The 115,343-nt window shown below is 47.8% G+C and carries 107 protein-coding genes, 1 riboswitch and 2 other annotated features (1 of these 110 running past the window's edge); of the genes, 30 read left to right on the top strand and 77 right to left on the bottom strand.

Annotated features, from left to right (window positions below; genetic code table 11):
* The 8 genes from pyk to dnaE all read right to left on the bottom strand — a co-directional run.
* A protein-coding gene (pyk, locus tag M3202_RS13225; RefSeq protein WP_251223810.1) for a pyruvate kinase crosses the window boundary here: on the bottom strand, nucleotides 1–1,506 show its 5' portion. It extends 249 nt beyond the left edge of the window; only the first 1,506 of its 1,755 coding nucleotides appear in the window; the start codon lies at nucleotides 1,504–1,506; the stop codon falls past the left edge of the window.
* A 25-nt stretch (nucleotides 1,507–1,531) separates the two neighbouring features.
* Nucleotides 1,532–2,491 carry a 6-phosphofructokinase gene (pfkA, locus tag M3202_RS13220; protein WP_251192380.1) on the bottom strand — a complete coding sequence of 320 codons (960 nt, stop codon included), beginning with the start codon at nucleotides 2,489–2,491 and terminating at the stop codon, nucleotides 1,532–1,534.
* Between the two features lie 51 nt (nucleotides 2,492–2,542).
* Complete coding sequence (locus tag M3202_RS13215; protein ID WP_251223809.1) at nucleotides 2,543–2,785, bottom strand: hypothetical protein; 243 nt, start codon at nucleotides 2,783–2,785, stop codon at nucleotides 2,543–2,545.
* Nucleotides 2,778–3,755 carry an acetyl-CoA carboxylase carboxyl transferase subunit alpha gene (accA, locus tag M3202_RS13210; protein ID WP_251223808.1) on the bottom strand — a complete coding sequence of 326 codons (978 nt, stop codon included), beginning with the start codon at nucleotides 3,753–3,755 and terminating at the stop codon, nucleotides 2,778–2,780. The genes M3202_RS13215 and accA overlap by 8 nt, the downstream gene beginning before the upstream one ends.
* Nucleotides 3,756–3,773: 18 nt before the next feature.
* Entirely contained in the window at nucleotides 3,774–4,619 is an 846-nt protein-coding gene (gene accD / locus M3202_RS13205; protein ID WP_251223807.1) for an acetyl-CoA carboxylase, carboxyltransferase subunit beta, read from the bottom strand.
* Between the two features lie 58 nt (nucleotides 4,620–4,677).
* Nucleotides 4,678–5,343 carry a FadR/GntR family transcriptional regulator gene (locus M3202_RS13200; protein WP_251223806.1) on the bottom strand — a complete coding sequence of 222 codons (666 nt, stop codon included), beginning with the start codon at nucleotides 5,341–5,343 and terminating at the stop codon, nucleotides 4,678–4,680.
* 18 nt (nucleotides 5,344–5,361) lie between these two features.
* Complete coding sequence (ystJ, locus tag M3202_RS13195; protein ID WP_251223805.1) at nucleotides 5,362–6,600, bottom strand: NADP-dependent malic enzyme; 1,239 nt, start codon at nucleotides 6,598–6,600, stop codon at nucleotides 5,362–5,364.
* Nucleotides 6,601–6,740: 140 nt separating this feature from the next.
* Entirely contained in the window at nucleotides 6,741–10,070 is a 3,330-nt protein-coding gene (gene dnaE / locus M3202_RS13190; RefSeq protein ID WP_251223804.1) for a DNA polymerase III subunit alpha, read from the bottom strand.
* 202 nt (nucleotides 10,071–10,272) lie between these two features.
* Here dnaE and ytrH point away from each other — a divergent pair, with 202 nt between their 5' ends.
* Both ytrH and ytrI read left to right on the top strand, forming a co-directional pair.
* Entirely contained in the window at nucleotides 10,273–10,605 is a 333-nt protein-coding gene (gene ytrH / locus M3202_RS13185; RefSeq protein ID WP_285890475.1) for a sporulation membrane protein YtrH, read from the top strand.
* Nucleotides 10,602–11,108: a sporulation membrane protein YtrI gene (gene ytrI, locus M3202_RS13180; protein WP_251223802.1), complete on the top strand. Its 507-nt coding sequence runs from the start codon at nucleotides 10,602–10,604 to the stop codon at nucleotides 11,106–11,108. The genes ytrH and ytrI overlap by 4 nt, the downstream gene beginning before the upstream one ends.
* 116 nt (nucleotides 11,109–11,224) lie before the next feature.
* On the opposite strand, the gene M3202_RS13175 is transcribed toward ytrI, so the two are convergent.
* Nucleotides 11,225–12,184: a DHH family phosphoesterase gene (locus M3202_RS13175; protein WP_251223801.1), complete on the bottom strand. Its 960-nt coding sequence runs from the start codon at nucleotides 12,182–12,184 to the stop codon at nucleotides 11,225–11,227.
* Between the two features lie 99 nt (nucleotides 12,185–12,283).
* Here M3202_RS13175 and M3202_RS13170 point away from each other — a divergent pair, with 99 nt between their 5' ends.
* On the top strand, nucleotides 12,284–12,568 hold the full coding sequence (locus M3202_RS13170; RefSeq protein ID WP_251223800.1) for a YtpI family protein: 285 nt from the start codon (nucleotides 12,284–12,286) through the stop codon (nucleotides 12,566–12,568).
* Nucleotides 12,569–12,863: 295 nt separating this feature from the next.
* On the opposite strand, the gene M3202_RS13165 is transcribed toward M3202_RS13170, so the two are convergent.
* The 7 genes from M3202_RS13165 to M3202_RS13135 all read right to left on the bottom strand — a co-directional run bounded on the left by M3202_RS13165 (nucleotide 12,864) and on the right by M3202_RS13135 (nucleotide 20,569).
* Nucleotides 12,864–14,180, bottom strand: coding sequence for a CBS domain-containing protein (locus M3202_RS13165; protein ID WP_251223799.1), 1,317 nt, complete (start codon nucleotides 14,178–14,180; stop codon nucleotides 12,864–12,866).
* A gap of 512 nt (nucleotides 14,181–14,692) precedes the next feature.
* Complete coding sequence (locus tag M3202_RS13160; protein WP_251223798.1) at nucleotides 14,693–15,376, bottom strand: metal-dependent hydrolase; 684 nt, start codon at nucleotides 15,374–15,376, stop codon at nucleotides 14,693–14,695.
* A 137-nt stretch (nucleotides 15,377–15,513) separates the two neighbouring features.
* On the bottom strand, nucleotides 15,514–16,371 hold the full coding sequence (locus tag M3202_RS13155; protein WP_251223797.1) for a YitT family protein: 858 nt from the start codon (nucleotides 16,369–16,371) through the stop codon (nucleotides 15,514–15,516).
* 214 nt (nucleotides 16,372–16,585) lie between these two features.
* Nucleotides 16,586–16,963 (bottom strand): hypothetical protein, encoded by a 378-nt coding sequence (locus tag M3202_RS13150; protein ID WP_251223796.1) that lies wholly within the window; start codon nucleotides 16,961–16,963, stop codon nucleotides 16,586–16,588.
* A gap of 50 nt (nucleotides 16,964–17,013) precedes the next feature.
* A complete protein-coding gene (locus M3202_RS13145) occupies nucleotides 17,014–17,817 on the bottom strand; it encodes an SDR family oxidoreductase (RefSeq protein WP_349775619.1) in 804 nt (267 codons plus the stop codon).
* 170 nt (nucleotides 17,818–17,987) lie between these two features.
* Nucleotides 17,988–19,364: an argininosuccinate lyase gene (argH, locus tag M3202_RS13140; RefSeq protein WP_251223794.1), complete on the bottom strand. Its 1,377-nt coding sequence runs from the start codon at nucleotides 19,362–19,364 to the stop codon at nucleotides 17,988–17,990.
* Entirely contained in the window at nucleotides 19,361–20,569 is a 1,209-nt protein-coding gene (locus tag M3202_RS13135) for an argininosuccinate synthase (RefSeq protein ID WP_251223793.1), read from the bottom strand. Before M3202_RS13135 ends, argH begins: the two co-directional genes overlap by 4 nt.
* A gap of 256 nt (nucleotides 20,570–20,825) precedes the next feature.
* On the opposite strand from M3202_RS13135, the gene M3202_RS13130 reads away from it, so the two are divergent.
* A complete protein-coding gene (locus tag M3202_RS13130) occupies nucleotides 20,826–21,128 on the top strand; it encodes a hypothetical protein (protein WP_251223792.1) in 303 nt (100 codons plus the stop codon).
* A gap of 57 nt (nucleotides 21,129–21,185) precedes the next feature.
* On the opposite strand, the gene M3202_RS13125 is transcribed toward M3202_RS13130, so the two are convergent.
* The 14 genes from M3202_RS13125 to ezrA form a co-directional block, all read right to left on the bottom strand.
* Nucleotides 21,186–22,007: an EcsC family protein gene (locus M3202_RS13125; protein ID WP_251223791.1), complete on the bottom strand. Its 822-nt coding sequence runs from the start codon at nucleotides 22,005–22,007 to the stop codon at nucleotides 21,186–21,188.
* Between the two features lie 3 nt (nucleotides 22,008–22,010).
* Nucleotides 22,011–22,964, bottom strand: a complete 954-nt coding sequence (locus tag M3202_RS13120; protein ID WP_251223790.1) for a 3'-5' exoribonuclease YhaM family protein — start codon at nucleotides 22,962–22,964, stop codon at nucleotides 22,011–22,013.
* A gap of 207 nt (nucleotides 22,965–23,171) precedes the next feature.
* Nucleotides 23,172–24,374, bottom strand: a complete 1,203-nt coding sequence (locus tag M3202_RS13115) for an acetate kinase (protein WP_251223789.1) — start codon at nucleotides 24,372–24,374, stop codon at nucleotides 23,172–23,174.
* Nucleotides 24,375–24,577: 203 nt separating this feature from the next.
* Nucleotides 24,578–25,570, bottom strand: coding sequence for a class I SAM-dependent methyltransferase (locus tag M3202_RS13110; protein ID WP_251223788.1), 993 nt, complete (start codon nucleotides 25,568–25,570; stop codon nucleotides 24,578–24,580).
* A 117-nt stretch (nucleotides 25,571–25,687) separates the two neighbouring features.
* On the bottom strand, nucleotides 25,688–26,188 hold the full coding sequence (tpx, locus tag M3202_RS13105; protein ID WP_251223787.1) for a thiol peroxidase: 501 nt from the start codon (nucleotides 26,186–26,188) through the stop codon (nucleotides 25,688–25,690).
* Nucleotides 26,189–26,409: 221 nt separating this feature from the next.
* A complete protein-coding gene (gene ytfJ, locus M3202_RS13100; RefSeq protein ID WP_251223786.1) occupies nucleotides 26,410–26,880 on the bottom strand; it encodes a GerW family sporulation protein in 471 nt (156 codons plus the stop codon).
* A gap of 18 nt (nucleotides 26,881–26,898) precedes the next feature.
* Nucleotides 26,899–27,561 carry a DUF2953 domain-containing protein gene (locus M3202_RS13095; RefSeq protein WP_251223785.1) on the bottom strand — a complete coding sequence of 221 codons (663 nt, stop codon included), beginning with the start codon at nucleotides 27,559–27,561 and terminating at the stop codon, nucleotides 26,899–26,901.
* Between the two features lie 226 nt (nucleotides 27,562–27,787).
* Nucleotides 27,788–28,360, bottom strand: coding sequence for an RDD family protein (locus M3202_RS13090; protein WP_251223784.1), 573 nt, complete (start codon nucleotides 28,358–28,360; stop codon nucleotides 27,788–27,790).
* 18 nt (nucleotides 28,361–28,378) lie between these two features.
* Nucleotides 28,379–29,374: a signal peptide peptidase SppA gene (sppA, locus tag M3202_RS13085; RefSeq protein ID WP_251223783.1), complete on the bottom strand. Its 996-nt coding sequence runs from the start codon at nucleotides 29,372–29,374 to the stop codon at nucleotides 28,379–28,381.
* A gap of 71 nt (nucleotides 29,375–29,445) precedes the next feature.
* The gene (locus tag M3202_RS13080; RefSeq protein ID WP_251223782.1) at nucleotides 29,446–31,065 is read right to left on the bottom strand and encodes an amidohydrolase; all 1,620 of its coding nucleotides are present in this window, start codon (nucleotides 31,063–31,065) and stop codon (nucleotides 29,446–29,448) included.
* 111 nt (nucleotides 31,066–31,176) lie between these two features.
* Entirely contained in the window at nucleotides 31,177–31,389 is a 213-nt protein-coding gene (locus M3202_RS13075) for an alpha/beta-type small acid-soluble spore protein (RefSeq protein WP_251192352.1), read from the bottom strand.
* A 190-nt stretch (nucleotides 31,390–31,579) separates the two neighbouring features.
* Nucleotides 31,580–32,788: a tRNA uracil 4-sulfurtransferase ThiI gene (gene thiI / locus M3202_RS13070; RefSeq protein ID WP_251223781.1), complete on the bottom strand. Its 1,209-nt coding sequence runs from the start codon at nucleotides 32,786–32,788 to the stop codon at nucleotides 31,580–31,582.
* A complete protein-coding gene (locus M3202_RS13065) occupies nucleotides 32,778–33,932 on the bottom strand; it encodes a cysteine desulfurase family protein (RefSeq protein WP_251223780.1) in 1,155 nt (384 codons plus the stop codon). The genes thiI and M3202_RS13065 overlap by 11 nt, the downstream gene beginning before the upstream one ends.
* 177 nt (nucleotides 33,933–34,109) lie before the next feature.
* Nucleotides 34,110–35,828, bottom strand: a complete 1,719-nt coding sequence (gene ezrA, locus M3202_RS13060) for a septation ring formation regulator EzrA (protein WP_251223779.1) — start codon at nucleotides 35,826–35,828, stop codon at nucleotides 34,110–34,112.
* A gap of 242 nt (nucleotides 35,829–36,070) precedes the next feature.
* On the opposite strand from ezrA, the gene hisJ reads away from it, so the two are divergent.
* Complete coding sequence (hisJ, locus tag M3202_RS13055) at nucleotides 36,071–36,886, top strand: histidinol-phosphatase HisJ (protein ID WP_251223778.1); 816 nt, start codon at nucleotides 36,071–36,073, stop codon at nucleotides 36,884–36,886.
* Nucleotides 36,887–36,911: 25 nt separating this feature from the next.
* On the opposite strand, the gene refZ is transcribed toward hisJ, so the two are convergent.
* Together refZ and M3202_RS13045 are read right to left on the bottom strand one after the other, a co-directional pair.
* On the bottom strand, nucleotides 36,912–37,535 hold the full coding sequence (refZ, locus tag M3202_RS13050) for a forespore capture DNA-binding protein RefZ (RefSeq protein WP_251223777.1): 624 nt from the start codon (nucleotides 37,533–37,535) through the stop codon (nucleotides 36,912–36,914).
* Nucleotides 37,536–37,763: 228 nt separating this feature from the next.
* The gene (locus tag M3202_RS13045; RefSeq protein ID WP_251223776.1) at nucleotides 37,764–40,004 is read right to left on the bottom strand and encodes a sensor domain-containing diguanylate cyclase; all 2,241 of its coding nucleotides are present in this window, start codon (nucleotides 40,002–40,004) and stop codon (nucleotides 37,764–37,766) included.
* A 497-nt stretch (nucleotides 40,005–40,501) separates the two neighbouring features.
* On the opposite strand from M3202_RS13045, the gene rpsD reads away from it, so the two are divergent.
* Nucleotides 40,502–41,104 carry a 30S ribosomal protein S4 gene (gene rpsD, locus M3202_RS13040; protein ID WP_251223775.1) on the top strand — a complete coding sequence of 201 codons (603 nt, stop codon included), beginning with the start codon at nucleotides 40,502–40,504 and terminating at the stop codon, nucleotides 41,102–41,104.
* Between the two features lie 114 nt (nucleotides 41,105–41,218).
* Here rpsD and M3202_RS13035 read toward each other — a convergent pair whose 3' ends face one another.
* The 3 genes from M3202_RS13035 to tyrS all read right to left on the bottom strand — a co-directional run bounded on the left by M3202_RS13035 (nucleotide 41,219) and on the right by tyrS (nucleotide 44,300).
* Nucleotides 41,219–42,328 (bottom strand): MFS transporter, encoded by a 1,110-nt coding sequence (locus M3202_RS13035; protein WP_251223774.1) that lies wholly within the window; start codon nucleotides 42,326–42,328, stop codon nucleotides 41,219–41,221.
* 64 nt (nucleotides 42,329–42,392) lie between these two features.
* Nucleotides 42,393–42,941 carry a TetR/AcrR family transcriptional regulator gene (locus tag M3202_RS13030; protein WP_251223773.1) on the bottom strand — a complete coding sequence of 183 codons (549 nt, stop codon included), beginning with the start codon at nucleotides 42,939–42,941 and terminating at the stop codon, nucleotides 42,393–42,395.
* Nucleotides 42,942–43,058: 117 nt separating this feature from the next.
* On the bottom strand, nucleotides 43,059–44,300 hold the full coding sequence (gene tyrS / locus M3202_RS13025) for a tyrosine--tRNA ligase (RefSeq protein WP_251223772.1): 1,242 nt from the start codon (nucleotides 44,298–44,300) through the stop codon (nucleotides 43,059–43,061).
* Between the two features lie 60 nt (nucleotides 44,301–44,360).
* Nucleotides 44,361–44,567, bottom strand: a binding site (T-box leader).
* Nucleotides 44,568–44,708: 141 nt separating this feature from the next.
* On the opposite strand from tyrS, the gene M3202_RS13020 reads away from it, so the two are divergent.
* Nucleotides 44,709–47,654 carry a transglycosylase domain-containing protein gene (locus M3202_RS13020; RefSeq protein ID WP_251223771.1) on the top strand — a complete coding sequence of 982 codons (2,946 nt, stop codon included), beginning with the start codon at nucleotides 44,709–44,711 and terminating at the stop codon, nucleotides 47,652–47,654.
* 576 nt (nucleotides 47,655–48,230) lie between these two features.
* On the opposite strand, the gene acsA is transcribed toward M3202_RS13020, so the two are convergent.
* Nucleotides 48,231–49,946: an acetate--CoA ligase gene (gene acsA, locus M3202_RS13015; RefSeq protein ID WP_251223770.1), complete on the bottom strand. Its 1,716-nt coding sequence runs from the start codon at nucleotides 49,944–49,946 to the stop codon at nucleotides 48,231–48,233.
* Nucleotides 49,947–50,104: 158 nt separating this feature from the next.
* Between acsA and M3202_RS13010 the strand changes: the two genes are divergently transcribed.
* Genes M3202_RS13010 through M3202_RS13000 form a run of 3 tightly spaced genes read left to right on the top strand, consistent with a single transcriptional unit; the run spans nucleotide 50,105 to nucleotide 52,575 of the window.
* A complete protein-coding gene (locus M3202_RS13010; RefSeq protein WP_251223769.1) occupies nucleotides 50,105–50,737 on the top strand; it encodes a GNAT family N-acetyltransferase in 633 nt (210 codons plus the stop codon).
* Nucleotides 50,738–50,761: 24 nt separating this feature from the next.
* On the top strand, nucleotides 50,762–51,400 hold the full coding sequence (locus tag M3202_RS13005) for an acetoin utilization AcuB family protein (protein ID WP_251223768.1): 639 nt from the start codon (nucleotides 50,762–50,764) through the stop codon (nucleotides 51,398–51,400).
* Between the two features lie 2 nt (nucleotides 51,401–51,402).
* Nucleotides 51,403–52,575 (top strand): acetoin utilization protein AcuC, encoded by a 1,173-nt coding sequence (locus M3202_RS13000; RefSeq protein WP_251223823.1) that lies wholly within the window; start codon nucleotides 51,403–51,405, stop codon nucleotides 52,573–52,575.
* Nucleotides 52,576–52,685: 110 nt separating this feature from the next.
* On the opposite strand, the gene motS is transcribed toward M3202_RS13000, so the two are convergent.
* The 4 genes from motS to M3202_RS12980 all read right to left on the bottom strand — a co-directional run bounded on the left by motS (nucleotide 52,686) and on the right by M3202_RS12980 (nucleotide 56,683).
* Nucleotides 52,686–53,447: a flagellar motor protein MotS gene (motS, locus tag M3202_RS12995; RefSeq protein ID WP_251223822.1), complete on the bottom strand. Its 762-nt coding sequence runs from the start codon at nucleotides 53,445–53,447 to the stop codon at nucleotides 52,686–52,688.
* On the bottom strand, nucleotides 53,434–54,237 hold the full coding sequence (gene motP / locus M3202_RS12990) for a flagellar motor protein MotP (RefSeq protein WP_251223767.1): 804 nt from the start codon (nucleotides 54,235–54,237) through the stop codon (nucleotides 53,434–53,436). Before motP ends, motS begins: the two co-directional genes overlap by 14 nt.
* A gap of 29 nt (nucleotides 54,238–54,266) precedes the next feature.
* On the bottom strand, nucleotides 54,267–55,268 hold the full coding sequence (gene ccpA / locus M3202_RS12985) for a catabolite control protein A (RefSeq protein WP_251223766.1): 1,002 nt from the start codon (nucleotides 55,266–55,268) through the stop codon (nucleotides 54,267–54,269).
* A gap of 338 nt (nucleotides 55,269–55,606) precedes the next feature.
* Nucleotides 55,607–56,683: a bifunctional 3-deoxy-7-phosphoheptulonate synthase/chorismate mutase gene (locus tag M3202_RS12980; RefSeq protein WP_251223765.1), complete on the bottom strand. Its 1,077-nt coding sequence runs from the start codon at nucleotides 56,681–56,683 to the stop codon at nucleotides 55,607–55,609.
* A 215-nt stretch (nucleotides 56,684–56,898) separates the two neighbouring features.
* Between M3202_RS12980 and M3202_RS12975 the strand changes: the two genes are divergently transcribed.
* Nucleotides 56,899–59,073, top strand: coding sequence for a cell division protein FtsA (locus tag M3202_RS12975; protein ID WP_251223764.1), 2,175 nt, complete (start codon nucleotides 56,899–56,901; stop codon nucleotides 59,071–59,073).
* 160 nt (nucleotides 59,074–59,233) lie between these two features.
* Here M3202_RS12975 and M3202_RS12970 read toward each other — a convergent pair whose 3' ends face one another.
* Entirely contained in the window at nucleotides 59,234–59,671 is a 438-nt protein-coding gene (locus M3202_RS12970) for a YtxH domain-containing protein (protein WP_251223763.1), read from the bottom strand.
* Complete coding sequence (locus M3202_RS12965; RefSeq protein WP_251223762.1) at nucleotides 59,668–60,111, bottom strand: DUF948 domain-containing protein; 444 nt, start codon at nucleotides 60,109–60,111, stop codon at nucleotides 59,668–59,670. The genes M3202_RS12970 and M3202_RS12965 overlap by 4 nt, the downstream gene beginning before the upstream one ends.
* 183 nt (nucleotides 60,112–60,294) lie before the next feature.
* Between M3202_RS12965 and M3202_RS12960 the strand changes: the two genes are divergently transcribed.
* Nucleotides 60,295–61,410 (top strand): aminopeptidase, encoded by a 1,116-nt coding sequence (locus M3202_RS12960; protein WP_251223761.1) that lies wholly within the window; start codon nucleotides 60,295–60,297, stop codon nucleotides 61,408–61,410.
* A 131-nt stretch (nucleotides 61,411–61,541) separates the two neighbouring features.
* On the opposite strand, the gene murC is transcribed toward M3202_RS12960, so the two are convergent.
* The 8 genes from murC to M3202_RS12920 form a co-directional block, all read right to left on the bottom strand.
* The gene (gene murC / locus M3202_RS12955; RefSeq protein WP_251223760.1) at nucleotides 61,542–62,846 is read right to left on the bottom strand and encodes a UDP-N-acetylmuramate--L-alanine ligase; all 1,305 of its coding nucleotides are present in this window, start codon (nucleotides 62,844–62,846) and stop codon (nucleotides 61,542–61,544) included.
* Between the two features lie 154 nt (nucleotides 62,847–63,000).
* Nucleotides 63,001–64,101, bottom strand: coding sequence for a nicotinate phosphoribosyltransferase (locus M3202_RS12950; protein ID WP_251223759.1), 1,101 nt, complete (start codon nucleotides 64,099–64,101; stop codon nucleotides 63,001–63,003).
* A gap of 142 nt (nucleotides 64,102–64,243) precedes the next feature.
* On the bottom strand, nucleotides 64,244–66,865 hold the full coding sequence (locus M3202_RS12945; protein WP_251223758.1) for a DNA translocase FtsK: 2,622 nt from the start codon (nucleotides 66,863–66,865) through the stop codon (nucleotides 64,244–64,246).
* Between the two features lie 220 nt (nucleotides 66,866–67,085).
* On the bottom strand, nucleotides 67,086–67,697 hold the full coding sequence (ytpR, locus tag M3202_RS12940) for a YtpR family tRNA-binding protein (protein ID WP_251223757.1): 612 nt from the start codon (nucleotides 67,695–67,697) through the stop codon (nucleotides 67,086–67,088).
* Nucleotides 67,698–67,819: 122 nt separating this feature from the next.
* The gene (locus tag M3202_RS12935) at nucleotides 67,820–68,620 is read right to left on the bottom strand and encodes a DUF1444 domain-containing protein (RefSeq protein ID WP_251223756.1); all 801 of its coding nucleotides are present in this window, start codon (nucleotides 68,618–68,620) and stop codon (nucleotides 67,820–67,822) included.
* Nucleotides 68,621–68,915: 295 nt separating this feature from the next.
* Nucleotides 68,916–69,239: a thioredoxin family protein gene (locus M3202_RS12930; protein WP_251223755.1), complete on the bottom strand. Its 324-nt coding sequence runs from the start codon at nucleotides 69,237–69,239 to the stop codon at nucleotides 68,916–68,918.
* 21 nt (nucleotides 69,240–69,260) lie between these two features.
* Nucleotides 69,261–70,292 (bottom strand): PTS sugar transporter subunit IIC, encoded by a 1,032-nt coding sequence (locus M3202_RS12925; RefSeq protein ID WP_251223754.1) that lies wholly within the window; start codon nucleotides 70,290–70,292, stop codon nucleotides 69,261–69,263.
* A gap of 17 nt (nucleotides 70,293–70,309) precedes the next feature.
* Nucleotides 70,310–70,825, bottom strand: coding sequence for a hypothetical protein (locus M3202_RS12920; protein WP_251223753.1), 516 nt, complete (start codon nucleotides 70,823–70,825; stop codon nucleotides 70,310–70,312).
* A gap of 146 nt (nucleotides 70,826–70,971) precedes the next feature.
* On the opposite strand from M3202_RS12920, the gene M3202_RS12915 reads away from it, so the two are divergent.
* Nucleotides 70,972–71,412: a YtoQ family protein gene (locus tag M3202_RS12915; RefSeq protein ID WP_251223752.1), complete on the top strand. Its 441-nt coding sequence runs from the start codon at nucleotides 70,972–70,974 to the stop codon at nucleotides 71,410–71,412.
* Nucleotides 71,413–71,520: 108 nt separating this feature from the next.
* Here the strand turns inward: M3202_RS12915 and M3202_RS12910 are convergent, their stop codons facing one another.
* Together M3202_RS12910 and M3202_RS12905 are read right to left on the bottom strand one after the other, a co-directional pair.
* Nucleotides 71,521–72,042, bottom strand: coding sequence for a DUF84 family protein (locus M3202_RS12910; protein WP_251223751.1), 522 nt, complete (start codon nucleotides 72,040–72,042; stop codon nucleotides 71,521–71,523).
* Between the two features lie 38 nt (nucleotides 72,043–72,080).
* Nucleotides 72,081–73,151, bottom strand: a complete 1,071-nt coding sequence (locus M3202_RS12905) for a M42 family metallopeptidase (RefSeq protein ID WP_251223750.1) — start codon at nucleotides 73,149–73,151, stop codon at nucleotides 72,081–72,083.
* Nucleotides 73,152–73,402: 251 nt separating this feature from the next.
* Here M3202_RS12905 and M3202_RS12900 point away from each other — a divergent pair, with 251 nt between their 5' ends.
* The gene (locus M3202_RS12900; protein ID WP_251223749.1) at nucleotides 73,403–73,711 is read left to right on the top strand and encodes a PepSY domain-containing protein; all 309 of its coding nucleotides are present in this window, start codon (nucleotides 73,403–73,405) and stop codon (nucleotides 73,709–73,711) included.
* 48 nt (nucleotides 73,712–73,759) lie between these two features.
* On the opposite strand, the gene M3202_RS12895 is transcribed toward M3202_RS12900, so the two are convergent.
* Together M3202_RS12895 and trmB are read right to left on the bottom strand one after the other, a co-directional pair.
* Nucleotides 73,760–74,605: a YtnP family quorum-quenching lactonase gene (locus tag M3202_RS12895; protein WP_251223748.1), complete on the bottom strand. Its 846-nt coding sequence runs from the start codon at nucleotides 74,603–74,605 to the stop codon at nucleotides 73,760–73,762.
* A gap of 84 nt (nucleotides 74,606–74,689) precedes the next feature.
* Nucleotides 74,690–75,331: a tRNA (guanosine(46)-N7)-methyltransferase TrmB gene (gene trmB, locus M3202_RS12890; protein WP_251223747.1), complete on the bottom strand. Its 642-nt coding sequence runs from the start codon at nucleotides 75,329–75,331 to the stop codon at nucleotides 74,690–74,692.
* A gap of 84 nt (nucleotides 75,332–75,415) precedes the next feature.
* Here trmB and M3202_RS12885 point away from each other — a divergent pair, with 84 nt between their 5' ends.
* Nucleotides 75,416–75,667, top strand: a complete 252-nt coding sequence (locus M3202_RS12885; protein WP_251223746.1) for a YtzH-like family protein — start codon at nucleotides 75,416–75,418, stop codon at nucleotides 75,665–75,667.
* A 132-nt stretch (nucleotides 75,668–75,799) separates the two neighbouring features.
* On the opposite strand, the gene M3202_RS12880 is transcribed toward M3202_RS12885, so the two are convergent.
* Nucleotides 75,800–76,585, bottom strand: coding sequence for a phosphotransferase (locus M3202_RS12880; protein ID WP_251223745.1), 786 nt, complete (start codon nucleotides 76,583–76,585; stop codon nucleotides 75,800–75,802).
* A gap of 103 nt (nucleotides 76,586–76,688) precedes the next feature.
* Complete coding sequence (gene pulA, locus M3202_RS12875; protein ID WP_251223744.1) at nucleotides 76,689–78,842, bottom strand: type I pullulanase; 2,154 nt, start codon at nucleotides 78,840–78,842, stop codon at nucleotides 76,689–76,691.
* A 124-nt stretch (nucleotides 78,843–78,966) separates the two neighbouring features.
* Between pulA and purU the strand changes: the two genes are divergently transcribed.
* Nucleotides 78,967–79,836: a formyltetrahydrofolate deformylase gene (purU, locus tag M3202_RS12870; protein ID WP_251223743.1), complete on the top strand. Its 870-nt coding sequence runs from the start codon at nucleotides 78,967–78,969 to the stop codon at nucleotides 79,834–79,836.
* 181 nt (nucleotides 79,837–80,017) lie between these two features.
* Here the strand turns inward: purU and M3202_RS12865 are convergent, their stop codons facing one another.
* The 5 genes from M3202_RS12865 to thpR all read right to left on the bottom strand — a co-directional run bounded on the left by M3202_RS12865 (nucleotide 80,018) and on the right by thpR (nucleotide 83,272).
* Complete coding sequence (locus M3202_RS12865; protein ID WP_251223742.1) at nucleotides 80,018–80,335, bottom strand: type II toxin-antitoxin system HicB family antitoxin; 318 nt, start codon at nucleotides 80,333–80,335, stop codon at nucleotides 80,018–80,020.
* 288 nt (nucleotides 80,336–80,623) lie between these two features.
* Nucleotides 80,624–81,577, bottom strand: a complete 954-nt coding sequence (locus tag M3202_RS12860) for a nuclease-related domain-containing protein (protein WP_251223741.1) — start codon at nucleotides 81,575–81,577, stop codon at nucleotides 80,624–80,626.
* 81 nt (nucleotides 81,578–81,658) lie between these two features.
* On the bottom strand, nucleotides 81,659–82,345 hold the full coding sequence (locus tag M3202_RS12855) for an LrgB family protein (protein ID WP_251223740.1): 687 nt from the start codon (nucleotides 82,343–82,345) through the stop codon (nucleotides 81,659–81,661).
* Between the two features lie 2 nt (nucleotides 82,346–82,347).
* Nucleotides 82,348–82,710 carry a CidA/LrgA family protein gene (locus tag M3202_RS12850; protein ID WP_251223739.1) on the bottom strand — a complete coding sequence of 121 codons (363 nt, stop codon included), beginning with the start codon at nucleotides 82,708–82,710 and terminating at the stop codon, nucleotides 82,348–82,350.
* Nucleotides 82,697–83,272, bottom strand: coding sequence for an RNA 2',3'-cyclic phosphodiesterase (gene thpR, locus M3202_RS12845; protein WP_251223738.1), 576 nt, complete (start codon nucleotides 83,270–83,272; stop codon nucleotides 82,697–82,699). The genes M3202_RS12850 and thpR overlap by 14 nt, the downstream gene beginning before the upstream one ends.
* A 162-nt stretch (nucleotides 83,273–83,434) precedes the next feature.
* Between thpR and cysK the strand changes: the two genes are divergently transcribed.
* Nucleotides 83,435–84,367, top strand: a complete 933-nt coding sequence (cysK, locus tag M3202_RS12840; RefSeq protein WP_251223737.1) for a cysteine synthase A — start codon at nucleotides 83,435–83,437, stop codon at nucleotides 84,365–84,367.
* A 205-nt stretch (nucleotides 84,368–84,572) separates the two neighbouring features.
* Here cysK and pepV read toward each other — a convergent pair whose 3' ends face one another.
* Nucleotides 84,573–86,000 (bottom strand): dipeptidase PepV, encoded by a 1,428-nt coding sequence (pepV, locus tag M3202_RS12835; RefSeq protein WP_251223736.1) that lies wholly within the window; start codon nucleotides 85,998–86,000, stop codon nucleotides 84,573–84,575.
* Between the two features lie 285 nt (nucleotides 86,001–86,285).
* Here pepV and M3202_RS12830 point away from each other — a divergent pair, with 285 nt between their 5' ends.
* On the top strand, nucleotides 86,286–86,507 hold the full coding sequence (locus M3202_RS12830) for a DeoR family transcriptional regulator (RefSeq protein WP_251223735.1): 222 nt from the start codon (nucleotides 86,286–86,288) through the stop codon (nucleotides 86,505–86,507).
* Nucleotides 86,508–86,571: 64 nt separating this feature from the next.
* On the opposite strand, the gene M3202_RS12825 is transcribed toward M3202_RS12830, so the two are convergent.
* The 6 genes from M3202_RS12825 to M3202_RS12800 all read right to left on the bottom strand — a co-directional run bounded on the left by M3202_RS12825 (nucleotide 86,572) and on the right by M3202_RS12800 (nucleotide 93,113).
* On the bottom strand, nucleotides 86,572–87,285 hold the full coding sequence (locus tag M3202_RS12825) for a pseudouridine synthase (protein WP_251223734.1): 714 nt from the start codon (nucleotides 87,283–87,285) through the stop codon (nucleotides 86,572–86,574).
* Between the two features lie 30 nt (nucleotides 87,286–87,315).
* Nucleotides 87,316–88,497 carry a rod shape-determining protein RodA gene (gene rodA, locus M3202_RS12820; protein WP_251223733.1) on the bottom strand — a complete coding sequence of 394 codons (1,182 nt, stop codon included), beginning with the start codon at nucleotides 88,495–88,497 and terminating at the stop codon, nucleotides 87,316–87,318.
* Between the two features lie 54 nt (nucleotides 88,498–88,551).
* A complete protein-coding gene (gene ftsW, locus M3202_RS12815) occupies nucleotides 88,552–89,700 on the bottom strand; it encodes a putative lipid II flippase FtsW (RefSeq protein ID WP_251223732.1) in 1,149 nt (382 codons plus the stop codon).
* 147 nt (nucleotides 89,701–89,847) lie between these two features.
* Nucleotides 89,848–91,482, bottom strand: coding sequence for a putative polysaccharide biosynthesis protein (locus tag M3202_RS12810; RefSeq protein WP_251223731.1), 1,635 nt, complete (start codon nucleotides 91,480–91,482; stop codon nucleotides 89,848–89,850).
* A 280-nt stretch (nucleotides 91,483–91,762) separates the two neighbouring features.
* Complete coding sequence (locus tag M3202_RS12805; protein WP_251223730.1) at nucleotides 91,763–92,785, bottom strand: DUF3231 family protein; 1,023 nt, start codon at nucleotides 92,783–92,785, stop codon at nucleotides 91,763–91,765.
* A gap of 151 nt (nucleotides 92,786–92,936) precedes the next feature.
* Nucleotides 92,937–93,113 carry a hypothetical protein gene (locus M3202_RS12800; RefSeq protein WP_251223729.1) on the bottom strand — a complete coding sequence of 59 codons (177 nt, stop codon included), beginning with the start codon at nucleotides 93,111–93,113 and terminating at the stop codon, nucleotides 92,937–92,939.
* Between the two features lie 237 nt (nucleotides 93,114–93,350).
* Between M3202_RS12800 and M3202_RS12795 the strand changes: the two genes are divergently transcribed.
* The 4 genes from M3202_RS12795 (at nucleotide 93,351) to M3202_RS12780 (ending at nucleotide 96,869) form a co-directional block, all read left to right on the top strand.
* Nucleotides 93,351–94,616 (top strand): BaiN/RdsA family NAD(P)/FAD-dependent oxidoreductase, encoded by a 1,266-nt coding sequence (locus M3202_RS12795; protein WP_251223728.1) that lies wholly within the window; start codon nucleotides 93,351–93,353, stop codon nucleotides 94,614–94,616.
* A 249-nt stretch (nucleotides 94,617–94,865) separates the two neighbouring features.
* The gene (locus M3202_RS12790; protein WP_251223727.1) at nucleotides 94,866–95,225 is read left to right on the top strand and encodes a MerR family transcriptional regulator; all 360 of its coding nucleotides are present in this window, start codon (nucleotides 94,866–94,868) and stop codon (nucleotides 95,223–95,225) included.
* Complete coding sequence (locus M3202_RS12785; RefSeq protein WP_251223726.1) at nucleotides 95,225–96,184, top strand: SDR family NAD(P)-dependent oxidoreductase; 960 nt, start codon at nucleotides 95,225–95,227, stop codon at nucleotides 96,182–96,184. The genes M3202_RS12790 and M3202_RS12785 overlap by 1 nt, the downstream gene beginning before the upstream one ends.
* A gap of 166 nt (nucleotides 96,185–96,350) precedes the next feature.
* A complete protein-coding gene (locus M3202_RS12780) occupies nucleotides 96,351–96,869 on the top strand; it encodes a YfiT family bacillithiol transferase (protein ID WP_251223725.1) in 519 nt (172 codons plus the stop codon).
* A gap of 176 nt (nucleotides 96,870–97,045) precedes the next feature.
* Here M3202_RS12780 and leuS read toward each other — a convergent pair whose 3' ends face one another.
* Nucleotides 97,046–99,469 carry a leucine--tRNA ligase gene (leuS, locus tag M3202_RS12775; RefSeq protein ID WP_251223724.1) on the bottom strand — a complete coding sequence of 808 codons (2,424 nt, stop codon included), beginning with the start codon at nucleotides 99,467–99,469 and terminating at the stop codon, nucleotides 97,046–97,048.
* A gap of 162 nt (nucleotides 99,470–99,631) precedes the next feature.
* Nucleotides 99,632–99,852 (bottom strand) — a binding site (T-box leader).
* A gap of 150 nt (nucleotides 99,853–100,002) precedes the next feature.
* Between leuS and mnmL the strand changes: the two genes are divergently transcribed.
* The 3 genes from mnmL to M3202_RS12760 are packed head-to-tail and all read left to right on the top strand — an operon-like array spanning nucleotide 100,003 to nucleotide 102,137.
* Nucleotides 100,003–100,944 carry a tRNA modification radical SAM protein MnmL/YtqA gene (mnmL, locus tag M3202_RS12770; RefSeq protein WP_251223723.1) on the top strand — a complete coding sequence of 314 codons (942 nt, stop codon included), beginning with the start codon at nucleotides 100,003–100,005 and terminating at the stop codon, nucleotides 100,942–100,944.
* Nucleotides 100,944–101,516: a tRNA 5-(aminomethyl)-2-thiouridylate-methyltransferase MnmM gene (gene mnmM / locus M3202_RS12765; protein ID WP_251223722.1), complete on the top strand. Its 573-nt coding sequence runs from the start codon at nucleotides 100,944–100,946 to the stop codon at nucleotides 101,514–101,516. The genes mnmL and mnmM overlap by 1 nt, the downstream gene beginning before the upstream one ends.
* A gap of 60 nt (nucleotides 101,517–101,576) precedes the next feature.
* Entirely contained in the window at nucleotides 101,577–102,137 is a 561-nt protein-coding gene (locus M3202_RS12760) for a beta-class carbonic anhydrase (RefSeq protein ID WP_251223721.1), read from the top strand.
* A gap of 255 nt (nucleotides 102,138–102,392) precedes the next feature.
* Here M3202_RS12760 and M3202_RS12755 read toward each other — a convergent pair whose 3' ends face one another.
* Both M3202_RS12755 and M3202_RS12750 read right to left on the bottom strand, forming a co-directional pair.
* Nucleotides 102,393–103,454, bottom strand: coding sequence for a tetraprenyl-beta-curcumene synthase family protein (locus tag M3202_RS12755; RefSeq protein ID WP_251223720.1), 1,062 nt, complete (start codon nucleotides 103,452–103,454; stop codon nucleotides 102,393–102,395).
* A 79-nt stretch (nucleotides 103,455–103,533) separates the two neighbouring features.
* Nucleotides 103,534–104,316 (bottom strand): alpha/beta hydrolase, encoded by a 783-nt coding sequence (locus tag M3202_RS12750; RefSeq protein WP_251223719.1) that lies wholly within the window; start codon nucleotides 104,314–104,316, stop codon nucleotides 103,534–103,536.
* A gap of 108 nt (nucleotides 104,317–104,424) precedes the next feature.
* On the opposite strand from M3202_RS12750, the gene M3202_RS12745 reads away from it, so the two are divergent.
* A complete protein-coding gene (locus tag M3202_RS12745; protein WP_251223718.1) occupies nucleotides 104,425–104,949 on the top strand; it encodes a gamma carbonic anhydrase in 525 nt (174 codons plus the stop codon).
* A gap of 143 nt (nucleotides 104,950–105,092) precedes the next feature.
* Here M3202_RS12745 and M3202_RS12740 read toward each other — a convergent pair whose 3' ends face one another.
* Both M3202_RS12740 and metK read right to left on the bottom strand, forming a co-directional pair.
* Nucleotides 105,093–105,248 (bottom strand): DUF1540 domain-containing protein, encoded by a 156-nt coding sequence (locus tag M3202_RS12740; RefSeq protein WP_251223717.1) that lies wholly within the window; start codon nucleotides 105,246–105,248, stop codon nucleotides 105,093–105,095.
* Nucleotides 105,249–105,469: 221 nt separating this feature from the next.
* Nucleotides 105,470–106,675 carry a methionine adenosyltransferase gene (gene metK / locus M3202_RS12735; RefSeq protein ID WP_251223716.1) on the bottom strand — a complete coding sequence of 402 codons (1,206 nt, stop codon included), beginning with the start codon at nucleotides 106,673–106,675 and terminating at the stop codon, nucleotides 105,470–105,472.
* 162 nt (nucleotides 106,676–106,837) lie between these two features.
* A riboswitch (SAM riboswitch) is annotated at nucleotides 106,838–106,951 on the bottom strand.
* A gap of 341 nt (nucleotides 106,952–107,292) precedes the next feature.
* Here metK and pckA point away from each other — a divergent pair.
* Nucleotides 107,293–108,873, top strand: a complete 1,581-nt coding sequence (gene pckA / locus M3202_RS12730) for a phosphoenolpyruvate carboxykinase (ATP) (RefSeq protein WP_251223715.1) — start codon at nucleotides 107,293–107,295, stop codon at nucleotides 108,871–108,873.
* Nucleotides 108,874–108,957: 84 nt separating this feature from the next.
* Here the strand turns inward: pckA and M3202_RS12725 are convergent, their stop codons facing one another.
* Nucleotides 108,958–109,767 (bottom strand): alpha/beta hydrolase family protein, encoded by an 810-nt coding sequence (locus M3202_RS12725; RefSeq protein ID WP_251223714.1) that lies wholly within the window; start codon nucleotides 109,765–109,767, stop codon nucleotides 108,958–108,960.
* A 91-nt stretch (nucleotides 109,768–109,858) separates the two neighbouring features.
* Between M3202_RS12725 and M3202_RS12720 the strand changes: the two genes are divergently transcribed.
* Genes M3202_RS12720 through M3202_RS12710 form a run of 3 tightly spaced genes read left to right on the top strand, consistent with a single transcriptional unit; the run spans nucleotide 109,859 to nucleotide 112,436 of the window.
* Nucleotides 109,859–110,860 carry an ABC transporter substrate-binding protein gene (locus M3202_RS12720; RefSeq protein ID WP_251223713.1) on the top strand — a complete coding sequence of 334 codons (1,002 nt, stop codon included), beginning with the start codon at nucleotides 109,859–109,861 and terminating at the stop codon, nucleotides 110,858–110,860.
* A gap of 12 nt (nucleotides 110,861–110,872) precedes the next feature.
* The gene (locus M3202_RS12715; RefSeq protein WP_251223712.1) at nucleotides 110,873–111,652 is read left to right on the top strand and encodes an ABC transporter ATP-binding protein; all 780 of its coding nucleotides are present in this window, start codon (nucleotides 110,873–110,875) and stop codon (nucleotides 111,650–111,652) included.
* Entirely contained in the window at nucleotides 111,636–112,436 is an 801-nt protein-coding gene (locus M3202_RS12710) for an ABC transporter permease (RefSeq protein ID WP_251223711.1), read from the top strand. The genes M3202_RS12715 and M3202_RS12710 overlap by 17 nt, the downstream gene beginning before the upstream one ends.
* A gap of 58 nt (nucleotides 112,437–112,494) precedes the next feature.
* Here M3202_RS12710 and ytkD read toward each other — a convergent pair whose 3' ends face one another.
* From ytkD to M3202_RS12695, 3 genes are all read right to left on the bottom strand, one after another.
* Nucleotides 112,495–112,977, bottom strand: coding sequence for an RNA deprotection pyrophosphohydrolase (gene ytkD / locus M3202_RS12705; RefSeq protein WP_251223710.1), 483 nt, complete (start codon nucleotides 112,975–112,977; stop codon nucleotides 112,495–112,497).
* A 70-nt stretch (nucleotides 112,978–113,047) separates the two neighbouring features.
* Nucleotides 113,048–114,256, bottom strand: a complete 1,209-nt coding sequence (gene bcbE / locus M3202_RS12700; protein ID WP_251223709.1) for a bacillibactin exporter BcbE — start codon at nucleotides 114,254–114,256, stop codon at nucleotides 113,048–113,050.
* 362 nt (nucleotides 114,257–114,618) lie between these two features.
* Nucleotides 114,619–115,107, bottom strand: coding sequence for a YwpF-like family protein (locus M3202_RS12695; protein ID WP_251223708.1), 489 nt, complete (start codon nucleotides 115,105–115,107; stop codon nucleotides 114,619–114,621).
* Nucleotides 115,108–115,343: the final 236 nt, after the last annotated feature.

The following is a 115,343-nucleotide window of genomic DNA, read 5'->3' as shown; positions in this document are numbered from 1 at the left end:
TTTCTCATTGGCCTCAAAAGCGTTTCTCGCCACCACTACTTTCCCTGATGCCGTCCGCCGGCCGATCCCCTGGCCTTTGGCAACGACCTCGCCAATAACATGGACCTTCATAATATTTGTTGTTCCCGTTTCCCCGACCGGTACCCCCGCCGTGATGACGACCAAATCACCTTGTGCCACCATCCCTGACGATACTGCGGATTCCACAGTCGATTCCAGCATTTCATCGGTGGAAGCTGCTTCTTTGCCAAGAACAGGATAGACACCCCACACGAGGTTCAGCCTGCGGATGACGCGCTCGTTGCTCGTGACGGCAACAATTGGCGATTTCGGGCGGTATTTTGAAACCATTCTTGCTGTATAACCGCTCTCAGTCGCCGATAAAATAGCAGCCGCTGACAGATTAGAGGCAGTATGGGCGACCGATTGGCCAATCGCGCTCGTAATCGTGATATTCGCTTCCTTCGTTTTCTTACGCAGCATCGCTTCATAATTCAATGCTTCCTCGGTCCGTCGCGCAATGTTGTTCATCGTCTGCACGGATTCAACCGGATAATCACCGGCCGCCGTTTCACCCGATAGCATGATCGCGTCTGTTCCATCAAAGATCGCGTTGGCAACATCACTGGCTTCCGCTCTTGTCGGGCGCGGGTTACGCTGCATCGAGTCAAGCATTTGTGTTGCCGTGATAACCGGCTTTGCGGCGTAGTTACATTTTTTGATCAACTGCTTCTGTACAAGAGGCACTTCCTCGGCAGGGATTTCAACACCGAGATCCCCACGGGCGACCATCAACCCGTCTGACACTTCTAAAATTTCGTTGATATTGTCGACACCTTCCTGATTTTCAATCTTCGGGATAATATGAATATCCGTCCCATTATGTCGTTCAAGAAGCTCACGGATTTCCAGCACGTCGGTTGCACGGCGGACAAACGAAGCCGCGATAAAGTCAACCCCCTGCTCAATTCCGAACTTAATATCAGCCGCATCCTTTTCGGTAATCCCCGGCAAGTTCACGCTGACATTCGGCACGTTGACGCCCTTTTTGTTTTTCAATGTCCCGCTGTTTAAGATCTTCGTAACAATTTCCTCGTCACGGATTTCCACGACCTCCAAGCCGATCAGTCCGTCATCGAGAAGAATTTTCGAACCTGGGTGAACATCGTCGATTAACCCCGGATACGTGATCGAAATCTTCTCCGCATTTCCAACTACCTCTGTCATGGAAATGATTAATGTTTCACCCGCCTTCAGTTCGGCTACTCCCCCCTCCAATGTTTGCGTCCGGATTTCCGGTCCCTTCGTATCAAGCAGGATCGCTACTTTTTGCCCGGTGCGCTTCTCTGCTTCACGAATATTTTCAATCCGCGCCCCGTGCTCCGCAAAATCACCGTGTGAAAAATTCAGCCTGGCGACATTCATACCAGCTTCAATAAGGGCAACAAGCTTATCGATCGATTCACTCGCCGGTCCAATCGTACATACAATCTTCGTTTTTCGCATATTAGCCTCCTAAAATAGTCATTGTTTAAATCGATAACTCCTGTGAGAGCTTGTACATCTCCTGGTCAATTGTATGCGGACGGGATAAAGCTTCGTTTATATCATGGTAGACTAGTTCATTACGCTGAATTCCGACAGTTACACCAGCTTTCCCATCAAGCAGCAGGTCAACCGCTTTAGCCCCGAGCCGGCTTGCCAGTACACGGTCAAAGCCGGTTGGTGAGCCGCCGCGCTGGATATGGCCGAGCACAGTAACACGCGTCTCCATCTTCGTTGCTTCCTGTATGCTGCGGCCGAACTCAAATCCGCTTCCGACTCCTTCCGCTACAACAATAATACTATGCTTCTTCCCCCGGTCTTGTCCACGTTTTAATCGGGAGATAATCGCGTCAAAGTCATAGTCTGCTTCCGGAATCACGATTGTTTCCGCCCCATCAGCAAGCCCCGACCAAAGCGCCAAATCACCGGCATGCCGTCCCATGACTTCGATCACATATGTACGTTCATGCGAAGTTGCCGTATCGCGGATTTTATCTATCGCATCAATGACGGTGTTTAACGCCGTGTCAAACCCGATTGTGAAATCCGTCCCCGGAATATCGTTGTCAATCGTTCCTGGGACACCGATCGTTGGAAATCCGTGCTCGGTTAATTTTTGCGCCCCGCGGTATGAACCGTCTCCGCCGATCACGACAAGCCCTTCAATCCCAAACTTCTCCAGCTGGGCGATCGCCTTTTTTTGTCCTTCTTCTGTTTTAAACTCTTCACAGCGTGCTGTATATAAAATCGTGCCGCCGCGATGGATGATATCGCCTACAGAGCCGAGCTCCATCTTCTTAATATCACCCTCGATTAAACCGGCATATCCGTAAGAGACGCCATATACTTCCACCTCATGATAAATCGCTTTCCGCACGACAGCCCGAATGGCAGCGTTCATTCCTGGAGAATCGCCCCCGCTTGTCAGAACTCCGATACGTTTCATTCTATGTACCCCCTCGACTTGTTTTGGCAAAGTGTTTGTTCTTCTTTCCCCTTACCCTACTTTTTGGACTTGTAATAGTATCTTGCTCTCAATTAAAAAAAATACCATTTTCACCGCCGGAACACAATACAGATGATTGAGCGAGCCATCAAAAGAGGAGACGGCGCCAATCGGCTTCTCTACTGCCTGAAAGCTACGCCCCGCACAGCTTTCAAAGCTTTTCAGCGGCCCTGGATAGCACATAGAGGGTGTCCCAAAAGCCAGCACTTTTAGAACACCCTCTCCTTTATTCAACAGGCATGACATCGTTTACAAGCCCGTATTCTCCAATTTTTTTGTACTTTTCATAGCGATTTTCTATTAGTTCTTCTTCAGACAGCTTCGATAATGCTGTCAGAGAAGCCGTCAATACGTCGTCTATCGCTTCTGCCTGTCGCTTGACGTCTTTATGGGCACCGCCCTTAACTTCATGGATAATTTCATCAATAATCCCTAATTCTTTTAAATCCGGCGCTGTAATTCTCATTGATTCTGCCGCCTTTTGCGCCAGCGAAGCATCCTTCCAAAGGAGAGCCGCTGCCCCTTCCGGCGAAATAACGGAATAGGTCGAATTCTCGAGCATATGAACATGATTGCCGACACCTAACGCCAGCGCTCCGCCACTGCCGCCTTCCCCAATCACGACGCAAATAACAGGCACCTTCAATCCGGCCATTTCAAGCAGGTTTCTGGCAATCGCTTCACTTTGACCACGCTCTTCAGCAGCCTTTCCAGGGTAGGCTCCTTTTGTATCGATAAAGCAAAAAATCGGCCGATTAAACTTCTCAGCCTGTTTCATTAAGCGCAGCGCTTTCCGGTACCCTTCAGGATGAGGCATTCCGAAGTTGCGGCGAATGTTTTCTTTTGTATCTTTTCCACGCTGATGACCAATCACCGTGACCGGTCTCCCGTGAAATTTCGCGATGCCACCGACAATCGCCTCATCATCGCCAAATAAGCGGTCGCCATGGAGTTCAAGAAAGTCGGTAAACAAATGCTCGATATAATCCAACGTCGTCGGCCGCTCGCTATGGCGGGCCAGCTGAACCCGCTCCCAAGGCTGCAAATTGCCGTAAATCTCTTCCTCCAGCTTCTGCAATCGTCTTTCCAGTTTTACAATTTCATCGGTTAAATCGATATCTTTTTCTTCGGTGAAATGCCGAAGCTCACTGATTTTATTCTTCAATTCGGTAATCGGCTTCTCAAAACCTAGTTCACTCGCCATGCTTGAGCACCTCCTTTGTTATGAAGCGTGAATATCCAATATATTTCGAAGTGTTTCTTTCATCTCCAGACGCGGAACAACACGATCAAGCTGGCCATGCTTAAGCAGGAACTCCGCGGTCTGGAAATCATCAGGCAGCTCCTGGCGAATCGTCTGTTCAATAATGCGTCGTCCGGCAAAGCCGATCAGCGCTTTCGGTTCGGCGAAATTATAATCACCCAATGAAGCGAAGCTCGCTGACACCCCGCCTGTTGTCGGATGCGTCATGATGGAAATAAAAAGCCCACCCTCACGATGTAATTTCTGCAGGGCGGCACTTGTTTTCGCCATTTGCATCAAGCTAAGAACCCCCTCCTGCATTCTTGCTCCACCGGAAGCGGAAAACAGGATAAACGGCAGTTTCTTGTCAATTGCCCGCTCTACAGCCAACGTGATTTTTTCACCGACAACCGACCCCATGCTTCCCATCCGGAAGCGGGCATCCATAACAGCTGCCACGGCGCCAAAACCGCCAATTTGCCCTTCGCCTGTCACGACCGCTTCATTGATGCCGGTTTTCTTGCGGTCCGCTTCAAGCTTTTCTTCATAGGCATCAAAGCCTAAAGGGTTAAGGCTCGTCATATTCTGATTAAATTCAACGAACGTACCACTGTCAAATATACTATTCATCCGGTCATAGGCTGCCATACGGTGATGATGACCGCATGTGTCGCACACATATAAATTCTTTTTCAATTCTTTCGTATACATAATCGTTCTGCAAGCGGGACACTTCGTCATTAAGCCTTCCGGCACTTCCTGCTTGGCACGCTCAGAAGGGATTGTCGCATACCGCTTTTTTTTCTTTAAAAAATCCTTAAGCATTTTTCCACCTCGCTCGCTTAAGCTTTCGTAATCTATGATCTAAAACGAAACAGCTCAATCAAAAACGGCTATTTTGCAAATGACGTTTCATCGCCGCAATTGCTGCTTCGCTGTCTCTTCCTTTAAGCGCCTGATAAATCTCTTCATGTTCGGCAATAGAAGCGCTCATTCTTCCTGCCCGTTTCAACGATTGTTCAATCGCCACCTTGTTGTACTCGACCAATGCCATCCATAGATTAAGCAGAAGCTGATTTTGGCAGGAAGCGACGATCGTTTTATGAAATAAATAATCCTCTTCCACCGGCAGATCACCATGAGCCCACTCTTCTTTCGCTTCATTGATCAGACTGTTCAGGCGTTCAATTGCTTCTTCATCCATTCGTTCACAGGCCAAGCGCAGTGCTTCCACTTCGACAATTCTTCTCGTTTCGCTCAGATCCTGCTTAGCACTTTCACTTTTCAATAAAAAAGATAAAATAATGTCAATTAATTGAAAGCTGCCAGCCGGTTTAATAAAGGTACCTTCCCCGCGCCTTGTCTCAATTAAATCAAGCAGTTCAAGCGCTCGCAGCGCCTCTCTGACAGAGGAGCGACCAACATCAAGTCGGTCGCTCAGTTCTCTTTCAGAAGGAAGCTTATCTCCACTCGTTAACTGATCATGCTGGATAATTTGATTAATTTTTTTGATGATTTCTACGTATACCTTCGGCTGTCCTGATGACATAATGTCATCCCTCACCTTTTATTCGTTTCCGATAATAGCCATTTTTCTCGTTCTCTCAGCTATTTCTTCAGGGTCTACTTTCTTTCTGGCAACGCCGGTCTCCATCGCTGTCTTCGCTACAGCTGCTGCAACAGCCGGAGCAACCCGCGCATCAAATGGTGCCGGAATCACATAATCAGAAGAAAGCTCTGACTCAGCGACAAGATCAGCAATCGCATAAACGGCGGCAACCTTCATTTCCTCGTTAATATGAGTCGCACGTACATCAAGCGCTCCGCGGAAAATTCCCGGGAAAGCAAGAACATTGTTCACTTGGTTAGGGAAATCAGAACGTCCTGTTCCAATGACTTTCGCCCCGGCAGCTTTGGCTTCTTCCGGCATAATTTCAGGCACAGGGTTCGCCATCGCAAAAATAATCGGATCTGCATTCATGCTCTCGACCATCTCTTTTGATAATGCGCCGGCAACGGAAACCCCGATAAAGACATCCGCGCCCTTAATGACGTCAGCGAGACTTCCCTCTAAACGGTCCGGATTCGTAAATTTCGCCACTTCGTCCTTCATCTGGTTCATCCCGTAAGAACGCCCGTCGAAAATAGCGCCTCTTGAATCACACATAATGACATCGCGGATTCCCATGCGCTGCATCAATTTAATGATCGCGATTCCGGCTGAACCGGCTCCGTTCGCCACTACTTTAATTTCTGACATTTTCTTCCCAGTCAGCTTTAACGCATTAATAAGTCCGGCTAGTGTGACGATCGCCGTTCCGTGCTGGTCGTCATGGAAGATCGGAATATTTGTTTCTTTCTTCAGACGCTCTTCAATTTCAAAGCAATCCGGTGCAGCAATATCCTCAAGATTGACCCCGCCGAAAGTCGGCTCCATTAATTTCACCGTTTCAACGATTTTATCGATATCTGTTGTGCGCAGGCAAATAGGAAAGGAATCAACGCCGGCAAATGACTTAAATAAGACAGCTTTTCCTTCCATAACCGGTAAAGAAGCTTCAGGACCAATATTCCCCAATCCAAGCACAGCAGTACCATTGCTGACTACGGCTACCATGTTTCCCTTCATTGTATACTCATATACGCTTTCAACGTCCTCAAAGATTTCCTTACAAGGTTCAGCCACTCCCGGTGAATACGCTAAGCTTAAATCCTGAGCATTTCGCACAGGGACCTTCGACGTTGTCTCCAGCTTCCCTTGATTTTCGCGGTGAATATGTAAGGCTTCTTCTCTTGTTGTTGCCACAACAGACACACTCCTTCTTTTATAAATAAATTTGATTTCCTTAGATTGAATCCTGTTTTTCACTAATGGTCTGACCACTTAAAACAACCTTTATTATATAGAAAGTTCAGTCATAAGCCAAGAGATATTCCTGATTTCCCTTATTTATTATACGACTGCAGCACGACATTTTCCTTCCCCAACAGCCCGATTAATTGGTCGAGACATTCAGCAGCCGCATTGACATACCAGTCTTGAGGGAGAATCTTTTTTTCTTTTGTTTCAGCATGATAAAGCACGACCGGAACCGTTCCCGGATAAGCTTGAAGCTGCGCTTTCACCTGCTCAATCTTCGAAGCCGTTTCCGGTAAAATCCGCAGAAACAGGAGTTTACGAGGCTCGACCGTAAGCTGCTGCAGCCGGATCGCCTTTTCAATGATAAGCTGCTGCCGTTTAGCGTCCGCCCTGCCTTCAACAAACAGAAGCTCGCCTTCTTTGAAAAGCTCTTTCGCTGCCTTCCAGGCTGATGGAAAAGCGACAACTTCTGCCTCGCCCGCCTCATCACTCAGCTTGGCGAAAGCCATCTGCTCATTTTTTTTCGTTTTGATTTCTCTGACCTGGACCACCAGTCCCGCCGCCCGGATCACCCCTTTCGCTGTCAGCGCCTCGCTCAATGTTCGACGCCCCCTCCCTTCCAGCTTCTCTTTATACATTTCCACCGGATGAGAGGAAAGGTAAAACCCAAGTGCTTCCCGTTCCATATCGAGCTTTTCCTGAACGGTGAGCGGTTCGGCAGCCTCATATTGCGGCGGCGGCACTTCGACGGTGAACAATCCAGCGGTTTCTTCCTGAAAGCTTTTGACTGTGTCCGCAAACTCAAACGCCGCTTGCAGGGAATGGAGCAAGGTCGCCCGATCCTCCGCAAACTCATCCAGCGCACCTGCTTTGATCAGCTGTTCGATTGCTTTTTTGTTAACGAGCTTCGTGTCAACGCGGACGACAAAGTCAAACAGATCAGAAAACGGCTTTCGCTCGCGCTCCGTCAAAATCGCCTGCACGGCCTTTACCCCTACGTGGGCAATCGGCAAAAGGCCAAAGCGGATCGCTGATTGCTCCTCGGTAAAGAGCTGGTCGCTTTTTGACAGAGAAGGGGGCAGGATCCGATAGCCGGCATTCCGGCATTCCTGGAGATGATGAGCCAGTTTTTCATGATGGTGCCAGACGCTGGAGAGCAGCGCTGTATAAAACGCCAGCGGATAATGGGCTTTCAGATAAGCGAGCTGATAGCTGAGCATGCTGTACGCGACGGCATGGCTTCGGTTAAAGCCATAGTCAGCAAACCGTTCAATTAAGGCAAAAACCTGCTCCGCAAGCTCCGACCCGTACCCTTGGCGTAACGCCCCTTGCTGAAAAGCCTCCTTTTGCCGCGCCAATTCCACTTTGTTCTTTTTGCTGATTGCTCTTCTTAATAAATCGGCTTCCGCCAAGGAAAAACCGGCGAGCACCGAAGCGATTTGCATAATTTGCTCCTGATAAATGATGACGCCATATGTTTTGGCCAAAACCGGCTCCAAATCCGGATGAAGATAGTGGACCTGCTCCGGTTGGCGCTTGCCTCGAATATAATCGTCGATAAATTTCATCGGGCCGGGCCGGTAAAGAGCGTTGACGGCCACGATATCTTCAAAGTCAGTCGGCTTGAGGTCGATCAGCGTCCGCCGCATTCCCTGTGACTCCAATTGAAAAATTCCCGTCGTATCGCCGGCACCGAGCAGCTGATAGGTCGGCGCGTCATCAAGCGGAATCGCGGCCAGATTAAACGGGCGATGCTGCTCGTGAACAAGCTGGACGATCCGTTCCAGCAACGTCAAGTTCCGCAATCCGAGAAAGTCAAACTTCAGCAATCCGAGCTCCTCGACGACCTCCATCGTCGCCTGGGTCAGCGACATCCCGCCCTGACCCGCTTGCAGCGCGACGATTTCCGGCAATGGTTCGGCACTGATCACGACTCCCGCGGCATGTGTCGAGGAATGCTTCGGCAGCCCTTCCAGCTGTGTCGCGAGCGTCCACAGCTCCTCCGCTTCAGTTGATTGCTTAATCAGCTGTTGCAGCCGCGTGCTGCCTCTCAGCGCTTTCTCCAGCGTAATCCCCGGCGAGGCGGGCACTTCTTTGGCGATTTGCTCGGTTACCGTCCCCAGGCCCAGCGCCTTGCCAACGTCACGGATGACAGCCTTTGCCGCCAGCGTTCCGAATGTCAGAATTTGCGCCACATGCCGCTCTCCGTACTTTTCCTTGACATAGGCGATGATCTCGTCGCGGCGATGGTCGGGAAAGTCGAGATCAATATCCGGCAAGGAAACGCGCTCTGGATTCAAAAAACGCTCAAACAGCAGTTCATATTTCAACGGATCGACATGGGTAATATAAAGCGCATAAGCGACAAGTGAACCGGCAGCCGAGCCTCGGCCCGGTCCTGTATGAATCTGCCGTTGTCTCGCATAGCGTAAAATATCCCAAACGATTAAAAAATAATCACTGAAGCCCATCCTGATAATCGTGCCCAGTTCATGCTCCAGTCTGGCAAGCATCGGCTCCGTCACCTGTTGATAACGCTCCTTTAATCCCTGCTCGCACAAGTGGCGCAGCTGCTTTTCCGCCGGCACCGCCGCTTCCGCTTTAAATTTCGGCATGCGCCGTTCGCCAAGTGTCAGCTGCACCGTGCAGGCAGATGCAAGCAATTCAGAGTTGCGGAGCGCCTCTGGTACGTTTTGAAAGCGGTCGCTCATTTCAGCAGGGCTGTGTAAATAGGCGATCCGTTCCCTGTCGGTAAAGACGCTGTCTGCCAGCCTGCTCCCCTGCTGAATCGAGCGCGCCACCTGATACGCGCTGACGTCCTCCTTTTCTGTAAAAAAGACAGGAGGAGCGGCGAGCAGCCGCAAACCGGAAACTTGCGCGAACGCCTTACGTGCTTCATAGTCATCACCATAATCCTCTTCAATCGCGAGGAACCAATCGGAGGATTCGGTCCCGCCTTTCCAGCGATTGATCCAGTCAAGTGCTTTTGGATACTGGCCTTCCTGCAGCCAAAGATCAAGGGGGCCGGTCCGGCTCGGCAGTACGACAAGCACTTCCCGCAAATGAGGAAGCATTTCCTCACGCGTCAGAAACGGCTCTTTTTCCTCTTTATGGCCAAGGATCGTCGCTAGCTGCAATAAGTTGGCATAGCCCTGATTATTTTTGGCATAAAGGCGAAGAGTGGCCGAAGCCTGCTGCTCCGCCTCATATTGGATGGTCAGCTCAAGCCCGAAGATCGGCTTGATCTGATTGGCAACGCAAGCCTGATAAAAGGGAACCGCCCCGTACATCACATGACGATCGCTTAATGCCAGCGCCTGATAGCCAAGCTCTTTCGCTTTTTTCACGAAAGCAGGCAACCGATTTGTAGCAGATAGTAGGCTGTATTCACTATAAACATAGCTTTGAACAACCATCCAATCGCCCCCTTCCTAAAAATAAGTCCATGTATCCTAGTATAGTATAAATGATCGGCTGCTGTCTCATTAGCTGGTTGTCCGGCGCTTTTTGCAGCGACCGGGACAACGGCAGTCATAATTCTGTTCTCATTCCGTATACATAGTAATATGGATAAGCCCTTGTACGGAAGCACGAGAGTGAAAGGAGGAACAGAGTATGTTGGACCGGGAGCTGCTGGCTACGTTAATCATAGACTTCTTCGTCGCCTTCGGTGTTTTAATCGGCGGCGCGATTATAGGCGGGATCGGTGCCTTTCTCATCGGAAAGCCTCCCCTTTCTGTTATGAATGATTTAGCCAGCAGCTTAAAAATCTGGGCGATCGTAGCAGCGATCGGTGGAACGTTTGACGCGATTACAACCATTGAACGGGGGCTTTTTAACGGCGCTCATGATGATATTTTCAAGACGGGGCTAATGATCTTTGCCGCCCTCTGCGGCGCGCATTCAGGGACGCTGCTGCTGCAGTGGATCGTAGGGGAGACACTGTCATGAGAATCCCCCCGTTCTTCGAGCGGCCAAGCTGGCAGCGTTTTTTTGCCGGGGTCATCATTGGCGTTCTCATCGGCTGGTTCTTTTTTGTTTATCAGTATGGACAAGTGTATGAAGGCTTGATGCTGCGTATTTCTAAACAGGAGGCGCTGATCCATAAGCAGCAGGAACGAATTGACGGGCTCGTCAGCGAGCAGACGAAGCTGAATGAAGAGAATCAAAAAAAGCTGACGATCCAGCAGGTTGAAATTGTTTACGTAAATGACCGGCGCCTGCGCCTCAACCAGTTAACATTATTCGAATTGAGAGAACAGGCGCTTAACGAGCTGCAGTTTATTGAACGGAAAGATATTGAAACGGTGGCGACAATGAAAGATTCGATTATAAAAACGTTGGAGAATAAAGTGTTTCATGTCGGAGAAGGCCGCTACCAGCTTGATGTGAAGGAAGTCTATTTGTTTACGACGTTACGGCTTTATGTAGAAATTACGCTGCCGAGCGCTTGAGACAAAACGAGCTCCTATTGGCAATCGCAGTCGCCGAGGTTTTCGCACATTGCTTAAGGGCTGGGCAAAAGCAGCCTTTTGTCCCAGCCCCGGCAGCGTAGCCAAAACAGGATTGACTATGCCCGTTCTTTGTCAGTCCCCTCTTCGCTTGAAGCCCGCACAAGCTTCGCGACAATCTCCTCTGTTTCCTCCCAGGAATACGCCGTCGCTCCGGCAGCCATCGGATGGCCTCCTCCGCCGTGCTCGGCGGCAATCTCGTTAATCACCGGTCCTTTGGAACGCAATCTGACTCTGATCTTATCCTCCTCCTCAACGAAGAAAACCCATGTCCGTAAGCCCTCCACATCGGAAAAGCAATTGACGAGCTGCGATGATTCATTGGCTGTCACCTGAAACTGCTCCAGCAGCTCCTTTGTCAGCCGCATGACGCCGACGCGCTCAGCGACAATCGAAAAATGCTGCAGAACATAGCCTTGCAAGCGAATTATTTTCAAATCTTTTTTATGAAAGTTGGAATAAAACGCATTCTGGTCAAATGCTTCGGCGACAAGCAAACTCGTCCGTCTTAACGTATCAGCGCTCGTGTTTGAAAAACGGAACCTGCCCGTGTCCCCTACGATGCCCGCATAAAGCAGTTCAGCAGAGTCAGCGTCCAGTTCAAAACCGCGTTCCTTGCCCTGGATCGCCAATTCAACGATCATTTCACTGACGGAGCTAAAGCTCGTGTCAACCCAGATAAGATCGCCATACGGCTCCTCATTCGGGTGGTGATCGATTTTAATCAGGTAAGCGCCCCTGTCATAGCGCGCATCACTGATCCGCGCCGTATTAGCCGTATCGCACACGATCACGAGTGCTCCCTCATATTGTTCATCCTTTACCGTATCCATCTCCCCTAAAAAAGCTAAGGAGGGTTCTTCCTCACCGACGGCAAAAATGTTCTTTTCCGGATAACGCTTCTTAAGAAGCGAAGCAAGCCCGAGCTGGGATCCTAAAGCGTCGGGGTCCGGCCGTTCATGACGATGAATAATAACCGTCTCGAAAGCGGCAACTTGATCAAGAATAGTAGCAATCAATTTATTCAGCTCTCTTTCTGTTCAACTTTCCTTCACTGGTATTCTTTCTCTTATAACGATACAATATCAGCATGACCTATGAAACAAGGAGGCCTCATTGTGGATAAAATATTTACGATTATCATTATCTTTTCTGCCGTCTTTTTTATTTATAACAAAATAAAAACATGGCGTACCCCGCCATCGTTATTAAATCGTCTCTATCAAACGAAGGCGACGCTCTCGCTCGGCTTTTTCCTCACCGCCTTTGGCGCCAACCTGCTGTTCACGCCACGCGGTACAATCGACATTGTCGTCGGAGCGGTTTTTGCCCTTTTAGGAATCGCCAATATCGTTTTTGGCTACCGCGCTTACCGCCATTACATCCCTCAGCTCGACGAGTAGTCTTTCCTCACTTTCGTGAGACCAATGAAAGAGAGAAACTAAAACGCTCCGATCATCCGAGGTTGGGACAAAAGGTTGTTTTTCACCTTTTTTCCAGTCTCTACGCAATGAGCGGAACCGCCACGATTTTTTTTGGAAAGCCTGTTGTGAGTGGATTTCTCACAACAGGCTTGTGGCGTGTGAAGCCATTGCCAATAGGTCCAAAAGCTAGTTTTGTCTCAAGCTCGATCTTCTTCTCGTGCCGCGAACGTTGCTAGTCTGGCATCTCCTGATTCCCTGCTATTTGACTTTAGGATTAAGGTTCAATCAACTGGGCCATCATCAATGCCTTGCCGACGATCTCCCCATTAAAGTACAGCTCGACGTCAATTTTTCCGTGCTTCCGTCCAATTTCCAATATTTTTGGTCTGATCATGATCATACTCTCGATCTGGACAGGCTTAATAAAGTAAATCGTAATATTCTCGACAACTAGATCACCTTTTTTGTATTTCCGCAACACTCTGCTTCCACTTTCGGTGACAAGCGTCGTCATGACGCCGTAGGAAATCGTCCCGAGCTGATTCGTCATTTGCGGTGAAACCTCGCATTCGAACATATAGCCTTCCTCGACGGCCTTTTCCTCGATCCGGCTCGTGACGATATCTTCAATCGTTTCACCGACATGAGGCTGCCGTTGCACCATTTGCAACGCTTTCAGCACATCCTGCCTGCTAATGATGCCAAGCAGCCGGCGCTGCTCGTCAATAACGGGCAACAGCTCGATTCCTTCCCACACCATAACGTGCGCCACAGCAGCGACGGTCGTATGCTCATTGACCGTAATCGGATTGCGGGTCATCACCTTTTCAATCGGAGTTTGCTTCGTCGCCCCGAGCACATCCTTTGCGGCGACCATGCCCTGAATTTTCATTTGGGCATCAATGACCGGATAACGGCTGTGCCCGGTTTTTTCATTCAGTTCATGCCACTTCTCGACATTGTTCTGCGTCGTCATGTAAAACGTGTCCTGCAACGGAATCAAAATATCATCGACCAGCACGATCTCCTTTTTAATTAGCTGGTCATAGATCGCCCGGTTAATCATCGTCGCCACAGTGAACGTATCATAGCTCGTCGAGATAATCGGCAAATCCAGCTCATCCGCCAGCTGAATCACCTCTTCGCTCGTGTCGAAGCCCCCGGTGATCAAAACAGCCGCCCCCGCCTCCAAAGCGAGCCTGTGGCCCTGATAGCGGTTTCCTACAATGAGAAGATTTCCCGCTTCGACATAGCGCATCATCGCGTCAAGCTTCATCGCCCCGATGACAAAGCGGTTGAGTGTCTTATACAACCCCTGCCGTCCCCCGAGAACTTGTCCATCGACGATGTTTACGATTTCAGCAAAGGTCAGCTTTTCAATATTTTCCTTCTTTTTCTTCTCGATCCGAATCGTCCCAACGCGCTCGATGGTGCTGACAAGCCCCTGGTTTTCGGCCTCTTTAATCGCACGGTAAGCCGTGCCTTCACTTACGAGCAACGCTTTGGCAATAGAACGAACAGAAATTTTTTCTCCTACCTCAAGGTCAGTAATATACTCAATAATCTGCTCATGCTTTGTTTTTGTCGGCATACCGCCACCACACTTTCCTACTCTCACTGTATCTGTTATTTTTTTCTCTCTGTATTACTGCCATTATACGTTGGAAAGAGTAGGGGAGCAAGGCTATCTTTCGCTATTCTCTTTGTCTCAGTCTTTTTTTCGCGGTAGAAGGAAATGATACAGATGCCACTTTTGTTTCCTTTCTATATAACAGCTGTAGACTATTTCCAATTAAGACAATTATCGCAAATGCAACCCATGAATAAGCAAAGGCCTGTGCCAGCGGCTCACCTTGAAAAGGGAGTAACGAAAAGCTGTAAAATAACATCAAAGCCGACAGCAAACAGCAAAGAAACGCCCGTTGGCGCATAATTGATCATCCTTTCTTTTTTGACTCTTTTTCCATACCTTATGCGGCCAATATGAAAAAAAGACCCCTGTCCAGGTCTTCATTCCAATGCCATGTAAAAAAAGAGGGGCTGCGAAAAAGGCTGGTTTCCCTTTTTGCATCCCCCCGTTTTTTTCTCCTATGTCGATCCGCTTTAAAGCTCGATTGATTCTCCCACTCCGAGAGCGAGACCTTTTTTGCCTGGCAGCTGTTCAGCAAACTGCTTGCCGTCCTGTTTGATTAACGGGAACGTATTGTAATGAATCGGTACGACCCGCTTCGCCTGCAGCCATTCCGCTGCGACCGCGGCGTCGTCAGGACCCATTGTAAAATTATCGCCAATTGGCAGGAAGGCGAGGTCGATCGTATTTCGTTCACCAATGACCTTCATGTCGCCAAATAAAGCGGTGTCTCCAGCATGAAAAATCGTTTTACCTTCCGTCGTCAATAAAATCCCGGCCGGCATCCCTGTATAAATAATTTTTTGCTCCTCTTCAATCGTAAACGACGAGCCATGGAAAGCCTGCGTTAATTTAACGGTGCCAAAATCAAATTCATGCGCACCGCCAATATGAAGCGGATGAGTGTTGACACCTTGCCAGCCTAGATACGCTGCGAGCTCGAACGGGGCGATTACAAGCGCATCATTTCGTTTCGCAAGCGCTACCGTATCACCAACGTGATCATTATGACCGTGCGTCAATAAAATCACATCAACCTCCACTTCATCGGCCTTTAAATCGGTTGTCCCATTTCCGGTAATAAAGGGATCGAAAATGATTTTCTTCCCCTTTGCTTCGACAAAAACAACTGAATGACCATGATAACTAACCTTCATTTGCATTCGCTCCTTTTTTGAAAAATAAATCAATTATGTAAGTAGATAGATGCAACAACAAATAACAAGCCATTCACCTATTTCTTTATACCGCATTGTATATTACTTAACCACACACCGGCTTGAATCCTGCCTGTTTACGAATCTTTTTTTTCGCCCGCCGAACTAAATAACGTTGCTTTTTTAACCCCGGATGTCTCTGACACATAATACGCTTCCAGCACGGCGCTCGGATCGACCGCCATGACAACCTCCTTCAGCTTCGGATAAACAAAGCGGTTCGTAATGCAATAAATGATTAATCGTTCATCACCTGTATAGCCGCCCTGTCCATACAGATAGGTGATCGACACATCAAGCTCCTTCAACAATTTTTGCCCGACTTTATGCGGCGTATCGGAAATAATCATCACCGATTTCCCCTGGTTTAACCCATCAAGCACAAAATCAATCATTTTCGAAACAATATAAAAAACAGCGACACTGAACATTGCCTGCTCAAGCGTAAAAACAAATGCCGCCCCGGTCAAAATAAACGCGTTGATCGCCAGCAAAAACGTACTGACCGGAATATGAAAGCGGCGCTGGGCCCAAATCGCAATCATTTCTGTCCCGTCCACGGCTCCCCCCGCTTTGACAACGAGGCCGACGCCGAGCCCCAAAAGCAGCCCACCGTAAAGGACAATCAGTACTTCAGAAGACGTAATCGCCAGCATCGGTCCAAGCCACGCAAGGGAAGCAGCCGTTATCACATTTGCATATAAAGTCCGAATGACAAAGGTTTTCCCCATAAAGCGGCCCGAAAACAATAAGGAAGGGATGTTCAGGGCTAAAAAACCGACCCAGATCGGCCAGGCAAACAGTTCATTTGCCATAATCGCGATCGCTGTCACTCCGCCGTCGACAAGTCCATTCGGAGCCAGAATCAGCTCAAGCCCTGCCGCTACAAATACCGAACCAATCGTTAAAAGTAAATAATGAAAAAAAGTTCTCATTCCGCTGCTCCTCTACCCTTAGTTAGCTTAATTTTACCATATTCTTTCGGATGAAGAATAATCGGAACAAAGCGAACTTTCTCATTTGAACCGGCCGAAGCGCATTTCTGAAACAGAAAAAACCCCAAAGGCTAAAAAAACCTTTGGAGACATCCTTGAGAATGGATAATAGAGCCTGCCTTTTGTGACAGGCTTTTCCTGTTGCGAACGTCCGCTATTCCGGTTTATGCCACACCCATGTAAAAAGCTTTCCTTCCCCGTTCATATAACGAATGTCGACGCTCTCCGCTTTTGGGTAGAGCGATTGCTGAATTCGCGATACAAGCTCTTCAATCGTCGCTCTTTCATCGAGGTTGATTTTCTCCAGTACACGCTCGACTTCTTCCTTCGCTTTTTCTCCTTTGATTACCCGTTCCCCCGATTCAAACTCATAATGATTCGGACTATCATATTCCCATTGATGTTCGATGCCATTTTCGATAATCGTCAGCCGGAATGAAAAGCTTTCCATCAGCTCTGTGCCGGCAGCATAGACAGGAGAGCTTGCAAGCAAAAAGGCCATTCCAAGAAAGAGCATCCACATTTTTTTCAATTGTTATCACCTCGATAGTAAGGTGCGTTAAAAATGGAATATTATACATCCTAACGATAACGGTGTATGACATCCACCCCTCCGGTTACTTCCAGCACCGTTCCCGTCACCATATCGGCATCCTCTTCGCAAAGAAAGAGAATCGAGCGGGCGATGTCCTCCCCCGTGCCTGAGCGCCCAATTGGCGTCTCTCTGTCAGGGTGCTGACGTGCCTCGGCAATCGTCGCTTCCTTCATTTCTCCTAAAATATTTCCCGGACATACCATGTTGGCGGTAATCCCATATTCCGCTTCCTCAATCGAAACAGTTTTCATCAACGAAACAAGGCCGACTTTAGCGGCCGCATAGGCGGAGCGGTACAGCCATCCCGGGGCGCTGTTCGCTCCCTGGAAGCCATATGCAATAATTCTGCCGAATCGCTGCTTTCTCATAATGGGTACGATTTTTTTTAAAAGATAAAAAAACGCACTCAAATTGCCGTCGATCATTTGATACCATTCTTCTTCCTCGTATTCAACGAGCTTTTTCCGTTCAAATACATACGGCCCCGCATTGTTGATCAACAGATCGATCCGCTGAAAACGGTTCATCGCTGCCTCAACAGCCCGATAAATATCAGCTTTCTTCGTTACGTCCGCCTGGATAAACTGGAGCCGGCCCTCATAGGCCAGCCAGCGTTCTTTCAGAACCCGAACAGCCTCTTGATCACTGCGAAACGTCACCGTCACAGAATAACCCTTTGCCAACAAGCTTTCCGTCACCTGCACTCCTAAGCCTTTTGTTCCTGCCGTAATAAAGGCATGACGCATGCAATTCCCTCCTATGTCCTTCAGTCTCCTCACCTTCTCGATCATACTATGTTTTTCCTCATTCGTTAAGAAAAGCGACTGCACGATTTTTTCTTAGGCTACCCAAAAAAGAGGCTGGAGTAAAAGGTGAAAACAACCTTTTACTCCAGCCTCTAAGCAATATGCGGGGCCGCCACGATCTTTTGAATGGGGCTCTCACAGCTTTTATTCTGCATTTAGTCGGCAAGGCATTGCTTGGCCTTTTCGAGCGCTGCTTTTACTTGTTCGAAACCAGTGCCGCCTGCGCTGTTCCGCCGGGCGACAACCGTCTTCGGCTGCAGCACCTCGTAAATATCTTTATCAAATAATGAGCTCGCCTCTTCGTAATCAGAAAATGGTAAATCAAGCAGAAAGACACCCTTCTGAATCGCGACAAGAACAAGCTTCCCGACAACTTCATGCGCTTCGCGGAACGGCATTCCTTTCGTCGCCAAATAATCGGCGAGTTCTGTCGCATTTGAGAAATCCTGGTGCACCGCTTTTTCCATTGTATCTGCATGAACCGTCAACGTCTCAATCATCCCGGCGAAGATATGTAAGGAGCCTTTTACGGTTTCCACCGTATCAAACATTCCTTCTTTATCCTCCTGCATGTCTTTATTGTAGGCAAGCGGAAGTCCTTTCAACGTCGTCAGCAAGGAAAAGAGGTTGCCATACACCCGCCCCGTTTTCCCGCGGATCAGTTCAGCCATATCCGGGTTTTTCTTCTGCGGCATAATGCTTGAGCCCGTCGCGAAGGCATCATCGATTTCAACGAACTGGAACTCCTGTGACGACCAGAGAATCAGTTCCTCACACAAGCGCGACAAATGCATCATCAGCATCGAGGCGTTGCTGAGAAATTCCACGATAAAATCACGGTCACTGACTGCATCGAGACTGTTTTCATAAATGCCGTCAAAGCCGAGCAATTCAGCCGTATACATCCGGTCAATCGGGAAGGTCGTTCCCGCGAGTGCCCCAGCGCCGAGCGGAGAGAGATTGACCCGCTTCATGCTGTCTTCAAACCGGCCCAAATCACGCTCAAGCATCCAAAAATAAGCGAGCAAATGATGAGCGAAGGAGACCGGCTGCGCCCGCTGCAAATGAGTATAGCCAGGAATCAGCGTCTCGACATGGACAGCCGCCTGATCGTATAACGCCTTTTGCAGTTTTTTCAGCGCGGTAGTAATTTCTTTTAGCTGGTTGCGTAAATAGAGGTGCATATCGGTCGCGACTTGGTCATTCCGGCTTCTTCCGGTGTGAAGCTTGCCGCCAACCGGCCCGATTTCATCAATCAGCATTTTCTCAAGATTCAAATGAATATCTTCCTGCTGCACGGAAAACTCGAGCTCGCCTTTTTCCGCTTTCTCACGCAATGTGCTCAAGCCCGCTTTAATTTGCTCGACTTCCTCCTGCGAAAGAATGCCACACTTTCCAAGCATTGTAACATGGGCTAGACTTCCTTCGATGTCTTCGTTGACCAGCGCCTGGTCAAAGCCGATTGATGCCCCGAAGGCATCAACCCACTCTTCTGCTGTTTTCGTAAATCGTCCACCCCAAAGCTTCGTCACTGTGTGACCTCCTTTTTCTCTTTGTTCACCATGCTGTGTACTTTTGTTGTCAGCCCCCATAAAGAGATAAAGCCGACCGCCGCACTATGATCAAATTCGTCGTCCGTGGAGTAAGTTGCGAGCTTCTCGTCGTAAAGGGAATAAGGTGATTTACGTCCTTCGACGATTGCGTGGCCTTTAAACAGCTTCACCCGAACCGTTCCTGTTACCGATTTTTGTGTTTCCTTTAAAAAGGCCTGTAATGCAGACTGGATTGGAGAGAACCAAAGCCCGTCATAAATCACTTCTGAAAGCTTCTTGCTAATGACCGGCTTGAAGTGCGCGACTTCCTTCGTCAACGTAATATCTTCAAGCTCTTTATGCGCTTTAATCAGCGTCATGGCTCCCGGGCATTCATACACTTCACGCGATTTAATGCCGACCAGTCGATTTTCAACATGGTCGATCCGGCCGACTCCGTGCTTACCCGCGACATGATTCAGCTCAAGGATTAACTGGTCAAGCTGATAGGAAACGCCGTTAAGCGTTACCGGTACCCCTTGTTCAAAGCCGATTTCGATGATTTCAGCCTGATCGGGTGTATCCTCAATCGCGGCTGTTAATTCATAGGCACCTTCAGGCGGTGTCGCCCACGGATCCTCCAAAATTCCGCACTCATTGGCACGCCCCCACAAGTTCTGGTCAACGGAATAAGGATTATCCAAATCAATCGGAATCGGAATATTGTTCTTCTTCGCGTATTCAATCTCTTCGTCACGAGACCATGCCCACTCACGTACCGGGGCCAGCACTTTTAAATGAGGATTCAATGCCTGAATCGACACTTCAAAGCGTACCTGGTCATTTCCTTTGCCCGTACATCCGTGCGCGACTGCTGAAGCTCCTGTCTGTTCAGCGATTTCCACGAGCTTCTTTGAAATCAAAGGACGTGACAATGCTGAAACTAGCGGATACTTTTCTTCATACATTGTATGAGCCTGAAGCGCCGGCAAAACAAATTCCTCGGCAAACTCTTTTTTCGCATCAATAGAATAGGATTCGATTGCACCGACATCAAGCGCCTTTTGCTTAACGAAGTCAAGGTCCTTTCCTTCGCCGACATCCAAGCCGACCGCGATCACATCATACCCTTTATCTGATAACCACTTAATAGCGACTGACGTATCCAAACCACCTGAATATGCTAGTACAACCTTCTCCCTCATTTTACATTCCTCCAATGAATAATAATACTCATAATATTATTTTTATACATTTCTGTGAAAAAAAAGAGCCGTCTTATTTTTTATGACTGCATAAAACCTAACTCATTTCTTATTAATATTCATTACTTTAACAGGGCTTATCGATTTTGGCAAGTGTTTATTCATCTATTTTTTATCTTTTTGTTTTCATTTTAACAAATGTCCGTTATCATCAACTGTATGGAAACGATTGTCGTAAATTATGAGGTGAATATACATGAGCATGACATTTCGCTATGACGCTCGTCTCGGTATCCCGCTGCCCGTGCTCTCATGCCGGTGGGAGGAAATCGAGCCAAATGTACAGGAAAGAATCCTGCTCGAATGGGAGGAAATCAGAGGCGCCATCCCGGATAAAGTGAAGGAGCTTGAACAGCAGATCGAAGCCGTTCATGCTGAAATGACGGAAGAAGAAGACTTTGAACGCTCTTGTGCCTTAAACCTAAAAATGGCTGAGCTTGCCTCTGTGATTAATGACCTGTGGATTTATTTCCGCACAACGCCGACTCTTTCAGCCTAAAAGAGACCTCCTTCATCCGGGGAGGTCTCTTTCTTATAGGGCTTGTACAACCCCTTCTTATTGCAGCAGTCTCCTCATCTGATAAAAGCGCTGTCCTACTTCAATTACTTGTTGAGTGAAGCGGTAATTGAGGCCGGCCCCGACCGCCATCCCTACTAAAGGCACGCCTTGCACCGTTTTTTTCCGTAACATGGCGATCATAAAGCTTTTTGCAACCTGGGCGAGCAATTGATCGAACCACTTTTGCTGAAAAATCGCGTCCTCTCCCTGATAAAAAACATCATCAGCCTGCTGTCCGACCTCAGCTAAAAGCTTATCCCACTCCGCTTTTTGGTAGGATTTCGGCAGCGTGGCCACATAAAGCAGTTTTAGAATATACACCATTTCAACCGGCTTTCTGCTGTCATATCCGTACACTTCCGCCAGCTGCTGTAAGGAACGGAGCTGAATGAAAGCCATCGCTGGTAAATCCAATGACAAAAGAAAGATTCCGCCCATTCCTGTCAGGCCGCCTTGCCCGAAGGCAAGCAGCCGTTGTTTCGCCATCAGCTGTTCGGCCAAATAATCGAGCTGCTCCAATGAAAGCTGCCGCAAGTCGGAAATCGTTGCGATATTGGCATCAAAAATTCGGGCATATTGAATCATCCGGCGCCGGTTTTCTTCGTGGGAACGGCTATGCTGGCTCCACGCTTGAAGGTGAAAGAGGCAGTCATCAACTTTGGCGAGCCATTTTTGCTTCCGTTTTTCCCCCAGTTGATTAATAAGCAGTTCCGTCCATTTATGATAAGACTTTGTGAAATCAGAGCTTTCCGCGGTAAAATACGTTTCTTCCCAGTCCTTTATTTCCTGCCAACGCTGCTCGATCCGCCTTTCCGTCATACCCTACTCCTCCTTGTTCCTTTGCTCCGTATACATTTTTCGTTTAAAAAGCGCTGAATAGGTCCATGGCTCGCGCGCATTTTCAGCGATCATTTCAAAGGTGTGCAGCTTCGTATTCAGCTGCTTAATAGAATGAAAAAAGAGAGCTTCAGCCGTCTTTGGAGAAACCGTACTTCCATAGCCGTCATCGACCTCTCCCATCTGACTGGCGACGCAATGCTTTAATGCTAACAGTTCGGGATCTTTCACAGAAATTCCTGCCTCCCTTGCCGCTTCGGAGATCAGCTCCAGGCCTAACGCAAGATGGCCAAGCATTTCTCCTTCTGTCGAATATTCAGGAGCAACCACTTCGGTGAAAACCTCGGTCTTTCCGATATCATGAAGCAAACAGGCAGCCAGGACAATGTCACGGTTGACAAACGGATAAAGCGGCAAGAGCTGATAGGCGCTTTGCGTGACTTGGACAATATGGTCAAGCAAACCTGCATAATAATGATAGTATGCTTTCGAAGCGGGGATCGTCGTCATTCGATCACGGATCGTTTTCTGACTGTACAGCTGCTTGACGATCGCGCTCAGCACCTCTGAGTGAATATCCTCCATCATCATCCTTAAATCATGCCACAGCTCTTCGCGTAAAACGCCTTTTCGCGAAATCAATTCGGAAACACTGACGCCATCCTCTTCTGTCGCCAGGCGGATCCGGCGGATGTTCACTTGCTTTTGTCCTTTATAGCTCGTGATCGTTCCTTCCAGCTTCACAACCGCTTTCCGCTGCAGCAAATTCCTTTGTTCAGCTGTCACATCCCACAGCCGGGCCGGGATCAGCTGAAGATTGCGTTCAAGAATAAAGTTGGCATACTCACTGCCGTTCGAGGCCTGCTTTATTTCGCGCTCCCGCAATAGAAAAAAACCCGAAATTACCTCTCCCTCTGCCATATCCAAAAAAGCTGACATACGAGCGCCTCCTCGCGATTGTTCTCATTACAACTCTATACCCTGCTTATCCTTTACTCACTCTCATTCTAGCGCTCCCTCCTTGACAAAGTAAAGGACTTGTCCCCAAAGGCCCATTTTCACCTTTTGGGACAAGTCCGAAGCAGCAAGAGCAGGAAGCATAATCAGGAATTTTTTATCCAGCCCGTGCCACAATACGAGCCGGGATCAGCCTTTTGAAAGCGCCCCTGTCAGCCTCACCGTATCGCGGGCTATCATCACTTCTTCATTTGTCGGGATAATCAGCACTTTAACAGGAGAATGCGGATAATTAATAAACGCTTCCTTGCCACGGACTTTGTTCAAGCTTGGATCCCAATACACGCCCATGAATTCAAGTCCGGTCAAGACACGCTCTCTGATTACATCGCTATTTTCACCAATCCCCGCTGTGAAAATAATGGCGTCAACCCCGCTCATTCTCGCGGCATAAGAGCCGATATATTTGTGAATACGTGAAGTAAACACGTCAAGCGCCAGCTTCGCCCGTTTGTTGCCGGCAGCAGCTTCACTTTCGATATCACGCAAATCACTGGAAAAACCCGACACACCCAGCAATCCGCTTCTTTTATTCAATGTTTCAAGCACCTCATGGGCATCTTGATTCGTTTTTTCCATAATGTAAGGAATCAGTGCCGGGTCAATATTTCCCGAACGCGTTCCCATTGTCACACCAGCCAGCGGGGTGAAGCCCATTGATGTATCAATCGACTTTCCACCTTTAATCGCAGCAATACTCGCTCCATTTCCAAGATGGCAGGAAAGCAGACGCAATTCCTCAATCGGCCGCCCTAACAACTCGGCCGCCCTCTGGGAGACATATTTATGAGATGTTCCGTGAAAGCCGTATTTGCGAATGCCGTATTTTTTGTAATAATCATACGGCAAGCTGTAAAGAAACGCGCTTTCCGGCATCGTTTGATGAAACGCCGTATCAAACACCGCTACAGCCGGCACATCCGTCAGAATTCCCTTAAACGCCTGGATGCCGACGAGATTGGCCGGATTATGAAGGGGAGCCAGCTCAGACACTTCTTTAATGCCTTCGATTACTTCCTCGGTCAATAAGACTGAATCATTAAACTTTTCTCCGCCGTGAACGACGCGATGACCGATTCCTTCAATATCGGAAAGAGAGTCGATGATTCCGAGTCCTGTCAGCCTTTCAAGCAGAATTTTTACCGCAACCGAATGATTGGCGACTTCAAGATGTTCCTCGTGCTTTTCCCCATTTACTTCAATCGAAAATACTCCTTCTTCAAGGCCGATTCGTTCAAACAGACCCTTCGTCACGACCTTTTCCTCAGGCATATATAAAAGCTGGAACTTCAATGATGAACTTCCCGCATTAATTGCAATAATATTTGCCACTCATGAACAGCTCCTTTTTAATAAAGACGACACTTCCTTTCCATTTAAGCACCGGTATACGCTAATTTCAAGTGAATCCTCGTATTTACAAGCGCTTTCTCGTGAATTCTTTATTTTCTGAATTGAGCATACAGCCTGCTTCAAAAAAAGATGCACAGCAAAGGGTGTAGGTTTCCTTTGCTGCACATCCGCTTTGTGATGGATTACGCCATTCCCAATTGTTCTTTGTACCATTTGTTAATCTGCTCAATCATATCGGCGAGAGCCTGTTTATTAGAAAAAGAAGGAAGCTCTGCTAACAGCGCCTGCTGCGGCTGGTGTACGCCTTCCCCTTTCTTTTGCAGCATGAAAATACTGCGGCCGAACGTTTCCGACTGAAACATGCTCTTTGGAAGCTGGAGCAAGCCGAGAATGTTTGCTTGTTGTTTAATATACGTATGCAGACGGTCCGCCTGTTCACTTTCAAAGAGGAAATTCGGAACAACGAAATACAAAAAGCCGCCGTCCTTTGTTTGCTGAATCGCCTGTTCAATCATTAAATGATGAAGAAAGGAATGCCCCTCTTCTGCCTGAAGGTGATAGCTTTTCGCTACATCATCCTTCGGGTAAAAGCCAACTGGCAAATCGGTGACGACAAGGTCAACCTGCGGGAAGGCGAGCGGCTCGATACTGTCCTGGTGAAACAGATCAAGTGCGTTTTCCTGCAAGTTGGCACTGACATAGGCGAGCTTGACCAAAGTCTCATCCACCTCGAACCCGCGGGCAGCCAACGGCTGTATGGCGTTATTCAGTAATGCGTGGACGAGATTTCCCGATCCGGCGGCAAGGTCGAGCAAGCTGGCTGGTTCTTTTCTTTGCTGTAATCCTTTATTCACTAAATAGCTTAAAAACAAGCAAACGGCATCAGGCGTCATAGAATGGTGCGGCTGAACAGCCCCTTTCATTCCTCTTAGCACGGCAAGCTGAAATGCCTTCCGCACTTCTTCCTTGTCAAATGCCTGCTCACTGAGCTTCTCTACTTGATTCAAAAGCCATTTCTGTTGCTCCGGTTCAAGCGGCTGACAAACTTCCTGCCGGAACAGATTCTCTCCTGCCTCTGCCACCCCTTCAAGATAGGTGCAATCCCAATGCTTCTCCAAATACAAAGCCGCTTCATCCAAATATTGATACAAACTTTCCACACGTCGATCTTTCATCTACTTCCCACCTTCATAAGCTTCCACTTTCTTCTATTGTAACAGAAAGAAAAGGCTGTCCCAAAGGCTTCACCCTTTAAGACAACCTCATTTCCTCATCCTCTTCTTTCCTAAGCTTTACTTTGCTGCTTTTGCAGCTTCCAGCGCCGCTTCGTAATCAGGATGATTTGTAGCCTCTGCTACATATTCTGCATACGTTACCGTATCAGAGGAATCAACGACAAACACGGCTCTTGTTAAAAGGCGAAGCTCCTGAATCGCGACACCGTACGCTTGACCGAAAGAAAGATCACGATGATCAGAAAGCGTTTGAACATTCTCAATCCCGGCAGCGGCGCACCAGCGCTTTTGCGCAAACGGTAAATCAACGCTAATTGTTAGAATCTCGACATTTGGCAAGCCTGCCGCTTCTTCATTAAAACGACGGGTCTGCTGATCGCACACCCCTGTGTCAATGGAAGGAACAACACTGATAAGGCGCACCTTACCGCTAGTTGAAGCGAGTGTTACTTCAGATAAATCATTAGCAAGTACCGTAAAATCAGGAGCCTTTTCTCCTACTTTTACTTCATTGCCCAGCAATGTGATCGGATTGTTTTTAAACGTCACTTGTGCCATGCTGATTCCTCCTTTTTCGATTGGAAATATGTACATCCCTATCTTACACGAGAAAAGGAACCGCTGACAACAAAAGAGTATCCTGAATTTGGACACTGGCGACCTCGGCGCTTCATTTTGCCACAAACCCGTTGTGAGACATCCACTCACAACGGGTTTTCACATCATAGCGGTTGGACGAAGCCGCTGTCCTCTTTGACAACCTTCGCGCCTTTTTACAACTATACCGGCGGCTGATCGTGGCGGGGTTGCTGATAATGGTTCTGCTGCTGTCCTGTCTGATAGCTTGAATTTGTTTGCTGTTGATTCGAACTGAGCATCTGCTGGATTTTTTCCACTACTTGCGGAGCAAAGTCCAGCAGCTTTTCATAAAGGTGAGTGTTGCTGTCAAGATGCACCATTTTCACCCCGTGGCTGTTTACAACTAAAAAGGCAATCGGCGTTATCGAAACACCGCCACCGCTACCGCCGCCAAACGGATGTCCGGTATCATGCTCGTCACCATGATGAGAAGATTCAATCACAAACTCGCTCCCACCGGCCGCAAAGCCGAAACCAACCTTTGAGACAGGCATAATGACGCTGCCGTCCGGGGTTTCAACGGGATCACCGATAATTGTATTCACATCGACCATTTCTTTTAAATTTTCCATTGCTGTTTTCATTAAGCCTTGAATCGGATGATCTGACATTTTTTCTTCCTCCTGTCGTTACATAGTTTCTTGAACCGCGTCCTTTTCGGACCTTGTCGGCCTTTGTTTCCAATGCTTAAGCAGCATTAGACCTGCAACGATAGCATGTCCGATTCGAAAGGAAATCATGCATGAAAAGGAAACTTGCGTGATCACTTCCTGAAACCGCGGATCCACTCTGAGCTTCGGAAGCTGCTTGACTTTTACATAATGTGACAAAAGGCCAATCATGCTCCCTTTCAATCCCCAGATCACCCCGCTTAGCTGAGCGGTCATGGCCGCTTCTCCCACTCCAAAGGCAGTATACCAATGAAGCTGTTTGAGCGAAACATGGCGAAGGAACCGCTTCATAATTTGATGAAGACCGACGACATGATGCACTAGATCGTTCAATAAGCGAAAATCATTCAATAACGTATTGATCGTAAATGCCTGTGTCTTATCTGATTTTTTCGGTCCCATCTCCTGCTCTTCCCTGACGATTAAAGAAAGAGACGTATCATCGAGCTGAATAACCGGAGCTGAGAACGTATAGACGCGCATCCCCCAAACACGAACAGCTACCTCAAGCAAATCATCATCCTTCAAATGACGATAAATGATCGAGATTGTCAGCTTCGTAATCATGATGAGGACAAGCAGCAGGACTAGAATGAGTAAAATAATCAGGAACCAGCGCATGTCATTCTCCTTAGCAGCATAATGTCGAAATGTCCCTATTTTGCCCTTTTCCTGGTAAATTAAACGAAAAGGGGATGAGACAAAAGGTTGTTTTCCCTTTTGCTCATCCTCCCTAAGCAGCGGGCGACGTTCGCGCATCTTTTTAAGGCTGGAAGGAAAGTGGGGGTTCATTCCTTCCAGACGCGCGCAGAACGAAGCCACCGTTCTCTTTTCATCCCCTTTTATTTCACTGAACAGGCTGGTAAATCATCTGTTCCGGCTCTTTCTCCTGAATGACAAACGTATCGGCGACCATGTCATGCAAGCCTTGTTTGCGTGCGGTGAACGCCACGGTCACATACAGAATTTGCAAAAAGAAAAAGATATGGTGCAGCAGGCGGCCGACACCTTCCCGAAATAGGATTTGCCCCCAGGTTAACGGCAGACCATTGACGGAAACCACCCGTAACCCGAAAACCATTTTGCCGATCGTCTGTCCGGTAACCTTTGTCATGATCGCAAAATAAAGGAAAAACAGCAACGCCGTAAGCACGGTCTGCCCGCTAAAGAACGTGATCGTTATGTCTCCCCCACCTGCCAAACGCCAGAGAGGGGTGAGGAGTAAACCATTTATTGCATAAACCGTTACAAGATCAAGCAGGAAAGCCCACAGTCTCAGCCAAAAGCCGGCCAAATAGTAAGGCGCCTCCACTGCTTCCGGCTGCATGACATGTTCCCGCTCTTGCTTGCGCTGCATCGCCCGATGACGCAGTTTGCCATTTACCGTTCGTCTTCCATCAGAACGTGGTCGTTGCTCCACTTTCCTTCAGCTCCTCCCTTAATTTGTATAAAGATACTTTAACGTTGGCGAGCGATGCTCCGCCAATAAACGGTGAAGCCCGGCAAGCTCATCCTCTGATGACAGCATTCTGTTTACCGACATTGAAAAAAGCTGAGAAAACCCAAGACTTGATTCATATTGAACAACGCTGTAATCCGCCCCTAAATAGTCCTTCATTGCCGCGATTGTATCATCGAGGCTTCCCAGCTGATCGACGAGGTTTAATTCCAGCGCCTGCGCGCCACTGTAAATGCGGCCATCCGCAAGCCGGCGAACCTCATCCTCAGCCATGCCCCGGCCGTTAGCGATTACAGCGACAAATTCATCGTAGGATTCGTCAATTAAAGCCTGTAATATCGCTCGGTCTTCCTCTGTCATCTCGCGAGTCGCAGACATAATATCCTTATACGGTCCACTCTTGATCGTATTCACTTTCACCCCATAGTTCTCCGCTAATTCGGCTACATTGATCGATTCCATAATCACACCAATTGAACCGGTAATCGTCTGTGGACTGGCGACAATTTGCGTTGCCGGCGCGGCAATGTAATACCCGCCTGAAGCGGCCATGCTCCCCATCGAGACAAAGACCGGCTTCCCATACTCCTCCTGCGCTTCGATAATCTTCTCATGAATTTCGGCGCTCTCGACTACACCGCCTCCTGGTGTGTTGACCCGTAATACAATGCCTTCCACAGCAGGATCCTTGGCGGCATGCTCTAATTGTGACAGCAGCAGGCGGTGATTATAGCTTGACGTTTGCAGCCATCCTGTTTCACCGTTATCCTGTATGACGCCATTTACATCGAGCAACGCAATAAAGCCGCTCCCATCTTCCCCTCGTTCGACAATTGTTTCTTCCCATTGATTCCCGCCCGGCATTCCCCAGGCCGTTGATTCAGAAAAAATTGTGGCAGTCGCTACATTCATTGCAGCAGAAGCCACTAACAGCATCGCTACTGCAATTAAAGCCAACCAGCGTTTTCGGCTCATTCTTCCACTCCCTTACATGTTTCATCTTTTTTACCATCGTTCATGATACCATACAATCTGTCGTCTGACAGTTACGATTTAGCATCGTTATCCCCGCCCCGGGTATAGACGACCGTGTTATCGACAACCGTCATCATTACGTTAGCCTTCACAATCTGATCCGGCTCGCACGTAAACAAATTCGTGTCAAGCACCGTAAAATCAGCTGTAAACCGAGGTGCGATTTGTCCCCTTTCCTTCTCTTTGTTACTCGCATAGGCGCTGCCCCGGGTAAAAAGCGTCACTGCTTCAAATACAGAAAGCTTCTGCTCCGGCAGGTAGCCTTCATGCGTCTCGCCGGCTTTTCTGCGCGTCACTGCGGCATGAATGCCGAGCAAAGGATCAACCGGCTCAATCGGCGCGTCCGAACCGCCGGCGCAATGCAAGCCTCGGGCCAACAGACTCTTCCAGGCGAATGAGTGCGGCAGCCTGTCATAACCAAGACGCTCCATGACCCATGGAAAGTCTGAAACGACGAAGCGGGGCTGAATATCAAGCACAACAGGGAGCTTCGTCATTTGCTCGACTAACTCGTCATTAACAACTTGAACATGAATCAAGCGGTCTCTGCCTTCGCCGTCTGCCAACGGATACGATTGAATTGCTGCCAGCGAAAGGGCCAATGCTTGATCGCCAATTGTATGAAGCGCGACCGGACGTCCTTTCGCTCGGGCCAGCTTGACAAGCTTCAGCAGCTCTTCTTCCGTATGGATCGCCACACCGGACGTTGACGGATCATCCGTATACGGATCGCGAAGCAGCGCGGTCCTGCCGCCAAGAGCGCCATCGACGAAGATTTTAACCGCGCCCAGCTCCAAAAACGGGCTGATTTCCCGCTCTTTGACCCCTGCTGCCTCCATCTCGGCGAGCGCCTCATGATGAATAAGCAGATGGGCGCGGAATTTTCGCCGTTTGCCGTCGATTACTTCCTGAAACTGTTTAAATGTCCGCAAGAAGCCGCCATAATAAAATAGATCCTCCGTATGTCCGCCGACGAGTCCGAGCTTTACTACATCATCTACAGCTGTCATCAACGCCCTGCGTATGTATTCCTCTGATACCGGTGGGATCACTTGCTTGATCAATTCCGTCGCCGTATCTAATAAATAGCCTGTCGGTTCCCCTTGATGATCCCGGACAATCACTCCCCCGGGCGGATCGGGAGTCGCGCTTGAAATGCCCGCCCGCTTTAATGCTTCACTGTTGACCAGCGCGGCATGGCGGCAAATCCTGCTCAAATACATCGGCTGATCGGGAGCGATTTCATCGAGCTCAGAGCGGTGAAAAATTTTCCGGTCGCTGAAATTGTTTTCATTCCAGCCTTCAGCAAAAAGCCACTCGTCCTCTTTGTTCTCCAGCACCTTTTTCCGCAAAAGCTGTTTCATTTCCGCTGCCGAGGCCACTTCTGACAAATCAAGCCGAAGCAGCTTTTCCCCATGCCCGATCAGATGAAGATGGCTGTCGACAAAGCCCGGATAGACAAACGCACCGCCAACATCCCGCCTTGACGTCATTCGATCTTTATATTGCCGCTCAAGCTTCTCCGTTTCTCCGACAGCTTGAATTAATCCATTTTCGACATAAACGGCTTCTGCCACTTCCCCTTCTTGGCTCATCGTAAAAAAGGTTCCGTTGTGCCATAAGGTTCCCATCCGCATTCTCCTTTCCCCTTCATATTCACCTACTATCGTGCCAGATAGAATGAGAAGATGCAACGCAAAGAGGGCGCCCGGTTAGGACACCCTCTGGAAGCCAATACTATATTATTGTTGTTGGAAACCACCCATTTGTTGTTCAGCCATTTGAACAAGACGCTTTGTGATCTCTCCTCCTACAGAACCGTTGGCACGAGAAGTAGAGTCAGCTCCTAGTTGCACACCAAATTCTTGTGCAATTTCATATTTCATTTGATCTAAAGCTTGTTGTACACCTGGTACAAGTAATTGATTGCTGTTACCGCTGTTGTTGCTTGCCATGTGTCTCACCTCCTTCTGTACTCATAGAATGAGTCGAAAGGGCAGAAAACATGCAAACAGCTTAATGGTAATTAATGCAAATTCATTTAAGAAAAAAAGCGGCGTGCGGATTCGCTATAGCCTTTTTTGTAACTCGAAGAAGAGTAATCGCTACGCTCATTACGAGTCACCGGAAATTCTTTTTGATTTTTTAAAACAGTTCTTCGATTTCTTCCTGGGCTTTTGTATAACTTGTAATCGTAATTTGCTCCGTTCTTTCGACAGCATCGTTGACATACTTCTCAGTCTCGACAAACTGCTCGAATTTATGGGCCTGATCGCGTCTCGGTCTCGTTTTTGAATCAGGCGGCAAAAAGATCGTACAGCAATCTTCATATGGAAGAATGGAAATATCATAGGTGTCGATGCGTCTGGCGATTTCAATCACTTCCAATTTATCCATTGTAATCAGTGGACGAATAATCGGTAAATTCGTCACTTCATTAATGGTGTTCATGCTGTGCAGCGTTTGACTGGCGACCTGCCCAAGACTTTCCCCTGTCGCCAAAGCGAGAATCTTTCGTCGTTCAGCAATTTTTTCGCTGATTCTCAGCATCATCCTGCGCATAATCGTCATTTGAAAATTACTTGGCACTTCCTGATGAATATGCTTTTGCATTTCGGTAAAAGGGACGAGGTGAACGACGACGCTGCTGCCAAACTTTGTTAACGTTTTCGCGAGGTCGAGCACCTTTTGCTTCGCCCTTTCATTCGTATACGGCGGACTGTGAAAATGAATCGCTTCAATTCTTGTCCCGCGCTTCATCGTCAAATAACCGGCGACCGGGCTGTCGATTCCGCCTGACAGAAGCAGCAACACTTTCCCTCCGGTTCCAACTGGCAGTCCCCCGGCTCCTTGATACGTCGCTGAAGTCAGATATGTCGCTGTTTCCCGTACTTCGAGGCGAATGTCTAAATCAGGCTGATGAACATCCACTTTCAATTGATCGGAGGAATGGGCCAGCACATAGCCGCCAACTTTGTGATTGAGCTGCTGCGTATCATATGGAAACTGCTTGTAAGCGCGCTTCGTTGTAATTTTAAATGTTTTTACCGGCGCTGGATGACTGTTCAACACCTCCAGCGCTCCTTTTTGAATCTCGGCAAGATCGTTCTCGACCATTAGCGCCAGGCTGAACGAATGAATCCCGAAAATATTTTGCAGCTTCTCGATGATCGCTTCATGATCTTCTCCGTTTAATTCAATGATGATCCGGCCGAATGTCCGCTTATAGCGCAAAGCGGGAAACATCTTCAAGCTCATTTTTATATTTTCCTGGAGATGCTTTTCAAAAAGGGAACGGTTCTTCCCCTTCAACGCAAGCTCTCCGACACGTACTAAAATATGATTATACTTCACGTTTTACAACCTCCAACAATTCAGGGATAACGGTTTGCAATTCCTTATTTAGCGCGGCGATCTCTACCTCTGTCGTTTCAAAAGACAGGCTTATCCGGATTCCCGCGCTTGCTCTGTCCTCGCCAAAGCCCATCGCGGTCAATATTTGACTCGGTGCGCTCAGCTTCGAGGAGCAGGCTGATTTTGTCGAGACGTAGATCTCCTTCTCACTTAATGATTGAACGAGGACCTCCGGCTTTATTCCCGGTACGGAAAAGTTAATGATATGCGGTGCGGCGCTGTCAATCTCAGGAGAATTGACATACACCCCTTCTATTTGATGCAGAACATCGCGCACTTGTCTGTTTTGCTGAACCAATTTCGCCAGCTTCTGTTCCTGCTGCTCAACCGTCATCCGTAACGCTTTGGCCATCGCCACAACACCGGCCACGTTTTCCGTTCCGGCGCGAATCCGGCCTTCCTGCTGACCTCCCTGAAAAAGTGGGCTCAGCTGCAGTCCCTTGCGGACATATAAAAAGCCCGTCCCCTTCATACCATGGAATTTATGGGCTGAACACGTGCATAGATCGACATTCGACGCTTTTACGTTCAACGGCACTTTCGTAATCCCTTGAACATGGTCGACATGATAATAGACTTTTGGATGGCCCGCGAGCCGCTTTCCAATTTCTTCAATCGGCTGAATCGTACCGACTTCATTATTGACATGGATCAGAGAAACGAGAATCGTATCCGGCCGCAGCGCCCGGCTGACATCATCAGGCTCCACTCGCCCTTCCTCCGTTACAGGCAAATACGTCACTTCAAATCCTTCACGCTCAAGCTGCCGGAAGCTTTCCAGCACAGAAGGATGCTCCACCTGACTCGTGATCACATGCTTCCCGTGCGTGCTTCGGGCATAAGCTGTCCCTTTGATCGCTAAACTGTTGCCTTCTGTTCCCCCGGAAGTAAAGATAATTTCCTGTGCCTCGACCTCAAGCAAATCAGCAATCCGGTTTCGCGCTTCTATCAGCAAATTTTCGGCTTGCATCCCCAATGAGTGCAGCGATGAAGGATTGCCGAAATAACGTGTTGCCACCTTCATATATGCTTCTGCCACATCTTTATATGGTTGTGTTGTCGCGCTGTTATCTAGATAAATCATCTGCCTGCCTCCCTATATACACCCATCTATGTTAGCACAAAATCGGCAAATAACAAGCTTGTCGTCTTCGTAAAAAAGCATGAGCGACGAGGCCTGTAACTCGATGAAGAGCAATGGCTACGCTCATTACGAAAAAGCTGCTGAAAAAGTAAAAATCATACTTTTTCAGCAGCTTCGTCAAATCTCCTGCTTTAATCCACTTTTCTGATACATGTTCAAATATTCCTCGACCCGTTCCAGCACATCAGGGTCATAAGGCTTGATCACAGCAACAGCTGTTTCAACCGCTTGTTCATATTCATACTGACGGAAATAGTGCTCCGCATTCGTCAGCCCTTGATGCACATCATGTGAGCGGCTGCGGAAGCGGTTGCCGAACTGAATGACATACTCGGCAAATGTTGCCAGCTCAATTGTGTCGTTGATCAGTTCTTCGCTTTCCTTAACCGTCTTTACAGCTTCCTCGACGAGAACGGTAACCCGCCCCAGCTCCAACGGAACCTGATGCAGCTGCTCGGACGCTTCATCCATTTTCTGCTCAGCTTCTTGGAGCGTAAGCAGCGCAGCTTCCGGCAGTCCTGGAATATTGCTTTTTTTGATCGTCCGCTTCGTGTCCAGCAATGTTTCCTGAAGCGAGTGGAGTGTTTCCTTTGCCCGCCATTCGTCCTCGCGCAAAGCAAACAACGCCTGTTTATCCTCGGCGATGGACTGAGTCAGCTTCGTAATCTCAAGCTTCCATTCCTCTACCATCTCACGGATGGACGTGAATGTCTGACTCTCATTGGCCGTAATTTCCTGTAAGACATCCAGCTGTCTGGTGAGATCAAGTACCGCTTCCTCCATCTTTTTCCTTGCGGCGAGCTTCTCTTTCGAAATATGATAGCTCTGCTGAACCTGAACGGTCTCCTCAAATAAATCATTGATCTGATTTTTGGCCTGCTCGCAAAGCTGCTCAAGCTCGGGCAACTGCTCTGTCACAAATTGCTTTGAATCAACTTCAAACTCCAGCAGCTCATAAATCCCTTCTATTTGGGCTGACACCTCGTGCAACCGCTCCTCGGCCTCATCACATTTCAACGCCAGCAGCTCTTCCTTCAGCTTGTCGAGCTCGCTTTTGATGCCTGATAGCTGTTTTTCCAGCGAAAATGGTTCCAGCTTGTAGCCGGCCTCTTCCATCCCTTTCATGCCTTCCTCGATTTCTTTAAGCTCATTTGGAATGGTCGTCTCAGCCTGAACCAACAGCTTTGGATAACGCTCAAGCAGGGACTCTGTTTCCTGAAGCAATTCACCCGCTTTTAGCAGATGATCGCGCGCCTTCAGATAACTCCCTTCTGCTGTCGCTGTTTCGAATGATTCGAGCAAGGTTTGAATCTGCTCCATTCGTTCATCAAATCCGGCAACACCCTTCCCGAGTGAACCCCGGCGCTTTAACAAAGCGGCCTGCAACTCCTTGTAACGCCTTCTCACATCATCGATCTCCGTCCGGTTCTGCTCCTCGCTTTGAACGAGCTGATCGATTTCCTCAAGCATCTGCTTCAATTGATCTTCAATCCCTTGCAGCCTCTGGCGGGTAGTTTCCGTTTGCAGCTTTGCTTTTTTAAAGCGGTTTTTGGCTGCCAGCTCCTCTATATCAAACAATTGCTCTTCAATGTTTGGTAAAATGGTGCCGACAATATCATCCCATTCGCTCCGCCATTCTTCGAACTTTTCTTCCGTCTGGCCTGACATATGTAATTGTTTCACCTTACCGATTTCTTCCGGTATCGTCCGATTTAAAATGTCATTTTTCCATTCTTCTAACTGGTCTACTTCTTTATACGTTTTCCTGCGCAAAATGGCGCTTATTACAATTAAAACAAGGATAATAGCAATAGCTGTATAAACTACATAACGCATGTGAGGACTCCCTTCTATAGATCCTTGGAATGTTTTGTATTGAAGGCCTCAATTTGAGCTTCTAAAAAATACAGCGAATTTCTCATCGCCCTTTTGTTTTTCTCTACAAAACACAAATATCCTTTATATATTGACAAATTTTTTATTTTTCACGACTTTAATTATGTATTATGATACCATGAAAGTAACACTTTGTACGTTTTTTTCGTGGTTCTTATTTAATTTTAGAAGGAGATTCTACGATGGTACACGATGGACATGTTCACAGCCCCCTTTGTCCGCATGGCACAAAGGATGATTTTGTCGATTATTGCGAGAAAGCCATTGCCCTTGGCATAGAGGGAATCAGCTTTACGGAGCATGCCCCGCTCCCCGCTTCCTTCGATGACCCCACCCCTCAGCAGGACAGCGGCATGAACCCGGCTGATTTACCACGGTATATCGAACACATTCAATTGGTAAAGAGAGAATATAAAGGAAGGCTCAACATTCTGCTGGGCCTTGAGGTTGATTATATTGAAGGGTTTGAAAAGGAGACGGCCGACTTTCTGAACGAGGTTGGTCCATTGCTGGATGACAGCATTCTTTCCGTTCACTTTCTCCATCTTCGCGACCGCTATCTTTGTCTTGATTACAGTCCGGATGTCTTTCAGTCAGCGGTTGATTTGCTCGGCTCTACCGCCAAAGTGCACGAGCATTATTATCAAACCGTTTTCGCTTCCATCAAGGCGGATCTGGGCCGCTACAAGCCAAAAAGAATCGGGCATATGACGCTCGCCCGTAAATTCCAAAAACGCTTTCCGGCTCCCGATTCGCAGTTGTTCGCAAAAGAGATCACCCGTATTCTGACAGCCATCCAGCAAAAAGGATATCAGCTGGATTACAATGGCGCAGGCTGCCTGAAGCCGCTTTGCCGTGAGCCTTACCCTTACGCAAGCATCATTGAAGAAGCCGTTCGGCTGAAGATCCCGCTTGTCTACGGCTCGGACGCTCATTCGGCCAATGGGCTGCTCAGTGGCTACGACCAGCTTGCCGCAGCTCCGCTGGCAAAGCCGTAGCTTCTTTCGCCCCGAAACAGGAAGCTTACGCGATTCCTGTTTCGGCCTTGGGCTGACAAAGGGCGGCCTTCACCCATCTTGCAATATGCTCCATATACCGGTCGACGAAATAAGGCTCTTTCGGTGACAGCTGGTACAGCTCCTGAAAATAATGGGGAGTCAAATAAGGCATATTCACCATCGTCCGGATCTGAATGATCACATAGTCGACCGACTGGCGCTGAAACTCTCCTTTTTTCATCCCAAGCTTGATCATTTGCTCGTAATCATGCTTTTCCTTCCGTAAATAAGTTGTCATAATTTCCCTGACAAGAACGGAGTCGAGCGTCATTTCGCGATGTACCATCCGCGCGGTATAATGATTTGTCGCCTGATAAACAAGCAGCTCCCTGATCACCGAAAGCAGACTCTCCTGGACGGAGTTCGTTTGCTGCCTGATCGCTTTATGCATCGTTTGCAAATATCCTTCGAGAAATTGAATCAAAATCTTTTCATAGAGCGCTTTTTTTCCGCCAAAATAGTAGGAAACCAAAGCGATGTTCACATTGGCTGAGGAAGCAATATCTCTGACAGAGGTACCATCATATCCCTGGGTATAAAAGAGTCTGATCGCTGCATCTACCATTTTCTTTTTCGTTGATCCCTTCATGTTTTGTTGTCCCCTTTGTCATAGTCTTCTTCCCCTTCTGCTTCGCCCCGACGCTGATCAATTCCTTCCATAATCCATCGACATTGGCCGAAGAACTTTCTACATTTTTTTCAGTCAAAAACAGACAAAAAGCTTGTCCTGAAAGGTTCACTTGACTAACCTTTCAGGACAAGCCCAGAGCAGTATCCAGCCCCGCCTTTGTAAAGCGGATATTCATTTACGCGCTCGTTATTTCACAACGACACGATTTTTCCCTGTTTCCTTCGCTTCATAAAGAGCGGTATCGGCCTGATTGAACAGCAGCTTCAACGACACTTCGCTTTCTCTTGAGCTCCAATGTGAAATCCCAATCGACACTGTGACACGGGGACTCGTTTCAATCGCTACGGCTTTGACGATCCGCTCTGCAATCTGCTGCCCAATCTTCACCTCGATATTCGGGAAATAGATGGCCAGCTCTTCCCCGCCCCATCTTGCCGCAATATCTTCCTCGCGAATGTTCCGTTTCATAATATTGGCGACCTGAATGATGATATCATCGCCTACCTGATGCCCGTACGTATCATTGATTTGCTTAAAGTTATCAATATCAAGCAGCAAAAATGTCCCCTGATTCTGCTTGTACATCGACTCTTGAATCCGCTCGTCCAAATGGTTACGCGAAAACAGCTTCGTTAAGTGATCGGTGATCACGAGCCGTTCGAGTTCTTCGTGCAGCATGGAATTGGAAAAAGCCAAGGTGGAATGATGAACCAAAGATTGCAGTAGTTTAAAATTTTCAAAGGTAAAGTGATAGGAGCTTTGATGAACCGTGACAACCATCCCTTTTAGTTCATTGTTCTGAATCATCGGCACCATTAATACTGACTTGTAAAAATCGAGCTGAACATCTTCATGACGCTCCGTATCCCCAATGTAAATCGGGTCTTTATCGCGCTTCACCTTTCTTATTAACGGCTCGAGGGCATCAAGGGAATCTTCATTTTTGAAAAAGGGTGTACTTCCGTCGAGAACGACGGCTTCCCCATTGGCATGGAACATGATGAAACCCACTTCTTCGGCTTTAAATGACTCGATGATCTGCTGCGTCATAAAGTTGATCGTATCCGCCAGGCGCAGATTTGAATTTAACTGGTGTGACGTCTCGTTAATAAGCTGTAAATCATGAATCAGATTTCTCGATTGCTGATAAAGCTCAGCATTTTCTAAAGCGTTCCCTCCTGTATCCGCCAGCATTTGAATGAAGTCAATTTCATACTGCGGCACATGGACATCTTCAGAAGTCATAATTTCCATCACGCCGTAAACACCTTGCTTGCCGCGCAAAGGGGCGTAAAGAATCTTTGAATTGTCCTCCAGTTCTTTATCCACTTGGATTTGGCCGGTTAAATACGCATGCTCCGCTGTACTGTTACCGCTTTCCGTTCCATATTTCAACGGCTTAATGGAGACATTTTCGTTCACTTGCCATTCCTGTGAAAGAAGGAGATGGACGTGGTAGTGAGGATAGGCTCTTTCAATCGCCTCGACAATCTCCCCCAGCACTTCACCAATGTCCATTGTAGAGTGGAATTTCTTCGTTACTTGCAGTAAAATATCCCGCCTTTGTGCTTCCTGGACATCTTTTTCCTGTATATATGCTTTTTCAAGAATCGGTAAAATTTCTTTGATCGACTGCTCGTAGTCATCTTTTGCTTTTTGAGCCTCATGCTCGGTTTCAAACGTAAACAGGAGCAGGGAAACAGGCTTGTTTTCCACTTCTATGGCACAGATGACGTGGTAGTGATAATTGTTTTCAAACAACTGACTGTCTTTTAACAGCACAAACGGTTCCGCACCGATTTTGCTTTCATAGTGCTGCTGTTTAAACACCGCGTCAAAATGATCAAGATCCCAATGAGACGGATAAAACAAAGGAACGAATCGTTCTTCACTTCGCTCGACAATCACTAACTTGCCGGAGCCGCTGTCGTTTTTTTTATAGCAGGTGTTTAACGCATTGGCCAGCGAAGTAAACTCCATTTGATAGCCGGCCAATTCCAGTAATTCATTAATCGGAAACATCTTTTTCTTCTTCAGTCGCTTCGTCGTCAGTCCTGACCCGGTCACAACCCCTTCTAAATAGCTGATAATCGGCTCTTCCTTTGCCGAAGCAGAAAGAACGACACCTAAATATAACGGAGTATCAATATGTTCGTGCGCAGAGAAAGGAACTGCTAGCAAAACAGAGTCTTTACACTTGCATTTTAGCTTTTGTGCTGAAAAGTTGCTTTCAAAATAGGTGAGCGCCTCGTCCATGGAAGGCGGCACATAACCCATCTTGTATGCGGAGAGAATTCTCTCATTTGATGCAATAAAAAAAACAGCAGGTTCAAATAAAGCTGTACTCTTGTTACGGTTTGAGACAAGCTCTTCCAAAAATGGTCTATATTGACTATTGTCGCTGTTTCCATTCAGAATTTTATCCATTCTCTTACACCACCACATAACATGCATGTTAAATGACTCACATTTGCACTGATTTTTAATGATTTCCTTAGCCAAAATTAGTGAAGTAGGAAAATATGCCCCTCCCCCTCATAAATATATGAACCATTTCATTCATTAAATCATCATTCTTTTGGGTCTTTCTACATCTATTATAAAACAACTTATTCCATTTTACTATGTAACTAGAACGTTCCGATACAAAAAATTATGAATTTTTTTATCTCCCTTCTCAATATTCCGCTCTCTTCTTGACATTAAACGTGTAAATTAATATAATGGAGTTTGTGTAAAAAGACAGCCAATGTAAACATACTATGTTTTTCATTTTGTTCCTCGATGCGGCTGCATGAATCGAGGTGCATCTGTAACTTCTAGCTGTCGAAGCGAACATGCATGAAGACAAAATGAACGTAGCTATGAGATTACAATGCGGTTGTTATTTTGCAACAAACAAAATAACAAGGAGGAGTCTATTTATGGCTCGTTATACAGGTCCATCTTGGAAATTATCCCGCCGCTTAGGCATTTCACTAAGTGGAACAGGTAAAGAATTAGCAAAACGTCCGTATGCTCCAGGGCAGCACGGTCCAAACCAACGTAAGAAGCTTTCCGAATACGGAGTGCAATTACAAGAAAAGCAAAAGCTTCGTCACATGTATGGTGTCAACGAGCGTCAATTCCGTCGCACGTTCGATACAGCTGGTAAAATGGCTGGTATCCATGGTGAAAACTTCATGATTCTACTTGAGTCACGTCTTGACAACCTTGTTTACCGCATGGGTCTTGCCCGCACTCGTCGTGCAGCTCGCCAGCTTGTTAACCACGGTCATATCGTTGTTGACGGCAACCGCGTTGATATTCCATCATACCGCGTAAAGCCAGGTCAAACAATCGGTGTGCGTGAGAAGTCCCGCAACCTTGACATCATTAAAGAGGCGTTGGAAGGCAACGACTTCGTTCCTGGTTATGTATCTTTCGATGCTGAAAAGCTTGAAGGCACATACACTCGTCTTCCAGAACGCGCTGAGCTTCCTTCTGAAATTACAGAAGCGCTTATCGTCGAATTCTATTCTCGTTAAGCGATTATAAGGGTCTTACCCCAGCCTGTCGACTTTGTCGACAGGCTTTTTTGTTTAGAACGCTTTTTTAGAAATAGCGATAAATAAACTAATTCAACGAAAAAATCCTATTTTTTATTGTCGAACAGCAATAAACAGCCCCGCCGTCCCAAGGCTTGCAAACATTAGAAATGCAAAAGGGTATGCCGTGCTGTCAATCAATGCTCCTCCGGCCAATGAGCCGAGTGATTGGCCGAGACCGAGCGCCAGAAAAGAAAGGCTGACGCCGATTGAAGGCTCTGCTGGAAACAATCGTGTCGCCCAGATCACGAGCACTCCGGTCAGGGCGATATAGGTGCTGCCAAAGAGCAGCGCGGAGACATACACTGCCACATCAGCTGGAACCGTAATCAGCGCAATCGCCAGCAGCAGCAACAGGAAAACGAGCCGATAGGTCAAGGCCAGACCGATCTTCCCGATGGCGCTGCCCGTCAGTCCGCCGATGATCCCCGAAATCCCCATCACCATCCAAAAAGTAACGCTCTCCGTCGTACTCATCTGATGGACGACCGTTAAATAGCTGCGGGAAAACGTCCAAAAAATCGCAGAGCTGCCGCCAATCAGGAATGAAGCCAACAGTAGCTCCTTTGCTTTGACGATAATATACCAGGATGCCTTGCTCCCGGCTGTTACGGCCTTCTCTTGCCGTGCCGGAAGAGAAAGCGAGTTCCAGAGAAGCACCGCCAAGGCGATGAGCACAAATAAAAAATAAGCGAGCCGCCAATGTTCGGTAAACAAAAGCGCGACAGGAGCGGAAACGAGCAGGCCGAAACCTGAGCCGCTGTTTATCCACATATTCCCGCGATCCTTATCTGCTTCCTTTAGTGAGATCGTCGCGACCTGACTTAGCGCCGGGGAAGCCCAGCCACTGCCGATCCCCGCAGCAAAAATGCTAATCACAAGCGGGGAGAAGCTTTGTGCCAGCGCAATTCCGCTCATCCCGACGAGCGCTGTGATCCCGGCGGCTTGTATTAAGCGAAAACAGCCGAACCGACGAATCAAAAACGGCGCCGTCAGCAACGCTGCCGAGTAAGAAACATAAGCAGCCGATGCAGCGATCCCGGCGGTGCTTTCCTTTAGCTTGAGGGAAGTCGAAATATCCGGCAAAAACAAGCCAAAGCTGAACCTTGCCAAGGCATAGGTGACAGCAATCATCGCGACACCGGGCCATACGATTTTCCCCATTTTCTCATCTCCTTTTTAGATAGAACGATCAGTCTATTTTTAAAGAAAAAAACTAAGCCTTCTCCTATTCCGACTTAGCTTTTTCATCGCTCTCCAGTCTGATTTGTTTAGCGAAAAAGAGACATTCCTCAGCAACTTCATCAAGCGGCCTCGTTTCCGCCAAAGCAGTCGTTCCTTCAAAGAGCAGGGCGAGGCGGATCGCGTTCCGGTTTGTGTAGCCTGCCGCTTGGAAAAAATCGATTAGCGCCTTTTTATGTGCATCGACATAATCGACAATCGCCTGATTGCCATTCGCAAACTCTTCCTTCGCTCTTAAAAACATACAGCCATTCGATCCGTGCCTCCGTGTCCAGAAAAGATGCACTTCCATCAGCGCCACAGAAGGCTCCCCTTTGGCCTCGTTTAGGCACGCCTTCAAGCTGGAAAAATACCGGGCTTCTCTTCTTTTTAACACTTCCATAATTAAATCCTCTTTCGATTGAAAATGATTGTAAAGCGTCATTAGCGCGACACCGGACTCTGTAACGACTTTCTTCAACCCAATCGCATGAAAACCGTGCTCGTAAAAAAGCCGTTCCGCCTGCTCCAATAAATTTTCTTTTTTCCGACTCATTCCAACCAACCCACCTTTATATAGAACGATCACTCTATTTTTGCATATTCATTCTGCTTTTGCAAGAAAAAGCAATGGCTTCAGGTCTGTTCTCCTAAAGCCATTGCCTTCCTTTTTTTACATGCTTATTTTTACGAACTTGCGCTTTCCGACTTGAATGACCTGCCCGTCCTCGACTTGCAGTTGCAGTTGAACATCGGTTACTTTTTCTTCGTTAATCTTCACCCCGCCGTTTTGAATCATCCGTCTTGCTTCCCCTTTTGAGCTTAGCAGCTTCAGCTCAACAAGCAAGTCGACGATCCAGACCGGGTTGTCTCCAGTCCATTGCGCTTCCGGGATATCGCTCGGCAAAGCACGCTTTTGAAAGACCGTTTTGAAATAGTCGACCGCTTCATCCGCCTCTGCTTTCCCGTGATACATCTCCACGAAGGTAGCGCCAAGACGCATTTTCGCATCGCGTGGGTGCACGCTGCCGTCCTCCAACCCGCGCTCAAGCTCTTCAATTTCTTCCATGGAAAGATCCGTGGCCAGCTTATAGTATTTCACCATCAGCTCATCGGGAATCGACATCGCCTTCCCGAACATTTCATTAGGCGCTTCATCGATGCCGATATAATTGCCGAGTGACTTCGACATTTTCCGTTCCCCATCAAGTCCTTCAATCAACGGCAGCGTCAGTGCGACCTGCTTGTCTTTTCCATAGGCTTCCTGCAAATGTCTGCCCATCAATAAATTGAACTTCTGATCGGTTCCCCCCACTTCAATGTCAGATTCCATTGCCACGGAATCATATCCTTGCATAAGCGGGTAGAAGAACTCGTGAATCGAGATCGGTTGCCCCGATTTATAGCGTTTTTCAAAATCATCACGTTCAAGCATCCGGGCCACCGTCATATTGCCGGCCAGCTTAATGACATCCTCAAACGTCAACTCTTTTAACCAAGCTGAGTTATAGTAAAGCTTTGCTTTGTCCATATCAAGAATTTTTCCATATTGCTCGACATAGGTTTCGGCGTTTTTCTTTACTTCTTCATCCGTCAGCTGCTTTCGTGTTTCAGATTTCCCGGTCGGGTCACCAATTCTGCCGGTGAAATCACCGATCAGCATTTGAATCTCATGCCCTAATTCCTGAAATTGTCTCAGCTTGTGCAAAACGACCGTATGACCGAGATGAACATCGGGAGCGGACGGATCCATCCCGAGCTTGATTTTCAACGGTTTTCCGGTAACGACGGACTTTTCAATTTTTTGACGAAAGTCCGCTTCCGGAATAATTTCCACAACGCCGCGTTGTAAATAAGCAAGCTGACGTTCCACCTCGGCCTGCTGTTCAGCTGTTAATGTTACCTCTTTTTCCATTTGTCTTCCTCCTGTTTCGTTTCACTTTTGCACTAGAGCAGAAAAAAACCTCCTCCCTAAAAAAGGGACGAGGTTGTCGCGTTACCACCCTTGTTGAAGAAGTCAGCCTTCTTCCACTTCATTTCAATAACGGAATGTTCCGTTCTTTGCTTATCACAAAGAAAGCTCCAGATTGTATTTCATCGTTGCCTGTGTACTGATTCGCACCACCCATCAGCTCTCTAAAACAGGGAAGCAACGATTACTTCGATCCTTCACAGCTTTACCTATATATGCTCTATTTACGATGTTTCTTTTTTACCACAATGATTCACCCCTGTCAATATAACATTCTACATTATTTGCGGTTTTCATATCCTCCATCGACGGCATTATGCTATAATGTTTCTGATATATAGGAGGTTTGCTATGAAACAAGATTCTGCACTTATAGAGAAATTCAAAGCGTTTACAAGAAGGCTCCATGAACTGAAGGTCTTTCGCAAAATCGGGATCACCTATCAGGTATTCTGGAATCTTTTTCTCATATGTTTAGTCGCTGGCTTTATGTCCCTTTTCTTCATCGGCGGAACAGCGGCCGGATATTTCGCCTCACTTGTCCAGGACGAAACACTCCGCAGCGCCGACGACATGAAAGCAAGGATTTATGACTATGAGGAAACGAGCCAGGTCTTTTTTGCTGATAATGTTTATCTCGGCGAGCTCCCTTCCGAAATTGAACGGCACAAAGTGGCGCTCAAAGACGTGTCCGACCATTTGAAAAATGCGATCATCGCTACGGAGGATGAGTATTTTTATGAGCACGAGGGCATTGTCCCGAAGGCAATCATGCGGGCGACCTTCCAGGAGTTCGCTAATTCTGCTGTGCAAACAGGTGGTAGTACATTGACCCAGCAGCTGATCAAAAATCAGATTTTGACAAGTGAAGTTTCGTTTGACCGGAAAGCAACGGAGATCCTGCTTGCTCTAAGGCTTGAACAATTCCTTGAAAAAGACGAAATCCTTGAAGCTTATTTAAACATCGTACCTTTCGGGCGCAATTCCTCAGGCCGTCATATCGCCGGTGTACAGGCAGCCGCTCAGGGAATATTCGGCGTTGATGCAAAAGACCTTTCCGTCGCTCAGGCTGCCTATATTGCCGGCCTGCCGCAAAGCCCGTTCGGCTATACACCTTTTACCGGAGACGGTTCGATCAAGGAAAATCTCGAACCCGGGCTTAACCGGATGAAAACCGTACTATCGAGAATGCATGAATCGGGCTTCATTTCAGACGCGGAATATCAGGAAGCGTTGCAGTATGATATTCGTGACAATTTAACAGACAGCACACCGGCTCCAATTGATCAATATCCTTATCTCACCTACGAAGTTATGCGGAGGGCGACGGATATTTTAGTCATGCAGCGCTTGGAGGAGGAAGAAATTTCTCTTGATGAACTGAATGAAGAAGAACGGCTTGAAACCTATAACCGGTTCCGCGAGCAGGCTTCAACCAAGCTTAGAAGCGGCGGCTACCGCATCCATACAACAGTGGATAAAAACATGTACATTGCGATGCAGGAAGCCGTGCAAAACGATGCTCTCTTTGGACCAATGAAGGATGGCGAACAGGAGGAAGTCGGGGCGATCCTGATTGAAAATCATACGGGAGCCATTAAAAGCTTCGTCGGCGGAAGAGATGAAGGCAGCGACCTGCAATACAATCACGCTACGCAGGCGTACCGGCAAAACGGTTCGACGATGAAACCGCTGCTCGCTTACGCCCCCGCAATGGAAATCGGCGCGATTCAGCCGGGGATTGTCGTACCGGACACAGAAGCGTACTATTCCGGCGGACAGGAAATCACCAACTTTGACAACCAGCATCAAGGCTTGCTTTCCGTGCGGGAGTCGCTTGCCCGCTCACGCAATGTTCCGGCGGTTCGCTCTTTTAAGAGAGTACCGCATGAGCAAGCGCGGGACACATTGCTGAATCTCGGTTTTCGTCTCAGCAATGGCGAGCCGTATGAATCAGCTCCGCTCGGCGCTACAGAAAACAACGTTACCGTCGAACAAAATACAAACGCTTATGCGACTTTCGCCAACGGGGGTACCTATGTGGAATCCTATCTCATTGAGCGAATTGAAACAGCGGACGGGGAATTGGTCTATGAGCACGAGCCTGTTAAACGGGATGTATTCACCCCGCAAACGGCCTATTTGACACTCGATATGCTGAGGGATGTCCTTCGCCCGGGAGGAACGGCAAGCTCTCTTCCTGGCCGGCTATCCTTTTCGGCAGATTGGGCTGGAAAAACAGGAACAACGAGTAATGTCTATGATTCCTGGTTTGTCGGATTTAACCCGAATGTGACGCTCGGCGTCTGGATTGGCTATGATACGCCGAAAGAGATTCAGCGCACGGTTGGTGGTTTACGCTACGGGCCGCGTACCCAGCAGATTTGGGCTAATCTGGCCAATGCCGCGTACTCTATCAACCCGGAGCTGCTCGCGCCAAGCGAAAGATTTGCGATGCCGGATGGGATTGTTAGACGTTCCATCTGCAGTTTGACAGGTCTCTTGCCATCGACGATTTGCCAGCAGGCAGGCCTTGTTACAACGGATCTCTTTAACGTCAAGTTTCTGCCATCGGAAGCGGATGACAGTCTGGAAAGTGCGCGCTATGTTACAATTGACGGCCAAAACTACCTTGCGTTGTCGTCTACCCCTGCCGAATTCACGGAACAAGGAGTAGCGATCTCAAAGGACTTCCTGGATATCGGCGACCTGTCCAACTATTTGCCGGAGTCGATGCGCAATATTATTCCTGAGCGGGAAGCGCCCAATAATGGACGGACTCCTGGTCCAGTCGGGGGAGTGGCTTTAAATGGCCAAACCTTAAGCTGGAATAAACACCCGGACAATGACATTGTCGGCTACCGGATTTACCGGGCAAGTAACGGCCAGGACAACTATCAGCTTTTAACAAGCGTGCGGGAAAATACAAACACAAGCTTCTCTGTTCAAGGAGGCTCTTATTCGTACTATGTCACGGCCGTAGATGCGGCCGGACGTGAATCAGCGGCCTCAAACACAATAGCCGGCAGCGCGCCGGAACAACCTGACGAACAGCCGGACAACGGAGCGGAAGACTCAGATTCAGCCAACGGAGACAATTCATCTGGCGGTTCTACTAATAATGGGAATGGAAATAACCAGCCGGATCACAGCAACGGAAATGGCACGGATACGCCGGAAGAACCGGCTGAACCTGATGGCAACAACGGAAACGGAAATGGAGGCGGGAACGGAAATAACGGTTCAGGCAATAACCCTCCTCCTAACGATCCGCCGCCTGAGGAAGAGAATAATTAGCTGAATAGCTATGGATTCCAACAGCAAGGCACCAACGGCCTAAAAATAAAAAAGAGCCAGCTGCAAAACTGGCCGGCCAGCATAAGCAGCCATTGTTTCGGGGGGCGGCAAAAGGATTCTTTCCTTTTGCCACACCCCCTTTTTTGTACAGGCTGCCGTCTCGTGATTTGCAACGCTTTATTCCAGGACAGCTCTCCCGCTATCGCTTTAAAGCAAGGAAAGGATAATACTAATCACGACAATTGCCCCTATAATCATTAAAATGGTTCGAATCATATGTTACTACACCCTCTCTTTTGCGACTTTTCCTTGTTACACAGGCTATTCCCCGCCATTCTTAATCATAAACCTTACAGAAAAGTCACAGGGCACAGCGGCAAAAAAAGACAACGGATCATCTGTTTTATTCGTGAGTCTGATCTGGCCTGCAACGAACAGAAAATACCTCTTCCCTAGAAGAATCAATGACGAAACCCCCACGCAAAAAAGGAGGGGATGACAAGTAAGAGCTTGAGACAAAACGAAGGGCTGGCCAAAAGGTATAAGCAACCTTCTGTCCAGCCACTGTATTTGCCGTTAATCCTCCATTGTTGATAAGTCGCCTGTTGGCAGGTCAAGCTCCCAGGCTTTCAGGACACGACGCATAATTTTTCCGCTTCTTGTTTTTGGCAATTTATCCCTGAACTCGATTTCGCGCGGAGCCGCATGAGCCGCTAAGCCTTTTTTGACAAAGTTCCGAATGTCTTCCTTCAGTTCATCCGTTACTTCATAGCCGTCACGTAAAGCGACAAAGGCTTTAATAATCTCACCGCGGACCGGATCCGGCTTGCCGATCACCCCGGCTTCGGCTACAGCCGGATGCTCAACGAGCTTACTCTCCACTTCAAATGGACCGACGCGTTCGCCTGATGTCATGATCACATCATCAATCCGTCCCTGGAACCAGAAGTATCCATCTTCATCCATGTAGGCGGAATCACCGGATACATACCAGCCTTCGATTTCAAAATAGCTTTTGTATTTTTCCTCATTGTTCCAGATTGCCCGCATCATAGACGGCCAGCCTTTTTTAATCGCCAGATTGCCCATCCGGTTCGGCGGAAGCTCATTGCCCTGATCGTCGATAATCGCCGCTTTGACACCAGGAATCGGTTTCCCCATGGAGCCGGGACGAATATCCATCGATGGATAATTACAAATGATCTGCGCTCCCGTTTCCGTCATCCACCATGTGTCGTGAATACGTAGGTCAAACACTTTCTTGCCCCAGCGGACGACTTCAGGGTTAAGCGGTTCTCCAACGCTCAGAATATGGCGCAAGGAGGACAGATCATAATTTTTTACGACTTCATCTCCAGCACTCATCAGCATCCGGAAAGCTGTAGGGGCACTATACCAGACCGAAACGCGGTAGCGCTCCAATGTCTCATACCAGTCCTGCGGGCTGAAGCGTCCACCACGTACGACATTGGTCGTACCGGTCAGCCACGGGCCGAAAATCCCGTAGGAGGTCCCTGTCACCCAGCCCGGATCTGCTGTACACCAGTAAATGTCATTGTCCTTAAGATCAAGCACCCACTTGGCGGTCTGGTAATGCTGAAGCATCGCATTATGCACATGCAGCACACCTTTTGGCTTCCCGGTGGAACCGGACGTATAATGAAGAATCAGGCCATCTTCCCGGTCAACCCATTCAATGTCCAGTTCATCACTTGCCGCGTTCAAGCGCGTTAAAAAGTTCAAGTAGGCGCCATTCTCTTCATACGCTTCATCCACAATTAAAATCGTTTCGAGCTTCGGCAGATCATCGACCGGGACCCGTTCAAGCAAGGTTGGCGTTGTCACTAAAACCTTTGCCTCGCTATCTTCAAGACGATCCCGTACCGCACCTTCCATAAACGCTTCAAAAAGCGGGCCGACAATCGCTCCTAGCTTAATCGCACCGATTGTCGCGAAATATAACTCAGGTGAACGTGGCATGAAAATAAACACCCGGTCCCCTTTTTTCACGCCCGCGTCGCGCAGCACATTGCCGGCTTTATTGGAATACTGTTTCATTTCTTTAAACGTATACTGTTCATCTCTGCTTTTATCACTATAGTAAAGGGCGACTTTCTCTCCCTTATCTTCCTCAACATGACGGTCAATCGCTTCATAGGCGAGGTTCAGCTTGCCGGTTTTGCTCCAGGTGAACTGTTGTTCAACAGTGCTCCAATCAAAAGAAGCAGCCGCTTCTTCATAATTAGCCAGATTACTATTTTTGTTTTCGGATGGAAGCGCTTGCATTTTCATTACACATCTTCCTCTCTCTATGTATTTTCATAACTATTATAATACAGATAGATTCTTTATTCAAATTAAAATTGTTCCAAGGAAAAATCTATGAGAAAATAAACGTATCACCGACCAGATAAAATATCGGGCAAAAATTGAGGTGGGGAAAACAGATCATGATTCACTCCAAAACCTATTATTGTGTAGAAGTTTTATTTGATGGACGCCCTTTGCAAATTGAAGGCCCGGTTCCAGCTGAAAGGCTTGAGACATACGCTTTTCACCCGGGGCTTGTTGCGTTCCGTCCCCCGGAAGAACAAAAGAAAGCGCTGTTGGAGATCGCCGATTTACCGGAAGGTCGCATCAATATTATCCGCGATGCTCAAACGGTCGTCGGCTATGTCACTTTCGTTTACCCTGATCCGATGGAACGCTGGGCAGAAGGCAAAATGGAAAACCTGCTTGAGCTTGGCGCGATCGAAGTTGCACCCGACTACCGCGGAGCGCAGCTCGGAAAAAACTTGCTGCGAATGTCGATGCTCGATGATGCGATGGAGGACTACATCATTATTACGACGGAATATTACTGGCATTGGGACTTAAAAGGCAGCGGTCTCGATGTATGGGAGTACCGCAAAGTAATGGAAAAAATGATGAATGCCGGCGGGCTGGAATGGTATGCTACCGACGACCCGGAGATTTGCTCCCATCCGGCAAATTGCCTGATGGCGCGGATTGGCAAACGGATTTCCGCCGAGTCGTTACAGAAGTTTGACCAGCTGCGCTTTCAAAACCGGTTTATGTACTAGTACAACGAAAGAGGTGGTAATGATATGCTCATTGAACAAATTATGACGCGGGATGTGATCACATTACCTGCTGATGCCACAATTAAAGAAGCGATGCGTTTAATTGAGCTTCATAAAATTAAACATATTCCAGTCGTTGACGATGATGCCCATATTATCGGAATTGTCTCGGATCGTGATATTCGCGATGCAAGCCCCTCAATTTTTCACGCAACCGATCACCTTGAAGACTTTCATAAGCCCGTTTCGACCATTATGAAACGCGATGTGATTACTGCCCATCCGCTTGATTTTGTCGAGGAGATCTCGAATATTTTTTACGAGCATCATATCGGCTGCCTGCCAATTATCGACGACGGAAGATTAGTCGGCCTGATTACAGAAAAGGACGTGCTCCACTCCTTAGTGGAACTGATTGGCGCTAATCAGCCAAGCTCCCATATTGAAATTAAGGTCGAAAATATTACCGGCAAGCTTGCCGATATTGCGACCATCTTCAAACTAAACAAGGTCAATATTACAAGCGTCCTAGTCTACCCGCACAAAGACCCGGCTTATAAAGTATTAACCTTCCGTGTTCAGACGATGGATCCTCGCCGTCTGATCGGTATTCTTGAGAATCAGGGCTATGAAGTCATCTGGCCTGGGGAACCGAGGTTATGATGATGAAGCATCCATCCGTATTTATTTTTTCAGATGAGCAGCAAGCTTACCGCTTTAACGAAAAGCATCCTTTTAATCATTTGCGGCTTGCCCTTACGTATGATTTATTGAAAAAGAGCGGAGCCCTTTCTGATGAACAGATTATTGCCCCACGAATGGCAAGCGAAGATGAAATCGCTCTCATTCATGACGATGCCTTTATTCAAGCTGTAAAAGCAGCAAGCGAAGGTACGCTTGCCGAGTCCGTCGCCGACAACTACGGGCTTGGGACAGAAGACACGCCGATCTTCCCGCAGATGCACGAGGCTGCCTCACTTCTCGTCGGCGGAACGTTGACAGCCGTTGATCAAGTCATGAGCGGCGCCGCCTTGCACGCCTTTCATCCCGGTGGAGGCCTGCACCACGGGTTTAAAGGGAAAGCATCGGGCTTTTGCATCTACAATGACAGCTCGATTGCCATTGAATACATGCGAAAAAAATACGGGGCCAGAGTGCTGTATGTCGATACCGATGCGCATCACGGCGACGGGGTCCAGTGGGCTTTTTACGATGATCCCGATGTTTGTACGTTGAGCATTCATGAAACGGGGCGTTATTTATTTCCGGGGACCGGGCAAGTGCATGAAAAAGGAGCGGGAAAAGGCTACGGCTTTTCCATCAACGTGCCGCTTGATGCGTTTACAGAGGATGATTCCTTTCTCGAAGTATATGAAGCATCCATTCGCGAGGTGGCTGATTTTTTCAAGCCGGATGTCATTTTAACGCAAAATGGAGCGGATGCCCACCATCTCGATCCGTTGACTCATCTGTGTTCCTCCATTAGGACCTTTCATACGATTCCGAAAATCGCCCATGAAATGGCTCATGAATATTGCGGAGGAAAATGGATCGCTGTCGGTGGTGGCGGCTATGATATTTGGCGTGTCGTGCCGCGTGCTTGGGCTTCGATTTGGCTCGAGATGACCGGCCAAACCGCTAAGCGGGATGAACCGCTTGCCAAAGAGTGGCGGCAAGCCTGGGAAAAGCAGGCTGACGTCGGACTGCCAACGTCCTGGGATGATCCGGTTGATCTGATTCCCGCTATCCCGCGCAAACAGGAAATTACAGAGAAAAACCGTAAAACATTGGAAAAAGCGATTTTCCATATTCTCAATGAAAAAAAGAGATCGTCCTAGCTAGAGCAGCATAGATAAAAAGCCAGAAGGAAAGTGGATTTCTTTCCTCCTGGCTGGTGCAGATCGAAGCCGTCGCCTCATGGTAGATCTTTATTCAGACATCTTTGGATTTAGAACGTTTGATTGTCTTCACTGTTCGGGTCCGAAATCACAATGACGACGCGGCGGTTTGTCTGCAGGTTTTCAACAGACGTATTCGGCACGACCGGCCGTGTATCGCCATATCCTGTTGCGACAAAGCGTTTCGGATCAAGGTCATAGGTGTTGATCAAATGCCGGATGACACTGCTCGCCCTCGCGCCGGACAGCTCCCAGTTTGACGGGTAGCGAAAAGTGGAAATTGGCCGGCTGTCGGTATGACCTTCCACCCTGACCATATTTGGAATCGCTTCAAGCAATGTTCCAACCTTCTCTAAAAAAGGAAGCGCCTCTGGAAGGATCTCGGCTTCCGCTGTTTCAAAAAGCGTCCGTTCCTGCAGGACTAGCACGACCCCACGATCATCCCTCGTTGCCGAAATACCTTCTGTTAATTCATTTTCCTCAAGAAAATTTTGCACTTCAGCAAGAAGGGCGTCCATGTTTACTTCCGTTTCAGAGCCGCTTTCACCAAACTGTCCGTCCTCAAAAGGATCTTGCCGGTCTCCTTCACGCTCTTCGGCCGTATTGTCAAATTCTATCGCTGAAGGGAGAAACTCAAAAATTTGTCTTTGCTGAAAAGATTCAGCAATCGCGCGAAATTTCTGAGCATCGACGACAGACATCGAAAATAGGAGAATGAAGAATACGAGAATAAGAGTCATCATATCGGAAAAGGTGACCATCCATTTCGGTGCCCCCTTATCGACTTGCCGACGCCTTCTACGCTTGATCATACTCATCACCTAAATCTTCTTCTATTTGCTTCGTTTCCTTTATGAATGCACTCAGCTTTTCTTCAAGAATTTTAGGGTTTTGACCAGATTGCACGCCAATAACGCCTTCAATGATAATCTGTTTTACAAACACTTCTTCATCAGTCTTGTTTACTAGTTTCGTAGCCATCGGCAAAAAGACAAGATTGGCCAGCACGGTCCCATACAAAGTTGTTAAAAGGGCGACCGCCATGCTCGGACCTAATGAACCGGGATCATTCAAATTTTGCAGCATCAAAACAAGTCCGATTAACGTTCCGATCATCCCCCATGCCGGAGCATATTCGCCCGCCTTTTCGATAATGGCCCGTCCTTTGCGGTGGCGTTCTTCCATCGCCACCACCTCTGCCATCATAATGTCCTTGATCACATCGGGTTCAATCCCGTCAACGGCGAGGAGTACTCCTTTTTTAATGAACGGGTCAGTCACGTCGTCAAGACCTGCTTCAAGCGCTAATAACCCTTCGCGTCTTGCCTTTCCTGACAAATCGACAAATGTCTCAATCAGTTCTTTCAAATCGTGATCTTCCGTCCGAAATGCCTCACGTACAACTTTCGGTACGGCCTTCAGTTCCCCAAAGGAAAAGGTGATCACAATCGCGGCAAACACTCCTCCAACGACAATTAAAATGGAGGAAATTTGAATAAAGAAAATAAGTCCAGATGGTCCAGAGTTTGAAAAGACAGCCAATAGGAGCACGACTATCCCTAATACGAGTCCTATTGGCGTCAGTAAATCAAATTTTTTCATAGTCCTCTCCCTGCCTCACAATCTGCCCCTTACGCTTTCGTTGATTGACGATACTCAATACGGTGAGGGAGCTCCACGATGTGATCAAGCACTTCCTCTTTGTTCATATATTTTGTCAGCAACCGCATCGATACAGCTCCAATGTCATAAATAGGCTGTACGACTGTCGTCAGCGTCGGGCGTACCATAACAGCTAAACGCGTATTATCGAAGCCGATCACTTCGAGGTCATCAGGAATGGAAATACCGTTATCCTGGGCGGCGTGAATAATGCCTAATGCCATTTCGTCTGTCGCCGCAAAAATTGCTGTCGGCTTTTCATCCAACTGCAAAAAGGATTGCATCGCTTCAAGACCCGAGTCGTATGTATAATCTCCAATAACGACAAGCTCTTCATCGAACTCAATTTCGTTGCTTTCAAGAGCTTCCCGGTAACCGGCAAACTTCTGGTAACCGTTAATTGGATCATCGAGCGTGCCGGAAAGCATTCCAATTCGTTGATGTCCTTTTTCAATCAGGCTTTTAATCGCGTCATGAACTGCCTGCTTATAATCGATATTTACAGATGGCAACTCCTTGTTCGTATCAAGCGTAGCCGCCAACACAACCGGAACAGGTGAACGCTTGAATTGCTCGGCATGCTCCTCAGTAATGACACTGCCCATGAAAACAATTCCGTCAACCTGCTTTTCTAACAGCGTGTTAATTAAATGAATTTCCTTTTCCTTGTTCTGATCGGAGTTACAAAGAATGATATTGTACTTGTACATCGTCGCAATATCTTCAATCCCCCGCGCCAGCTCCGCAAAGAAAATGCTCGAAATATCGGGAATAATCACCCCTACAGTCGTTGTTTTTTTACTGGCGAGACCACGCGCCACCGCATTTGGACGGTACCCTAACCGTTCAATTGCATCCAGAACCTTTTTACGGGTTGCCGGCTTAACATTAGGATTGCCATTGACAACGCGTGAGACCGTTGCCATCGACACACCCGCTTCTCGTGCTACGTCATATATTGTCGTATTCAAATGTAGTCCTCCTTCAGCGAACTTAATGTATTGTTATCATACGATACTATGAGGAGGTTCCGCAATGTCTTACACTACTTATATCGACCCGCTTATGAAAAATTTTCACAGCATTTTCAATTTCTTTTCAGAAAAGTAGACAACGGAACCTTTTTCGTTCCCCAAAACGCCTATTCCTACTTATTATTCTCCTCTTTGAGCTGAATCATGTGATTTCACAAAAAGAAGGTGTGTCAAAAGGATCGATTTCCTTTTGACACACCCACACGCCTGAGCCGCGTCACGTTTTTCGTTATTTTCAAGAGAGGTGACAGCGCCGGAAATTCATCCAGGCATGCTTACCCTTTGTATAAGCCGGAAGCTTGCAATTCGTCGATAAAGGCATGGAATTGCGGAATATCCATCTGCTGCGCCGAATCAGACAATGCAACCGCCGGATCCGGATGCACTTCGGCCATCACTGCGTCAGCCCCGATGGCCAAGGCCGCCTTCGCTGCCGGAAGCAACAGATCACGCCGTCCGGTTGAATGCGTCACATCGACAAGGACCGGCAAATGTGTTTCCTGCTTTAAAATCGGTACCGCGGAAATATCCAGCGTATTACGCGTTGCTGTTTCAAAGGTGCGAATACCGCGTTCGCAAAGCATCAGGTTTGTATTTCCTTTCGATACGACGTACTCGGCCGCATGGATAAACTCAGAAATTGTGGCTGATAAGCCTCGTTTTAATAATACCGGCTTTTGAACAGAACCAGCGGCTTTCAACAGCTCAAAGTTTTGCATATTGCGGGCGCCGATTTGAATGACATCTAAATATTCTGCCCCGACTTCAACATCAGATGGACTGACGATTTCACTAATGACGACCATATCCAGCTCATCTGCAACCTGCTTAAGAATCTTCAGCCCTTCGACTCCCAATCCCTGAAAATCATACGGAGATGTCCGCGGTTTAAATGCTCCGCCGCGCAGGACATGAATGCCGCGATCCTTTAACGCTTTCGCCACCGTCAGTACTTGCTCGTAGCTTTCGACCGCGCAAGGTCCCATCACTAACCGCTGCTGGCCGTCTCCCATCTTCACCCCTTTAAGATCAACCACTGTATTCTCAGGATGCTTCTTACGGGAAACGAGCAAAGCTTTGCTGTTATCTTCTTCTTGCAATTCAAGACTAGCTTTGAAGATTTGTTTGAAAATATGCTGTAACGTCGATGTCTCGAACGGGCCTTTATTATTGGCCGCGATATGATCAAGCATGCTTCTCTCTCTGACAGGATCAAAACGGTTTACGCCTTGAGTTCCTTTGATCTTTCCAATTTCCTGTACGAGGTGAGCTCTTTCATTAATCAATTCCAGAAGCTTAAGATTCACCTCATCTAACTCGGCTCTCAACTGATCTACTTTCTCGTTACTCACAACTCTCCACTCCTTTTTATCCTTTGGCTTCTTCGTGATTAGGTTTATTATAAGGGATGCTTATCAGAAAGTCACGAACTTTTTCTTTAATAATTAGACGCTTTTAAGCGTTAAAGCGACATAATATATCTTTCTCTTACGTTCTCCGGCAAACTTTAGTAGAATAAAAGAAACATAAGTATGTCAAAAACTTTAAAAGAACGCAGGTGTTTGTCATGACTACTGATCAATCTTCCCCTTTATTCGCCCTTGATATCGGTACTCGCTCTGTTGTCGGCCTTTTGTTACGTCCTGAAAACGGCTCCTTTTCCTTAATTGACTCTGTCATAAAGGAGCATGAGGAAAGGGCGATGCTCGATGGCCAAATTCATGATGTGCCTGCTGTTGCTAAAGTGATCGAGACAGTAAAGCACAAGCTTGAAGAACAGCACGGTCCACTGCGGAAAGTATGCGTCGCCGCTGCCGGGCGCTCTCTGAAAACAAAGCGGGCCCGCTTTGAAATTGATATTTCGGCAAAGCCGATGTTTGATCGTGATGATGTGCTGCATTTAGAGCTAAGCGCAGTCCAGCAGGCCCAATTTCAGCTGGCAAATGAAATCGATGACGCATCGACGATTGATTATTACTGTGTCGGCTATTCGGTTCTCGCTTATTCTCTCGACAACGAACCGATCGGCAGCCTGCTTGATCAGACAGGCAAGCTGGCAGCGGTGGAAGTGATCGCGACTTTCCTGCCAAAGGTCGTCGTTGAATCACTGCTCGCCGCCCTGACAAGAGCTGAACTGGAGCTTGAAGCGTTAACATTAGAGCCGATCGCCGCAATAAATGTCCTCATTCCGCCTTCGATGCGCCGCTTAAATGTCGCACTCGTCGATATTGGTGCCGGGACATCAGACATAGCCTTAACGGATGAAAATACGGTGATTGCCTACGGAATGGTGCCGGTCGCAGGAGATGAAATTACCGAAGCCATCAGCGATCATTATTTGCTCGACTTTCCTGATGCCGAGCAGGTCAAGCGGCAGCTTTCCACGCAGGAAACCGTCGAGATCACCGATATTCTCGGCACAGAAATGTCATATGCGAAAAAAGAGTTCATCGCTCCGATCGAAGGGAACATTCAGCATCTCGCCCGTTCGATCAGTGAAGAAATTATCCGCTTAAATGGAAGAACTCCGAAAGCGGTTATGCTCGTAGGAGGAGGAAGCCTGACCCCCCTTTTACCTTATTATGTCGCTGAATATTTAGGTCTGCCAGAGAACAGGGTCGCGATTCGCGGAGCCGATGCGATTAAAGCTTTACAATCAAAGCCCGGTGATCCATTCGGTCCGGAGCTCGTCACTCCGATCGGTATTGCGATTGCGGCGAAAGAAAATCCGATCCAATATAGTAGTGTTACGGTAAACGGGCGGACTTTGCGCCTGTTCGACGTCAAAAAATTAACGATAGGAGACGGCTTACTCGCCGCCGGAATCGATATCGCCCGATTGTATGGCAAACCGGGCCTTGCGCTTATGGTTACGGTTCAGGAGCAGCTTATTTCCATTCCGGGCGAATATGGAGGGCCGCCCCTTCTGCTGAAAAACGGGCAGCCGACAACACTCGATTCCCCGCTGGAAGCTGGCGATCAGATTGTAGTAGAACGGGGGCAAAATGGCGAGCAGGCGAAGGCGACAATCGCCGACCTGCTTGAGGACATTCCGACGTTATCGCTCGTGATCAATGGCGAGAAACGGGAAATCACAGCGACTATTTTACAAAATGGAGTCGTTGCCTCAAAAGATTCCTTCGTCAAAGAACGGGACCAAATTACGTTGCTCTCAAAACGAACGGTAAAAGAGATTCTTCAGCTTGAAAATATATCGCCGCACAACTTCGAACCGGTGACGATTATCGTGAATGGTGAACGCTGGTCGTTTCAGCCAAAACAGACGAAGCTTCTGCTCAATGGCAGACCGGTGCTGCCAGGCCATGAAGTGAAAAGCGGAGACGAGATAAGCTGGGAGGTAGCTTCGGAAAATCAGCTAACCGTAGCGACATTTCTCAGGCAAAACGAAGTGGAGCCCGAAAAAAGCATCACCGTCTTCTACAATAATGACCCTGTGGAAATATATAAAACGGTTGTGGAAGTAAAACGGGGCGACAGCGTGCTCTCCCCGTCCGATGAACTGCGGGCAAACGATCAGCTTCAGTTGTCGTTTAAAAAGGAAGAGCCGTTTATTCTTCAGGATATCTTCACCGCCGTCGAAATCGACCTGGCTCATCTTTCAGGAAAGAAAGTAGTCCTGCGAAAAAATGGCGAAGAAACAAGCTTCAACAGTCCATTAATAAACGGGGACCGGATTGAGCTTCTCGTTGGCGAAAAGCTTTCTTTATTCCGCTCCTCTTAAAAAGGGAACATAGGTGGCAAGGCCAAGCCCGTTGTGAGAAAGCGACTCACAACGGGCTTTTTGTTATGCTCAACGCCTGCGCCTCATTATTAAAGGCCCTACCGAAGTTTTCCTCCGATAAGGCCTTGATGCAGAACGAAGCCACAATGATAGCTTGATGTTACTTCGTTTGACTCGCTTCTTCTTCAATTTTTGCCTGAATCTCATCCACTTCCCGTTTGACTGTTTCCTTCACTTCCTCCTGTGCCTCGCCTACCTCGCCAGCCAACTCATCTGCGAGCTCTTTTGTTTCTTCAGCATCGGCTTTCACATTGGAGGTGACTTCCTTTACTTTATCAACTACCTGGGCAGACTGATCACTGACGACTTTAGCGATGGAAGCTGATTTTTCCTTTGCATAAGAGGCCCATTCATTTCCTTTATCATAAGCGGTTGATGTCAGCTGGGTCGTCTTCTCTTTTGCCAATTGCGCTTGTTCATTTAAATCATTACGAAGCTCTTTGCCTGATTTCGGTGCTAACAGCAACGCGGCTGAGGCCCCTACAATTCCTCCGATTAAAGATCCAATAAGAAAGTCTTTCGTATTCATTTCACTCATTTGGTCTCCTCCTTACTAAGATTTAAGTGCTGTTTTCTTTGCTTGAATTTCGTATATAAATCAATCACGACATTGCCCCATTGTACCGCCTGGGCAATATTTTCGGATTGCTTTACCGTTTGTTCGGATACGGTATCTGACACGTGCCGCAGTGACTTATTCACTTGCCCGACGGAGTCTCCAAGCTCCTTAAATGAAGCGAAAACAGTATTGAAGGATTCGGTTTTTCCTTTTATATCATCAGCCAACTGATTTGTGCGCTGGAGAAGTTCTTCTGTTTCCTTCGTAATTCCGTTGATCTGCTTCTCCAACCCTGCCATTGTGCTGGCTACATGATCAAGTGTCTTATTTGCTGATTTCAATGTTTTGACAAGCGAAAAAACTAAAATAGCGAACGCTACGGCTACAATCAGCGCACTTATGTACAATAAACTTTCCAAACTAACGTCACCTCCCTGCTGTCTCAACGCCTTATATGTATACACATTTACCCATCTTTGCTCATTTGTAAACATAGGTGTCTGAATAACTTCGCTAATCTCTTTAATGAATCCTTCTTTCTCGCCAAAGTTGTTAAAAATTCCGATTATGTTTACAATAAGTTACATAAAGGAGGCGTTCAGATGAGAGATCCACGTATAACTAAGCTCGCTCATAATTTAATTACATATTCGGTGAATTTGCAAAAAGGAGAAAAGGTATTAATTGAGAACTTCGGCCTGCAGCGCCAGCTCGTCACTGCCCTGGTGGATGAAGCATATAAAGCCGGGGGCTATCCTTTTGTTTTATTGAAGGATCACCAGGTAGACCGCTCGCTTTTGATGGGCGCGTCGGAGGAGCAATTGAATTTACTTGCTTCCTATGAGGCAAACGTGATGAAGGATATGGATGCTTATATCGGCTTACGGGCTGGAGATAACATTTCTGAACTGGCGGATGTCCCTAGTGATAAAATGACCCTGTATGGGAAATCGGTCGGCACGAAAGTCCATCGCGAAATCCGCGTTCCGAAAACAAAATGGGTGGTGCTCCGCTATCCTAGCTCCTCAATGGCCCAGCTTGCCAATACAAGCACCGAGGCGTTTGAAGATTTTTATTTTGATGTATGCAACCTCGACTACAGCAAAATGGATAAAGCAATGGATGCGCTCGTTGCCTTATTTGACCGTACAGATAAAGTCCACATTAAAGGACCAGGCACCGACCTTCAATTTTCTGTGAAAGATGTGCCGGCCATCAAGTGTGCAGGCCTGCGCAATATCCCTGATGGCGAAGTATATACGGCCCCGGTACGCGACTCGGTGAATGGGACCATTACATACAATACGCCTTCGCCTTACCAGGGCTTTACTTTTGAAAACATCAGCTTCACCTTTGAAAACGGGAAAATCATTAAGGCGTCAGCAAACGATTCAGACCGGATTAACAAGGTTCTCGATACAGACGAAGGGGCCCGCTTTATCGGCGAGTTTGCCATCGGGGTCAATCCGTACATTCAGCACCCGATGAAGGATATCCTTTTTGACGAGAAGATTGACGGCAGCTTCCACTTCACACCCGGCCAATGCTATGAGGAAGCGGCAAATGGCAACCATTCCGCCATTCACTGGGACATTGTCATGATCCAAAGACCGGAATACGGCGGCGGCGAGATTTATTTCGATGACGTCCTGATCCGCAAAGACGGACGCTTCGTCATTCCCGAGCTTGACGCGTTAAACCCGGAGAATTTGAAATAAACTTTGAGCGGCGGAGATAAATCCTAAAACGGTTGTCTCTATAACGAGCGATTAAAAGGGGCTGGAGAAAAAGGTTGTTACCTTTTGTCCAGCCCCTTATTTTGTATAAAAAAGAACTAGATCATAGCGACCTAGTTCTGATTGATACTTTCTTCATATGCCTGCTGGAACTTCTGGATGTCGCCAGCACCCATAAATAAAACGACGCTGTTGTGATGGTCGCGCAGCTCGGCTGTCGTATGTTCTTTAATCAGCTTTGCTCCAGGGATCAGGTTTTGCAAATCATGAATCGACAGTTCGCCGGTATTTTCCCGGGCAGAGCCGAAAATATCGCAAAGGTAGACCGCATCGGCGCCTTGTAGAGCTTCGGCGAATTCTGTTAAAAAAGCTTTCGTTCGGGTAAAGGTATGAGGCTGAAATACAGCCACCACCTCGTACTCAGGGTATTTCTTTTTTGCCGCCTCAATCGTTGCTGCAATTTCGGTCGGGTGATGCGCATAATCATCAATGAGAATTTGGTCGTTCACCTTTTTCTCACTGAAGCGGCGCTTCACTCCAGGGAAAGTCAGTAAATGCTCTTTGACCGTTTCAGCCGAAACATTCTCATAATGGCACAGCGCAATGACAGCCAGAGCATTAAGAACATTATGGTTTCCAAACCCCGGAATCATGAATGAGCCATAGAAGCTATTCCGTACGAATACATCAAAGCTGCTTCCTTCTGCGGTTGTCTCTATATTTCGAGCTTGGAAATCATTATCTTCCCCGAATCCATAATAGACCACCGGCACATTCGCATGGATTTCCTGAAGATATTCATCGTCCCCACAAGCGACAATTGCCTTCTTCACCTGCATGGCCATTTCCTGAAAAGCTGAAAAAACATCCTGTACATCCTTGAAATAATCAGGATGATCAAAATCAATGTTTGTCATAATACAATAGTCAGGCTCATAATTCAAAAAGTGCCGGCGGTATTCGCACGCTTCAAAGACAAAATAAGAAGAATTTTCTTCTCCCTTTCCAGTCCCGTCCCCAATTAAATAAGAGGTCGGGAAGGTGGCGCCGAGCACGTGAGCCAACAAACCAGTCGTCGATGTTTTTCCGTGAGATCCTGTCACGGCAATGCTTGTGAAATTTTGAATAAATTCACCTAAAAAGGTCGGATACTTCTTCATCGTGAGGCCAAGCTCTTTCGCACGCAGAACTTCCTCATGATCTTCTCCATAAGCCGCAGAGACAATGATTTCCTGATCAGCTTCAATATTGTTACGATCAAATGGAAAGAGCGGGATTCCTTTTTGCTCCAAAGGACGCTGTGTAAAAAACCGCTTTTCCACATCAGACCCTTGCACATCCTCCTTCATATCATGAAGAATTTGAGCGAGAGCACTCATCCCTGACCCCTTTATTCCAATAAAATGATATTTCGTCATATGGACCTCCAAACTTCCCGTGGCTTTTAACAATGAAGGATATTTCGCTGTTTGCACATTTCTCCATTATATCAAAAAACGCAAGCCATCACTATACGCTTTAAATTTCTCTTTATCCACTAGTATATGTGTTTTTATGTAAAAAAGACCGTTTTTAATCCTCTACTAGTTCCAAACGAGGATTATCGCGAAAACGACGTCCCGCCTTTGCCTCGTGTTTGCCGTTTAACAAGACGTTATCCCCCGTAAAACCGATTGTAATTTTCAACAGGCTGCCGCCGACGCCGTAAATATCAACGGGGACTCCGACTTCTTCATACTCCTTAATCCGCTGGGCATTGAAGCCTCCTGTCGCAATAATTTTCACATGGTCAAAGCCTTCCTGATCCAAAGCTTCGCGCAAAGCAAATAGCAAAGTCGGATTCGCGCCACGCGGATCAAAGGAGCCCATTACTTCAGGGTTACGGCAAAAATAGCGATCAACCATCGTTCTGGACGTGTCGACCCGGACTCCTTTTAAGTCTTCCCCAAATGCCCGGGCTACCTTCAAGGAATCTGTAATCACATCATTATTATAATCGACGAGCGCCATCAGCTCATCTTGCGGGTACGTTTCCTTATAAGCTCGTGTCGCTTCGACGACATCGCCTTCGAACAGCTGAATAAGAGCATGAGGCATCGTCCCCATTCCCTGCTTGCCCCACCATTCATTCATCGCGTGGGTTGCCTGCGCCTTTGATCCGCCGATGTAAGCCGCATAGCCATCGCCAGCCTGCTGGGTATAGTGATCATCGCGATCTCCCATGAAAATGATCGGCTTTTGCACTCCTGACTGCCGCGCCGCCTTGACAACATTGTACACATTCGTGGCGACAGAGGTCCGTCGTGCGAAAATTCCATCAATAATTCCTTCCAGGTAACCAAAATCCTCGTATTTACCCGTTATAGTAAATACGGTCTCAAACGGTTTAATCTTGTCTCCGTCCTGTAAGGAGCGCAATTCCAATTTATCGGCATCGTTTGCAAACGTACGGATAAGAGCAATCACTTCATCCGTTCCACATAATACAGCATGTTCTTTTTGAAAAAATTGCATGGTGACGATATTATTCGGTCGATACTTTTCAACAATTTCTCTCGTCTTTAAAAAATAAACTGCTGAAAACCAGCCTTCTTTTACCCGTTCATCGAATTTAAAAGTCTCATTTGTTAGCCGTTTGATTTCGCCATTTAATTTTTTCGTGATTTCTTTCATTCCTTCTATGCTCCCTTATACCGACCCACTCTGTCTTTGTTCGCGCCTATTCTTTCAATAAGACGTTGTCGTTTTTCAAAGCTTGTATCTTCCCTATCATATAAAACCTTCACCTCGAAAACAAGATATAAGATTGAATCCCTTACATTTCATGATGATACAGACGCTCCTCCAGTTCGATTTCATCCACTAATACATGGCGCGGCTTGCTGCCCATTGCCTGTGAAATAATCCCCCGCTCCTCCATTAAATCGATCAGGCGGGCGGCGCGGTTATAGCCGATCCGGAAACGGCGCTGTAAGCTGGAGGCAGAAGCCCCGCCCTGCTCAAGCACATAGTAGCAAGCTTCCTCAAAATATTCATCATCCGCTTCACTATGCTCGGCGACCCGCTGCAGCTGGTTGATTTCAAGCAAATAGTCGGGCTGACGCTGTTTTTTCACATAGGCGATGACGCCTTCAATTTCTTCATCCGACACGAACGTACCCTGTACGCGTACCGGCTTCGGCGTCCCGTTTTCGTGAAACAGCATATCGCCGCGTCCAAGTAAGCGTTCCGCTCCCCCCATATCAAGGATCGTGCGTGAATCGGTCTGCGATGAGACAGAGAAGGCGATCCGCGTCGGGATATTCGCTTTAATTAAGCCCGTAATGACGTCGACAGACGGACGCTGCGTTGCAAGAAGAAGATGAATGCCGCACGCTCTCGCCTTTTGCGCGATCCGGCAGATCGAATCCTCGACATCCTGCGGCGAGACCATCATTAAATCAGCAAGCTCATCAATAACGACGAGAATGAACGGCATCGCCGGCTTGTCCGGATGCTCCGAATAAAGGTCATTATAGCGGCCTACATCGCGCACTCCACGTTCACTAAAGAGCTCATATCTTTTTTCCATTTCTTCAACTACCCACTTTAGCGCAGCCGTCGCCTGCTTGGCATCGGTGATCACCGGCGCCACTAAATGCGGCACGCCATTATATGGTGCGAGCTCAACCATTTTCGGATCAATAAGCAGAATTTTCACCTCATCCGGTGACGCTTTGTAAAGAAGACTAACTAAAATCGAATTGATGCACACACTCTTCCCGGACCCTGTCGCTCCAGCGACGAGGCCGTGTGGCATTTTCTTTAAATCCGTCACGATCGGCTGACCGGAAATATCAAGGCCCAACGCAACCGTTAACGGTGATTGCGAGCGGATGAATACGTCTCGTCTTAAGATTTCCCGTAAAAACACCGGCGCAGACGAACGATTCGGAACTTCGATGCCGATCGTATTTTTTCCGGGAATCGGCGCTTCAATCCGAATATCCTTCGCCGCTAGCGCAAGCTTAATATCATCGACAAGCCCTGTCACCTTATTCACCTTCACCCCGCGCGCCGGCTGAATTTCATAGCGCGTCACGGACGGTCCCTTTGTCGTATGGACAACCTTTGCATCGACATGGAAGCTCTGCAAGGCTTCTTCGAGGATCAGCGCCTGCTCATTCAGCCACTCTGTCTCATCCTCCTGCTGCACTTGCGGGTAATGCAGCAGCTGAATGCCTGGCCGCTCGTAAGCGGGAGACGGCGGTTCTGTTGCAGTTTCTGTACGCCTTTGTTGCTCAGCTTTTTGCCTTTGCTTGCTTCTGTCCTGCGGCAGCATCATCACGTTAAAAGGAACCGCCGGCTTTTTGACTTCTGATCGTTCAGGAGCAGCCGATTCTCTCGTCCCGTGCTCCAACTCAGACGTTGACTCAGGCTGCTGCTCCGATTCTTGAGCTGTCTGAGCAACCTCCGTTACCTGCCCTTCATCCTGCTCCAGCACTTCTGCGGGCTCCGGCTCGATCAACGCTTCCTCCAGTTCGGTTTCCTCTTCAGCAGCTATGACCGGATTCAAATATTCCTCCTCCGTCATCGCCACAGCTTCCTCTCGTTCTTCTTTCAGCTCCATTACTGGCTCACTGATCCATTCGCTTTCCTCTTCTTCCAGTCTCACTTCTGGTTCATATGCCGATTCGCTTTCCTCTTCTTCCAGTCTCATTTCTGGTTCATATGCCGATTCGCTTTCCTCTTCTTCCAGTCTCATTTCTGGTTCATATGCCGATTCGCTTTCCTCGTCCAGCACGGCCTCACGTACATTGGCCGATAGACGCTCTACGTCCGACCCGCCCTCAGATTCACTTACTGGTGTGCCTCTTTTTTCCGGCTCCATTTCAACATCGCTTGTCCATCCGCTTTCTACTTCCGGCACTTCCCTCGGTTGTCCAAGAAAAGCGACCTCTTCGACGATTTCTTCCTGCCGCCGTGCAAGAAAGGGTGAGACAGATAGCGTGTCATCCATTTTGCTTCTCGTCTGCTCCCTTTCTCTGAAGCCATAGACAGGGGACGGAACTGCCGTGAGCTTAAAGTCAGCTTTTTTCGATGGCGGCGGGACGGCCGCTTCGGGTTTTTGCGGCCTTTCCTCTCTTTTTTTGTCCTCTCCAGTATGATCGTTATGACGATTCATTGTTTCTTCTTCAGGCTGAAAAGCTCTTTTCCTTACAGTGCTTGTCCGCGAGCTTTTTTGCTTTTGCTCCGGCTCCACGGATAACGGAAACCGAAACTTCCCTTGCTTTGGATAATGGTAGAGCACTTTTGATTCCTGAAGGGCGGGGTCAACTGCTCTCGTATGAGAGGAAGGCTTCGGCGCCCGGGCAGTTTCCCGCTCCTTGTGAAGATGTTCTTCATCCCCACCAAAAAAGTGCTGCAATCGTTTCATAAAGCGATAAAACGGCCCCATGTTCGTTCACTCACTTTCTCTCTTTAAAATTGAGTCACTTGCTCATTGTACTATTGACACCGGCAAAACAAAATGGACCGAACGTTGTAAGCAAAAAGGGGGCGTGCCAAAAGGTCATTCGTCCCTTTTGGCACGCCCCCCGAAGCTACGTTCCGTTCACGTAGCCGATTGCCCGCCTTCGGACTGAATAAACAATGGGAAGACAGTCCATCTTCATCATTTATACACTTTGTTCGTATACATCCCCTACCTGGTAATCATCAGACAATACGAGAATTCCTTTTTCTTCAGGAGCATTCGGAAGAGCCAGTTCTTTGGCCGAACAGATCATACCGGAGGACTCCACTCCGCGCAGGGCGGCCTGTTTAATTTTCAAGCCGCTCGGCATGACGGCCCCGATCAGAGCAACTACGACCTTCTGACCAGCTTCAACATTTGGTGCTCCACAAACAATTTGCAACGTTTCTTTGCCGACATTCACTTGACAAACATTTAATTTGTCAGCATTTGGATGCTTTTGCTTCTCTTCCACATAGCCAACAACAAAGGAAGGCTTGTCCTCCAGTTCAAGCTCCGGCGTTACGTCATTTTCCCTAAAAGCATTTGCAATCAACTGCTTGATAGCCGCAGTGAGCTTCACCGGCCCATGATCTGTGATCGTGCCGTAGCTGGAAGCATGAAAAATATTATAGCCGCCTGTCTCATTCGTCTCTTTATCAAAAATCCGGACGACATCTCCGCTTCTTTCAAATCCGCGCTGATATACGTCGATATCACGCTCATTAATGATCAGCGTGTCGCCAATTCCCGATTGATTATAACATACGTTCATTTCACCTGAATCTCCTTCATCTTCATTAAAAAATTATTCATTTTTCATTGTATCATATGCAGCGATGTGAAAAAGGACCGATTTCCATTAAAGATAGCCCGTCTGCCGATTGACATACGTATTTACTCCGTTCTCGGCTTGCGCTGGGCAAGGATAAAGGTCGGCTCCAGCTCGCCATCCTCATACATAAATGGCAGAGCCGTAACTGGAACCCTCCCTTCGCCAAAAAATTGCAGAGCAATCTGGGCAAGCACATCATAGCCTCTTTCATTGACGATATCGGCAAAAATCAGCACATCCTGATGGGGAATCGCGAGCGCAAGCTGACCGCTGGCCTGTTTGTCCATTTTTTCTAATAATGATGGATCAAGGACACGACTCGCATCAAACCCGTCTTTCGCCCGCAAGAAATAAAATTTATTTCCCGCTACGACATCCTCCTTTAGCGGCTGTGGCAAGGAACGAAGATTAAATAAGGCCATCTCAGCGATCTCCGCTTTTGTATATGGAGACTCAGCGGCCATCTCTTCATGGATCAACGTATAAGAGTCCCCCAGATCAATCACGTAGTAAATGCGGGTTTCCGCTGTATGCTCGTCATAGAGCAAAGCCTCTCCCGCTTTTGTTTCAGTTGGAAAGGAAGTTGCCCGTATAACCGGAAAGACCTTCTTTTCATTTCCTTGCAGCGCCGGAGTGTGCTTCATCGCCGCAAGCCCCACTTCCACATAACGCAGTGCCTCGTCAATTCCGGCGAAGTCCTCTCGTTCCCATTTGGCGAGCAGCGGCTTCAAAGCCAGGGTCACGCCTTTTTTAAGCTCCTTATCCTCGATACGCAATGTTGCTTCTTTATGATCATAGGTTATCGACCGCTCGTCACTCGCTAACCTCTTTTCTATTTCCTTGCGAAATTGTTGCATATTCATATACACACGCTCCTTTATCATCTCCCTTAGTGTACCAGAAAGAAAAAACCGTTCCAAATAAAGAAGCTGTGCCAAAAGGTTGGTTTTTTTACCTTTTGGCACAGCTTCTAAGCAATGAGCGGGCTTGTGGCGTGTGGAGCCATTGCAAGGGGAGTCTTCGCTTGGTTTTTAGCCGGAAGGTAAGTGCCTTTCTTTCCTTCCGGCTGGAACGGAGCCGCCCCTTGCCTCGGTCAAAGGTTGGTTTTTTTACCTTTTGGCACAGCTTCTAAGCAATGAGCGGATCCGCCATGATCTGTTAAAGCTTTGCCTCTGCCTTTGTTAAAAACGCTTCGATTTCTTCCTGAGTTTTGCGATCCTTGCTTACAAAGCGCTCGATTTCTGCTCCGTTTGCATAAACGAGAAAGCTCGGAATCCCAAAAATATCAAGCTCCCCACATAAATCAATGAACTTGTCACGATCGACATAATAAAAAGAAAAGCCCGGAAAGTCCGCTTCAATTCTTGGAAGGACCGGCTCGATCACCCGGCAATCGGGACACCAGTCAGCCGAGAACATAAAAACGGCCGCTTCTTTCCTTGAAATTTCACGAAATTGTTCCACTGTTTGAATCTGCTCCACTCTGTTTCCCTCCTCGTTATTTTACGATTGTTCGATTTTCATATCTCCGGCCTTAATATAGCCTTTCCTTCTCATCCATTCGGAAATAGGCAGACTAATCAACGCCGGGCCGATGAAATAAAGGACAATGATGGCGATAAATATATTAGCGGAAAAACCCATGTCTGTAAAGGTCATGATCGGCCCGACGAGACCGCTTGTCCCCATTCCGGCGCCCGCCGCATTGTTTGTCATTTGAAAAAAGACGGTCGCAAATGGGGCGAGGACGACTCCCGCAGCTGTCGGCGGAATGAGAATCAAAGGATTTTTTACAACATTCGGAACTTGCAGCATTGACGTGCCGATCCCGAGCGAGATCAGTCCGGACCAGCCGTTTTCCCGGTAGCTGCTTACCGCAAAGCCGACCATCTGTGCTGCGCAGCCGACCGTCGCCGCCCCGGCAGCAATTCCTTCCAGCTCAAGCATGATCGCCAGAGCGGCACTGGAAATAGGTGCCGTCAAAGCAAGTCCCATCAACGTTGCAACGATGATCCCCATCATGATCGGCTGCTGCTCCGTCCCCCACATGATTAAATAGCCAAATTGCTGCATGCCGAGCTGAATCCACGGACCAATCACCGAGGCTGCCAAAAATCCTGTCATGATTGTAACAAAGGGAGTTACGATAATATCAAGCTTCGTCTCCTGCGAGACAAGCTTCCCGCATTCAGTCGAAATAACGGCCGCCACAAAAGCACCGGCAGGCCCGCCCAGCTCAGCTCCGGCCGCGCCGCTAATAATCGCTGCGAAGATCACCAGTCTCGGCGCTTTGAGACCGTATGCAACAGCTACCGCGATTGCCGGGCCCATCATACTCATCGTCAACGCCCCGACCTCTTCCAGCCAGCCCCCAAAAGCAGGGAGCCAAAACAGCGAAATCTGCTCGCCGGCCGTGCGGATGATCAAGCCGATAATCAGCGATGCAAACAGGCCAAGCGCCATATAACTAAGCGCTGTAATAAAATATGTACGCCATGACAGGCTGATTCCCTTGCGCTGCAAAAAGTTCCTCATCTCGCTTTTTCACCTTCTTATTCAGTTCTCACTTCGTAGGACAATAAAATGTCCATCATCAGTTCAACATCTTTGACCAAGTCGTCATATGTCGTTAAGGTAGACAGCTTCGCTCCTCCTAGCGCAGTCACCACATGAAGCTGCTCATCGTCTTCCTCATTGACCCAAAAATAAGCGGTATGCTCATCCGTTTCCACGACATGGAATGCGACAGCCTCTTGTTCAAATTCACGATCTCTTTCCAGATGGATCGTGCTCGTTTGCAGCTCTTCCGGCTGATGAAACAGGACAAAAAGCTGCTCCCCCCGCTGGAGTAAAAGATTATACTCCGTTTCTTCCACAATATCAAAACCTCTCGGCATATAAAAAGCAATGTTTTTCGTTTCTGTGTTTGGTACGGATGGTTCCTCCTCGAATTCTGTGAGAAAGGCTTCATAGCTCAGTTCAATTGCCTCCTGCTCGGTGACAGAGCACCCGCCGAGCCAGGCAGCAAAAGCACAAACCAGGAGCAAGCCCCCTTTTTTTCTATTCAAACCTCGACACTCCTTTTTCCGACACAGTTCTTCTTAATCATACTCTGCCGTCCCCCTGCTGACAAGACACCTTTTTCATCCTTCTGCCAGCTTTCCTTATTTTTGCTATAATGAAGCTGTAAACCGATGACGAGGAGGATGAGGATATGGAATTAACTGTCTATTTAGCAGGGGAAATTCACAGTAATTGGCGCGATGACATCCGTCAGAAAGCCGAAGCGAAGCAGCTCCCTCTTCTTTTTACTGGTCCAATGGAACAACACGACCGCTCCGACCATATCGGCGAGGAAATATTGGGCCCGCAGGCAGATGCGATTGCGAAAGATGAAGCGGCTTCGCAGATCAACAATTTACGAACCCAAGTGCTGCTCTCCAAAGCGGATGTCGTCATTGCCTATTTCGGACCGAAGTACAAGCAGTGGAATACGGCTATGGATGCCGCAAGCGCGATGACACTTGGCAAGCCCGTCATTCTTATTCGGGAGCGGGACAACCATCACGCGCTAAAAGAGCTGGCAAACAAAGCGCAGCTCGTCGTGGAAAATGCGGACCAGGCAATTGAGGCACTCGCCTACATTTTTGAATAATCAACGAAAGGGCTGGACAAAAGGTAAAAAAACAACCTTTTGTCCAGCCCTTACTCAAATCTCAAGCTCTGTTCAAACCAGGCACGGATTTCACACCGTCTAGCTTGTTTAATGCTTTAGCTGCGTGGTGGAAGCCAAGTATTGTCCGTACAGCAATTTGACAATCTGGCTGAACATCTCTTTCCGGCTGACCAAACCGGAAGTATAGATGCCGATCGCCCCTTCTTTCTTCCGGACAGCCTCGTCTCCAGTAATGCTTGACATAATGATGCCCAGCTCTTCTCCCTGCTCGAGACGTTTCGCCACTTCATCAGGCAGAGGCAGCCTGGCACCTCCGGCGATCCAGTGTCTACCGTCTTCATGATAAAGGGCGCCCCAGTTGCAGAGCATAAGCCCGGCAACCGTTCTGACTACGCCGCCTTCAAGACCAAAGCCGAGAACGGCTCCCGTCTGCTCTGCCGCCGCTTTTGCCCGGTTCAGCGCTCCGGTCATCGTTTCTTCATCTGAAAAAGGCTGGCTGGCTACGTTGGAGGGGACATCGACACTTGCAATATGTATCGTCTCACGGATAAGCGTATCCTTGACGGCATGGACCTTTGCTGGATTTTTTGTACCGACTGCGACCTTCATCGTTATCTCTCCTTCTATCTGTCTCTCTTGCTTGAAAGTTAATACGCTGTAAGCGACTCAACCATCGCTTTGTCACTCGTTTTGACGAGCTGAATGAGAAGTTCCTTTGCCGCTGCGTAATCATCGACATGAATGATTGAAGCGGCCGTATGAATATAGCGCGAACAGATGCCGACCACAGCCGACGGGACACCGTCGTGAGCCAGATGCACACGTCCCGCGTCAGTTCCACCTCGAGAAATAAAAAACTGATAAGGGATATCATGTGCTTCAGCCGTATCGAGAACAAAATCCTTTAGGCCGCGATGGGTAATCATCGTCCGGTCAAAAATACGCAACAGCGCTCCCTTTCCGAGCTGACCAAAAGCATCCTTTCCTCCGGTTGCATCGTTAGCCGGACTCGCATCAAGAGCATAAAACAGATCCGGCTTAATCAGATTGGCAGCCGTCGTCGCGCCGCGTAAGCCGACTTCCTCCTGAACCGTGGCGCCCGAATAGAGCGTATTTGGCAGCGTTTCGTCCTTCAGCTCCTTCAGCAGTTCGATCGCCAGTCCTACTCCATAACGGTTATCCCAGGCTTTCGCCAGAATTTTTTTCTCATTGGCCATCGGTGTGAACGGACAGATCGGCACTATTTGCTGCCCCGGCTTTATCCCGATCTTCTTTGCGTCTTCAAGATCGTCCGCGCCGATATCAATATACATATCCTTTACTTTTACCGGCTTCGTCCGCTGAGAGGCTTCCAGCAGATGAGGCGGTGTTGAGCCGATCACCCCGATCACCGGTCCATCATCTGTCATAATTTGAACACGCTGCGCAAGCAGAACCTGGCTCCACCAGCCACCCAACGTCTGAAAGCGAACAAGCCCCTTTTTCGTAATCGAGCTTACCATAAAACCGACTTCATCCATATGACCCGCGACCATCACCGTCGGGCCGTCTCCGTTCCCCCGCTTTACGCCGAAGATGCTGCCAAGCCGGTCCTGAACGATATCTTCGCTATATTTTTCCAGCTCCGAACGGACAAAGCGCCGTACTTCATGCTCAAACCCGGATGCTCCCTGAAGTTCGGTTAATGTTTTAAACATTTTCATCGTTTCCTGATTCATCGTACCGCCCCTTCCTCGTTACATATACGTTTTCTATTCTATCCTGAATGACCTCTACTTTTCCACAATTAAGTAATCATGAACAATACGGACAAACATTTGGAAAGATCGTTTTTTTCGGCTATACTACTTGTGTGTCTATTTGTTTAACAGCTTTACTTATAGCCCAAACGCCAATCGGCGCTGTGAAAATCTGCTCGAGCAGATGATGAGCTTTTTGCACCATCAGTCGGAAAGAAAGGATGATTGAATTGGCAATCAAACGCTTTATTGCCGGAGTAGGCATTGGCCTTGCGTTAGGCTATGTCCTTCGCCCTTCATTGGAACGCGAACGCCTTACTCCCGAACGCGCGTTGAAGGAAGTGAAGAAAACAGCAAGTCAAGCCTTTGCGATTTCAGGATCGTGGATACATATGCTGCCTGAAACGATCGAACGCAATCATATCAGCTATGAGGTTTACCGTGGCGGGTTGTCGACTACGACAGCAGAAGGCACGGTTCAGTATGAATTTTTTGTCGATACAAAAACCGGCGCTCTGCTTGATTTGCAGCTAGCATAAAAGGAGGCTGGGGAAAAGGTTGTTTTTCACCTTTTCCCCAGCCCTTTTTTAGGAGCGTTCCCGCTGTAGACTGTATGTAATGTCTCCATCCTTATTCCACTTTAACGCCCGGTATTTGTAATCATGATAAAACAAATAATAAGCATCCTTCTCTTCGGCATAGGCCTGCCACTTTTGCTTTGCCGCTATCGAAGTCATCGGATAATCATCATAAGCCAGCACCCAAAGGACATTTTTATGCGCATGGGTCGGCATCAGATCAGCCAGATGAAGAAACGTCTCCCCCTGATGCTCGATCACTAAAATCGAGTGCCCGTCACTGTGCCCTCCGGTATGAACCATCCTTACACCGGCAATGACTTCAAGCTCTTGCTCGAAGGTTTTGACCTGACCGGCTATCGCAGTGCGGTTCTGCTCCCAGTACGTGTTTTTCGAGCGAATATTAGGATGCTGCATCTCATTCCACTCAGTCGCTGATGTGTAAATCGTCGCATTCGGAAAAACAGAGCGTTCCTGACCGCCATCGCCCTTCGTTAATCCAGTCGCATGATCAAAATGAAAATGAGTCAGAAGTACGGCATCAATGTCGGTCGGAGCGAGTCCAAGTTCAGCAAGATCCTGCTCAAGCTTCGCTTCTTCCAAAACGCCATAATTGCGTTTTTGCTTTTCCGTAAACCGTCCATTGCCAATCCCGCCTTCGACAAGCAGACGATAGCCGTCCTTCTCGATTAAAAAAGGATCTGTCCGCAGTTCGATTTGATTGTTTTCATTAACTGGATAGGCTCTGCTCCAGAGCGGCTTTGGAACGACACCAAACATCGCGCCGCCATCCATATGGGTTACTCCGCCATTGAGCCATGTAATCGTTAGTCCGTCCCGTTCTAATCGTTCCAACTCCATCCCCCCTAATCATCTGATGTACTAGTTCGTCATCAGCCTGGTTCATTCCTCTCTAAATTTAGAAAGGCGAGGTTGCAATTACGATCGATATTTCGCTTCACAGCGATAGATCCGCATTCCTTTTTCTGAGAACTTCTGCTCATATTCGGTCATGACGTTTCCCTCAAAATTACTTGCGTGAAGATCAAGGCTGACCTGCTGCAGCTTCATTCCGTAATTGGCGAAGCTCTCTAAAGAAAATTCAAACAGCTTCTGGTTATCTGTTTTAAAGTGAATCTCGCCTTCAGGCTTCAACACTTTTTGATACATTTGTAAAAAACCTTCATGGGTCAGCCTCCGCTTCGCATGCTTTTTCTTCGGCCACGGATCGGTGAAATTGATATAAATTCTATCGATTTCTCCCTCTGCAAAAAAATCGAGCAGATCACTGACATCCTGCTTTAACAGCTTGACGTTTTCCCGACCGGCTTCCTTGACTCGTTCTAAAGCCGTGATTATCACGCTGTCGTACTTTTCAATTCCAATATAATTCACATCCGGATGGAGACCGCCCATCCCGGTGACAAATTTGCCCTTTCCCGTTCCAACTTCGACATGAATCGGATGCACATTTCCAAAAATGTCTTTCCAGTTCCCTTTTGCCTCCGCCGGTGCCGGAATAACAATCTCCGGATGGCGTTCCAATTCCTCACTCGCCCAAGGCTTATGACGTAAACGCATTCGTACCCCTCCACTTACTAGTATCTTACATATCTTTTTTATAAGCTGCACAAGCTAGTGATAAATGTACAAGGAGTGACAAGTATGCCATTATCATCAGCCGACAAAATACAGCTTTTAAAGGATATTTTGCAAAATCAAGCTACTGAACAGTATATGACGATTGATGAAGCTGATCAAATTGAGCAGCTTCTGTCTCATTTATCCGTGGATGCTTCCCTTCAGCCTGCCGTCCAGCAAACGCTGCAACAAATTCAGCAGCTTCACGAGAAAAATACCGAGCCATTCCAGCAGAATGATGTCGAGCAATGGCTAACGAACCTGTCAGTCGACTAATTCGACGGGATCATTGCCTATTCCCCAGGAAATAAAAGAAGATAATTGCTGGATTTTGCGCTGCAAAAAAGGTTGTCTCAACGGGTAAGCGGTAACCCTGCAGAGACAACCAGCACTTTGACACGTGAAAAACTATAAGCGGTTTACTAAAAGGCTCTTAATATAATCCTTCAGTTGTTCAACCTGTTCATACTGCCTCCGTTCAAAATGCCAAAGAAGCGAGGAAATCGATTGCGCAACAACATACCAGTGCATGCGTTCCTGAATCGAATCTCCCAGATCCAGTCCATATTGCTTCAGCCAGTCGTCCCAGCTTTCTTCTGGAACATACGAATAAAGGAGCAGACCAAGGTCTAAAGCCGGATCAGACACCGTCGCCCCGTCCCAATCAATTAAGTATAACTGCTCTTCCTCATCTAAAATCCAATTGTTATGATTAATATCGCAGTGACAAACAACAACATGTTCATATAAGACGCGCTCAAGCTGCTCTACCAGGTAGTTCATTCCGAGTTCAATAATATCATTTTCAATCAGATTCTTTTGCAGCTGTCTCCTTAGGTTCTCCACAAATACATAAGGAGTGAGAGGCTCATTTCCGATTCGTTTAAACATATCGAGCAATTCACTGGAGCCGTGGATTTTCGCTAATAAAGCGGCGACGCGGCTTTCTTTCATCTCCACCGCCTTCAGCTCTCTTCCTTGCACCCAGCGCTGGGCAGTCACGACGTCCCCGTTCTCTAACCGCTTTGTCCACAGCAGCTTCGGCACGATTCCTTCCGCTGAAAGAACGGCTAAAAAAGGTGACGAGTTTCGTTTCAGGAAAACAGTCTGTTCACCTTGCTGGGCTATATATGCTTCACCTGTTGCGCCTCCAGCTGGTTGAACCTTCCAGCCATCTCCTAAAAAATGTTCCACCCAATTCACCCTCAATTTCTTCAGCTTTGCCTTTGTACCGCCCGCATTTTTCTACCTCTGCTTCGTAAATAGAGAAAGCAGAGCTGCAACCGCAAGGCTCTGCTCAATTTCCTTTTACGCACACTAACGTCGATAATGGTTGAAGATACGCACAGTTCGAACCAATTATATATAATGGTATCAGAGATGCGCCCTGATCGTCAACGACAACTTGCCAGCCTCCCCCGCCTGGCAGCTCGATTTTCTGTTTATCTGTCGTCGGGTTATGACAGACGACAATCTCCTCCCACTGATCATACTGCCCGACCTGGTCCAAATGATAGACGATCCGCTGATGATCAAGACATAAAAAGTGGAAATGCCGCTCGATCAATTGATAGGAAGGCAGCCGCAAAGCCGGATGTTGACGGCGAAGCGCAATCAGTCCTTTTATATACTCAACATTTTCCTGAAATACTGCTCTTTGTTTCCAGTCAATTTGATTGACCCAGTCCGGAGAACGGTAGCTGTTCTCCACCCCATATTTCGTGCGAAAAAATTCCTGACCCGCCTGCAAAAAAGGAACGCCCTGGGCCAACAGTACAATCGCGCATGCGAGGCGATGCCGCTTGCGTAATTGACGCTCATCTTCATAGGGGGCTGCCACCTTTAATTTATCCCAAAGTGTATGATTGTCATGCGCCTCCACGTAGTGAACCGCCTGCCGCGGCTTGGTGAAATAAGCTTGACTTCCTTTGAGGCCGTCCTCGATCGCTTTCAGTACAGCCGGCTTTTGCTCAGATGAAACATAGCCGGAGGAGGAGCTTGAAAAGGCATCTCCTTTTATCGCATCGCGAAAACGATCCGCAAAGAAACCAATTGCCGGAAGATTCTCCGCCTGGTTCACACTCGCTTTTTGTTCCGCGGAAAGCGCCGTCGGTAAGTCCCACCCTTCACCGAGCAGGAAAAGATTCTCTGCCCGTTTCGATGTTTCAGCCGAAATCTGCTTCATCGTTTCGACATCAAGAATTCCCATTAAATCAAAGCGAAAGCCGTCTACTTGAAATTCCTCAAGCCAGTAGCAGACCGCATCAACGATCAGCTTCCTCGCCATCTTTCGTTCCGAAGCAATATCATTCCCGACGCCGGTTCCGTTGCTGATCGCTCCTGAAGGGTGGTAGCGGAAATAATAGCCCGGCACAAGCTTCTCCAGCGCCGATTCCTCCCAAATGTGGACATGATTAAACACCATATCTACAATCACTTTTATACCGTGGCGCTGAATGCTCTGAATCATCAATTTAAGTTCTTGTATCCGGCAGTAGCCGTCATACGGATCGGTCGCGTAGCTTCCTTCAGGCGTAAAAAAATGAGTCGTATCATAGCCCCAATTATAGGCTTTCTCCCGATTGCTTTCATCGATACTGCCGAACTCCTGCAGAGGCAGCAGCTCCACATGAGTAATGCCGAGCTCCTGTAAATAGGAAAGTCCTGTGCTGAGCCCGTCACGGTCATGAGTTCCTGTTTCCGCCAATCCGGCATATTTGCCTTTCTGACGGATGCCGTTATGAGGGTCAATCGTAAAGTCCCGGATATGAAGTTCATAAATGAGCACTTCGGTTTCATCCGCTCTCTCGGGCGGAAAAGCGGCCGGCCAATCAGGAGGATTCGTTTTTTCAAGGTCTCCAACCATCCCACGCTCCCCATTTACGGATAGAAAGCGGGCATACGGATCGACCACGCGCTGGCGCCTGCGGTTCACGGTGACTTCGTATTCGTACCATTTCCTTTCCAGATCGCCCTGCACCGTGACGCGCCATATCCCTTTTTCTCCTCTTTTACAGACGTACTCCGTTCCCGACTGGTCGTACCATTCGTCAAAGATATGCACCGTAACCGCTGTCGCTGTCGGGGCCCAGACGGCAAAGCTTGTTTTTGCTTTTTCATAACGAGCGCCAAGCTCAACAGCTTCCTCCGCGAACATCTCATCAAAGCTTTCCGTGCGCACAACCTCTGTAATTTGCACATAGCAAGCCTGATCGAGATGAACGACAAACGCATCTTCACCGAACGGAAAGGCATCGAGAAGCTCCAATTCGATCTCCCCCTCCTGCTGACTGGCAACTGTCAGCGGCAGCTCCTTCGTTGCAGTCGTAAGCGTCCAGCCGACCGGTTGGAAAGAAGTCAGACCGGCGCCTTTAAGTTTTATTTGAAAAGGAGTAATTAGCTCAGCAGAATGAAATAGACAATTGACAAGTGGCGGGTTCTTTTGCTTCAATGATGGAGGCCCCCTTCCTTCTGTTACTCTGTTATTGTAAATTATGAAGTAGCCCGGTTATTCGTTCAAAAGAAGCCGGAGGGGAAGTAGCAGAAAAAAGGATTGAACTTACTGGAGGAAAAAGATGATACATGAAACAACCCCATTACGTGCACGTTTATTAATTTCTTGTCTCGATCAGCCTGGAATCGTTTCTGCTGTATCGAGCTTTCTGCATCAACATCAGGCAAACATCGTCCAATCGGATCAATATTCTACCGATCCCTCTGGAGGGATGTTCTTTATCCGCATCGAGTTTGACTTATTTGAGAATGGATTGAAATTTGCCAACGTGAAAAAGGCGTTTGCCGAAGTGGCGGACAGCTTTAAGATGGATTGGCAAATGGAACTCGCTTCGCGCAGAAAGAAAATGGCGATTTTTGTTTCCAAAGAAGATCATTGCCTGCTTGAGCTTTTATGGAAATGGCGGGCCGGCGAGCTGAAGGTTGACATCCCGCTTGTGATCAGCAACCATGACAGCCTGCGCCAGGAGGTCGAAGGATACGGCATTCCTTTTTACCATATTCCGGTCACTAAGGAAACAAAACATGAAGCCGAGGCTGAAGCGATTCAACTCATCAACCAGCATGAAGCAGATTTCATCGTACTTGCAAGGTATATGCAAATTCTATCGCCCGCCTTTGTCGGTACGTTTCCGAAACGGATTATTAATATTCATCACTCCTTCCTGCCGGCCTTTATCGGGGCAAATCCATACGCGAAGGCCTTCGCGCGTGGGGTGAAGCTCATCGGCGCAACCGCCCATTACGTCACCAATGATCTGGATGAAGGACCGATCATTGAACAGGACGTGCTACGGGTCAACCATCGTTATACGACTGATCAATTGCGGGTCGTCGGACGGAATGTGGAACGAATCACCCTTGCCCGAGCGGTTATGTGGCATGCGAATGACCAAATTATCGTCCATGGAAACAAAACGGTTGTTTTTTAAATAACAAAAAAAAGCCTGTCGACATAGTCTCGCAAAAGCGAGACGGTCGACAGGCTTTTTTTGTATAAGGATTTGTCGCGCCCCCGGCGCTTCACGCTTTCCGCATTGAACTCATTTCGCAGAAGCTAAGCAAAAGGTAAAAAACAATCCTTTTTTATCATATGATAAACGATTTCACATTTTAATTCATTTTCTTTACCTCATCATTCACATGATGAAATTCCTTCGTGGTCATCGGCGGTTCAAGAATAATAAGATGAGCGCTTTGCTGAACCTCCGGGAGCTGCTGCTCGCCGTGGCGGCGGATCCATAAATAAAGAGCTTCCTTAAGTCCATCCTTCGCTTCCCGGACCGTATCGCCAAAGCTCAGACACCCGTCAAGCTCTTCCAGCTCAATCATGATTTCCACTTTCCCACACCAATCAAAAACCTTTCGTACTCTCCATTGGAAATCTTCCGGATGAAACCCATCCCGAAGTAGTCTGCTCTCTCTGGTCAATGTATCTCTCCTTTGCTAGTCTGCGCGTTTCCTCCCGACATTTTTGCCTTCCTTGCGAGCAAGTGCCTTCCATACGAAAAAGCGCTTCTCAAAAAGGCCAAAAGAAAAGGCAGCGGATTCCTGCTTGCACACAGCAAACAGGAAAGAATACCGCTTCCCTTGCTTTACCGATCGTGCAAACTTCACTCGCTGCTTCGGGTAAGGGTCAATAAGGAATCCTCCCTCATTTGACACATACCCTGACTCACGTAATTTGTATGCCTTGCTTATTATACGGATTTTGTCCGCTTATTTCAATTGCTCATCAATGAATTGTTCATCATCTTCTTGCACGGTCTCACTGGAAACCGTATGACAATAGGACAGAATCGCCGCTGTCACCTTCATCTGCTGATGCTTTAAAGGAGACGGGTGCTTCCGCAAACGCTGATGCCAGGCGTCGAAGCCTCTCCGGTCAATCAGATCGAGCTTCGCGCCTTGGAGCTTATGATCAATCATGCTCGAAGGGGACAATACAACCTTCCGGATCGGATAGGACAATCCTGCTTCTTCCAAAATGGTTGTCAGCACCCTCGACATCCGTCCCAATGAGATGAGTGGACTGACTCTTTTCTTACGCGTTTTATCGACATATTCGATCCAGAACCTGTCAGAGCTCGCTTCAAACACACTCAGTTCACTGCCTTCGAGCATCGTTAAGCAGATAATTTCCGTCGGACTGATCAACATAATATCAAGCTCAATCGGAGCTTTTTTCATAAATAGAACGGGCTTATATAACAGGAAGTAGTTATCAGGAATATGCTGGCAAAAAAAGCGCAGCCATTTATCTGCTTTATAACGGGGATGAAGGGTCGATTCCTCGAGTAAAGACGAGCTGGCCCACCTCAGCTGAGATTTGTACAGTTCATCGAGAAATTCCTGTTTCACCTGTTCAAGCGATTTTGGCGGCAGTTCGTCGTCCGAAGGCGGGGCTTCCTCCCATGGATCCTCTTCAACCGCTGACCGGCGCCATCCTTTCAGCCGTTGAAGCGCTTGTGAGAAGATGCCCTCTCCTTTCGATCCAGCCTCTTCCTCCTCCGGCTCATCCTCCACTTGCAACGAAGGATGCCGGGCCTGCTCCCATTCAGACTTCACATAATACCAGCGTTCTTTTTTCATTCTTGAAAACTGACTCGGGTAGCGATGTAAGTCAAATTGGTACCGAGAGATGTAATCTTCTAATTTTATTAAATGAGCCACACCCGTACCTCCATATCTAATCGTGTGATACCTGTCGCGCGTTTCAGTAGTGAGTTGTCTTGTTTGATCGTACCATAGCCGCTAGTAAAAAAGAAAGACAAGCATTGGCCCCATGACGGAAACAATGATCGCGCTCAAAGTCATCGCCACCGAACTGGCGGCTCCTTCCTGTTCACTGTTTTCGATAGCTTTAGCCGTCCCAATCGCATGGGAAGCGCTCCCTATCGCCACCCCTTTGCTCACGTCATTCTTAATATGAAACCATGTAAAGCAATAAGGCGCGAGGACGCTTCCGCCTACTCCGGCGACCATCACCAGCACAGCGGCGAGCGGGGCGATGCCCCCGAGCGTTGTCGCCATATCCATCGCAATGGGAGCCGTCACGGACTTCGGCACAATCGAATAGACAAGCTCCGCGTCAAAGCCGCCCCACTTCGTCAGCAGAAGGCCGCTGGTCATGCCGACAAGCGCCCCGATGAACACACTGACGACGATCGGCCAAAAGTAGTTTCTGAGCATCTGCATTTGCTTATAAAGCGGATAAGCAAGCGCGACCACCGCCGGCCCAAGCAATTTTTCCAGCCATTGGCCGCCCGTGTAATACGTTTCAAATGAAATTTGAAAGAGTAAAAGAAGAAGGATAAGGATAATGGTGCCGACTAACACCGGCAGCATGAATGGATAAGGAAAGCGCCGGTACAGCTCTTTCGCCCCTATGTATGCCGCAATTGTTGCTGAGATAGAAAGTAAGATTTGTAGAAAAAGCATATCTATTTCTCTCCCTTTTTCATGAGAAACGCCTGGCTGGTCAGCCCTACGATCACAAGGACCATAACCGTGCTGATTAACGCAATAACAATAAGAAAGACTCCTTTTCCGGCAAAAACATCCAAAAACTGCAAAATACCGACAGTTACGGGCAGAAACAGCAACGGCATATGCCGCAGCATAAAAGCGGAGCCCTCTTCGATAAAGCGAACCGGAACAATTTTCGTACTAAGCAACGTAAACAACAGCAGCATACCGATTATGCTGCCGGGAATAAAAAGATCAAAAGCCTGCTGAATCGAGCAGCCAATAATGTAAAAAACTGTCAATAACGCAATATGCCAAATGCCATTAATCACTTTCATGTTGAACTCCTTTTAAAGAAAAAGCTTGATACGTTTTATATTTTGGTTCCTGCTGAACATGACTTTCATAAAGAATAATTTCATTAACCTCCCAGCTCTGCCCATTCCTGAGCGCTAGACCGTCGCCATTGTACTCCTCATCGCCAGCCCACTTCCGGGCAAGTGTAAGATGAGGGGCATACGGACGCTGATCGACCGCAAAGCCGAGCGACCGGCAAAGATCAGCAAGCTGAGACTGATAGACAGCGAGCTGCTGGCTCGCTTTTACACCGACCCAAAAAATTCGCGGCTGTTTTTTTTGCCCAAAGCTGCCTGATTGAGACAGCGTTAACGAAAAGGGAGCCCAATTTTCAACGAGGCTTCTGCCATGCTGAACGAGCTCATGGAGCTGCTTCTCTGTGCACCCTCCAAGAAAAACAAGCGTCAAATGAATATCATTCGGGTGAACCCACCGTTGGAATTGAAGCTGGCCACTCTGCCTGGCCTCCTGATGTAAAGCTGACTGTATGAGCTGCGGCACCGGCACTGCCAAAAAATAATGCGGCTGCATTTCCTTCACCATCCTTCTGTCTCTTCTATTGTAGCTGACGTTCGAGACGCTGTCTTTACTTTTGTTTTATTTTCCCAATTATCTCGCCTTCTTTTCCTATTAATTAAATAGGAAATATCGCTAAAGGTATGATAAACTAAGGATAGTCTTATCATTTACAGAGGAAGTGGATTTATGACCGTGGTAAATAATATTGCTGACCTAATTGGAAACACGCCGCTCGTTCGTTTGAACCGGCTCCCTGCTTCTGACGGCGCTGCTGTCTACTTAAAACTCGAAATGCAAAATCCGAGCGGAAGCGTGAAAGACCGCGCGGCATTCAATATGATCATTCAGGCAGAGAAGGATGGCCTGCTTACACCCGGAGCAACAATTATCGAACCGACAAGCGGAAACACAGGAATCGGACTGGCGATGAATGCCGCCGCCAGAGGCTACAAAGCGATTCTTGTGATGCCGGATACGATGTCTGCCGAACGGATTAACCTGTTAAAAGCATACGGCGCTGAGGTTGTGCTCACGCCCGGTGACAAAAAAATGCCTGGTGCCATTGAAAAGGCGCACGAGCTTGTAGAAGAGATTCCGAACAGCTTTATGCCGATGCAATTTGAAAATGAAGCCAATCCGGATGCTCATCGCCATACGACAGCGCGGGAGATTAAAGAAGCCCTTGATCAAATAAATAAACAGCTTGCCGCCTTCGTTGCCGCTTCCGGAACAGGTGGAACGATTACAGGAACCGGGGAAGAACTGAAAAAGTTTTATCCAAACCTCTCCGTCCACGTCGTGGAGCCGGCCGGATCACCCGTCTTATCAGGAGGAAAACCGGGACCTCACAAGCTGGTCGGAACGAGTCCGGGCTTTATCCCGCCAATCCTGAACGAACAGGTCTATGACGAGATTCTAAAAATTGAAGATGAAGACGCCTACTTCATTACACGCGAATTAGCCCGTAAAGAAGGCATCCTCGTCGGCCCGTCTTCAGGAGCTGCCTGCTTCGCCGCGTTGGAAGTAGCGAAAAAACTCCAGCCGGACGAAGTCGTCGTCGCGATTGCCTGCGATACCGGAGAGCGCTATTTATCGACCGATTTGTTTCGATTTGAATAATTGGGCGAAGTTTAAGTAAAGAAAAAAAGTGGGCAAAGCCGTTCGCTACTCGAGCTTGAGACAAAACGAGCTTTGGACCTACTGGCAATGGCTTCACACGCCACAAGCTTAGAGAGGCTGGAAAAAAGGTAAAAAACAGCCTTTTGTTCCAGCCTCTTTAAAAATATGCAGCGACTCCGCGCGTTGCTTCGGAGGTTGCCAAAAATCACTCTTTTTGGCAACCTCCTGCCAGTTCATAAATCGCCTCGGCGTAAAGGGCGGTCGCTTTCAGCAGGTCCTCGATCTCGATATATTCATCTTTTTGATGGGCAACGTCCTTCCGCCCCGGAAAAAGGGGACCGAAAGCGACTCCTGTCGCCAAGGTGCGCGCGTAGGTACCTCCTCCTGTTGAAAGCAAGGTCGGCTCTTCGCCCATTTGCCTCTGATAAACAGCCTGTAACGTCCGCACAAGCGGATGCTGGGCATCGACATAGCTTGGCGTCATATGATCCTTCACCACCATTTTGGCGCCGTACTCGCTCATTTTCTGCTCAAGCCGCTGCAAACAGATTTGTCCGTCAACTGTCACCGGATAGCGGATGTTGAGGCCGAATCCTGCTTCTTTTTCATTCCATGTAAATAGGCTGCTATTTACGGTCAAAGGACCTGACACTTGATCCTCCATCGCGATTCCGAGCGCTTCTCCACGCCTATCATTGTGAAACAGACTCGTAATCATCTGCAAGTAGGAAACAGCCTGCTCCTGAAAGGAAAACGGGGCCAAAAAAGCGGCCAGCTCCACTCCGGCGTTACTCCCGGATTCCGGGGTCGAGCCATGAGCAGCGACACCTTCATAAATAAGGATTAACCGCCCGTTTTCAGCAAAAACCGCTTCCCCGTTATGCTGTTGCTCAAGCAGATGCTTGCGGAAAAGCCTTTCCAGCCGGTCAAGCTCGGCCCGCTCTCCTAGTATTTCGGCGCTCGCCCGGTCAGGCACCATATTCAGGCGTTCTCCAGCGGTAAAGCTACTCAATTCAAGCACCGAAGCCGCGCCTTTCTCTGCCTGCCATTCAAAAAGCACATCGGCGATCCCTTTTTCGGCATGAATAATCGGGAAATCAGCATCGGGAGCAAAGCCGACTGTCGGCATTTCCTCATGCTTAAAATAATGCTCCACGCAGCGCCAATCCCGCTCTTCATCTGTTCCTAAAATAAGCTGAACCCGTTTCTCTAATGGCAGCTCCAGTTCTTTTACCAAACATAATGCAAAGAAGGCGGCGATCGTCGGTCCTTTGTTATCAATCGCGCCACGCGCGTAAATGCGGCCATCTCTACTTTCTGCGGAGAAAGGCGGCGACGTCCAGCCTTCTCCTGCCGGCACGACATCGATGTGACAAAGGATTCCGACGCTCTCCTCTCCTTCGCCAAGTTCAACCTTACCGGCGTAACCGTCGATATTTTTCACCGAAAAAGCATAGCTTTCCGCTTTGTCCAGCAAGTACGCAAGTGCCTGATCAATCCCTTTCCCAAATGGCTGCTTTTTTGTGATCGTCGTTTCATCATATACGCTGTTTATTTGAAGGAATTCCTGCGTCATTGCAAGCAGGGCATCCTTTCTTTTTTCCACTTCCAATCGCCAGTCGATTCGTGTCATTTTGCTTTCCTTTTCCTTTCTTTTTAAGAAGTTGAGCATTCCGTTTTGCTTAATTTGTAGAAATATTGTAAAATATAAGCGTCGGAGATAATAACATTTGCCACTGTATTGATTCACATCGTTAATCACTACAACCTTACCCGTCTTCCTTGAAAAAAGCAAATAGAAAAGGGACAGGCCGGGCTTGTAGAATGCTCTCCGCATTGGTGGTATGTATGTTTTTTCCTGCCACTGCATAGACTGTAAGCAAGAGCCAATTCATGATTATGAATAAGGAGTGGTTTTTTGAAAACTTCAACTGATCGTATGCTGACTCGTATTAAGTCCATCTATCTCTACATTAAACAAAAGGAGATCGTCACAACGAATGAGTTAGTTGAAGAATTCGGTATAACCCAGCGGACAATTCAACGCGATTTAAATGTGTTAGAGTACAATAACCTTGTCGAGAGTCCGACACGTGGCAAATGGAGTGTTATTAAAAAGAAAAAAACTCGTGTGTCTTAGGTAAACGTCAATCATAAAGCAATACAACAAACAGCTAGTCCCGCTCAGGAGACTAGCTGCTTTTTTATTCCCGTCCAATCAGTTGGTCATATTCGGCTTCGGTCAGTTCACGATAGGCGCCTCTCTTCAGCTGCTGATCAAGCTTGAGCGGGCCGATCGCAATCCGCTCCAGCGCCGTTACTCTTTTTCCGACAGCGGCGAACATCCGCTTCACCTGATGGTACTTTCCTTCCGTAATCGTCAACGCCACTTTCGAAAGGTTGCCCCGCTCAAGAATGACCAGGTGAGCCGGCTTTGTCACATAGCCGTCCTCAAGCTCGACTCCCTTGTGAAAACAGCCGACATCTGCTTCCGTCACTTCGCCTTCCACCTCGGCCAAGTACGTTTTTTCCACATGCCGTTTCGGCGACATAAGCGCATGAGAAAACTGTCCATCATTCGTCAGCAGCAGCAATCCTTCCGTATCTTTATCAAGCCGGCCAACCGGGAAAGGGTCATAGAACACATCGTCCGGCTGCAGCAAATCAATCACGGTTTTATGCTGCCCGTCCTCCGTAGCTGAAATCACTCCTTTCGGCTTGTTCATCATGAAATAAATGAAAGGCTTATATTCCACTACATCGCCGGCAACGGTCACTTCCTGCCGGTCAGGATTCACATGCACCTTGCCATCCTTGACGATTTCCCCGTCAATCCGCACGCTGCCTGTTTTCAACAGCTTCTTCACATCTTTCCGGGAGCCGTAGCCCATGTTGGCCAGCAGCTTATCGATTCTCATTGCATTCCCTCCTGTTTTGAGGAACTTGTCTTAAAGGGCTTCCTCTTCAGCCTCAAACATATAGTGCTTCGTTCGCATGTTGACATTTAAGACGATCCCCATCGCCAGCATATTGGTCAAAAGGGCACTGCCCCCATAGCTGATAAACGGCAGCGCAAGACCTGTGATCGGCATTAAACCAATCGTCATGGCGATATTTTGAAAAACCTGAAACACGAGCAGCCCAATTACCCCGGCGACAAGATAGCTTCCGTACATATTGTTGCAGGTCAGCGCAATAATAATCATCCGATAGAACAGCAAAAAGTAAGTAATAATAAGAATGGTCGCCCCGATAAAACCGAATTCCTCACCGATCACGGTAAAAATGAAATCGGTATGAATTTCCGGAATGCGATCACTTTGCGTTTGTACACCCTGCATAAAGCCGCTGCCGTACAGCTGACCTGAGCCAATACCGCGAATCGCCATAACAAGCTGATAGCCGTAGGAGCCTTGATGTTCGTATGGTGCAAGCCAACCGTATATCCGCTCAAGCTGATGCGGTTCAATAAATATTGAAAAGATGTCAAAGTGATAATTATGGAGCCAGACTAAGCAAATGAGACCAGAAACTGCCGCTAACCCAAGAAAGACGAGAATTTTCCAGGAGATACCGGACATGAGCAGCATCGTCGCCATAATGCTGGCAATGACAAGCGCTGTCCCAAGGTCAGGCTGGGTCAAAATTAAGAAAAACGGCGGCAAACCAACGAGAAATACTTTACCAACAATCACTAAATCAGATTTTAAATCTTTTTGAGTGCGCTGGCTCGTTATTTTATAAAGCAGATGGGCCATAGCCATAATGACAAAGATCTTGACGAACTCTGAAGGCTGAATGTCCGTCACCCCTAAATTCAACCAGCGTGTCGCCCCGTTTCGAAAAACCCCTAAAGGGGAAAAGGCGACAAGTAACAGAGCAACAATTCCGATTCCATAAAGCGGAATCGAAAAATTTTTAAACAGATCATAATCTACAACCATCATACAAACCATCGCCACAATGCCGACGCCGAACCAGATCAGCTGCAGCTTGACATAATGCATCGGGTCAGAATGGTACTGACCCGATCCGCTATAGATGGCCAACAAACTAAAGCACATGAGCACAAACAGCAGAAAAAGCAACGTATAGTCCAACTGCTGAAAGCCCGATTTTCGTTCTTCCATTGTCGCCTCCATCTAGTGTGTACTTTATTATCGTTTCTACTTCGTTCTCTATGATTAAGAGACTGAGCGTTTTTCTTCCTTCATTTCTTCCAAGCGCCGCTGCCGAATTGTATTGCGGGAGATATTGGCCAGAATCGCAATCGAGACCAGCGTAATGAGAAGCGACGAGCCCCCGTTACTAACCAAAGGAAGCGGAATTCCTGTAATCGGCAATAGTCCCGAAACAGCACCGACATTAAAAATCACCTGAATCGCGATCTGAAAGACTACACCAAAAGCCAGTAGAGTACCAAACGGACTTTTGCAACGGGTGCCGATCAGGACCCCGCGAAACAGAATTAAAGCGTGACAGCCGAGCACGAATAAAATCCCAAAAATACCTAATTCCTCGGCGACAATCGCCAAAATAAAATCAGTGTGCGGCTCCGGCAAATAGAGCAATTTCTGCACACTTTGTCCAAGTCCCGTCCCCGTTAACCCGCCATGGGCAATCGCAATATACGATTGAATCAGCTGCATCCCGCTATCCCATGGATCAGCAAACGGATCGCGATAGGACGTCAGCCGCTCAACCCGATATGGAGCTGATAAAGCAAAGGCGGTGAACAAGCTCGCCCCGACAAGCCCTAAACCGATCAGGTGGCGCCACTTCGCTCCTGAAAAATAAACAAGCAGCAGCGTTACCATCATAATCGAGGTAGCCGTACCGAGATCGGGTTGAAGCATAATTAATCCAAAAACAAAACCGACGACAACGAGAGGGGGCATAACCCCTCTAATAAACTGATCAATATAAGCCTGTTTTTGCGAGTATACTTGAGCGAGATAAATAATAATCCCGATTTTCACAAACTCAGACGGCTGAACATTCAGTGGGCCAACATCAATCCAGCGCTGGGCATTATTGATTTCCACCCCAATACCAGGTATGAGCACAAGCACCAAAGACAGCAAGGACAACACAATAATTAATGGTGAAAGCTTTTTATAAAAGCGGTACGGTATATGCATGACAAACAGAAACACAAAAACAGCCAAACCAAACCATAACAGCTGTCGTTGAATAAAATAATAAGGATTGTCAACATGGTCCATCGCCCACACGTAACTTGAGCTATATACCATCACTAAGCCGAACCCAGCCAAGAGGAACGTCGTGATGATTAATAACCAATCGTTATCTTTTCGAAATGAATAGTTCATCGAGTCCTCCAACCTGTTTTTGCCCCAGTTGTTGAAAGGCCTATGGTAGCTTGCTCTATTATAGCAAACGATAGAATGAAGCAAAAGAGGCTTTCGTTGCCAACCATTGTCGAATGCGACCAGTATTTTGTCAGCTGTCCGTTGAAGTTAATTGGAAGGACTGTTCGTTTTCTTTAAAAAACGGAAACGGTCTCCGAGAATCTTGCCGGCTAAATGCGAGCGATAGCTGATATATAAATAAAGAACCGCTCCGGAACTAACCGTCACGAGCACGATCGCCAACGCATTTCCCCGTGACGTGAGCGGAAACCAGCTCTGCATGCCGACATTAATAATGCTGATCCCGATAGCCATGACAGCGGCAAAGAGAGCAATCAAGATCGCCCGTTTGATGATTAATGTGTAACGAAAGTGGGCAAACTTCCCAATCGCCCAAACGGTCACCGCAATCGAAACGAGATGACCCGCGTAGGTCGCCCACACTCCGCCTAGCGGACCGAATGCTTTTAAAAACGAGATATTTGTCACAAGCTTTATCACAAGCCCGGCCGCCAGCGCAATCACCGCGTATTTCTGCTTATTCATCCCCTGTAAAATCGCCGCCGTTACAGCAAACAAGGAAAAGAACAACGTAATACCGGCATAATAGCGCAACATATAACCACCAATCTCAAGGTCCTCAATCGAATAAAGCGTACCGAAGACAGGGTAGGCAAGCACTGCCAAACCAACCGCCGCAGGCACCGTCAAAAAGAGAATTACCTGATACGTCTGAGTGATTTGCCGTTGCAGCAAAGAATGATCCTGATTCGTAAATGATTTCGTGATTGTCGGCACTAGTGTGATCGACAGCGCTGTCGCCAGAGCCATCGGAATCAGGACAATTTTATGAGCGGTGGAAGTGAAAACAGCGAAATACGTTTCGACCTCAAGCTGACTGTACCCGATCGCTTGCAGCGTACGGTTAAAGGTTGCCGAGTCAATTAATTGATAGAGCGGAATCGCCAGTCCAACAAACGATAAAGGCAGCGCATAGGCAATCAGTTCCTTATACATCTCACGTAAAGAAAGCTGGTGATCGACCTTGCTTTTCTCGACCTCGGCCAGAATATTATCCTTGCGCTTCACCCAATAATAGAGAAGAACGCCCAGCCCGCCAAGAGCACCGACAAAAGCGCCAAAGGTCGCGAAACCGACGGCAAGTCCGTTGCTGCCATTCATCAGCTGCACGATTGAAAACGTCATCGCTAAAATAAAGAGAACGCGGACGATTTGCTCAACCACTTGGGAAACAGCGGTCGGCCCCATTGATTGAAACCCCTGGAAATAACCGCGAACAACCGACATCAGCGGGACGATGAGCAACGCCACACTCACCATCCGGATCGTAAAGACAATGTCTTCAAATGAGTTCCCTTCAGTGGCCGTCGGATCACTGACGACAATGGGCGCAATGACCGGCGCGAGGAAAAACAAAAGGAAAAAAGCGAGCAAGCCGCTGATTGCCATGAAAACGAGCCCTGATTTAAAAAGACGGTAGCCCGTCCGATAATCACCTAACGCGTTATATTTCGATACAAATTTTGAAACGGCAAGCGGCACACCGAGCGTCGCCAAACTCAGCAAGACGGTATATGGAATGTAGCCGTACTGATAAAGGGCAACCCCTGTCTGACCGACGATTGCCGTAAAAGGAAAAATATAGACAAGACCTAATATTCTTGAAGCAAGCGCCGCACCGCTTAACAGCATCGTGCCGCGGATTAATTTTGAATCTGCCATCCCCGATTCCTTCTTTCATTGATCCAAATAAGGTTTTGAAACGACCTGTCCATCATGAAAAGGTAAACGTCCCTCTGCATTTTACCATAGTCATCCATGGAATGCTTCCACCCGTTAAATAAATCGCTGAATAGACAAAAAGAAGAGGCTGAGTCAAAAGGTTGTTTTTTTACCTCTTGCCCAGCCTCTAAGCTAGTTTTGTCTCTGTTCTTTTGATCCTGGCTTTTCAACTATAAGCTTTGGAAATCTGTAATCCGAATTTTCTTTCCATGACCACACGCTATTTTCCTCTTTTTACAGCTTGCGGCGGCTGTTCCATCCAGCCTTTTTCAATCATAATCTTTGTCGCATCCTCAACGAATAAATAAATTTTCATTAATGATTTTGTGTAAACCTGGCCGATATCACGCCGCCCGTTCACCGCGACAGAATTTCCAAATGACCTTATTTTCATCATAAACATGTCCATTTTATGGTATAGCATCAGCCGGTCCGAGAATGGGGAAAAAGCTGACGTCGTGACAAGATGATCGAGAAACGCCGGCGACGGCAAATTTTCATCGTGCAGCTTTTGCATATAATTTTCAATGTCTGTTGTCGTGAACGTTTTTCCTCGTTCAAACAGCTTGCGAATTTGTTCATCTTTCACTACTTGGGCAAAAGCCAAAATCAACGCTTTACTCGTGACATTGTTTTCAATATTATCGTAAAAATGAGCAATCTCCAACGCGTGCATCGGCCTTACATGACCAAAAAAGCCATTTAAAAAATCCTTATGGACGAATTCGACTTTTTCCGGAGTCGGGATCAAAGGCGGCTTGATAATCAACCCTTTCTTCATTAACATTTCTTTCGTTTGATCGATTAAACTCATCGTCTCTTTCATACAATGGGTGAAAAATTCCTTCACATCCTTGCGGTAAACCAAAGGTACAGCGACATTGTAAATGCTCATGCCAGCCTTCGACGTGTATTTTAAATAATGAACATAAAATTCATCCTGAAATAAGCGGGGAGCACCTAAATTAATATCCTTTTCAGAAAATCCTTGCGGAATCGGAAATTCATCTTTTGTGAAAATGTCTTCAATCGTTCCAAGAAACTCTTCACTTAAGTGCAGCGCTTTTTGCAATAAAGCTTTGATTTCCTTATCCTCAACATGGTGAAGAAAATAAGTTAAAATGCATTTCGCCATGCTGTTTCCCATAAAGGTCGCCCAAAGCTTGCCCATCTCGACTGAGGTCAGCTTTTCTTCGGGCTTCATCTTATGTGACTTAAACGTAATCGGTTTCGGCCTCCCCATCATAACAACTCCTTCGCTCCATGTTTTACATTTGTTGCCGTTATTGTCCCCCGAGTAATGGTTGTTTTATGCATACACGGCTGAACAAAGCAAAACCCGCTTATTAGCGGAATAAGCAGGGGTTTTTGACTTGTTTCATTAAATGGTTGTGCTAACAGCAAAGAGCGTTGGCCAGCCACAGATAAAGAAACAGACCGGTTAACATGAACACAAGATACTTCTTCTTATTTTTCCCTTCCCGCAGCTCCCATAATGATAAAACAATTAGAATGATACCGGTTATTTTAAACAATGTAGAAGACAGAAAAGCTAAACCTGCTAAATTCATAAATCACCGCTCCCTCTCTTAATTCTACTAAAGCAACTATTATCAGGATCTCTGCCTTACTTATTTTTCCACGTTACCATTATTAAACTGGTTTCACAAGTTACATTCTGATAATTACGACTTTTTAGCTTTCGACTGTCTTCTTGCCCGAATGAATGGAAGAAGATATGATTAGAAACGATAAAAGAGGTTAAAAAAGTAAAAAGCTTAAATTTGCTGGCAGAAAGGTGTAGCAATATGCATGATGTAATTGTAATTGGAGGGGGCCCGGCCGGACTGATGGCGTCGATCGGCGCTGCGAGCCATGGCGCGAGCGTGCTCCTGCTTGATAAAGGTGACCGGCTCGGGCGCAAGCTGGCGATCTCCGGCGGCGGACGCTGCAATGTGACGAACCGCAGTCCGCTTGACGTGCTGATCGCCAATATTCCTGGAAACGGTCGGTTTATGCACAGTCCGTTTTCCGTTTTTAATAATGAGGACATTATTCAATTTTTTGAAGGGCTTGGAATTGAATTGAAAGAGGAAGACCGCGGTCGGATGTTTCCGGTTAACGATAAAGCCGCCACCGTTGTCGAGACATTGCTCGGACAAGTAAAAGCGCTTGGCGTCGAGATTCGTACGAACACGGCGGTCCGATCGGTGGAGTATACTGAAGATGCTGTCTCACAGGTGCTGTTAAAAGACGGCGGGCAGCTTCCGACGAAAGCAGTGATTATCGCCACGGGCGGCAAATCGGTGCCGCACACCGGCAGCACCGGCGATGGCTACCCGTGGGCGGAAAAAGCCGGCCATACGATCACCGAGCTCTATCCGACCGAGGTGCCGATTACGTCGGACGAGCCGTTTATTAAAGCGAAATCGCTACAAGGACTGTCGTTACGCGATATTGAATTAACCGTTTTTAATCCGAAAGGCAAGAAAATCATCACGCACGAAGGTGATATGATTTTTACCCATTTTGGAATTTCAGGGCCGGCTGCCTTGCGCTGCAGTCAATTTGTCGTCAAGGCGTTAAAGAAATTCGACACTCCTTCGATCCGGATGGAAATTGACCTTTTTCCACAGCAGTCGGAAGAAGCGCTTTTTCAACAGCTGCTTGCCAAAGCGAAGCAGGAGCCGAAAAAGTCGCTCAAAAACAATTTGAAAGGGTTCGCGCCCGAGCGCTTTTTGCTCTTTCTGTATGAACGGTTGCAGCTTGATTCACAGCTGCCTTCGTCGACTGTTTCTCATGACCATTGGCGCGCTCTTGCCCACAGCTGCAAGCATTTCTCCATCGAGGTGAACGGGACGCTTTCGATCGAAAAAGCATTTGTGACCGGTGGTGGCGTTTCAATCAAAGAAATAGAGCCGAAAACGATGCAATCACGCAAGAAAAACGGACTGTACTTCTGTGGAGAAGTGCTTGATATCCACGGTTATACAGGTGGCTACAATATTACGTGCGCCTTTTCCACAGGATACACGGCTGGGAAATCCGCGGCGGAACAGGCTATCCACAACTAGTATCCACATTGTCCACAAACAGAAGGCCAAACCTATACATTTTTTATACACAGTCATTTACTCATTATTTATCTAACGTAGAAGGCAAAGACTCTATTTTTATCCACATCTTTATCCACATAACCACAGGACGGAACAGAATTGTCCTCCCTATTCTGTTCTGGCTTTGTTCAGCTTTATTTTCTTTCCGAAAAGCGCCTTGACATAAAGTTAACTTTACGGTGTAACGTTGAAAAGGAGGTGAGAAGCTTGTATCAAATTTCTGAAGTCGCCCGATTAGTCAACCTGCCTATTCCCACCATTCGTTATTATGAAACGTTGGGCTTTATTGAAACTCCTGCAAAAGATGCCCGCGGATACAAAATGTATCGTAAGCAGGATGTTGAATATCTTCGCTTCATTGTCCATTTGCGCGATACAGACATGCCGCTGGAGCAGATTAAACATTATGTTCATGCGTATCGCTTGGACGATTATTCAACCTGCTACGCGATTTTGCAGGAGCATGAACAGAAGATGCAGCTTGAACTCGCAAAGCGGCAAATGATTCTGGAAAAGATTCAATACAAGGTTTCTCACTTTAGTAAACTAAAAGGTGGCGGAACATAATGCAACAACAGCCTTTGCAAACAGGTTATACAGCCAGAACGACAACGAAGGATGTTATAAAAGGAATTGATTTGACAGGAAAAACAGCAATTGTGACAGGGGGGGCTGCCGGTCTTGGATTGGAGACAACAACGTCCCTGGCCGAGGCGGGTGCCACCGTCATTGTTCCGGTACGAAATCCCCAAAAAGCAGCCGGATCGCTTGCTTCGCTTCCCAATATTGTGCTTTACGAGACCGAAATGGACCTCAGCAAACGTGAAACAATTGAAAGATTTGTCAAATGGTTTCAAAACCATTACACCGCGTTACATCTTTTAATTAACTGCGCCGGTATTATGGCGATCCCTTTGCAAAGAGATCCCCTCGGCAATGAGCTGCAACTCTCTGTCAATTATTTAGGACACTATCACCTTACAAAATCGCTTTTGCCACAGCTTCGGGCAGCGCGTGGGGCAAGAATTGTCAATTTATCCTCACGTGGGCATTGGCGGTCACCCTTTCATTTTGAGGCTCCTAACTTCCTCCATACCGAGTATGATAAATGGAAAGCCTATGGGCAATCAAAGACTGCCGTTTCCTTAATGAGCGTCGCGTTGGATCAGCTTTATCGGAACGAGCTGATTCGTTCGTTTGCGATCCACCCTGGAAGTATTGTGACGAACCTTTCCGTCAATTTATCGAAGGAGGAAATGGCGGCCATGGGTGCGCTCACTTCTGCCGGAGAGCGGGGCTATGACAGCTATGACGAGGAAAGAAAGACAATTCCGGAAGGGGCAGCCACGATCGTCTGGTGTGCAACAAGCCCGCAGCTGGACAAGTACGGAGGCGTCTATTGCGAAAATTGCGATATTTCCCCCATCGCTGTTGACGACCAAGTACGGAAGGGCGTCAAGCCTTGGGCCGTCGATCACCAACTGGCTTTACAACTTTGGCAGCAAACAGAGGAATTATTTCAATAAGTTGACCGGGACATCCCGGGCTTGAGACAAAACTCGTCAGCGCGGGCTGGGAAAAGGTGAAAAACATACCCTTTTTCCAGCCCCTTTGCTTTGTCAATAATTTCAAAAAAATGTTATTATTATGGATGAAATACAAGTAATGATCAAACATTCGGAGGGGATAAGAATGGACGAGCGTTATCCGATTGGTCTATTTGAAAGTAGCGAAGAACCTTCAAGCACTGCGGTTAAAGGCTGGATTAATGAGATCGAGCGAACACCGCAAGCGCTGCGTACGGCAGTGACCGGCTTAGATGAGGAGCAGCTTAATACTCCGTACCGGGCCGGCGGGTGGACCATCCGTCAGGTCGTTCACCATCTTGCGGATAGCCATCTCAATGCGTACATGCGTTTTAAGCTGGCATTGACAGAAGACAGTCCTACGATCAAGCCGTACAATGAGCAGAAATGGGCCGAGCTTACTGATTCACAGCTTCCGATTGACGTTTCCTTACAATTGATTGATGCGTTGCATGAAAGATGGGTTTCCTTGCTGCGCTCTCTTACCCCTACTGACTTAGAGAAGGCTTTCTTCCATCCGGAAAGCGGTCAAGTGACACTCGGCTGGAATATCGGCAACTACGCCTGGCACGGAAAACATCATATTGCCCATATTACAAGTTTGCGAGTTCGCAAAGGCTGGTAAGAAAACCGCACAGCGACTTTTCTTATCTTTTAAAAAAGCCCGGAGCAAAAGGTGAAAATCAACCTTGTGCTCCGGGCTTAAAAGAGGTGCGCTGCCATGATTTCCAGCGCAAGCTTGACTTTTATCAGACGATTAAAAAGTAAGCATCATTTTATGTTATGATGCCGGATTTGCCTTTAACCGACGACGATATTCACCAGCTTGCCTGGTACGGCGATCAGCTTGCGGATCGTCTTGCCTGCAATCGCCGCTTGGACCTTCTCATCCTGTTTGGCGATTTCCTCCATTTGCTCACGGTTTGCCTCAGCCGGAATCGTCAGCTTCGTCCGTACTTTTCCGTTAATTTGCACGACGATTTCGACTTCGTTTTCCACGAGCTGTGTTTCATCATACTCAGGCCATGCTTCGTAAGAGACCGTGTTGCGATGTCCAAGCTTCTCCCACAGTTCCTCAGCAAGATGTGGCGCGATTGGTGAAAGCATCTTTACGAAGCCTTCCATCAACGCTTTCGGCAAGATCTCCTGCTTGTAGCCTTCATTAATAAAGACCATCATTTGCGAGATTGCAACATTGAAGCGCAATTCTGCCATATCATCGGTAATCTTTTTCACCGATTGATGGTAAACGCGCATGAATTCCGCGCTGCCTTCTGCATCCTGAATGGCCGGATTCAGCTCTCCCGTTTCCTCGTTCACAAACAGGCGCCAAACGCGATCAAGGAAGCGGCGTGCCCCGTCGAGACCGTTCGTTGACCAGGCGATCGAACCGTCAAGCGGCCCCATGAACATTTCATACAGACGCAGCGTATCCGCTCCATGACTTTTGACTACATCATCCGGATTGACAACATTTCCTTTCGATTTGCTCATCTTCTCGTTATTTTCACCGAGGATCATCCCCTGGTTGTACAGCTTTTGGAATGGCTCCTTCGTTGAGACGACGCCAATATCGTACAGGAATTTATGCCAGAAACGAGCGTATAATAAATGAAGGACGGCATGCTCCGCTCCACCGATGTAAATATCAACAGGCAGCCATTTCTTCAGCTTCTCCGGATCAGCAAGCGCATCCGGGTTATGTGGATCGATATAGCGTAAGAAGTACCAGCAGCTGCCCGCCCATTGCGGCATTGTATTCGTTTCACGGCGACCCTTTTTGCCTGTCTCAGGATCAACGACTTCGAGCCAGTCCTTCGCGTTGGCAAGCGGTGACTCGCCGGTACCTGACGGCTTGATTTCCGTCATTTTCGGCAAAATCAACGGCAATTCCTCTTCCGGAACCGGCGTCATCGTTCCATCTTCCCAGTGGATGATCGGGATCGGCTCCCCCCAATAGCGTTGGCGACTGAACAGCCAGTCACGTAGCCGATAGGTGATTTGCTTCTTTCCGTAATGATTGGCCTCAAGCCAATCAATCATATTGCGAATCGCCGTTTCCTTATCAAGTCCGTTGAGAAAATCGGAGTTCACATGCTCGCCGTCGCCTGTATAGGCTTCTTTCTCCACGTCGCCGCCGGCGACTACTTCTCTGATCGGCAAATCAAACGTTTTCGCAAACTCATAGTCACGCTCATCATGAGCTGGCACAGCCATGATCGCCCCGGTCCCATAGCTGACGAGAACGTAATCAGCGATCCACACCGGAATCCGCTCCCCATTTACCGGATTAACAGCAAACGCTCCGGTAAAGACACCGGTTTTTTCTTTTGAAAGCTCGGTACGCTCCAAGTCGCTTTTCGCCGCAACCTGCGCTTTATAGTTTGCCACTTCCTCCTGCTGCTCCTCTGTCGTAATCACATCGACTAGCTTATGCTCAGGGGCAAGCACCATATACGTCGCGCCAAACAACGTATCCGGTCTTGTCGTAAAAACTTTGACTTCAGCATCGTCATGCCCGTCCATTTTGAACGTCACCTCGGCCCCTTCAGAGCGGCCAATCCAGTTACGCTGCATATCCTTGATACTTTCCGGCCAATCAAGCTCCTCCAAATCCTCAAGTAGACGGTCGGCGTAGGCCGTGATTTTCAGCATCCATTGCTTCATCGGGCGGCGTTCCACCGGGTGGCCGCCACGCTCGCTCTTGCCGTCGATGACTTCCTCGTTCGCCAGCACGGTCCCAAGCGCTGGACACCAGTTGACAGCCACTTCATCTATGTAGGCTAAGCCTTTTTCGTATAGCTTCGTAAAGATCCATTGCGTCCATTTATAATACTCGGGATCAGTCGTATTGATTTCGCGATCCCAGTCATAGGAAAAGCCCAACTCTTTAATTTGACGGCGGAACGTATTGATGTTCTGCTCGGTGAAAATAGCCGGATCATTCCCTGTATCAAGCGCATACTGTTCAGCCGGTAGGCCAAAAGCGTCCCATCCCATCGGATGAAGAACATTATACCCTTGCATCCGTTTCATTCTTGCTAAAATATCTGTAGCCGTGTAGCCTTCCGGATGCCCGACGTGGAGCCCTGCTCCAGATGGGTATGGGAACATGTCCAAAGCATAAAACTTCGGCTTATCTTCATCTTCTGTCGTGCGGAACGTCTTTTGTTCCTCCCAATATTTCTGCCACTTTTGCTCAATTTGCTCATGTGAAAATGACATTGCTTTCATCCTCCTGTTGATAGCCATTGCTAGATCGTTGACCTGCATAGAATGATTGAGATCCAATAAGAAAACCGCGCTGCGGCTTTTCTTAATTTAATGTAATGAGTGAAGCCATTCTCTTTGCTCTAAAAAAAACTCCCCTCCCCAACACTGCCTGTTGTTAGGGACGAGAGTCTGTATACTTCCCGCGGTACCACCCATATTAATGAACTTATCATTCATTCACTTATCACGTGTAACGGACGTGACCCGTCAAAAGCTACTCTCGTTTTTCACTTTTAAAACTCTAAGGCGAGTTCACCATATTGTTCCACTGACTTGCACCATCTGCCAGCTCTCTATTCCCAAGTGTGACTGCTAATCCTTGTCTACGTTTGCGTATGAACTTACTTGTATTGTATGAATTCGCACGCACACTGTCAAGCTGCGCTCTAAATCTTTCCATTTGCCGCAGCCGCCATCCATTGCTTTTTCCTCCTCTAGTGAACATGCTACAATATAGGATGAGGATACGAGAAAGGAAGAAGCCGATGGAACTGTTTGGAGAAAAGAGATATCATAGTTGGAACCATCATTTACGCCGACACTTTGGCGAAAAAATATTCAAGATCCCTCTCGATGCCGGCTTTGACTGTCCAAACCGTGACGGCAGCGTCGCTTTTGGCGGCTGTACCTTTTGCAGCGAACGGGGCTCGGGAGATTTTGCCGGGGATCGCGCCGATGATCTTGTGACGCAATTTGAGACGATTAAAGGGCGGATGCACCGAAAATGGAAGCAGGGCAAATACATCGGCTATTTTCAGGCCTATACGAACACGTACGCTCCGGTTGAAACGCTTCGAACCTATTTTGAAACGATTTTGGCGCAAAAGGACGTTGTCGGTCTGGCCATTGCGACAAGACCGGACTGTCTGCCTGATGATGTCGTTGACTATTTGGCGGAGCTGAATGAACGGACATACTTATGGGTGGAGTTAGGGCTGCAAACCGTCCATGAGCGCACGGCGCAGCTGATCAACCGCGCCCATGACTATCAATGCTATGTCGACGGCGTCACCAAGCTGCGGCGCCATGGCATTCGCGTGTGCAGCCATATTATTAACGGCCTCCCGCTCGAAAGCTATGAGATGATGCTTGAGACGGCGAAGGAGGTCGCTAAGCTCGACGTGCAGGGCATTAAAATTCATTTGCTCCATCTGTTAAAGAAAACAGCGATGGTCAAGCAATATGAAAAAGGGTTGCTGGAGCTGATGAGCCTGGATGACTATGTGAAGCTTGTCGTCGATCAGCTGGAGATTCTCCCGCCTTCGATGATTATTCACCGCTTAACGGGAGACGGGCCCGGCGATCTGATGATCGGACCGATGTGGAGCATGAACAAATGGAGCGTGCTGAACGCAATTGAAGCGGAGTTGAAAGCACGAGACAGCTGGCAGGGGAAATTTTATCAGAAAGAGCAGGTTTCAGTTTAATGAACGTACCGGGAATTTTGCCGTTTGCGCGGCTTTTATTGGAAAAGGTACTTGAAGAAGGGGATACAGCGCTTGATTGCACAGTCGGCAACGGACATGACACGGTGTTTCTCGCCGGCCTTGTCGGCGAAGAGGGGCAGGTGCTCGGCTTTGATATTCAGGCGGCCGCAATTGAGAACACGCGGGCACGATTGCAGGAAGCGCGGCTTGAAGACAGAGTGACTCTCTTTCAGCAGAGCCATGAGCATGCCGCCGACCAGCTGGCTGGCGCCAACTCTCAGCGCCTGAAAGCGGCAATCTTCAACCTCGGCTATTTGCCGGGCGGAGATAAAGCGATTGTCACGAAGCCGGAATCAACGATTTCCGCCGTGCAATCGCTGCTTGAGCTAATGCAGCCAGGCGGCATTATCGTCCTCGTCATTTATCATGGACACCGTGAAGGTCAGCATGAGAAAAAGGAGCTGCTCTCCTATGCCGAAAGCATTGATCAGCGTTATGCCCACGTTCTGACCTATCAATTTATTAATCAAGCGAATCATCCACCGTTTGTGCTGGCGCTTGAAAAGAGATAATTCTTGACAAAAAACAGCTTTGCTTAAATAATGTAGAAAATTAACTGGGGGTGGCTAGCGATGACACTACTAGACTCGATTATTACACACAATCATCAATTTATTGAAAAGAAAGAATACGAGAAATACCAGACAACCCGATTCCCTGATAAGAAGCTCGTCATCTTAACTTGTATGGATACACGTCTGCTTGAGCTTCTTCCATCAGCGATGAACGTGAAAAATGGCGACGCGAAGATTATTAAAAATGCCGGAGCTGTCATTTCTCATCCATTTGGCAGTATTATGCGCAGTATTCTCGTTGCCCTTTATGAGCTAAAAACCGATGAAGTGATGATCGTCGGACATCATGGCTGCGGCATGGCAGGCCTTGAACCAAACAGCATTCTGCAAAAAGCGGAAGAGCGCGGAGTCGACCTTGACATCTTGAAAAAGCTGGAATACTCAGGAATTGACATTAACAAGTTTCTGACCGGCTTTCAAACGGTCGAAGAAAGCGTCAAGCACAGCGTTGAGATGGTCAATCAGCATCCATTGCTTCCGGCCGACACTCCGGTGCATGGCCTCGTGATTTGTCCGACAACCGGCAAGCTCGACGTTATCGTCAATGGTTATAAATGAAAAACAAAAAAGCCTATCGACATTGTCGACAGGCTTTTTTGTTTAGTTGTTTTACTAGTCAGGGTTTGGTACTCCTCAAATAGAAGCAACAGTGAGACCCCACAGGGCGGTAGCCCAAGGAGGATCACCCGCTTCCCGAGGAAAGCGAAGTCTATTTCAGGAGCGGTGGATCTCCCCCTCATAAACGACACAAGAAGGGCAGGATGTTTTTTTCCTTTTGCCCGGGCGGAACGGCTGCCTCACCCATCAGTCCTCTTATTTTCCACGGCGGAACATCCAGCGATTCAAATAAAAGATCATCGTCGGCAAGCCGCCCGTTTTAATCATTTGCTTCGCCTTTTGCTTCATTTCTTTGTCGCCTTGCACTTTTTCATCAGCGATATAAATCGCAATCACCCCGCGCATCAGCATCCGATGAAATTTCGGATCCGGCAACGCTGCTAAGCTCTCTTCCGCTTTTTCAGCAAAAAATTGAAAACGCTCAATCATCTCTTTTTCATCGCGGTAATAGAATAGAAAGTTCAACTCATCATCAGCAATATCTTCCTCTTGATCAATAAAATAATCGAGCAGAATATGAAGTCCCTGCATCCATGGAAAATAGCCGCTTTTAATGAGCGCGGCTGTTTCCTCACTCAAGTCCGGCGTGGTCGAGTACGCCGCAAGCGCGTACACACCAAGAGTCGAGGCCGTACAGGCCGAGAACTCAAACCATGTCATCTCCGGGACTTTATGACGATGCTCCTCAAACCAGCTTTCAAGCCGCGGAATTCTTTCTTCTTTTATAACATGTTTATGTACTTGTAAATCTCCGTAATAGCCGCTCAGCTCCTTCATCGCCGGCTGCAGCTTTTGAAAGGACGGAAACGAGGCTACCTTCTCCTGACACGTCCGAACGAGGGCATGGAGGTAACCTCCATCCTCATGCTCCTGACGAAACTGATAATAATTTCCGGGCTCGGCGCCTGGAGTCAGGGCGTCAAGCAGCGCCTGATGCAAGGAGCGAAAATCATTTGGGTCGAGCGACGGACTTTGATCACAAAGATTATCTAAATAATCACAGGTGACTTGATACGCAATCATAAATTGAATCAGTTCTTCAAAACGGCCATTTTCTTTCGCAATTAAGCCATAAACGCCCCCGCCCTCACAGTGAAACGCTTTTCTCTCCAGCGCATCCTGTGCCTGTGAGCGCAGCTCATCATCTGGAATTTCGGCGGCACGTTCCTTCCATTGATTATAATAATGATGAACGGTCGGCAGCACCTCTTTATAAATGTTGATTAATAACGGAATCGGCTTTGTTGGAACACCCACTGCATAATCCTCCTTGGTTCAACTCAATACATGTAACACTAGCATAATTCAAAATCCGCAACAACTAAGACCTTCTTTATTACGGAAAAAGCAAATTTACAAAGCCGATCGCCTGACGAAATACGTCCTCGCGCTCAGGTTCATTAAACACTTCGTGATACAGCCCATCCCATTCTTTATAATATTTCTCTGTCAGCGGAAGCTGGTCGAACCAGTCTCTGACATCATACTTATTCACAATCCGGTCCTCACCAGCCTGGACGACTAATAAAGGGACATTCGGAAAGTTCTCCGGATAGCGGTGCGCAATCCGCATCGCCTTCACAAGCTCCTGATACCAGCGGATCGAGACCCGTTGGACCCGTAACTCGTCACGAAGATACGCCGCGCGAACCTCTTCATTTCGCGTCGCGTCCTCGGAACGGATACCGGAATTGGCACTGAAGGTCGGCGCCACACGATGAAAGACTTTGGCCGCCAGCTCCTTTGTTTTCGGCAAAGGCCTACTTAAGCCTAAACACGGCGATGATAAAATTACCCCGTTTACGAGAAGCTGAGGACGTTCCATTAACGTACGAATGACGACAAGTCCCCCCATGCTATGACCAAATAACAGGATCGGCAGCTGCTTGATTTTCGCCTCCTCCATCCATTCTTCAACCGTTTCAATATATTGGTTAAATGATTGAATATGTCCCCGTCTTCCTCTTGTTTTGCCCTGGCCCGGCAAATCACCCATTACGACATCAAAACCGTGCTCATTCCATTTTTTAGCCAGCCATTGATATCTGGCATGATGCTCCCCGGCTCCATGAACGCTTACAATGACTCCGCGCGGCTCTTCTGCTTCCCATTTCCACATGATGTATTCCCCCTTGCTTCTTTTTAGTGAAAAGAAGGAGCCTCCCCTTATAAATTTTGTTAAAATAAGTATAGCGATTTTTTGACTAAAGGCAAAGGAAGTGAGCAGATGATTTACCCTTATAAGCAAAAATACCCGGTCATTTCAGAAAGCGCTTTTTTAGCAGACGGTGTCATTGTCAGTGGTGATGTAACAATTGGCGACGAAACGAACATTTGGTTTCATACTGTCATCCGCGGCGATGTCTCCCCTACACGGATTGGCAACCGTGTAAACATTCAGGATCAGTGCATGCTTCATCAAAGTCCGAAATACCCTTTGCTGCTGGAGGACGATGTCTCAATCGGACATCAGGCGATGCTACATAGTTGTACGATTCGCAAAAAAGCATTAGTCGGTATGGGTTCGATTATTCTCGATGGCGCTGAGATTGGCGAGGGAGCATTTATCGGGGCAGGCAGCCTAGTTCCCCAAGGCAAAAAAATACCACCGAACATGCTGGCCTTTGGCCGCCCGGCAAAGGTCGTCCGTGAGCTGAATGAAGATGACCTGGCAGAAATGGCCCGAATCCGGCGTGAATATGTAGAAAAAGGCCAGCACTATAAGCAGATCATTGCCGAGACAAAACAATAAGTGTATAAGATTGATTATTATTATCAATACTATATGTACAACGCAAAAGAGCTTAAGACAAAAGGGTTGGTTCCTTTTGTCTCAAGCCCCGAAGCAACAAATTTGTTCGCGCCAGCACAACCGCTGACATTTGTAAGCACTCTTTAGTGGGTCGGTTCAAAGGTTTTGCAGTCCGTTTCTTCAGAGCGGGCGGCCTGCTCTCCTTTGTGGCTCACGACATAAATTCTGTCAGCGTTACAGTTGTTTCCATCTCCCCAATATACGCAATTATTCACTTCGCATAATACATCTTGCGCCATGTTCAATCACCTCCCTATTCATTAGTGTGACCAAAAAAAATAGCTCCCATACTCTTTAGACGAGTAGGGAACAAAGCGATTGCCTTCCTGCAAAAGATGCTTTCAGCCAGCGATGTAACACCCAGCCGGCACGCTTTCCGCTCATTTCTTGGAGGCTGGGGAAAAGGAAAAAACACCTTTGGCCCAGCCTTTAAAAACCAGTTACATTGTTTCTCTTTTTTTTACAAACCAGCCTGCGCTTTCAAATCGTCCGCTTTATCTGTCTGCTCCCAAGGAAGCTCTACATCCGTGCGGCCAAAATGTCCGTAAGCAGCTGTTTGCTTATAAATAGGTCGACGTAAATCGAGCATTTTAATAATCCCCGCTGGACGAAGATCGAAATTGTCGCGGATAAGTGTAACAAGCGTTTCCTCAGAAACCTTCCCTGTTCCGAACGTATCGACAGAAATCGAAACCGGACGGGCAACTCCGATCGCATAGGCAAGCTGAACCTCACATTTGTCAGCGAGACCGGCCGCGACGATGTTTTTCGCGACATAGCGGGCCGCGTAAGCACCGGAACGGTCAACCTTTGTCGCATCCTTACCGGAAAACGCCCCACCGCCGTGACGCGCATAGCCTCCATAAGTATCGACGATGATTTTCCGTCCAGTTAATCCGGCATCGCCCTGTGGCCCGCCGATGACGAAACGGCCTGTCGGGTTAATGAAGTACTTCGTATCTTCGTCAATCAGCTCTTCCGGCACAACCGGCTTAATGACATGCTCCTTCAGATTGCGCTGGATCTGCTCCAGGGAAACTTCAGGATGATGCTGAGTGGAGATAACAATCGTATCAATCCGCAGCGGCTGATCATGTTCGTCATATTCAACGGTAACCTGTGTTTTTCCATCAGGTCGTAAATAAGGAAGAACATCTTCCTTCCGTACTTCTGTCAAACGTCGTGCTAATTTATGGCTTAACGAAATCGGAAGCGGCATAAGCTCTTTCGTTTCATTATTAGCATAACCAAACATTAAGCCTTGATCCCCCGCACCAATCGCTTCAATCTCTTCATCGGTCATCTGGCCTTCGCGCGATTCAAGCGCGCGGTCAACACCTTGCGCAATATCAGCGGATTGCTCGTCAATCGACGTAAGAACAGCGCATGTTTCGGCATCAAATCCGTATTTGGCACGAGTGTAGCCAATTCCTTTAATCGTTTCCCGGACCGTTTTCGGAATATCAACGTATGTGCTTGTCGTAATTTCTCCCGCCACAAGGACAAGACCTGTCGTCACAGACGTTTCGCATGCTACACGGGCGTTTGGATCCCGTTTCAAAATTTCATCAAGAATTGCATCTGAAATCTGATCACAAATTTTATCAGGATGTCCTTCCGTTACAGATTCAGACGTAAACAAACGACGGCTTCTTTTCTCTGTCATGATTGATTTCCTCCTTTAAACACTGCCTTCTCTCTAGCATGTGTCTTTCTTTGAGACGGCACTCATGTCCCACAGAATGGGAGATACCTTCCTGGTTAAGACGTGTATAAACGATAAAAACCCTTTTCCATCGAGGAAAAGGGTTGAATGTTTACCTTTCGCCTCTTATCGTTCAAGGCAAATAGCCTTGCAGGTTAGCACCTTTAACACTCATGGCTTTGAGTATTGGTTGCTGGGCTTCTTCGGGCCTGTCCCTCCGCCAACTCAGGATAAGAGTATCCGTTCGACGCATATCATATCGCACATCACGTGTACTGTCAACCGCAAGTGGACAAGATTAACATAAGGAAACGGGTTGATTCTTCCTTATCATTATCTGTCCGGTCATTCTACCTGATACTTCCATCTTATGCAGAAGGAAAAAAATGTCGACAAAATAACCAGTTAATTGGATGACAGCCTTTTTTGGCTACACAGGTACCTTTTTTTCTTTATAATTCGCACGATAAAAAAAATTCGCTAATAGTATAGACTATTAATCTAAATGTGTTATACTATTAACCAAGTTAAAGCTGTTAATGTTAACCAAATTATATGATGAAAGAAAGGGTGCGGCAATGAAAACGATTAGCCTACAGACAGAACTAGCAGAGTTACTTAATCAGGACCAGGTCCATCATGATTTACCGATCTCATCTCTAATCGAGGAGGCGTTAATGCGCGGCGAAGGAAAGCTTTCTGTTACCGGTGCATTAAGCGTCGAAACAGGCGCCTATACGGGCCGCTCCCCTAAAGATAAATTTATTGTGAAGGAAGAAAGCGTTAAGGATAAAATTAACTGGGGAGCTGTAAACCAACCGATCGAAAAAGATGTTTTTACCCGTCTTTTCCAAAAAGTTGTCCGCCATTTAGGGCAAAAGGATAAACTTTACGCGTCAAGAGGCTTTGCCGGCGCCGATGAAGGATTCCGTTTACCGTTAAAAGTCATTAACGAATTTGCCTGGCAGCAGCTTTTCGCCCGTCAATTGTTCATCCGTCCGACGGCTGAAGATGCCGAATCTTACGATAATGCGTTTACGATCGTTTCAGCGCCAAGCTTCAAAGCTGATCCCGCGGTCGATGGCACGCTGTCCGAGACCTTTATTATCGTCTCCTTTGAGGAACGAATTGTCCTCATCGGCGGAACCGAATATGCCGGAGAAATGAAAAAATCGATTTTCTCCGTGATGAATTACTTACTTCCTGAGCAGGATGTCCTTTCGATGCACTGCTCGGCCAATGTTGGCCGGGAAGGCGACGTCGCCTTGTTCTTCGGGCTGTCCGGTACCGGAAAAACAACTCTTTCCGCCGACCCTCACCGCTCGTTAATCGGCGATGATGAGCATGGCTGGTCAAGCAACGGCGTGTTTAACATTGAAGGCGGCTGCTATGCGAAATGTATCAACTTATCAGCTGAAAAAGAGCCGCAAATTTGGAACGCGATCCGCTTCGGCACCGTTCTTGAAAATGTCGTGATTGATGAAAAAACCGGCGAGCCGGATTACGACGATGTATCGTTAACGGAAAATACGCGCGCCGCTTATCCATTAGAAGCGATTCCAAATGCGATTTTCCCAAGTCTGGCGGGACACCCAAATACGATTATTTTCTTAACAGCTGACGCGTTCGGCGTGCTGCCGCCAATCAGCAAGCTGACAAAGGAGCAGGCGATGTATCACTTCCTTTCCGGCTACACGAGTAAATTAGCGGGAACAGAGCGTGGCATCACTTCGCCTGAAGCGACCTTCTCAACATGCTTTGGCGCACCGTTTTTGCCACTACCTGCTGCCCGTTATGCTGAAATGCTCGGTGAAAAGATCGACCAGCATGATGTCGATGTTTTCCTCGTCAATACAGGCTGGTCTGGCGGCCCTTACGGCGTCGGCAGCAGAATGAACCTCCAGCATACCCGGGCGATGGTTCAGGCGGCGTTGCACGGCGAGCTCCGCACAGTTGAAACGACGGTTGATCCGATTTTCGGTCTTCACATCCCGCTTCACTGCCCTGGAGTACCGGACACTGTCTTAAAACCGCGTGATACTTGGTCCGATCAAGCTGCCTACGATGCAAAAGCAGCAGAATTAGCAGCTAATTTCAAAGAAAACTTCAAGAAATTCGATAATATCAGCGACACTATTAAAGCAGCCGGACCTAAGTAAGGACGGCTACGCAATGAAGGGGCTGTGGCAAAAGGTAAAAACAACCTTTGGTCACAGCCCTTACGCATGGAGTGAAGATGCTTGCTACAATCCGCTACTCTTTTTCGTTTTGTCTTTCTCCTTCCCCTTCATCCACCTGGCAGCTTCCGATAAAATCACGCGCTGTTCCTTTGGCGGAAAATGATGAGTGTATTGAGGGAAATACCAGGTCGCAACTTCCTTCCCCGCCTGCCTGCATGCCTGTTCCACAAGCAGGGCATGAGCTAGCGAGACGTGCTCATCTTTTTCTCCATGGATAAGCAATATCCGCGGCTTGAGCTCGCCCAGCTCATGAAGAGGCGTTCGCCAGCGGTAGCGCTCTGGATACTTATTCGGCGTTCCCCCGATGACCCGTTTCATCATTCTGCGCAGATCAACGCGCTCTTCGTATGTCAGAACCATATCGGATACCCCGTTCCAGCAAGTGACGGAGCTTGCCTGCGGCCTTGCCAAAGCAGTCTGCAATGCCATCACCCCGCCCCTTGAAAATCCAAGAATGTGGACGGACTCACATTCAACTTCAGGCACGCTTTGCAGAAGATCAAAGGCGGCAAAGGCATCTTCACGGTCATCTCCGCAAAAGTCCTCATTTCCTTCTCCTCCTTTATTTCCACGGTAAAACGGAGCGAGCACGATCATCCCTTCAGCTGCCCATTGGATGAGGCGCTGCACCCTGACCATGCCGACATTTTTTATTCCGCCCCGTAAATAGAGAAGTCCCGGCAGCTTTTTTTCTCCATCAGGGATAGCGAGATAGCCCTTAACCCGTAAGCCCGTACTCCAGTATGTAATCAAATAAAGGGAAATGCGGGGGTGGGGCGAAGGAATCTTGACTTTGTCAATTAAGCGCTTCATCTGCAACCTCCTTTCTAGTGGGTAAACACACATTTTCTCCTTTGTTCATACACTATCGTAATCGACACTATTTTTAAAGGAGATGACCGTTATGCCGATATGGAAAAAGGCTTCAGCCTTGTTTGCGGTCCTGCTGCTCGTAGCGGCGTCAAGTGCCTGTACGTTTGGCGGCTCGTCAAACACAGAAACAGTGCGCGTCGCTGAGGTCACAAGATCGATTTTTTATGCTCCTTTTTATGCGGCGGTCGCTCAAGGCTTCTTTGAAGAGGAAGGCATTGAGCTTGAATTGACGACGGCCTGGGGCGGCGATAAAGCGATGACCGCTTTGCTGTCAGGCGGGGCTGACGTCAGCCTCGTCGGCGCGGAGACAACCATTTATGTGTATGCGCAGGAGGCATCAGATCCGGCTGTTACCTTTGCCGCGCTCACGCAGACAGATGGCACCTTTCTCGTCTCGCGGGAAAAGCTCGATTCCTTTTCCTGGGAGGATTTAAAAGGCAGCACGTTCCTCGGCCAGCGCAAAGGCGGGATGCCGCAGATGGTCGGTGAGCATGTACTGAAAAAGAATGGGATTGATCCGCACAATGATCTGACGCTGATTCAGAGCATTGACTTCGGTAACATTCCAAGTGCGTTCGCTTCCGGAACCGGTGATTTTGTTCAGCTTTTTGAGCCGCAGGCCACGTTATTTGAAAATGAAGGCATCGGTCACATTATCGCATCCTTCGGCACGGAATCAGGCTCGGTTCCTTACACTGGCTTTATCGCGAAGCAAAGCATGCTGGACGAAAACCCTGAAATGCTGGAACGGTTCACCCGCGCGCTTTATAAAGGTCAGCAGTGGGTCGAGCAGCAGCCGGCAGAAGAGGTCGCCGAAGCCATTGTCGACTTTTTTGAAGATACGCCTGTCGAGCTGATCGCTCAAGTGGTAGAACGCTACCACGCTCAAGGCTCTTTCGCCACCTCGCCGATTGTCCAGGAAGAAGCGTGGGATAATCTGCAGCTTATTATGGAAGAGGCCGGTGAACTGCCGCAGCATGTTGATTATGACATCCTTGTAGACACTTCTATAGCAGAGAAGGTCATGGAGTAGGAGGAATGCGACATGTCTATTCTTGAGCTTACCGACGTCACATGCAGTTATATTACCGAGCGCGAAGCTATGCTGGCGCTTGAGTCGATTTCTTTTTCTGTTGAGGAGGGAGAATTTATCTCCCTTCTCGGTCCAAGCGGCTGCGGCAAAACGACGCTGCTTTCTCTGATCGCCGGCCTGCTCGTGCCGACGAGCGGGCAAATTAAGATCGATGGTCAGCTCCAGCCTACTTCCGAAAAAGGAGCCAACATCGGCTATATGCTGCAGCAGGATTACTTATTTCCATGGCGGACGATTGAGGACAATGTCACCCTCGGTCAAAAAATTCGCGGAGACTATTCACCCCAGTCGCTTAAACGGGCGCTCAACTGGCTTGAACAAATCGGCTTAGGAGATAAAAAGGACCATTATCCGAATCAATTATCAGGTGGAATGCGGCAGCGCGTTGCACTCGTACGGATGCTCGCGACAGACCCTTCCCTGCTTTTGTTAGATGAGCCGTTTTCAGCGCTCGATTATCAGACAAAGCTCAAGCTGGAAGACCTCGTCTTCAGCACATTGAAAAAAGCTAATAAAACAGCGATTCTCGTCACCCATGATATCGGCGAAGCGATCGCGATGTCTGACCGGATTATTCTCCTCACTCCACGACCGGGACGAATTCATCGAACCTTCACGATGCCGCAGGAAATCGCCTCCGCCTTACCATTTGAAGCAAGGAGCCACCCGAGTTTCAATGAGCTGTTTCAGTTAATATGGAAGGAGATGGAACACGTTGAGACGAACACTTGAGGCGTTACACGAGCAGTATTTAACTACCCTAAAAAAAGAAAAGCGTCTAGTTCTCACCGTTCAACTCAGCTTGTTCGTCCTTTTTATTCTCTTCTGGGAACTGGCGGCACGTCTTACTTGGATTGATCCGTTGCTCTTCAGTATGCCGAGCCGGATTGGCCAGCTGTTTATCGAACGCCTGACAGACGGCTCTTTACTGGGGCATACAGCGGTCACGTTGCTTGAGACGATCCTCGGCTTCCTGCTCGGAACATTCATTGGTACAGCCCTTGCCGCTCTGCTCTGGTGGTCGCGCTTCCTCTCGAAGGTGCTTGACCCTTATCTCGTCATTCTGAACTCGATGCCGAAGGTCGCACTCGGGCCCCTGCTCATTGTCGGTCTCGGACCTACCTTCACCTCAATCGTGGCAATGGGGGCGCTGATCTCCGTCATTATTACGACAATGGTCGTCTACACCGCCTTTCGTGAAGTCGATCCAAACTATTTAAAGGTGATGCACACGTTCCGGGCGACGAAGACGCAGACATTTCAGCACGTTATTTTTCCGGCCTGCTTGCCGACGATCATCTCGACCTTAAAAGTCAATGTCGGCTTAGCCTGGGTCGGCGTCATCGTCGGGGAATTTCTCGTCTCCAAGCAGGGCCTCGGCTATTTGATCATTTACGGCTTCCAAGTATTTAACTTTACTCTCGTCCTGATGAGCCTGTTTGTCATCGCGATTTTGGCAACCGTTATGTATAAAGGCGTCGAGCTGTTTGAAAGCTATTTGCTTAAAAGGTTTTAAGCCGTTCCATTCAAAAAAGAGGAGAGCAACCGGCAACGGTTTGCGCCCTCTCCTCCTATCACTCAGCAAGCAAGCCTTTCCTTACGATTTCAGCAAGCACAAGCGGAAGCACCTGATCCTGCATAATAAAACTGAAGCGCTCATCCTTTGCTACAGCCGCAGGAAAGGATTCGAGCAAGACCGGACCCGCTGTTTCCAAATAATCATCTTTCTGCTGCAACTCCTTCACCGTTGCAAAATAAATGTTTTTATACATCGTTTCCTGCTGACAGGCTACTTCATATTGCCCAAGATAATGCACGGCTTCCAGCCGCGCTCCTGTTTCTTCGTATACTTCTCTCTTCGCCGCTTCGACTGCAGACTCTCTTTCCTCTACCTTCCCTCCAGGAAATTCCCAGCCTCGTTTCCTGTGGTTCGTTAACAGCCATTTTCCCTGATAGCGGCAGACAATCCAAACATGCTTCGCCGTCGGAGACAAGCTTGCTTCTTCTCCAAAGACAATCCGCACCTGGCAGCCCCTCTGATCGATAAACTGTTTCATGATCGGTCATCCTTTTCCACTTGTTACGTCAAGTATAACGAGGAAAGGCGATAATTACTATTTCTTTTCCTTACCATGTCGCCTTAACGGTTTCCTCCGGCTTGATCGCAAAGAGGATGATCGCCAGGGCAAGCAGACAGACAAGTGTATTCAGCAAGAACATCGTCGAATGAGACAGCTTCATGAATAAAGCAAAAACAGGAGGACCAAGCGCGACACCAACAAAACGCATACTGCTGTAAAAAGACGTGATCGAACCGCGCTGTTCCATCGCAATCCCTTCTGTCACAAGCGCGTCAAGGCTCGGCAAAGCAATCCCGATTCCGACACCGCTAATAAACAGAGCGGTTAGTAAAATATACACATCCTTCGAAAAGGAAACGGAAAAAATCGCGATGGTTAATAAAGCGATCCCGACAACCGTCATCCATTTCATTTTTTTCTTGTTCTGGCCGATCGCTTTCCCCGTTGCATAAGAAGCGAAGCAAAGCGCTCCTAATGGGATCGCCAAAATAATCCCTTTTTTTATCCCGTCAATATGGTAGTCATCCTCAAGCATCGTCGACAAATAAAAAAGCACACCAAAAAGCACGAACATGCAAATGCCGCCAACGATAAACACAGCATACAGCCATCTTCCTTCACGCTTAAAGATCACCTTTATATTTTGCCAAAACTTACGGAAGCGAATCGGTTCCTTTTTTAAAGGCGGGGACTTTACAAGAAAGATCATCAGCAAAATCGAAATGATACAAAAGACTGGAAAAGCAAAAAAAGGCATAAACCAGACAATGGTCGCCAGCGCTGCGCCAAGTATCGGGCTGAGCACCTTTCCAAGCGTATTGGCCGTTTCAATCATTCCTAACCCTTTACTGACATCATCCTCTTTTACATACATATCGCCTACTAGCGGCATGACAATCGGAGAGGCTCCAGCTGCGCCCACGCCCTGCAGCAGGCGCCCCACAAGAAGAATCGTATACGGCGACTCCAGCTGCCACGAAGCAAATCCGGAAAGCAGCCCGCCGATTCCCGCGATGATCAGGCTCGGAATAATGACCTTCTTCCGGCCGATATGATCAGAAATATATCCGGCTACAGGAATAAAAAGAATCGCGACAATGGAATAAACGGTAATGAGCATACTCACTTGAAAGGAGGAAATCGACAGCTCCTTTTCAATCTGTGGCAAAACCGGAATCAGCATTGAATTTCCCAACGTCATTACTAACGGAATAGACGAAATGGAAAGAATATCCCATGTCTTTTTCTCCTGCATCTCAAGCTCCCCCGCTCCACCTATATTGTAGTAGTGTTAGTATGGGGAAAAAGCGGCTTTCTATGCAAAAGAGCTTGAGATAAAAGGTTCGCTTTACCTTTTATCTCAAGCTCTTGAAGCAGTGTGCGGAGTCTGAGCTGATTTTAAAAGCTGAAGGAAAGCGGCCTTCTTTCCTTCCAGCCGCGCACAGAACGAAGCCACCGCCTCCCATGAATGACCCACGCGAGAGGTAGTGCAAGCGCTTCGCACGCTGCCCGTCAGCTGGAAGAACCCCGCTTCCAGCTGACTTTCAAAACCTTGCAGCGGCTCCGCTCCTTGCATAAGAGCATGGTTCAAAAGCAAACCACTTTTGAACCATGCTCTTACAAATTCAATTCATTGTTTTTTTGCAGTGAGCGGTAGAGCTCGTCCAGCATATGCTGGGAATGGGCGATCCGGCTGGCGGTTTGCAGACGGAATTCCTGCAGCAGTTCCTCGCCGCTCAGTCCTTTTTCAATTAAATCTTTCAGCACGCTCTCAAACAGCTCGCCTTTTTTCTGAGCGAGCTTTGCTTCAAATAACACGCTGATTTGTTCAGATAACTTCGTGATCGCCTTTAATTTCGTAATCATCGTAGCCGGCTGGTTTTCTTTACTAGTGATCACAACATCGGCCAGCATGTGGCGGTCTTCTCTTTGGATCCGTTCAAAAAAGTCGAGCTCAGTACGAGCAAACACGGCTTCAATGTACCACGTCTTCTCCGGGTTTTCCATGTTAATGATTAATCCGTCTTCGATTGAAATCTTTTTCTGTTCCACGCTGTCTGCTTTACCTTCTAGCAAGCAAATCGAATACAGCTTGAATGTTTTCATCAGTTGCTCCCTCCCTGCTGCCCCTACCTGAGAACGGCCTTTATATCGAATGCCTCCATTTTATCACAGATCGCCGGCAAAGAACCAATCCCTTCCCCTCTGTCCGGTTCAAATCGAGTAGGAGGGGGCGACTAACCCCCGACCTCTCACACCACCGTACGTACGGATCCGTATACGGCGGTTTCAGTTAAGTCTGACGAAGGGTTTCATAACGTTCCAGTACGCTCTTGAGCCCT

It is taken from the genome of Halalkalibacter oceani, from assembly GCF_023715605.1.
Taxonomy (GTDB): Bacteria; Bacillota; Bacilli; order Bacillales; family Bacillaceae_D; genus Halalkalibacter; species Halalkalibacter oceani.
This window is presented reverse-complemented; position numbering and strand designations above follow the sequence as displayed.

Bases quoted from the DNA above. Each gene is read 5' to 3' on its own strand.
- pfkA (WP_251192380.1), bottom strand. From the start codon at position 2,491: ATGAAACGTATCGGAGTTCTGACAAGCGGGGGCGATTCTCCAGGAATG.
- accA (WP_251223808.1), bottom strand. From the start codon at position 3,755: ATGGCGAGTGAACTAGGTTTTGAGAAGCCGATTACCGAATTGAAGAAT.
- accD (WP_251223807.1), bottom strand. From the start codon at position 4,619: ATGCTTAAGGATTTTTTAAAGAAAAAAAAGCGGTATGCGACAATCCCT.
- M3202_RS13200 (WP_251223806.1), bottom strand. From the start codon at position 5,343: ATGTCATCAGGACAGCCGAAGGTATACGTAGAAATCATCAAAAAAATT.
- dnaE (WP_251223804.1), bottom strand. From the start codon at position 10,070: ATGGTTGTTCAAAGCTATGTTTATAGTGAATACAGCCTACTATCTGCT.
- ytrI (WP_251223802.1), top strand. From the start codon at position 10,602: ATGAGAATCCCCCCGTTCTTCGAGCGGCCAAGCTGGCAGCGTTTTTTT.
- M3202_RS13165 (WP_251223799.1), bottom strand. From the start codon at position 14,180: ATGCCGACAAAAACAAAGCATGAGCAGATTATTGAGTATATTACTGAC.
- M3202_RS13160 (WP_251223798.1), bottom strand. From the start codon at position 15,376: ATGAAGGTTAGTTATCATGGTCATTCAGTTGTTTTTGTCGAAGCAAAG.
- M3202_RS13155 (WP_251223797.1), bottom strand. From the start codon at position 16,371: ATGAGAACTTTTTTTCATTATTTACTTTTAACGATTGGTTCGGTATTT.
- M3202_RS13145 (WP_349775619.1), bottom strand. From the start codon at position 17,817: ATGATCGAGAAGGTGAGGAGACTGAAGGACATAGGAGGGAATTGCATG.
- M3202_RS13135 (WP_251223793.1), bottom strand. From the start codon at position 20,569: ATGAGGGAGAAGGTTGTACTAGCATATTCAGGTGGTTTGGATACGTCA.
- M3202_RS13130 (WP_251223792.1), top strand. From the start codon at position 20,826: ATGAGCATGACATTTCGCTATGACGCTCGTCTCGGTATCCCGCTGCCC.
- M3202_RS13125 (WP_251223791.1), bottom strand. From the start codon at position 22,007: ATGACGGAAAGGCGGATCGAGCAGCGTTGGCAGGAAATAAAGGACTGG.
- M3202_RS13120 (WP_251223790.1), bottom strand. From the start codon at position 22,964: ATGTCAGCTTTTTTGGATATGGCAGAGGGAGAGGTAATTTCGGGTTTT.
- M3202_RS13110 (WP_251223788.1), bottom strand. From the start codon at position 25,570: ATGAAAGATCGACGTGTGGAAAGTTTGTATCAATATTTGGATGAAGCG.
- tpx (WP_251223787.1), bottom strand. From the start codon at position 26,188: ATGGCACAAGTGACGTTTAAAAACAATCCGATCACATTGCTGGGCAAT.
- ytfJ (WP_251223786.1), bottom strand. From the start codon at position 26,880: ATGTCAGATCATCCGATTCAAGGCTTAATGAAAACAGCAATGGAAAAT.
- M3202_RS13095 (WP_251223785.1), bottom strand. From the start codon at position 27,561: ATGCGCTGGTTCCTGATTATTTTACTCATTCTAGTCCTGCTGCTTGTC.
- sppA (WP_251223783.1), bottom strand. From the start codon at position 29,374: ATGAGCCGAAAACGCTGGTTGGCTTTAATTGCAGTAGCGATGCTGTTA.
- M3202_RS13080 (WP_251223782.1), bottom strand. From the start codon at position 31,065: ATGGGAACCTTATGGCACAACGGAACCTTTTTTACGATGAGCCAAGAA.
- M3202_RS13075 (WP_251192352.1), bottom strand. From the start codon at position 31,389: ATGGCAAGCAACAACAGCGGTAACAGCAATCAATTACTTGTACCAGGT.
- M3202_RS13065 (WP_251223780.1), bottom strand. From the start codon at position 33,932: ATGATTTATCTAGATAACAGCGCGACAACACAACCATATAAAGATGTG.
- ezrA (WP_251223779.1), bottom strand. From the start codon at position 35,828: ATGCGTTATGTAGTTTATACAGCTATTGCTATTATCCTTGTTTTAATT.
- hisJ (WP_251223778.1), top strand. From the start codon at position 36,071: ATGGTACACGATGGACATGTTCACAGCCCCCTTTGTCCGCATGGCACA.
- refZ (WP_251223777.1), bottom strand. From the start codon at position 37,535: ATGAAGGGATCAACGAAAAAGAAAATGGTAGATGCAGCGATCAGACTC.
- M3202_RS13045 (WP_251223776.1), bottom strand. From the start codon at position 40,004: ATGGATAAAATTCTGAATGGAAACAGCGACAATAGTCAATATAGACCA.
- rpsD (WP_251223775.1), top strand. From the start codon at position 40,502: ATGGCTCGTTATACAGGTCCATCTTGGAAATTATCCCGCCGCTTAGGC.
- M3202_RS13035 (WP_251223774.1), bottom strand. From the start codon at position 42,328: ATGGGGAAAATCGTATGGCCCGGTGTCGCGATGATTGCTGTCACCTAT.
- M3202_RS13030 (WP_251223773.1), bottom strand. From the start codon at position 42,941: ATGAGTCGGAAAAAAGAAAATTTATTGGAGCAGGCGGAACGGCTTTTT.
- tyrS (WP_251223772.1), bottom strand. From the start codon at position 44,300: ATGGAAAAAGAGGTAACATTAACAGCTGAACAGCAGGCCGAGGTGGAA.
- M3202_RS13020 (WP_251223771.1), top strand. From the start codon at position 44,709: ATGAAACAAGATTCTGCACTTATAGAGAAATTCAAAGCGTTTACAAGA.
- acsA (WP_251223770.1), bottom strand. From the start codon at position 49,946: ATGAAAATGCAAGCGCTTCCATCCGAAAACAAAAATAGTAATCTGGCT.
- M3202_RS13010 (WP_251223769.1), top strand. From the start codon at position 50,105: ATGATTCACTCCAAAACCTATTATTGTGTAGAAGTTTTATTTGATGGA.
- M3202_RS13005 (WP_251223768.1), top strand. From the start codon at position 50,762: ATGCTCATTGAACAAATTATGACGCGGGATGTGATCACATTACCTGCT.
- M3202_RS13000 (WP_251223823.1), top strand. From the start codon at position 51,403: ATGAAGCATCCATCCGTATTTATTTTTTCAGATGAGCAGCAAGCTTAC.
- motS (WP_251223822.1), bottom strand. From the start codon at position 53,447: ATGATCAAGCGTAGAAGGCGTCGGCAAGTCGATAAGGGGGCACCGAAA.
- motP (WP_251223767.1), bottom strand. From the start codon at position 54,237: ATGAAAAAATTTGATTTACTGACGCCAATAGGACTCGTATTAGGGATA.
- M3202_RS12975 (WP_251223764.1), top strand. From the start codon at position 56,899: ATGACTACTGATCAATCTTCCCCTTTATTCGCCCTTGATATCGGTACT.
- M3202_RS12970 (WP_251223763.1), bottom strand. From the start codon at position 59,671: ATGAGTGAAATGAATACGAAAGACTTTCTTATTGGATCTTTAATCGGA.
- M3202_RS12960 (WP_251223761.1), top strand. From the start codon at position 60,295: ATGAGAGATCCACGTATAACTAAGCTCGCTCATAATTTAATTACATAT.
- murC (WP_251223760.1), bottom strand. From the start codon at position 62,846: ATGACGAAATATCATTTTATTGGAATAAAGGGGTCAGGGATGAGTGCT.
- M3202_RS12950 (WP_251223759.1), bottom strand. From the start codon at position 64,101: ATGAAAGAAATCACGAAAAAATTAAATGGCGAAATCAAACGGCTAACA.
- M3202_RS12945 (WP_251223758.1), bottom strand. From the start codon at position 66,865: ATGGGGCCGTTTTATCGCTTTATGAAACGATTGCAGCACTTTTTTGGT.
- ytpR (WP_251223757.1), bottom strand. From the start codon at position 67,697: ATGAACGTATGTTATAATCAATCGGGAATTGGCGACACGCTGATCATT.
- M3202_RS12935 (WP_251223756.1), bottom strand. From the start codon at position 68,620: ATGAATATGCAACAATTTCGCAAGGAAATAGAAAAGAGGTTAGCGAGT.
- M3202_RS12925 (WP_251223754.1), bottom strand. From the start codon at position 70,292: ATGAGGAACTTTTTGCAGCGCAAGGGAATCAGCCTGTCATGGCGTACA.
- M3202_RS12915 (WP_251223752.1), top strand. From the start codon at position 70,972: ATGGAATTAACTGTCTATTTAGCAGGGGAAATTCACAGTAATTGGCGC.
- M3202_RS12910 (WP_251223751.1), bottom strand. From the start codon at position 72,042: ATGAAGGTCGCAGTCGGTACAAAAAATCCAGCAAAGGTCCATGCCGTC.
- M3202_RS12905 (WP_251223750.1), bottom strand. From the start codon at position 73,151: ATGAATCAGGAAACGATGAAAATGTTTAAAACATTAACCGAACTTCAG.
- trmB (WP_251223747.1), bottom strand. From the start codon at position 75,331: ATGCGTTTACGTCATAAGCCTTGGGCGAGTGAGGAATTGGAACGCCAT.
- M3202_RS12885 (WP_251223746.1), top strand. From the start codon at position 75,416: ATGCCATTATCATCAGCCGACAAAATACAGCTTTTAAAGGATATTTTG.
- purU (WP_251223743.1), top strand. From the start codon at position 78,967: ATGATACATGAAACAACCCCATTACGTGCACGTTTATTAATTTCTTGT.
- M3202_RS12855 (WP_251223740.1), bottom strand. From the start codon at position 82,345: ATGCTTTTTCTACAAATCTTACTTTCTATCTCAGCAACAATTGCGGCA.
- M3202_RS12850 (WP_251223739.1), bottom strand. From the start codon at position 82,710: ATGAAAGTGATTAATGGCATTTGGCATATTGCGTTATTGACAGTTTTT.
- thpR (WP_251223738.1), bottom strand. From the start codon at position 83,272: ATGGTGAAGGAAATGCAGCCGCATTATTTTTTGGCAGTGCCGGTGCCG.
- cysK (WP_251223737.1), top strand. From the start codon at position 83,435: ATGACCGTGGTAAATAATATTGCTGACCTAATTGGAAACACGCCGCTC.
- pepV (WP_251223736.1), bottom strand. From the start codon at position 86,000: ATGACACGAATCGACTGGCGATTGGAAGTGGAAAAAAGAAAGGATGCC.
- M3202_RS12825 (WP_251223734.1), bottom strand. From the start codon at position 87,285: ATGAGAATCGATAAGCTGCTGGCCAACATGGGCTACGGCTCCCGGAAA.
- rodA (WP_251223733.1), bottom strand. From the start codon at position 88,497: ATGGAAGAACGAAAATCGGGCTTTCAGCAGTTGGACTATACGTTGCTT.
- ftsW (WP_251223732.1), bottom strand. From the start codon at position 89,700: ATGAACTATTCATTTCGAAAAGATAACGATTGGTTATTAATCATCACG.
- M3202_RS12810 (WP_251223731.1), bottom strand. From the start codon at position 91,482: ATGGCAGATTCAAAATTAATCCGCGGCACGATGCTGTTAAGCGGTGCG.
- M3202_RS12805 (WP_251223730.1), bottom strand. From the start codon at position 92,785: ATGGGGAGGCCGAAACCGATTACGTTTAAGTCACATAAGATGAAGCCC.
- M3202_RS12800 (WP_251223729.1), bottom strand. From the start codon at position 93,113: ATGAATTTAGCAGGTTTAGCTTTTCTGTCTTCTACATTGTTTAAAATA.
- M3202_RS12795 (WP_251223728.1), top strand. From the start codon at position 93,351: ATGCATGATGTAATTGTAATTGGAGGGGGCCCGGCCGGACTGATGGCG.
- M3202_RS12785 (WP_251223726.1), top strand. From the start codon at position 95,225: ATGCAACAACAGCCTTTGCAAACAGGTTATACAGCCAGAACGACAACG.
- M3202_RS12780 (WP_251223725.1), top strand. From the start codon at position 96,351: ATGGACGAGCGTTATCCGATTGGTCTATTTGAAAGTAGCGAAGAACCT.
- leuS (WP_251223724.1), bottom strand. From the start codon at position 99,469: ATGTCATTTTCACATGAGCAAATTGAGCAAAAGTGGCAGAAATATTGG.
- mnmL (WP_251223723.1), top strand. From the start codon at position 100,003: ATGGAACTGTTTGGAGAAAAGAGATATCATAGTTGGAACCATCATTTA.
- mnmM (WP_251223722.1), top strand. From the start codon at position 100,944: ATGAACGTACCGGGAATTTTGCCGTTTGCGCGGCTTTTATTGGAAAAG.
- M3202_RS12760 (WP_251223721.1), top strand. From the start codon at position 101,577: ATGACACTACTAGACTCGATTATTACACACAATCATCAATTTATTGAA.
- M3202_RS12750 (WP_251223719.1), bottom strand. From the start codon at position 104,316: ATGTGGAAATGGGAAGCAGAAGAGCCGCGCGGAGTCATTGTAAGCGTT.
- M3202_RS12745 (WP_251223718.1), top strand. From the start codon at position 104,425: ATGATTTACCCTTATAAGCAAAAATACCCGGTCATTTCAGAAAGCGCT.
- M3202_RS12740 (WP_251223717.1), bottom strand. From the start codon at position 105,248: ATGGCGCAAGATGTATTATGCGAAGTGAATAATTGCGTATATTGGGGA.
- metK (WP_251223716.1), bottom strand. From the start codon at position 106,675: ATGACAGAGAAAAGAAGCCGTCGTTTGTTTACGTCTGAATCTGTAACG.
- pckA (WP_251223715.1), top strand. From the start codon at position 107,293: ATGAAAACGATTAGCCTACAGACAGAACTAGCAGAGTTACTTAATCAG.
- M3202_RS12725 (WP_251223714.1), bottom strand. From the start codon at position 109,767: ATGAAGCGCTTAATTGACAAAGTCAAGATTCCTTCGCCCCACCCCCGC.
- M3202_RS12720 (WP_251223713.1), top strand. From the start codon at position 109,859: ATGCCGATATGGAAAAAGGCTTCAGCCTTGTTTGCGGTCCTGCTGCTC.
- M3202_RS12715 (WP_251223712.1), top strand. From the start codon at position 110,873: ATGTCTATTCTTGAGCTTACCGACGTCACATGCAGTTATATTACCGAG.
- ytkD (WP_251223710.1), bottom strand. From the start codon at position 112,977: ATGAAACAGTTTATCGATCAGAGGGGCTGCCAGGTGCGGATTGTCTTT.
- bcbE (WP_251223709.1), bottom strand. From the start codon at position 114,256: ATGCAGGAGAAAAAGACATGGGATATTCTTTCCATTTCGTCTATTCCG.
- M3202_RS12695 (WP_251223708.1), bottom strand. From the start codon at position 115,107: ATGAAAACATTCAAGCTGTATTCGATTTGCTTGCTAGAAGGTAAAGCA.